The organism is Flavobacterium sp. UBA4197, from assembly GCF_002379575.1.
Taxonomy (GTDB): domain Bacteria; phylum Bacteroidota; class Bacteroidia; order Flavobacteriales; family Flavobacteriaceae; genus Flavobacterium; species Flavobacterium inviolabile.
Genome location: NZ_DFUB01000018.1, coordinates 239147 through 354489, shown reverse-complemented (window position 1 = coordinate 354489; position 115343 = coordinate 239147). Strand labels below are relative to the sequence as shown.

The 115343-nt window shown below is 38.9% G+C and carries 114 protein-coding genes and 3 tRNA genes (2 of these 117 running past the window's edge); 65 read left to right on the top strand and 52 right to left on the bottom strand.

All coding sequences use genetic code 11. The annotated features are described in order from the left end of the window. Positions 1-1198 carry the 3' end of a sensor histidine kinase gene (locus B3394_RS11720; RefSeq protein ID WP_286921841.1) on the top strand. Its footprint begins 1811 nt before the window's first position, so the window shows 1198 of its 3009 coding nt (coding positions 1812-3009); its start codon lies beyond the left edge, outside the window; it ends in the stop codon at positions 1196-1198. A gap of 5 nt (positions 1199-1203) precedes the next feature. Here the strand turns inward: B3394_RS11720 and B3394_RS11715 are convergent, their stop codons facing one another. Next, positions 1204-1848, bottom strand: coding sequence for a response regulator transcription factor (locus B3394_RS11715; RefSeq protein WP_286921805.1), 645 nt, complete (start codon positions 1846-1848; stop codon positions 1204-1206). 488 nt (positions 1849-2336) lie between these two features. Here B3394_RS11715 and B3394_RS11710 point away from each other — a divergent pair, with 488 nt between their 5' ends. Beyond that, entirely contained in the window at positions 2337-2684 is a 348-nt protein-coding gene (locus B3394_RS11710) for an RNA recognition motif domain-containing protein (RefSeq protein WP_177733747.1), read from the top strand. 67 nt (positions 2685-2751) lie between these two features. Here the strand turns inward: B3394_RS11710 and B3394_RS11705 are convergent, their stop codons facing one another. The 12 genes from B3394_RS11705 to B3394_RS11650 form a co-directional block, all read right to left on the bottom strand. After that, positions 2752-3429, bottom strand: coding sequence for a PAS domain-containing protein (locus tag B3394_RS11705; RefSeq protein ID WP_273247175.1), 678 nt, complete (start codon positions 3427-3429; stop codon positions 2752-2754). Positions 3430-3746: 317 nt separating this feature from the next. After that, a complete protein-coding gene (locus B3394_RS11700) occupies positions 3747-4220 on the bottom strand; it encodes a hypothetical protein (RefSeq protein WP_286921803.1) in 474 nt (157 codons plus the stop codon). A gap of 95 nt (positions 4221-4315) precedes the next feature. Beyond that, positions 4316-4804, bottom strand: a complete 489-nt coding sequence (locus tag B3394_RS11695) for a hypothetical protein (protein WP_177733741.1) — start codon at positions 4802-4804, stop codon at positions 4316-4318. Positions 4805-4886: 82 nt separating this feature from the next. Continuing rightward, on the bottom strand, positions 4887-5690 hold the full coding sequence (locus B3394_RS11690; protein WP_273247173.1) for an endonuclease/exonuclease/phosphatase family protein: 804 nt from the start codon (positions 5688-5690) through the stop codon (positions 4887-4889). Positions 5691-5756: 66 nt separating this feature from the next. After that, complete coding sequence (locus tag B3394_RS11685) at positions 5757-6653, bottom strand: hypothetical protein (protein WP_177733738.1); 897 nt, start codon at positions 6651-6653, stop codon at positions 5757-5759. A gap of 4 nt (positions 6654-6657) precedes the next feature. Beyond that, positions 6658-7926, bottom strand: coding sequence for an ABC transporter permease (locus B3394_RS11680; RefSeq protein WP_177733736.1), 1269 nt, complete (start codon positions 7924-7926; stop codon positions 6658-6660). Between the two features lie 3 nt (positions 7927-7929). Continuing rightward, positions 7930-8340, bottom strand: a complete 411-nt coding sequence (locus B3394_RS11675) for a hypothetical protein (RefSeq protein ID WP_273247171.1) — start codon at positions 8338-8340, stop codon at positions 7930-7932. Positions 8341-8363: 23 nt separating this feature from the next. Beyond that, positions 8364-8873 (bottom strand): SH3 domain-containing protein, encoded by a 510-nt coding sequence (locus tag B3394_RS11670; RefSeq protein WP_177733731.1) that lies wholly within the window; start codon positions 8871-8873, stop codon positions 8364-8366. Continuing rightward, positions 8860-9912 carry a type I restriction endonuclease gene (locus tag B3394_RS11665; RefSeq protein WP_286921702.1) on the bottom strand — a complete coding sequence of 351 codons (1053 nt, stop codon included), beginning with the start codon at positions 9910-9912 and terminating at the stop codon, positions 8860-8862. Before B3394_RS11665 ends, B3394_RS11670 begins: the two co-directional genes overlap by 14 nt. A 143-nt stretch (positions 9913-10055) precedes the next feature. Beyond that, positions 10056-10712, bottom strand: coding sequence for a response regulator (locus B3394_RS11660; RefSeq protein WP_286921649.1), 657 nt, complete (start codon positions 10710-10712; stop codon positions 10056-10058). An 11-nt stretch (positions 10713-10723) separates the two neighbouring features. Beyond that, positions 10724-12565, bottom strand: coding sequence for a tetratricopeptide repeat-containing sensor histidine kinase (locus B3394_RS11655; protein ID WP_286921647.1), 1842 nt, complete (start codon positions 12563-12565; stop codon positions 10724-10726). 168 nt (positions 12566-12733) lie between these two features. After that, positions 12734-12967: a hypothetical protein gene (locus B3394_RS11650; RefSeq protein WP_286921645.1), complete on the bottom strand. Its 234-nt coding sequence runs from the start codon at positions 12965-12967 to the stop codon at positions 12734-12736. Between the two features lie 335 nt (positions 12968-13302). Here B3394_RS11650 and B3394_RS11645 point away from each other — a divergent pair, with 335 nt between their 5' ends. The 8 genes from B3394_RS11645 to B3394_RS11610 all read left to right on the top strand — a co-directional run bounded on the left by B3394_RS11645 (position 13303) and on the right by B3394_RS11610 (position 21746). Next, a complete protein-coding gene (locus B3394_RS11645) occupies positions 13303-14211 on the top strand; it encodes a hypothetical protein (protein WP_286921617.1) in 909 nt (302 codons plus the stop codon). 565 nt (positions 14212-14776) lie between these two features. Continuing rightward, the gene (locus B3394_RS11640) at positions 14777-15274 is read left to right on the top strand and encodes a hypothetical protein (protein ID WP_286921587.1); all 498 of its coding nucleotides are present in this window, start codon (positions 14777-14779) and stop codon (positions 15272-15274) included. A 211-nt stretch (positions 15275-15485) separates the two neighbouring features. Next, entirely contained in the window at positions 15486-16850 is a 1365-nt protein-coding gene (locus tag B3394_RS11635; protein WP_286921585.1) for a hypothetical protein, read from the top strand. Further along, positions 16850-17890 (top strand): hypothetical protein, encoded by a 1041-nt coding sequence (locus B3394_RS11630; RefSeq protein ID WP_286921571.1) that lies wholly within the window; start codon positions 16850-16852, stop codon positions 17888-17890. Before B3394_RS11635 ends, B3394_RS11630 begins: the two co-directional genes overlap by 1 nt. A gap of 8 nt (positions 17891-17898) precedes the next feature. Then, positions 17899-18945, top strand: a complete 1047-nt coding sequence (locus B3394_RS11625; RefSeq protein ID WP_286921569.1) for a JAB-like toxin 1 domain-containing protein — start codon at positions 17899-17901, stop codon at positions 18943-18945. 1 nt (position 18946) lies between these two features. Then, positions 18947-19480 (top strand): hypothetical protein, encoded by a 534-nt coding sequence (locus B3394_RS11620; protein WP_286921568.1) that lies wholly within the window; start codon positions 18947-18949, stop codon positions 19478-19480. Positions 19481-19697: 217 nt separating this feature from the next. Next, entirely contained in the window at positions 19698-20327 is a 630-nt protein-coding gene (locus B3394_RS11615) for a hypothetical protein (RefSeq protein ID WP_286921567.1), read from the top strand. A 429-nt stretch (positions 20328-20756) separates the two neighbouring features. After that, the gene (locus tag B3394_RS11610) at positions 20757-21746 is read left to right on the top strand and encodes a phosphotransferase (protein WP_177733717.1); all 990 of its coding nucleotides are present in this window, start codon (positions 20757-20759) and stop codon (positions 21744-21746) included. 346 nt (positions 21747-22092) lie between these two features. On the opposite strand, the gene B3394_RS11605 is transcribed toward B3394_RS11610, so the two are convergent. The 4 genes from B3394_RS11605 to B3394_RS11590 all read right to left on the bottom strand — a co-directional run bounded on the left by B3394_RS11605 (position 22093) and on the right by B3394_RS11590 (position 24461). After that, positions 22093-22168 (bottom strand) — tRNA-His (locus tag B3394_RS11605). Positions 22169-22230: 62 nt separating this feature from the next. Beyond that, positions 22231-22947: a bacillithiol biosynthesis deacetylase BshB1 gene (gene bshB1, locus B3394_RS11600; RefSeq protein WP_286921533.1), complete on the bottom strand. Its 717-nt coding sequence runs from the start codon at positions 22945-22947 to the stop codon at positions 22231-22233. Between the two features lie 24 nt (positions 22948-22971). Continuing rightward, positions 22972-24036, bottom strand: a complete 1065-nt coding sequence (locus tag B3394_RS11595) for an isochorismate synthase (protein WP_286921527.1) — start codon at positions 24034-24036, stop codon at positions 22972-22974. Beyond that, a complete protein-coding gene (locus B3394_RS11590; protein WP_177733709.1) occupies positions 24033-24461 on the bottom strand; it encodes a PaaI family thioesterase in 429 nt (142 codons plus the stop codon). Before B3394_RS11590 ends, B3394_RS11595 begins: the two co-directional genes overlap by 4 nt. A 138-nt stretch (positions 24462-24599) precedes the next feature. Between B3394_RS11590 and B3394_RS11585 the strand changes: the two genes are divergently transcribed. Both B3394_RS11585 and purL read left to right on the top strand, forming a co-directional pair. Beyond that, complete coding sequence (locus tag B3394_RS11585) at positions 24600-26153, top strand: hypothetical protein (protein ID WP_286921524.1); 1554 nt, start codon at positions 24600-24602, stop codon at positions 26151-26153. Positions 26154-26259: 106 nt separating this feature from the next. Continuing rightward, positions 26260-29946 (top strand): phosphoribosylformylglycinamidine synthase, encoded by a 3687-nt coding sequence (gene purL / locus B3394_RS11580; protein WP_286921522.1) that lies wholly within the window; start codon positions 26260-26262, stop codon positions 29944-29946. Positions 29947-30122: 176 nt separating this feature from the next. Here purL and B3394_RS11575 read toward each other — a convergent pair whose 3' ends face one another. Both B3394_RS11575 and B3394_RS11570 read right to left on the bottom strand, forming a co-directional pair. Next, the gene (locus B3394_RS11575; protein WP_177733703.1) at positions 30123-31169 is read right to left on the bottom strand and encodes an RluA family pseudouridine synthase; all 1047 of its coding nucleotides are present in this window, start codon (positions 31167-31169) and stop codon (positions 30123-30125) included. Beyond that, a complete protein-coding gene (locus B3394_RS11570; protein ID WP_177733701.1) occupies positions 31159-31779 on the bottom strand; it encodes a PASTA domain-containing protein in 621 nt (206 codons plus the stop codon). The genes B3394_RS11575 and B3394_RS11570 overlap by 11 nt, the downstream gene beginning before the upstream one ends. 144 nt (positions 31780-31923) lie before the next feature. Between B3394_RS11570 and B3394_RS11565 the strand changes: the two genes are divergently transcribed. Together B3394_RS11565 and coaD are read left to right on the top strand one after the other, a co-directional pair. Continuing rightward, positions 31924-32895, top strand: a complete 972-nt coding sequence (locus B3394_RS11565) for a D-alanine--D-alanine ligase (RefSeq protein ID WP_273246874.1) — start codon at positions 31924-31926, stop codon at positions 32893-32895. Between the two features lie 24 nt (positions 32896-32919). Beyond that, positions 32920-33375 (top strand): pantetheine-phosphate adenylyltransferase, encoded by a 456-nt coding sequence (gene coaD, locus B3394_RS11560; RefSeq protein ID WP_177733697.1) that lies wholly within the window; start codon positions 32920-32922, stop codon positions 33373-33375. A gap of 52 nt (positions 33376-33427) precedes the next feature. On the opposite strand, the gene B3394_RS11555 is transcribed toward coaD, so the two are convergent. Beyond that, on the bottom strand, positions 33428-34291 hold the full coding sequence (locus B3394_RS11555) for a T9SS type A sorting domain-containing protein (protein WP_286921474.1): 864 nt from the start codon (positions 34289-34291) through the stop codon (positions 33428-33430). A 110-nt stretch (positions 34292-34401) separates the two neighbouring features. Here B3394_RS11555 and B3394_RS11550 point away from each other — a divergent pair, with 110 nt between their 5' ends. Next, positions 34402-36135, top strand: a complete 1734-nt coding sequence (locus B3394_RS11550) for a M14 family metallopeptidase (protein WP_273246872.1) — start codon at positions 34402-34404, stop codon at positions 36133-36135. A gap of 39 nt (positions 36136-36174) precedes the next feature. Here the strand turns inward: B3394_RS11550 and B3394_RS11545 are convergent, their stop codons facing one another. Beyond that, entirely contained in the window at positions 36175-36774 is a 600-nt protein-coding gene (locus B3394_RS11545; protein WP_177733691.1) for an NUDIX hydrolase, read from the bottom strand. A gap of 7 nt (positions 36775-36781) precedes the next feature. Here B3394_RS11545 and pyrE point away from each other — a divergent pair, with 7 nt between their 5' ends. The 6 genes from pyrE to B3394_RS11515 all read left to right on the top strand — a co-directional run bounded on the left by pyrE (position 36782) and on the right by B3394_RS11515 (position 41531). Continuing rightward, on the top strand, positions 36782-37429 hold the full coding sequence (gene pyrE, locus B3394_RS11540) for an orotate phosphoribosyltransferase (protein ID WP_177733689.1): 648 nt from the start codon (positions 36782-36784) through the stop codon (positions 37427-37429). A 32-nt stretch (positions 37430-37461) separates the two neighbouring features. Further along, positions 37462-37854, top strand: coding sequence for an SRPBCC family protein (locus tag B3394_RS11535; protein WP_177733687.1), 393 nt, complete (start codon positions 37462-37464; stop codon positions 37852-37854). 178 nt (positions 37855-38032) lie between these two features. Continuing rightward, complete coding sequence (locus tag B3394_RS11530) at positions 38033-38617, top strand: TetR/AcrR family transcriptional regulator (protein ID WP_286921437.1); 585 nt, start codon at positions 38033-38035, stop codon at positions 38615-38617. Positions 38618-38667: 50 nt separating this feature from the next. Further along, positions 38668-39849: an MFS transporter gene (locus B3394_RS11525; RefSeq protein WP_286921435.1), complete on the top strand. Its 1182-nt coding sequence runs from the start codon at positions 38668-38670 to the stop codon at positions 39847-39849. Positions 39850-39891: 42 nt separating this feature from the next. Continuing rightward, positions 39892-40785 carry a class A beta-lactamase, subclass A2 gene (bla, locus tag B3394_RS11520; protein WP_177733681.1) on the top strand — a complete coding sequence of 298 codons (894 nt, stop codon included), beginning with the start codon at positions 39892-39894 and terminating at the stop codon, positions 40783-40785. A gap of 2 nt (positions 40786-40787) precedes the next feature. Next, positions 40788-41531: a GNAT family N-acetyltransferase gene (locus B3394_RS11515; RefSeq protein ID WP_286921321.1), complete on the top strand. Its 744-nt coding sequence runs from the start codon at positions 40788-40790 to the stop codon at positions 41529-41531. Positions 41532-41564: 33 nt separating this feature from the next. On the opposite strand, the gene B3394_RS11510 is transcribed toward B3394_RS11515, so the two are convergent. Genes B3394_RS11510 through B3394_RS11500 form a run of 3 tightly spaced genes read right to left on the bottom strand, consistent with a single transcriptional unit; the run spans position 41565 to position 42624 of the window. Then, positions 41565-41942: a YchJ family protein gene (locus B3394_RS11510; RefSeq protein WP_177733678.1), complete on the bottom strand. Its 378-nt coding sequence runs from the start codon at positions 41940-41942 to the stop codon at positions 41565-41567. Between the two features lie 2 nt (positions 41943-41944). Continuing rightward, a complete protein-coding gene (locus B3394_RS11505; RefSeq protein ID WP_273246867.1) occupies positions 41945-42079 on the bottom strand; it encodes a hypothetical protein in 135 nt (44 codons plus the stop codon). Continuing rightward, positions 42076-42624: a hypothetical protein gene (locus B3394_RS11500; protein WP_286921254.1), complete on the bottom strand. Its 549-nt coding sequence runs from the start codon at positions 42622-42624 to the stop codon at positions 42076-42078. Before B3394_RS11500 ends, B3394_RS11505 begins: the two co-directional genes overlap by 4 nt. Before the next feature lie 111 nt (positions 42625-42735). Here B3394_RS11500 and B3394_RS11495 point away from each other — a divergent pair, with 111 nt between their 5' ends. Further along, positions 42736-43113 carry a DUF423 domain-containing protein gene (locus tag B3394_RS11495; protein ID WP_273246865.1) on the top strand — a complete coding sequence of 126 codons (378 nt, stop codon included), beginning with the start codon at positions 42736-42738 and terminating at the stop codon, positions 43111-43113. Positions 43114-43181: 68 nt separating this feature from the next. Here the strand turns inward: B3394_RS11495 and B3394_RS11490 are convergent, their stop codons facing one another. Then, a complete protein-coding gene (locus B3394_RS11490) occupies positions 43182-44456 on the bottom strand; it encodes a Glu/Leu/Phe/Val family dehydrogenase (RefSeq protein WP_177733672.1) in 1275 nt (424 codons plus the stop codon). 245 nt (positions 44457-44701) lie between these two features. Here B3394_RS11490 and B3394_RS11485 point away from each other — a divergent pair, with 245 nt between their 5' ends. From B3394_RS11485 to B3394_RS11465, 5 genes are all read left to right on the top strand, one after another. Further along, positions 44702-45334 (top strand): Crp/Fnr family transcriptional regulator, encoded by a 633-nt coding sequence (locus tag B3394_RS11485; protein WP_177733670.1) that lies wholly within the window; start codon positions 44702-44704, stop codon positions 45332-45334. Then, a complete protein-coding gene (locus B3394_RS11480; protein WP_286921243.1) occupies positions 45335-46135 on the top strand; it encodes a sulfite exporter TauE/SafE family protein in 801 nt (266 codons plus the stop codon). A gap of 62 nt (positions 46136-46197) precedes the next feature. Further along, positions 46198-47613 carry an MBL fold metallo-hydrolase gene (locus tag B3394_RS11475; protein ID WP_273246862.1) on the top strand — a complete coding sequence of 472 codons (1416 nt, stop codon included), beginning with the start codon at positions 46198-46200 and terminating at the stop codon, positions 47611-47613. Between the two features lie 130 nt (positions 47614-47743). Continuing rightward, entirely contained in the window at positions 47744-48862 is a 1119-nt protein-coding gene (locus tag B3394_RS11470) for a TlpA disulfide reductase family protein (RefSeq protein WP_273246861.1), read from the top strand. A gap of 161 nt (positions 48863-49023) precedes the next feature. Continuing rightward, positions 49024-49105: transfer RNA gene (locus tag B3394_RS11465), tRNA-Tyr, on the top strand. A 115-nt stretch (positions 49106-49220) separates the two neighbouring features. Here B3394_RS11465 and B3394_RS11460 read toward each other — a convergent pair. Both B3394_RS11460 and B3394_RS11455 read right to left on the bottom strand, forming a co-directional pair. Continuing rightward, the gene (locus B3394_RS11460; protein WP_286921211.1) at positions 49221-50495 is read right to left on the bottom strand and encodes a sensor histidine kinase; all 1275 of its coding nucleotides are present in this window, start codon (positions 50493-50495) and stop codon (positions 49221-49223) included. A gap of 310 nt (positions 50496-50805) precedes the next feature. Then, positions 50806-52728, bottom strand: a complete 1923-nt coding sequence (locus B3394_RS11455) for an LTA synthase family protein (protein WP_286921210.1) — start codon at positions 52726-52728, stop codon at positions 50806-50808. A gap of 132 nt (positions 52729-52860) precedes the next feature. Here B3394_RS11455 and B3394_RS11450 point away from each other — a divergent pair, with 132 nt between their 5' ends. The 8 genes from B3394_RS11450 to B3394_RS11415 all read left to right on the top strand — a co-directional run bounded on the left by B3394_RS11450 (position 52861) and on the right by B3394_RS11415 (position 63123). Beyond that, the gene (locus B3394_RS11450; protein WP_177733658.1) at positions 52861-54639 is read left to right on the top strand and encodes an AMP-dependent synthetase/ligase; all 1779 of its coding nucleotides are present in this window, start codon (positions 52861-52863) and stop codon (positions 54637-54639) included. A gap of 115 nt (positions 54640-54754) precedes the next feature. Further along, positions 54755-55207, top strand: coding sequence for a MarR family winged helix-turn-helix transcriptional regulator (locus B3394_RS11445; RefSeq protein WP_177733656.1), 453 nt, complete (start codon positions 54755-54757; stop codon positions 55205-55207). A gap of 78 nt (positions 55208-55285) precedes the next feature. Continuing rightward, positions 55286-57676, top strand: a complete 2391-nt coding sequence (locus B3394_RS11440) for a 3-hydroxyacyl-CoA dehydrogenase/enoyl-CoA hydratase family protein (RefSeq protein ID WP_286921206.1) — start codon at positions 55286-55288, stop codon at positions 57674-57676. An 83-nt stretch (positions 57677-57759) separates the two neighbouring features. Further along, entirely contained in the window at positions 57760-58941 is a 1182-nt protein-coding gene (locus B3394_RS11435; RefSeq protein WP_177733652.1) for an acetyl-CoA C-acyltransferase, read from the top strand. Positions 58942-58997: 56 nt separating this feature from the next. Further along, complete coding sequence (locus B3394_RS11430) at positions 58998-59351, top strand: four helix bundle protein (RefSeq protein WP_177733650.1); 354 nt, start codon at positions 58998-59000, stop codon at positions 59349-59351. A gap of 46 nt (positions 59352-59397) precedes the next feature. Beyond that, positions 59398-61188, top strand: a complete 1791-nt coding sequence (locus tag B3394_RS11425; protein ID WP_286921176.1) for an acyl-CoA dehydrogenase family protein — start codon at positions 59398-59400, stop codon at positions 61186-61188. A 128-nt stretch (positions 61189-61316) separates the two neighbouring features. After that, the gene (locus B3394_RS11420; protein ID WP_177733646.1) at positions 61317-61841 is read left to right on the top strand and encodes a superoxide dismutase family protein; all 525 of its coding nucleotides are present in this window, start codon (positions 61317-61319) and stop codon (positions 61839-61841) included. Positions 61842-61923: 82 nt separating this feature from the next. Further along, positions 61924-63123: an LETM1-related biofilm-associated protein gene (locus B3394_RS11415; protein WP_177733644.1), complete on the top strand. Its 1200-nt coding sequence runs from the start codon at positions 61924-61926 to the stop codon at positions 63121-63123. Positions 63124-63159: 36 nt separating this feature from the next. Here B3394_RS11415 and can read toward each other — a convergent pair whose 3' ends face one another. From can to B3394_RS11390, 5 genes are all read right to left on the bottom strand, one after another. Next, on the bottom strand, positions 63160-63795 hold the full coding sequence (gene can, locus B3394_RS11410) for a carbonate dehydratase (protein ID WP_273246858.1): 636 nt from the start codon (positions 63793-63795) through the stop codon (positions 63160-63162). A gap of 39 nt (positions 63796-63834) precedes the next feature. Next, the gene (locus B3394_RS11405) at positions 63835-64473 is read right to left on the bottom strand and encodes a carbonic anhydrase (protein ID WP_177733640.1); all 639 of its coding nucleotides are present in this window, start codon (positions 64471-64473) and stop codon (positions 63835-63837) included. 137 nt (positions 64474-64610) lie between these two features. After that, entirely contained in the window at positions 64611-66209 is a 1599-nt protein-coding gene (locus B3394_RS11400; protein ID WP_286921148.1) for a SulP family inorganic anion transporter, read from the bottom strand. An 86-nt stretch (positions 66210-66295) separates the two neighbouring features. Next, entirely contained in the window at positions 66296-66583 is a 288-nt protein-coding gene (locus B3394_RS11395; protein WP_177733636.1) for a hypothetical protein, read from the bottom strand. Between the two features lie 91 nt (positions 66584-66674). Then, positions 66675-67154 carry a Dps family protein gene (locus B3394_RS11390; protein ID WP_177733634.1) on the bottom strand — a complete coding sequence of 160 codons (480 nt, stop codon included), beginning with the start codon at positions 67152-67154 and terminating at the stop codon, positions 66675-66677. Positions 67155-67259: 105 nt separating this feature from the next. Between B3394_RS11390 and B3394_RS11385 the strand changes: the two genes are divergently transcribed. Then, positions 67260-68210 carry a LysR substrate-binding domain-containing protein gene (locus tag B3394_RS11385; protein ID WP_177733632.1) on the top strand — a complete coding sequence of 317 codons (951 nt, stop codon included), beginning with the start codon at positions 67260-67262 and terminating at the stop codon, positions 68208-68210. 14 nt (positions 68211-68224) lie between these two features. Here the strand turns inward: B3394_RS11385 and B3394_RS11380 are convergent, their stop codons facing one another. The 4 genes from B3394_RS11380 to B3394_RS11365 form a co-directional block, all read right to left on the bottom strand. Then, the gene (locus B3394_RS11380) at positions 68225-68422 is read right to left on the bottom strand and encodes a hypothetical protein (RefSeq protein WP_246296973.1); all 198 of its coding nucleotides are present in this window, start codon (positions 68420-68422) and stop codon (positions 68225-68227) included. 151 nt (positions 68423-68573) lie between these two features. Further along, complete coding sequence (mnmD, locus tag B3394_RS11375) at positions 68574-69236, bottom strand: tRNA (5-methylaminomethyl-2-thiouridine)(34)-methyltransferase MnmD (protein WP_286921116.1); 663 nt, start codon at positions 69234-69236, stop codon at positions 68574-68576. Positions 69237-69238: 2 nt separating this feature from the next. Next, positions 69239-69670 carry a hypothetical protein gene (locus tag B3394_RS11370; RefSeq protein ID WP_177733628.1) on the bottom strand — a complete coding sequence of 144 codons (432 nt, stop codon included), beginning with the start codon at positions 69668-69670 and terminating at the stop codon, positions 69239-69241. Positions 69671-69672: 2 nt separating this feature from the next. Beyond that, positions 69673-70179 carry a DUF4920 domain-containing protein gene (locus tag B3394_RS11365; protein ID WP_286921085.1) on the bottom strand — a complete coding sequence of 169 codons (507 nt, stop codon included), beginning with the start codon at positions 70177-70179 and terminating at the stop codon, positions 69673-69675. A gap of 365 nt (positions 70180-70544) precedes the next feature. Here B3394_RS11365 and B3394_RS11360 point away from each other — a divergent pair, with 365 nt between their 5' ends. Beyond that, positions 70545-71612 (top strand): branched-chain amino acid aminotransferase, encoded by a 1068-nt coding sequence (locus B3394_RS11360; RefSeq protein ID WP_177733624.1) that lies wholly within the window; start codon positions 70545-70547, stop codon positions 71610-71612. 51 nt (positions 71613-71663) lie between these two features. On the opposite strand, the gene B3394_RS11355 is transcribed toward B3394_RS11360, so the two are convergent. Then, positions 71664-72047 carry a MazG nucleotide pyrophosphohydrolase domain-containing protein gene (locus B3394_RS11355; protein WP_177733623.1) on the bottom strand — a complete coding sequence of 128 codons (384 nt, stop codon included), beginning with the start codon at positions 72045-72047 and terminating at the stop codon, positions 71664-71666. A gap of 303 nt (positions 72048-72350) precedes the next feature. On the opposite strand from B3394_RS11355, the gene B3394_RS11345 reads away from it, so the two are divergent. Next, positions 72351-73445: an SRPBCC family protein gene (locus B3394_RS11345; protein ID WP_286921065.1), complete on the top strand. Its 1095-nt coding sequence runs from the start codon at positions 72351-72353 to the stop codon at positions 73443-73445. A gap of 36 nt (positions 73446-73481) precedes the next feature. Here the strand turns inward: B3394_RS11345 and B3394_RS11340 are convergent, their stop codons facing one another. The 3 genes from B3394_RS11340 to B3394_RS11330 are packed head-to-tail and all read right to left on the bottom strand — an operon-like array spanning position 73482 to position 75459. Further along, a complete protein-coding gene (locus tag B3394_RS11340; protein ID WP_273246854.1) occupies positions 73482-74198 on the bottom strand; it encodes a tRNA threonylcarbamoyladenosine dehydratase in 717 nt (238 codons plus the stop codon). A 17-nt stretch (positions 74199-74215) separates the two neighbouring features. After that, positions 74216-74860 carry a TatD family hydrolase gene (locus B3394_RS11335; RefSeq protein ID WP_414654269.1) on the bottom strand — a complete coding sequence of 215 codons (645 nt, stop codon included), beginning with the start codon at positions 74858-74860 and terminating at the stop codon, positions 74216-74218. Next, the gene (locus B3394_RS11330) at positions 74860-75459 is read right to left on the bottom strand and encodes a DUF1684 domain-containing protein (RefSeq protein WP_177733617.1); all 600 of its coding nucleotides are present in this window, start codon (positions 75457-75459) and stop codon (positions 74860-74862) included. Before B3394_RS11330 ends, B3394_RS11335 begins: the two co-directional genes overlap by 1 nt. A 153-nt stretch (positions 75460-75612) precedes the next feature. On the opposite strand from B3394_RS11330, the gene B3394_RS11325 reads away from it, so the two are divergent. From B3394_RS11325 to B3394_RS11310, 4 genes are all read left to right on the top strand, one after another. Next, on the top strand, positions 75613-76827 hold the full coding sequence (locus B3394_RS11325; RefSeq protein WP_286921062.1) for an MDR family MFS transporter: 1215 nt from the start codon (positions 75613-75615) through the stop codon (positions 76825-76827). A gap of 167 nt (positions 76828-76994) precedes the next feature. Further along, on the top strand, positions 76995-77354 hold the full coding sequence (locus tag B3394_RS11320; protein WP_177733613.1) for a BlaI/MecI/CopY family transcriptional regulator: 360 nt from the start codon (positions 76995-76997) through the stop codon (positions 77352-77354). Positions 77355-77358: 4 nt separating this feature from the next. Beyond that, positions 77359-79197, top strand: coding sequence for a M56 family metallopeptidase (locus tag B3394_RS11315; RefSeq protein WP_286921047.1), 1839 nt, complete (start codon positions 77359-77361; stop codon positions 79195-79197). 62 nt (positions 79198-79259) lie between these two features. Then, positions 79260-79400 carry an SsrA-binding protein gene (locus B3394_RS11310; protein WP_177733609.1) on the top strand — a complete coding sequence of 47 codons (141 nt, stop codon included), beginning with the start codon at positions 79260-79262 and terminating at the stop codon, positions 79398-79400. Here the strand turns inward: B3394_RS11310 and B3394_RS11305 are convergent. Then, positions 79397-79909, bottom strand: coding sequence for an adenine phosphoribosyltransferase (locus tag B3394_RS11305; protein WP_286921005.1), 513 nt, complete (start codon positions 79907-79909; stop codon positions 79397-79399). The genes B3394_RS11310 and B3394_RS11305 overlap by 4 nt on opposite strands. A 73-nt stretch (positions 79910-79982) precedes the next feature. Here B3394_RS11305 and B3394_RS11300 point away from each other — a divergent pair. The 4 genes from B3394_RS11300 (at position 79983) to B3394_RS11285 (ending at position 84072) form a co-directional block, all read left to right on the top strand. After that, positions 79983-80056 (top strand) — tRNA-Arg (locus tag B3394_RS11300). A 305-nt stretch (positions 80057-80361) separates the two neighbouring features. Continuing rightward, positions 80362-83052, top strand: a complete 2691-nt coding sequence (locus B3394_RS11295; RefSeq protein ID WP_177733605.1) for a PAS domain S-box protein — start codon at positions 80362-80364, stop codon at positions 83050-83052. Next, complete coding sequence (locus B3394_RS11290; protein WP_177733603.1) at positions 83049-83453, top strand: response regulator; 405 nt, start codon at positions 83049-83051, stop codon at positions 83451-83453. The genes B3394_RS11295 and B3394_RS11290 overlap by 4 nt, the downstream gene beginning before the upstream one ends. A 43-nt stretch (positions 83454-83496) precedes the next feature. After that, a complete protein-coding gene (locus B3394_RS11285) occupies positions 83497-84072 on the top strand; it encodes a pentapeptide repeat-containing protein (protein ID WP_177733601.1) in 576 nt (191 codons plus the stop codon). Between the two features lie 4 nt (positions 84073-84076). Here B3394_RS11285 and B3394_RS11280 read toward each other — a convergent pair whose 3' ends face one another. Further along, positions 84077-84808 carry a biotin--[acetyl-CoA-carboxylase] ligase gene (locus B3394_RS11280; protein WP_177733599.1) on the bottom strand — a complete coding sequence of 244 codons (732 nt, stop codon included), beginning with the start codon at positions 84806-84808 and terminating at the stop codon, positions 84077-84079. Between the two features lie 93 nt (positions 84809-84901). On the opposite strand from B3394_RS11280, the gene rsfS reads away from it, so the two are divergent. The 9 genes from rsfS to B3394_RS11235 all read left to right on the top strand — a co-directional run bounded on the left by rsfS (position 84902) and on the right by B3394_RS11235 (position 92330). Beyond that, positions 84902-85273 (top strand): ribosome silencing factor, encoded by a 372-nt coding sequence (rsfS, locus tag B3394_RS11275; protein ID WP_286920924.1) that lies wholly within the window; start codon positions 84902-84904, stop codon positions 85271-85273. A 15-nt stretch (positions 85274-85288) separates the two neighbouring features. Then, positions 85289-87226 (top strand): ATP-dependent zinc metalloprotease FtsH, encoded by a 1938-nt coding sequence (gene ftsH / locus B3394_RS11270; RefSeq protein WP_177733581.1) that lies wholly within the window; start codon positions 85289-85291, stop codon positions 87224-87226. 115 nt (positions 87227-87341) lie between these two features. Further along, positions 87342-87944, top strand: coding sequence for a lactate utilization protein B/C (locus tag B3394_RS11265; RefSeq protein WP_177733580.1), 603 nt, complete (start codon positions 87342-87344; stop codon positions 87942-87944). 1 nt (position 87945) lies between these two features. Next, positions 87946-88755 carry a phosphatidate cytidylyltransferase gene (locus B3394_RS11260; protein WP_286920894.1) on the top strand — a complete coding sequence of 270 codons (810 nt, stop codon included), beginning with the start codon at positions 87946-87948 and terminating at the stop codon, positions 88753-88755. After that, complete coding sequence (locus B3394_RS11255; RefSeq protein ID WP_177733576.1) at positions 88745-89398, top strand: phosphatidylserine decarboxylase family protein; 654 nt, start codon at positions 88745-88747, stop codon at positions 89396-89398. The genes B3394_RS11260 and B3394_RS11255 overlap by 11 nt, the downstream gene beginning before the upstream one ends. Then, entirely contained in the window at positions 89398-89664 is a 267-nt protein-coding gene (locus tag B3394_RS11250) for an acyl-CoA-binding protein (RefSeq protein WP_177733573.1), read from the top strand. Before B3394_RS11255 ends, B3394_RS11250 begins: the two co-directional genes overlap by 1 nt. A 3-nt stretch (positions 89665-89667) precedes the next feature. Next, on the top strand, positions 89668-90456 hold the full coding sequence (locus B3394_RS11245) for a superoxide dismutase (protein WP_286920889.1): 789 nt from the start codon (positions 89668-89670) through the stop codon (positions 90454-90456). Between the two features lie 88 nt (positions 90457-90544). After that, positions 90545-90934, top strand: coding sequence for a helix-turn-helix domain-containing protein (locus tag B3394_RS11240; protein WP_286920884.1), 390 nt, complete (start codon positions 90545-90547; stop codon positions 90932-90934). A 322-nt stretch (positions 90935-91256) separates the two neighbouring features. Then, complete coding sequence (locus B3394_RS11235; RefSeq protein ID WP_286920849.1) at positions 91257-92330, top strand: RHS repeat domain-containing protein; 1074 nt, start codon at positions 91257-91259, stop codon at positions 92328-92330. 117 nt (positions 92331-92447) lie between these two features. Here the strand turns inward: B3394_RS11235 and B3394_RS11230 are convergent, their stop codons facing one another. Continuing rightward, on the bottom strand, positions 92448-92609 hold the full coding sequence (locus B3394_RS11230) for a hypothetical protein (RefSeq protein ID WP_177733565.1): 162 nt from the start codon (positions 92607-92609) through the stop codon (positions 92448-92450). A 208-nt stretch (positions 92610-92817) separates the two neighbouring features. On the opposite strand from B3394_RS11230, the gene fumC reads away from it, so the two are divergent. Together fumC and B3394_RS11220 are read left to right on the top strand one after the other, a co-directional pair. Further along, on the top strand, positions 92818-94215 hold the full coding sequence (fumC, locus tag B3394_RS11225) for a class II fumarate hydratase (RefSeq protein WP_177733562.1): 1398 nt from the start codon (positions 92818-92820) through the stop codon (positions 94213-94215). Between the two features lie 77 nt (positions 94216-94292). Then, complete coding sequence (locus B3394_RS11220) at positions 94293-94856, top strand: pentapeptide repeat-containing protein (RefSeq protein ID WP_286920847.1); 564 nt, start codon at positions 94293-94295, stop codon at positions 94854-94856. Between the two features lie 3 nt (positions 94857-94859). Here the strand turns inward: B3394_RS11220 and B3394_RS11215 are convergent, their stop codons facing one another. Together B3394_RS11215 and corA are read right to left on the bottom strand one after the other, a co-directional pair. Further along, entirely contained in the window at positions 94860-95555 is a 696-nt protein-coding gene (locus B3394_RS11215; RefSeq protein ID WP_177733558.1) for a DUF1003 domain-containing protein, read from the bottom strand. Positions 95556-95575: 20 nt separating this feature from the next. Next, complete coding sequence (corA, locus tag B3394_RS11210) at positions 95576-96658, bottom strand: magnesium/cobalt transporter CorA (protein WP_177733556.1); 1083 nt, start codon at positions 96656-96658, stop codon at positions 95576-95578. Positions 96659-96816: 158 nt separating this feature from the next. Here corA and hutI point away from each other — a divergent pair, with 158 nt between their 5' ends. Further along, a complete protein-coding gene (gene hutI / locus B3394_RS11205) occupies positions 96817-98055 on the top strand; it encodes an imidazolonepropionase (RefSeq protein ID WP_273246845.1) in 1239 nt (412 codons plus the stop codon). A 51-nt stretch (positions 98056-98106) separates the two neighbouring features. Here hutI and B3394_RS11200 read toward each other — a convergent pair whose 3' ends face one another. Then, entirely contained in the window at positions 98107-98982 is an 876-nt protein-coding gene (locus B3394_RS11200) for a hypothetical protein (protein ID WP_177733552.1), read from the bottom strand. Between the two features lie 101 nt (positions 98983-99083). On the opposite strand from B3394_RS11200, the gene B3394_RS11195 reads away from it, so the two are divergent. Then, a complete protein-coding gene (locus B3394_RS11195; RefSeq protein WP_177733551.1) occupies positions 99084-100118 on the top strand; it encodes a formimidoylglutamase in 1035 nt (344 codons plus the stop codon). Positions 100119-100179: 61 nt separating this feature from the next. Then, positions 100180-101442, top strand: a complete 1263-nt coding sequence (locus tag B3394_RS11190) for a DEAD/DEAH box helicase (RefSeq protein ID WP_286920845.1) — start codon at positions 100180-100182, stop codon at positions 101440-101442. A gap of 449 nt (positions 101443-101891) precedes the next feature. On the opposite strand, the gene B3394_RS11185 is transcribed toward B3394_RS11190, so the two are convergent. The 4 genes from B3394_RS11185 to B3394_RS11170 all read right to left on the bottom strand — a co-directional run bounded on the left by B3394_RS11185 (position 101892) and on the right by B3394_RS11170 (position 104377). Then, complete coding sequence (locus B3394_RS11185; RefSeq protein ID WP_177733546.1) at positions 101892-102560, bottom strand: response regulator transcription factor; 669 nt, start codon at positions 102558-102560, stop codon at positions 101892-101894. Continuing rightward, the gene (locus B3394_RS11180) at positions 102548-103324 is read right to left on the bottom strand and encodes a sensor histidine kinase (protein ID WP_177733544.1); all 777 of its coding nucleotides are present in this window, start codon (positions 103322-103324) and stop codon (positions 102548-102550) included. Before B3394_RS11180 ends, B3394_RS11185 begins: the two co-directional genes overlap by 13 nt. Beyond that, on the bottom strand, positions 103303-103956 hold the full coding sequence (locus B3394_RS11175; protein WP_286920823.1) for a hypothetical protein: 654 nt from the start codon (positions 103954-103956) through the stop codon (positions 103303-103305). The genes B3394_RS11180 and B3394_RS11175 overlap by 22 nt, the downstream gene beginning before the upstream one ends. 103 nt (positions 103957-104059) lie before the next feature. After that, positions 104060-104377 carry a hypothetical protein gene (locus tag B3394_RS11170; protein WP_177733543.1) on the bottom strand — a complete coding sequence of 106 codons (318 nt, stop codon included), beginning with the start codon at positions 104375-104377 and terminating at the stop codon, positions 104060-104062. Between the two features lie 294 nt (positions 104378-104671). Between B3394_RS11170 and B3394_RS11165 the strand changes: the two genes are divergently transcribed. Continuing rightward, on the top strand, positions 104672-107038 hold the full coding sequence (locus B3394_RS11165) for a GAF domain-containing protein (protein WP_286920794.1): 2367 nt from the start codon (positions 104672-104674) through the stop codon (positions 107036-107038). Position 107039: 1 nt separating this feature from the next. On the opposite strand, the gene B3394_RS11160 is transcribed toward B3394_RS11165, so the two are convergent. After that, positions 107040-108227 carry a Pycsar system effector family protein gene (locus B3394_RS11160; RefSeq protein WP_286920791.1) on the bottom strand — a complete coding sequence of 396 codons (1188 nt, stop codon included), beginning with the start codon at positions 108225-108227 and terminating at the stop codon, positions 107040-107042. Positions 108228-108252: 25 nt separating this feature from the next. Here B3394_RS11160 and B3394_RS11155 point away from each other — a divergent pair, with 25 nt between their 5' ends. Further along, on the top strand, positions 108253-111975 hold the full coding sequence (locus B3394_RS11155) for a metallophosphoesterase (RefSeq protein WP_286920784.1): 3723 nt from the start codon (positions 108253-108255) through the stop codon (positions 111973-111975). Here the strand turns inward: B3394_RS11155 and B3394_RS11150 are convergent. Then, positions 111958-112839, bottom strand: a complete 882-nt coding sequence (locus tag B3394_RS11150) for a hypothetical protein (RefSeq protein WP_273243523.1) — start codon at positions 112837-112839, stop codon at positions 111958-111960. The genes B3394_RS11155 and B3394_RS11150 overlap by 18 nt on opposite strands. Before the next feature lie 36 nt (positions 112840-112875). On the opposite strand from B3394_RS11150, the gene B3394_RS11145 reads away from it, so the two are divergent. The 3 genes from B3394_RS11145 to B3394_RS11135 form a co-directional block, all read left to right on the top strand. Continuing rightward, positions 112876-113064 (top strand): hypothetical protein, encoded by a 189-nt coding sequence (locus B3394_RS11145; RefSeq protein ID WP_286920783.1) that lies wholly within the window; start codon positions 112876-112878, stop codon positions 113062-113064. Between the two features lie 203 nt (positions 113065-113267). Next, on the top strand, positions 113268-114872 hold the full coding sequence (locus B3394_RS11140; protein ID WP_286920781.1) for a T9SS type A sorting domain-containing protein: 1605 nt from the start codon (positions 113268-113270) through the stop codon (positions 114870-114872). An 8-nt stretch (positions 114873-114880) separates the two neighbouring features. After that, positions 114881-115343: the 5' end (the start) of a hypothetical protein gene (locus tag B3394_RS11135; RefSeq protein WP_286920780.1), read on the top strand. 2882 nt of this gene lie beyond the right edge of the window; the window shows 463 of its 3345 coding nt (coding positions 1-463); it begins with the start codon at positions 114881-114883; the stop codon falls past the right edge of the window.

The following is a 115343-nucleotide window of genomic DNA, read 5'->3' as shown; positions in this document are numbered from 1 at the left end:
GCCGATATTGCCCACAAATCCTATCTATATCAATGAAGCGCGTATAGACAATAAACTGGTAACCTTTAAAGATACTATTGTTATAAACCGCAATTTCAGCCGTGTTACCTTCTTCCTGAACAGCCCGTTTTACGGAAATCCTGAAAATCTGAACATCGAAGTAAAACTGGATAATGCCGATAACCAGTACTGGACAAAAACCAATGATAATTATACCATTTCCTATACGTCATTATACCCGGGAGAATACAAATTAACCGCCCGGAAACTAAACGGATTTGATTCTGAATACCAATATAAAACCATCACGATCATCATACCGCCTGCTTACTGGCAGACCATCTGGTTTAAGATTTTGGTCCTGATCACATTCCTGCTGCTGCTGTATTTCGGTTTCCGGCAGCGAACAAAATACATCCGTCACCGAAATCTTTTATTAGAAAAGAAAATCATTTACCATACCACGGAATTAAAAAATACGATTAATGTTTTAACGAAGACCAAGGCAGATTTAAGCGAACAGATCCACTCCCATAAAAAACTGATCGGATCGATTACGCACGATATCAAAAGCCCGTTAAAATACATGGCTTTAACCGGTAAATACCTGTATGAAAACCTGGATCGTGACAATCCTGACTTTCAGGAGAACATCAAAACGATGTATACTTCTTCTTTTGAGCTTTTTCATTTTGTGAATAACCTGCTGGAATATTCCAAAACATACCTCAACAAGAATGATATCCATACGGAACGATTCAGCCTGCACCAGCTGATTAATGAGAAAATAAAGTTATTTGAGCCAATTGCCAAGTCCCGGAAAACGGTACTGGAAAATAATGTATCGGAATTGCTGCATTTAACGCTCAACAAGCAATTGTTTACAATTATCATTCATAATCTCCTGGATAATGCCGTTAAGAACACGGAAGCCGGCACGATCACTTTTAGCGGCTATAAAACCCTGGACACGATTGGCATAATTCTTACCGATACCGGAATTGGAATGAACCCGGAACTGGTAGCCTATTACCAGACTTTATCCCAACGAATAAAATCGGAGCATTATGAAAAGCAATTTACAAAAGGGATTGGTTTTACGATTATCATCGAGCTATTAAACCTGCTGAACGGTGATATTAAAATTGAAAGTGAGGAAAATAAAGGAACGGTAATCACCCTCCTTTTCAAACGTTAGCAGTACTAAACGCTTTCTTCATATAATTTGAAAAGATCGGCAAGGGAAACTACATTTTTGACATCCAGTTTTTCAAATATCCGTCCTTTATAGGTACTAACGGTCGACATCTGAATGTGCAGATGATTGGCAATTTCCAGATTGCCGTATCCGCTTACCAGTAACCGGCTTATTTCCAATTCCCGGTTGGACAGTTTTTCCAGCGGATTTCCCGATTTGTTTTTATTGAGTAAGTCGTTGATGAGTTTTTCTTTCAGATTCTCACTGATATAGTTACCTGTTTTTAATACTTTTCCAACCGCCTCTACAATTTCTTCTTCATTGCCAAGCTTGTTAAGATAGCCGTTTGCCCCGGCATTAATATAGCGTATGGCATAAACATCTTCTTCGAAAGCAGAAAACATCAGAATTTTGATTTCCGGACGGATGCTTTTTATTTTTTCAATCATCGAAACGTTATTCCCGCCGGGAAGATTGATATCCAGAATCAGCAAATCGAAAGGTTCGTTCCTTAGTTTCTCCAATATACCGTTTAAAGTATCGGTCTGGGCAATTTTAATATTTGGCAGCGAATATTTAAGAATCAGGGAAACGCCCTGTCTAACAACACTATGATCATCAGCTAAAAGTAAATTATATTCAGAAGTCATCGCTCAATTGTTGTATTTAGTAGCAAACATTGGTTAACCTTACAAATATATTGTTTTTTTCATGTTACCATCCGTTTCCTGTACGAAAAGGAAGAAAATCAAAAAAAACGTTCCTAATCAACTGTTATTAAACCGATTAAAAAAAATAGTCTGTTTTTTTATGCAATTATAGTATTTTATCCAATGTATTGTCTTACTTTTGCAGCGAACGCACAGTAAATGTGGTTACACGTTCACCATAAAAGTCGACTGCTCCAGGTCGGCTTTTATACTTTTAAGCCCTTTCTGTCAGCGCTTTTTGCTTCCTTTACCTGTATCTCTTTCATTTTTTTATAGAAATCTCAATTATTTTCAAAAGTAACGGAGAAAGAATCCTTTTGTTTAAATTTTTTTCAATAAAAGAGAATCTCCGGTAAAAAGTTTTCATAAAAAAGAACTTCGGTTTCGATATATAGCCTACCTTTGTCTTAATTTTAATTTTATATAAAATGAACATTTTTGTTGGAAGTCTTCCATTTAACGTAGAGGAAGCAGATTTAAGAGGATATTTTGAAGAGTATGGTACTGTTGACTCGGTTAAACTTATTACAGATAAATTCACAGGTAGAAGTAAAGGATTCGGTTTTATCGAAATGCCAAATGATGACGAAGCTCAAAAAGCTATCGATGAATTGAACGGAGGACAAATCGACGGTCGTACAATTGTAGTGAATAAATCAGAACCAAGACCACAAACACAAAGAAGCAATGGCTTTGGCGGTAACAACCGTGGTGGTAATGGTGGTTATAACTCAAACAGAGGTAACAATAACGGAGGCGGCAGAGGTCGTTACTAATTATTGGAATAGCCCAAAAAAATATAAACCATCTGTAGTAGATGGTTTTATTTTTTTACAGGCCTTTTTAAATACAGTAATTATCGTCATCCTGCGGTTCGCAAGCCGACAGTAATAATTCGTATTCTTCATTTTTCATGTTGTGGACATACTGATTGAGTTCCCGGGTATACAAATTCAGCAAGGCAGCCGATTTTTTCATGCCGTTAATCAATATCCGTAATTCTTCCTGATTGAGCTGGGTATCGTTTAAAAGATCCGAAACACCTAATATCTGCGTGACCGGCTGGCGGACTTCGTGTGAAATCTTAAACAGTATCTTTTCAAGTCGGCGAATTCTTTTTTCCCGCTGCTCTTCCTGTTTTCTTTTTTCGTCTATCGGCACCCGGATTGAAAAATATTGGATGATGGCGTTGTTTTCATCAAAGACCGGGAAGATAATCGAATAGACCCAGTAAAAGCTTCCGTCTTTGGCTTTATTGCGCACCTCTCCATCCCAAACGTTGCCGTTGCCTATGGTTTCCCACATCCCTTTAAAAAATTCCCTGGAATGATACCGGGAATTCAATATACGGTGGTTTTGCCCGATCAGGTCTTCTTCCCTGTATTTCGAAATCTCACAGAACTTCTGATTGGCATAAAGGATCGTTCCTTTTTTGTCGGTAATGGATGAGATTATATTAAAGTTGATATCATCTGAATTTTTATCTAATAAGATCCGGAGATCTTTTATATTCTTTTGCATTATGAATGTAATTTACTCAATAATGAAGACCAAAGTCTTCAACCCCTAAAACAGTAACAAAATTACAAAATGCTTTACCTGTCAAAACTTAAAAAAAACATAATTTTAACTATAATTAACGAGAATTTTACAGTTAACACACATCGTTATATTCCTGTTTTTTTAAGACAAAACAGTAACAAATTCTAATATATCCCTTAAAATAATGGCAGAATCCGGCTTATTTTTCTTTTCTATGACCCCGTCATCTGAAAATTACAGGTGTTCATTTTAATCACAGAAATTAACAATAAGAAAAATCTTAAAATTTTATAGTTCTATTTATGATGATGGCAGTAACCACTCTCATCTTTGGTTATACATTTACACCTCTTACCCAGCTGGGTTTTTCCTTTACATCTTCTTGGCAATCCTTTACAGTCTTCTAACGCAGCGAGAATTTTAATCTGGTATTTTTTACCGTTAGTTACAAATTTTGTATATCCGTTAATATCAAAATGAATTTTCTTAAATCCTTTAATTACGGTATTATCGTCATTATAAATGGCTAATAAAAAATCGTTCGAAAGGCGTACTACTAAATTTTTTGTATAAGCACTTTTCATATCATTTACAACAACTTTAGCACAGTAATCGCCATTTCTTTTATTAATTTCAGGAATGAAATTTACTATTTCTGAAGGTGTTGTTTTAATTTTTTCAACAGTGTTTATTCTTATCCCATTTTCTTTTTGCCCATAGGATGTTAATAAGCATAGCAATAATATTTTTAATAGTATTTTTTTTCTCATAAGCGTAACTTTTTAGTGGACTTCTACTATCTGCGAATAACAAATAATGCATTCTGTATAGCATAAATAAAAAAGAACAATTGAATTGTTCTTTTTTATTTATGCCGCCAGCAATAACCGCTCTCATCCAATGTTCTGGCTTTACAGCGTTTTCCTTTTTGTGTTTTACCGTAACATCGCTGCGAAATATTCCCTTTAAAACAATTTTCCATTTTATCCAGGATCCGGATCTGATATTCCTTTCCATTGGTTTCAAAAATCGAGTAACCGTCTTCATCAAAAAAAACTTTCTCAAAGCCTTCTACGACCGTTTTGTCTTCATTGTGAATTATTTTTAAATAACCATCTGCTATCGTAACCACAAGGTTCAGGTTGTTTGCGCTATTGTTTTCCTTTACAGCAACATCGGCGCAGTAATCGCCATCCCAGTCTTTGGCACACGTTCTGGTATCCCTCACTCTGGATATAGTAGTCATAATACCCAATCCTTCCGTTTCTTCCGTTACCTCATCATTCGCATCGCCTTTACAGCCAGCCAGTAAAAGAAATAAAAAAGTGATACAAAAAAGTATTTTTTCTTTCATAAACATCCGATTTATATTAATAATCTTTTTGTTTACACCAACACATTATCAAACAGTTAGCTGCCCTGTTTTTTCATAAGAACTACAATAGCATAAATGTAAAACATACCGGAATATGATCCGAAATTTTCCGGGCTAACGGCATCGTTTCAAAGTTTTTATAGAACAAATGTGTATTTTTAGTCAGCAGTTTTACTTTTTGTGAGTTGTAAAAAATATTATCAAACTCAGATGCCAGGCATTCCTGTTTTTTGCATTTTAACTTTAAAGAGGTCTTCTGATTCTTAAAAACCGAACGATATCCCATTGTTTTCAGCGGATTAAAAACGGTATGCGATTGCGGACAATTAAAATCCCCCACGAAAATCAGGTTGTTTTCAGGATACTGAGAAGGCAGTTTTTTAAAGTGCTTAATCTCCGTTTCCGGCTGTTTCTTCCGGGTTATCGCATGAAAGTTAACCACCGTAAATTCTTTCCCTTTATAGTCAAAACTTCCAAAATAGGGCTCTCTGTCAATCGCTAAATGGTATTTCTTTTCCAGCCAGATTTCCTTTTTCCGGACAGTGGCTGTTTTCCATATAAAAGCATAACGTTCTTTTTTATGAGAACTGCCCGAAGTAGGATCGCTAATCGCATAGTCCCACTGGGCACCTTTCCGGTTAAGTTCATCAGCCAAACGGGCTACAGCCTGCGCGCCGCCATATCCGGCAACAACTTCCTGAATTGCAACAACATCATACTGTTTCACTGTATTCGCAATAAAAGCAATGGTTTCATCACTTTTGCTTTTCCCGAAATTGGAAAGGTTCCAGCTGCACAGTTTTACCTGCGACCAGGAAAGACAACTCCATAAAATAAAAAACAGGGCTATGATTTTCTTAGGCATATAGGCTCTATAAAGGGGTTAGAATCTACTAAAATAACTATTTGATCGTAATGTTTGGCGGTAAACTTATTTTCCTTTGTTTATAAAGTCTTTAATTACTTTTTCCATATTGGACGGTAATTCGGCTCCTCTGATCTCAAAGCGTTTCACTTTCATTTCCTGTAACCACTTTCCCCAGTAAGCTTTAATTACATCTTCTTCATAAGGATTTTTAGAATCCGGATTAATTCCCAGTACCAGTACTTCCAGGTTCGACAGATCCTCATTGGCTTTGATAAATCCAAAATCGTTATTGTTCATCTTTTCTTTCCATTGCGAAACGTTTAAACCGTTCTGCTTGATCGTTTTGGAAAGAAGGAAATTGGTTCTGTTTCCTTCTTTTATTTCCGAATTTTTATAAAAAATATAACCGTCTGTCAAAATAACCAAAATGTTCCGGTAATCTTCATCGATGCAATAATCGGTTACCTTATTCTTAAAAAAACGCCAGATATCGGAGCCCGGATAATCTTTTTCTTTTATAGCCAGTTCGTAAATCTGTAACGGATTGGTTTCATAAGTAGTTTTTACGTTATCGAGCAGTTCTTTTGAAATATTGTCCTTATCAATCTTTGTTTTCAGCTTATCGGATATCGCATTGATTTCGGTATTACTCGGTTCGGGATCAAAAAACAGTTGCATTTTATCATTCGCCTGACGCACTCTTTTACCTCTAACATGTTCGGTGAAAGCCTCCGAAACCGATTTGATATAACCGATATCCCTTACATAGTATTCCATTGTTTTATCCGGATGCTTAACCGGGTCAATCCGGTCTGATAAATCCAGGAGAATGCTCACATTATAGTTTTCCGAAGCATTTTTAACGCCATTGCCTGGCTTATCCGTTACTTTATCTTCTTTACAGGAAACAAGGCATAAGGCAAATACTGCCAATGCAGCGAATTGTATCTTTCTTTTCATAATCTTAAATTTTAGCATAAACCAAATGTTGAAAATCCGGATCACTTAATCTTAAATCGCTTAAATGCCTGTCTGAAACCGATTCACAATCTTCCAACAATTCTGTTTTCTCTTTATGCGGCAGTGCAATTTCGGTATTGATAGCCTGGTACCATCCTTCCTTATACTGGTGGTGGTAATGAAGGTATTCCTTAACCGGGAAAACAAATCCGTCAATTTTAGACTGCAATTCCGAGATCTTACCATTGATCGCCGTTACCTGTTGTTTAAAGTCGTTCAGTTTTTTGGTATTGGCCGCTTTTAAACCATCCATATTGAACAGTTCTTCTCTTTTCCCTCTGATAAAGGCTTTTATTTTATCCATGTTTTCATATTCTTTCATCATAAAGTCGAAAACCAGTCCCCAGATAATATACACCACAAATCCGGCAAAAATAATCATCCAGAATTCCGCTTCACCCAAGGCAATTTTCAGGTTATACAAAGCCGAATCGGAGGTCTTGTTGAATTCATATATTTTCTTTTCGATCTGGTAAGCCAATAGAGCATCAAACAAAAAGGTGATCAGGAAAAGGGCTGCAATTTTAAACAGGTTTTTGATTCCCTTGCCCTTTTGCACCATGTGAATCACATAGCCCAATCCCATAAACACAAACGGGATTGTAATAACCAGCACTCCTTCGAGCCAGCTGGCTTTAAAGGCATTGTTTAAAGCATCGGCATCAAAAATGGCTGCTGTCAGGCTGTCATTGGAAAACTCTTTAAAAAAAGCCGAATAGGAAGCCGAAATATAGAATACCAGAAGATACAGCGTAATGGGCAATAAGAGCGCCAAACCGATATAGAATTGTGCTTTCAGGCTTTTCCCGTCTTCAATACCATATTTTTCAGGATTCTGTTTGACCTCAACAATTTCTTTTCGCACAGCTTCCATATCTGCGTCTATCTCCTGCTCCTTTTTTTCATAAATGCCAATAGCCGTTTCGCATTTTTTAAGCTCGGTTCTGCTTTTTTCCTGTTCTTCCCTATAGGGCTGTTTCAGTCGCTCCTGCTCCAGTTTCTGCCTTCTGCACTGGTCTTCAAAACTGTTAAACAAATTTTGCAGGCAGGCTTTTAATACTATCGGCTTACCGGTAGCCTTTATAGAAGCGGCAAAACCACTCTGGTAATAGGTGATCCGGATCTGTTCTTTGTCTTCTTCCCGGTCTTCCGGCTTACCGTTTTGGGAGTCTTCAACTTTTTTTAAGCTAAACAATTGCTGTAGTGGTTTCATCGTTTATGCGTTTAATTGATTAATAATTTCTTCCTTTTTAATTCCTTTCTGGACACAATCAATCAGATAATTCACCAGCTCTTCTATGTTTTCCTCAAGAAATTGAAACTTTTTACAATACTTTTTTAAGGTATTCTTTTCATCATCGGTAATTTTTCCGTCTGCCCACATAATCCGGGTAAGATCATAGAGGTATTCGATTCGCGTTTCCAGATCTTCCGGAAGCGCTGTTTCAGTACTGACCGGATTCATAAAAAGTTTATCCAGTTCATCCTTCGGGATGCCTCTTTCGTCTGCAAAATGATAAAGCATCTGTAGCTCTAAAACATCAAAGCTGTCATCGGATAACGCCATCTGATACAGTCGGAGAAAATGACTTTTTAATTCAATTGACATGGCAATAGTTGTATTCATCTATATACATTTATTAAGGTTGTTTATTTGAGGTTGTCGCTATGCAGATAGCCTATAGTGCCTGTTTTTTCTGCTTTGACCTTGATCCAGGCTTCCGTTGTTTCGATATATAAAACCCGGCTGCCTTTCATTACTTTTTCCAGTATTTTATAATTGGTTCCGGGACCTTGCCGGAGATTGACAAAGGCAACGGTTATAAATATCGGCTGATTGGTATAGTACAACGTTTTTTTAGTTGTTTTAACAGCTTTATCGATTATAACTACCGGTTTTCGGTCTGCCTTTTTCCGATACGTTCGCGCTTCCCTATCACTGCTTTCATTGCTGCAGGCACCACAGGTTCCGCCAGCTTTACAATGCTTACAACGGCTACAGTTGGTACAGGCAGAACAATAACTGGATCCGGAGCATCTTCCTCCGTCACTCTCGCAACAGGAAGCAATCAGGTTGCTTTTTACCTGCGCAGTAACAGGTATTCCCATAAAACCTGCCAGTAAAAGCAGTAACAGGGTTTTGGTTTTATTCTGTTTCATAAAGCGCTGCAGTTGTCAGGAGTTCTTTTTCAAACAGATAGATATCGTCAACCGACTGGATGTGCTGCTTTACTTCATTTTTTTGCTCATGAAATAATCCGATATATTTTTTACCGCCATTTAAGTGCAAACGGCACAATGGCTTGCGATTGTTATCGTCCAGTAATATTCCGAAATACGATTGGGTATCCCGGCAAACAATCCTGTCTGTAGGCAGTTTTCTTCTCAAAATAGCCACTACAATTCTATAGCCTTCCATTTCTTCTTCGGTCGTGTTAATCTTTGTCTCTTCAACGGCTTCAACCTGGTCGGTTTTTTGTTTTTGTGCTTCCTTATTTAAAGCAGAGTTCAGCCGGTCGTTGATCTTATCACTAATCAACTGATTATAGGCGCGATGTACCAGTCCTTTGAATTCTTCCATTACCTTTTCGGTTAATCGTCCTGCGTAGACCCTGTTAGCAAAAAGCCTTACAAATTCATTCGACGGGGCTTGCAGTTCTTCGCTGATTTGTTTCTGGATCTCCCGGGTATATTTTAAAGCACTGGCATTGTCTACAATTTTATCGACATCAAAATGGGATTTGTGGAATTTATTGATTTCGTGAACCGTATTCTCTTTCAGATTGGTAATATCAAACTCTAAAAATGGTTTTTCATCCATTTTGTTTTTTTCTTCCAGATCCGTATAAAACTGATACTGGATTCCGTTTGTCAATAGCGCAAATCTTGTTTTGGAAACATGGAAATAGCGAAACAGTTGTGAATTGTGTACCGTAAGGTCTTCTTTCCAGTTTTTGCATTCTACAATAAGAATCGGCTCTTCATTTTGAAAAATAGCATAATCCACTTTTTCGCCTTTTTTCAGTCCGATATCTGCTGTAAATTCCGGTACTACTTCTGTCGGATTAAAAGTGTCATAACCTAACAGGTTTATAAACGGCAATACAAAAGCGTGCTTTGTTGATTCTTCCGTTTCTATTTTATCTTTTAACTGATTGATTTTATCCGCTAAGGATTTGAGTTGGGTAATTAGTTCCATTATTGCTTTATATTTTGTTTAACACTTCAAAACTATACCTACTGCGGATGAATCCATTACGGGTTTCCGTAAAAGCAATTTTTAAATAGCCGGAAATAAAAAACGCCCCCGGAATGGAGGCGTTTTTTTGTACTTCATTTTTTCTAAATTAATCCCAGATCTTTTGAAATCGCTACAAGATGCGGGTTGTTTTTAGCCTTGAGCGATGTTTTTAATCGATTGATACGTTTTTCGATACTGCTCCGGCTATAATTCAGATCATCGGCAATTTCATTCTGATCGGCACCTTTTGACAGTGCCGCAATGATCTTAATATCCAGCTCGTCAATTTCATCCAGCTCCGTTTCCGCCTTACTGTATTTCAATTCCGGCGATACAAACTTCTCATCACTGCCGAAAATCACTTTTATAGCCTGCCTGAATTCCCGCATGCTTTCCCGGCTCTTACTGATATAGGCATTACAATCCAGTTCTTCTAACAAATACTTAATGACATACGGTTTTGTTTCTACAGAATAAACAATGACTTTTATATCCGGTTGTTCTTTGCGGATCGCAGCGATGAGTTCTTCACCCGAATTTAATTTGTTCTCGCGAAACGTGTTCTCTACAAAAGACAAATCGCTGATTAACAAATCAAACGGCTCTTTATCAAAAAGGGCTCTTTTAACTTTTAACAAGGCATCGTCACAATACTGTACATGCTGAATATTCTCTTTTGGTGCGAACTCTTCCAACAGTTGTTTTACTCCTAAATTCACAGTATCAAAATCTTCGGCAATTAAAATCTTTCTAAACATATTCATGTAATTTACTTTGGAAATGAAAAACTTACTTTAAATCCTTTCTCAGGAACAGATTCAAAAGTATAGGTTCCGTTAATGCTTTCAATACGGGTTTCCACATTTTGCAATCCGTTTTTTAAAGTCAGGTCATTTTTAGCAATACCAATACCATTATCGGAATAATCGATCTGGATTTTGTCGTCATTCATCTGGAACCGTATCACCACTATCGTACTCTTACTGTGTTTTTTCATATTCACCAGCAGTTCCTGTAAAACACGATATACCACAATTTTCTTTCCGGGTTCTGTCGCATTCCAGTCGATCGTATCGATTCCGTTAGACATCACATTCACCGCATCGCTTTTATATCCTTTAATCACGTCCCTCAACTGGTCCGGATAATTTACTCCCGTATCGACCGAACTGTTCTCGCGGGATATATTCCGGCTACCTTTATAGATCTTATCCAGGTAATTGAGCAGTACTTCCTTATTGTCTTTATCTGATAAGTCTTTTAATTCGGCAAAAGTCATCGTATTGAATACATCGTTTGCCAGCTCATCATGTACTTTTTTAGACAGCCGGGTTTCCGTTTTGTATTTTTCCAGTTGTTTTTCATTCTGCAAACGGGCTTCGTTTCGTACCGCAGTAAGCTGTTTTTCTTTTTTGTGGCGCCAGTACATTATAAAAACAATCAGCACCACCACAAAAATAACAAATGCCATAACCAGCCTTTGGTTTTCCGATTTGGCCAATTGCAGGCTTTTTTCCGCCTCACTGGCTTTTGCTTCCTTATAATCGTATTTGTTTTTGGCAAATGTGTTTTTATTGGATTGCCGCACTTTAGTGATACTATCATTCAGAGTACTGTACCTGAAAAAATACTGCCGGGATTCCATACCGGAACTCAAACCGGTCAATAGTTTCAGCGCTTCTAACCGATCGTCAATTCTGTTAATATCGGTTGCTCCCTGATAGGCTTCCAGGGCATATTTTTTTGAAAGTCCCGGATCCGTGTCTTTATAGTAATCAGACAGGTGAATACTGCTGATAATTAAATCGTCTTTAATCTGATTCGATTTTCGCAAATCATAGCCTTTTTTAAAATACTTCAGGCTTTTATTGTCTTTCATTCTAAAATAAGCCAGTCCCAGATTATCCAGTATTTTAGCCTGAGTGCTGCTATTTGAGGTCTGTTTTTCGGTCTTTTTTAAAACGGCAATAGCGGCCTCATAATCGCCTTTGGAAATTAAGGTCAGTCCGATATTGTTGGCTATAATTGCCTTATTTTCTTTGTCTTCTGATAATTTATACGCCAGATTGTAATACTTTAAAGAGCTGTCAAAATCGTAAGTGTTTCTATAGGAAATACCGAAATTATTATAAATTATCTCATAATAATACGTCATATCGGAGTTTTTTAAAAAATCCAGTGCATCCGTATTAATCGATTCCATTTCAAAATAAGCATTGGACTTTTCCAATACATCTGAAATCAAAAGCTGGGTATAAACAACCTCAAGGCTATCTTTTTTATTTTCAAAAATAATTTTTGCCGTATCCAGACAAATCAAAGCATCCTTGTCATTATTCGCATGATAATGATCATATAATCCTAAATTTCTGATCGCATTGCCCAGATGAAAAGTATCTTTCTTTGTTCTGGAAAGCTTTATATACTTTTCAATATATGCTTTTGCACTATCGGGATAATAGCTGTTTAGTAAAGCAGCTTTAGTCTTCATTGTCTTTAGTCTCAGCGAATCAATATTATTCTGATCGGCTAATCGTTCGGCAAGATTAATTTCTTTTAATCGGAATTCTTTTGTTGTATCAGTTTCAATTTCGCTATTCTGAATATGCATATTAATACTGTCCACAACCGGCGGATACCTTTGTGAATTATTCTTTTTTTCTTTTGAACAGGAAAACAGAACTATTACAATTGGTACCAATAAAAACGGGAAACAAAACTTTTTAAGTATCATTTCCCGAAATTACTAAATTTTATAATTAAATTATATTCTCATTTATTATGGTTTTTTTGGCGGCTTGATTGGTAATGTACCATCTCCTCCTGTATCGCCACCTCCAACATTAGGCGGAATCGTATCACCATCTTTTGCATAAACCCCTTCATAAGGATTCTGAAATACTGTTTCTTTTTGTTTTTGAGTTGGTTCAAACATTGCCTCATTGTCTGTTGTGCATGATACTAACAACACTCCTGTTACTGCGAATGCAGCTATAAAAAATACTTTTTTCATGATTTTAATAATTAAAATTTGGACATGGGCGTTGCTGTCCGGAGTACTATCCGGATCCTTTTTTTCAGGGCAACGCCGTTTGATTTTTCTTGTGGGAAGTGTAGTGAAGCAGTAAAAACGTAGTATAGATTATACTTCCCGGATAATTACATTACGTTTTTCCGCATCACTATGTTAGAAGTAGTTTTGTACATTTGTCTCTAATGCATGTCAAGACGTGAACTAATTCTGAGGCAAAGAAATGTCCAATATTTCAGGTACTTACAATGGAATTCCGGTAATTCCGGCAATTCCTGAAGATTCCGTTTTATTCCAGTAAATTCTGATTATTGCTTATGAGAAAAAATATAATTGAAGCCTATAAAGCTGCCGTCAGGGCAAAATATAAAGAGGAAAAATTTGGGGAAATACCAAATCCATCTGCTGCAAAATTGAGAGATTTGTGCATCAGGATTTTTACGGAAACTAAAAATCCGGAAGATTTATCAGCTTTCAGGATTTTCTTTGGATTTGAGTTTAAGGAAGACGAAGTGCAAAAAATAAAAAAAGATACCGATCGCTTTAAGCCGATAGGAACTTTTTTAAAAGGTGAAACGGAACTTCGGGATGAAGCTATTGACATGGCCGCAATTTTAGTGGATTTTAAGCCAAGACCGCTTCAGAAATTTACAAAAGAATTTCAAAAAGCAGCAAATCCAACTCCTGCCGGAGCGGAAACAGATCCGGGTGAATCTGAAACTATGGCTAATGAAAAGGAGAATCCTGATACTATCCAAGGCTTTGTCAATATAGATGATGAAAAAAAAGACGGGATACCGCCGGTTCCGCCAAAAGGTCCTCTGACCATTAATGAGCGGAGTGCAAAATTCTTATGGGCTATTGGTGGTGCAACGGTACTGATATTGTTGATCTGGGTCATGACGGAACACTTTTTTACACCTAAAAACTGTATGATATGGGCCAGTGACCATTATGAAGCTATTGACTGCAATACCACAGCAAAATCGGGAAAAATTATCGCTTTAGATGAAAAACTGCTACTGGAATTCAAACAGCTGCCCATCAGCTCTTCCCTTGTATTTTTTGACGAAAGCGGCCAGCCTATAGTCTGGTATTCCAAATCGCCGGAAAGAAATATAGAATTGTTCAATAGTCCGGGGAAACATCCGGTAACCGGGGAAACATTAAAAAAGATAACACCCAATATCATTAGTACCTATATCGATTTAAATCCGAACAAATAAAAAAAGGCGGGACACCATGTGCCCCGCCTTTTAAATATATACGTATTATATCGTTAAAAAACAGAAAAGCCTCATTATAATAATGAGGCTTTTCTTAATACCAGTTTTGTTTTTTCTTTTTGGAAAGTGTCTTTCCATCGCGTCTTTTTACATTGGATTTACCTTCAAAACTTAATTGTTTTTTCTTGCTTTTTGTAAAAAACCTAATAACCGATTCAAGTAAATTAGACATGAGAGTTTAAATTTGCTCTTCAAATGTATAAAAATTCATTAAATTAAAAATTTTTATGACTATTTTTTACATTAAAACAACATCAAATAGTAAAAAAATAGTAATTAACACAATTTTTGAAAAATAAAACAATTTGTAATGATTCTAAATTGTATTATTTTTCTTATAAATATAAATTTATATAAGTTTTTTAATACAATTTTTACTTCTCCTATCCAACATCAGATTACGGAAAACCGTAATGCCGCTGTCATACGCTTCAATAAGTTTGTACTGAACATTATGCCTTGTTCCAACAGGCATATAAAACGTATAATCTAAATATAAAAAAGTATGGCATTCATTAACAGTTTAGCAAAAGGTTTTATCAGATCGGCCGTTAACCAGGCGGGCAGGGATTATGGAAGATCCTTAAACAATCGTGTTTATACCGACTCTCAGGTCACTTCTTTAAACCTGATTTCAAATACGACCCAAAATACCGATCTGAAAGAAGAAAGGGAATATATTTATGTAAAGTTCATTTGGGCTATTATACTTTCATTAGTGTTACCGCTGGTGGGAAGTTTAATTGTCATCTACCGGGGTTATGTGAACTATACCAAAAACTATAAGATGCTGTACCGTATAAAAGAGGAAATGATGTATTCCAGAGACAGAAGATTCCGGAACGGACTTAGACCGGAAGGCTACCGCGATGTAAAGGTAAACGAGAAAGTGGCTATTGACGAACAAAAAAAAGCCAAAAACAGGTATAAGGCTATCGGCTATTTTATAATTGGAGGAGTCATTTTTACAATATACTTTATCCGTTTTTTTGTAATAAAGTAAAGATTGAGGTGGTGTTATTGGTTGGATTAAACAGCATAAAAAAAGCGGCTTTAGAAATAAAGTCGCTTAAGACATTATAGCTCATTAAACATTCAAAATATACTCATTCACACTTATAAAAACATCTGCGTATTGATGTGTATTTATAAGTGCTTTATGCAAGCATATTTTACTTTACATTTGAAAATCAAACAATTACAACTACAAAATTATGACCAGGACCAGACATGTTATAAATCTTCTTATACTACATTTCGGCTGTCCTGGTCTTGCTCAAAATATTCCTGAGTTACCAATGCCGAAATGGGTTACGATACCAAATTACGCTATACAGCTTAACACAATCAATCGGGGCATTCCAAAACAATCTGATTATTTTAAGCAAACTATAAGCCAAACACAGCAACAGAACGAAGCTAACATAAAAGAAATCGAATACAACATTAAACAGACAATACTGCAAAGACAAACCTATAATGCGCTTAATACAGATATCACAACCTTAAAAGCCGAGATGCTGTATTCTTTACCCTCCTGGGCTTCTCGCCCAGAAGCAGAATATTATTGTCAGGCTTTTGATAAGCTGATTTTATCAGATAGTCTGTATTCGCTTAAAGAAAATACATTTCTAATTGAAAACACCTATTACAACAATAAGCTTGACAAACAGGTATTTGACCAAACAATAAACAATTACCGTACATTTCTGATCTCAATTATGAAAGAACGTGGTTATGATACAAATAGTAATACCGCCAAAAACTTCATACTATTTCAGTTTTTTTCGGAAACATTACAGCTAAAAAAATCAAAAGAAAAACATGTACCGTTCCAATATGATTTTGACGATTATTCAGGGCTAAAAGATCATTCCAAAATGTTTATCACTAAGCTGCTTAAAACTGGAACAGGACAATGCCATTCCATGCCGCTTTTGTACCTGATACTAGCAGACGAGATCGGTGCAGAAGCCTACTTATCTCTTTCTCCGAACCATTCCTATATCCGCTTTCCTGATGATAATGGTAAATGGTATAATATTGAATTGACCAACGGGATGTTCTCAACAACATCCTATATTCTACAATCGGGCTATATCAAATCCGAAGCATTGCAGAATAAAATATATATGCAGAATTTAAGCCGTAAAGAACTTATGGCGCAACAGCTTGTTGATTTAGCCCAAGGTTATATTCATAAATTCGGTTATGATGAATTTATAACCAAGGTAATTGATAAAGCTTTGCAACTTCATCCGAACAGTATCAATGCGAATATGATTAAAGCCAATCTTGATACAGCTCGTTTTGAATACGTAATGAAGCAACTAAACATTAATCCACGTGATCACCAACAACTTCAACAGATTGGATATTTCCCAAAAGCAGTTGAATTGTTGAACATGGTTAACGAACAATATAATGCTGTTGACAATCTTGGTTACGAACCCATGCCTGCCGAAGCTTATCAGAAATGGTTACAGGCTATGAAGAATACCGAGCAGAAACAAGAAAACGACAGAATACAAAAAATGTTTAACGGGCTTAATGCTAAAGCCAAAACCTTGCGTAATTAATGAAGCAGTTCATAATTTTATTCTTTTTTCTGATAAGCGCGACCAACATTATAGCGCAAGACCAGCAAAAGGCTTACGAAGACAGTTTTACGCTTTTAAACAGTATGTTGAAAGGCGAAAGAACGTACAGCTTTAAAAAGGCGGTATTTTCGGTGGAGAATGCTTATTTCAACGGACATATTGATACGGTTTTTGTAAACCGAGAAATCCAAATCCTAACCAGTCTTTGTCATTCTTTGGTTGAGAATAGATTTTTAGCCTATCTCGAAAACGACAGGAAAGACGTAAATAAATGGGCTGCTACCTATCAGGTTTTATGCGACAGTATTCCATTAGTAATTAATGACAAGGAATATAAATACATTCCTTTCCAATATGATTTTGAGGATGTATTCGGCAGTAAAGACATCGCCAATATGTTTGTATCAAAACTGCTTTACTCCAGAAAAGGGAATTGTCATTCACTCCCCTATCTGTACAAAATTTTATGCGAAGAACAGGGAACATCTGCACATTTAGCCCTTGCACCAAGCCATGTCTATATCAAGCATCAAAACAAAGCGAATGGTTGGTATAACACCGAGCTAACAAGCGGAATATTCCCGAATGACGCTTGGCTGATGGCTTCCGGATTTATTCATGTAGATGCCATTACAAACGGGGTTTATATGAAAGCTCTGAACGACAAAGAAAGTATTGCACTTGTATTGATTGACCTTGCACAAGCTTACGAAAGATCATTCCCTTACAATGACGGCACTTTCCTTTTAAAATGTGCTGAAACCGCAATCAAGGCTTACCCGAACTTTGCAACTGCGTTAATTCTAAAAGCCGAAGTCCATAAAAAACAGCTTGAGCAGGAAACCGATCCGGAAAAAGCAAAAAAGAAATTCCGTTCATTAGAAAAAGAATATGCCTATATCCATGAATCAGGCTATCGGTTTATGCCGGAACAAATGTATTTGAACTGGTTAGTGTCACTTAAAACCGAAAGAGATAAATATGAAAATAAAAAATTGAATACTTTTAACAAACAATAAAACCAATCATGAAACAGTTTTATTTTATTATGATATGTTTGCTTGTTTCCGGTGCAATTATCGCACAGGAAAAAACAAAGCTACCCAAAGAAGAAAAGGAACGCAGGGAAAAGAATATACAGGCAGCCAATCCTTTTGCGAAATTCGGCTATAAGGCAAGAATTGCTACCTTAAGTAAGGGAAAATACCTTGAAGTACACGACCTGGACAGTGTTGTAACGATAGGCTCAGTTCGTTTCCATGTGGATAGAAAAGAGATTGTCGGTATTATAGAACCTGACAGGATTAACGGTGAATATACAAGACCTGTCGGGGATATTGCCAGCCGATGGTTATCACCAGATCCATTAGCGGAGGAATTTCCTAGTTGGTCGCCTTATACGTTTGTATTTAACAATCCTGTTTATTTTATTGACCCGGATGGTATGCAGGCTATAGAAAATGATTCTACTTATGGAGTAGATAATAAAGGAAATATTAATAAAATTGATGATAAAGTATATTATGATAAAGATGGAAAAGAAATAGATAAATTAATCAGGGGTAATACTGCTAATTATAATAGTAAAGGAGAATTAACAAATAAAAGTGTTGATGTTTCCAAAGGTGTTTTAGATAATAAGCAAGATTTAAGTATGAAGGATAGTAAAAACAATGCAGTTAAGGGATATAGCCTTGACTTTGGAAAAAATCAATCTGAAGCTAAAAACGTTTTTGAATTCTTAGCAGATAAAGTCAATGTTGAATTTTCTTTAATTACTATTTCTAATCCTGAAAATGCTTCCAATCAGAAAAGCATGATATTAACATCTCAAATAGAAGATCGAGATTATTTTGGGGCTGATTTAGCTAATAAATACTCTAAATCTGGATTCCTTAAAGAGCATACACATAGTCATCCATATTATGATGGTCCTGGAGCTTCTAATGCTGATCAACGTTTTCGGTCAGTTATAGATCAAAACATAAAAAATCTTAAAGAGACAACTCCTAACAAGAAAATCAACGAACCCAAATTCAATGTATATCATGGATTTAAATATAACCCTTATTAAAATGGCAAGATTCAAAGCTATTATTTTGCTTACCCTTATCATCTTTTTACTTGATTCATGTTCCATAAAAAAAATGGAGAATTTTCAGGTAGAAAACAATAAAGAACTAATCACAACTCGGAAATTTATTATAAGCAATCACAATTTTAAAAAGTTAATTTTGAGTTCTAAAGAGCGCTTTAAAAAAAGATATAAGAAAGAACCAAATTCAATTACAATTTCATTATTAAAAAAAGACAATCAATTTATTGTAGAAATAATCAATTCCGAATATTTATACAATAATAAAGAAGAAAAAGATTTTATGAACGAATCATTCTTTGCTGGTATGTTGATTGACAATACACTTATTCTAATAAAAAACTCAGGAGATTATTATCTTGAAAAAGGACTAATCAATATAGAAAATGAATCAACTTCTTTCAAAATTTATTATGGGAATAGTATAAATTCATGTCTACAAACGTTTAAAATATTAGATAATAATTATGTTCTAATTAATAATAGCTGTGCATCTGATATTTATACTGAATAAAATTGATTGTAGTGATAAAAGTTAATATTTAATTAATGAATTTATTTTCTTTTTAGACATCAAATATTTAATAAAGAAGGAAACAAATTTCCTTCTTTATTAAACAATTACAGGATGAATTGGGATTGAATTTGAGCTTTAAAACATATACTGCAACAACAAATCTAGCTACGCGGGATGAGGAAATATTTAAAATCAGGAAATTAATCCATACAAGATGAAAAATAAAACTTTAATTCTACCATTTTTGTTTATTGGGTTACTTTCAAACTGTCAAAATAAAAATACAGTTGTGAAAAATAATGTAAATAATGTTGAAAAAAAAAGTGCAAATGATTGTAAAGCAATCTTTCGTAAGTTTAACGAAAAGTTAGTGGTAGAAGAAAATGATAGTGCTTTGTATTATCTTGATAAGGCTATTGAATGTGACCCGAAAAATAACAGTTTCAAGTATAGTAAAGTCAAATTTTTAACGAATATAAAAAAATACGAAGCTGCAATTAAACAATTGGATGAGTTAACTTCCAATAGTACTGATCCTTCTTTAAAAATGCAAAAAGGGATTCTTAAGCTGAAAATTAATGCAGTTGATTCAAAAAATGTATTAGAAAAATGCTACGCAGAATTCAATCAGATTGAAAAGCCAACATCTAGCAATTCATTATACAAAATAGCGTTAGATAATTACTTTAAAGGAAAGGAATATTCTATGAATGAAATTAAAAAATTCAGACAGGAGTATGTGGGTAAACCTTATGAAACGGATAATATTAATGCTTTGGAGGAATTAATAAAAAAAGAAAGCAAAGAAAATGTTCTTTTTAAGTTATTTGATATAAACGATTAATAAAATTTTAAAGCGTTCCGACATCCTGAAACGAACCACAAACGGGTAATGTATAACGAGTTGAATAAGGATTGTAAATAGTCCTTATAATTTGTTGTACTCTATAAAAAACCTGTACTCTATAATTGCACAGGCTTTCGTTGTTTTGGATATATGATTGGCCTGAACCCACAATATTCGGCACCTTAATTCAATAAAGATTTAATAGAAAATATTAACACTGATTTTCGGCACTTTAAAATATAGGTATTATATTCAAAAACTATTGTTTAATCAAAATATAATTCAGATAATTTCAGATAAAAAAACAAGAATCATCTTAACTTAGCGCATCTTTATACAAAATACAAAGATGATTGACGCAATGCGTAAATTAGAGCGTTAGCCGTCATTGTACAGCAACCATAACCAATAGACAAACAAAGATTGATGACAGAAAAATTTTCGACAATAAATAGCACACTTTCGCCAAATGGACTTAGTGAACTTATCAGGCAAAAATATGGACTAAGCGACAAAACGGAATGTAGCATCTTCCGCCTTGCAATGAACCATTTATACCTAGTTCATGATAACGAAAACAAATACGTTTTTAGAGTTTATACCTGGAATTGGCGGACAAAATCAGAAATAGAAGAAGAATTAAGACTTTTAGTTCATCTTAAAGAAAATGACAAACAGGTTGCTTATCCAATAGTAGACAAATCAAACGAATACATACAAGAAATTGAAGCGCCGGAAGGAAAAAGATTTGGTGTTTTATTTTCATATGCCAAAGGCAACAAGACAGCAAGATTTTCAGCTGAAACAAGTTTCTTAATTGGACAAGCACTAGCAAAAGTCCATCAATCGACAGAAAATTTTGAATTGTCGAGAATGTCTTATAATTCTCAAAACTTACTTGACAACTCTATTATAAGAATAAAAAAGTTCTTCGCTAAAGCCAACAGCGAAACTGAATTTTTGGAAAAACTCTCAATTTTCTTAACGTCGAAAATGCCCGGAATGGACAAACAGAAAATGAGATATGGAAGCGTTCATCTTGATGTTTGGTTTGACAATTTACATATTTACGATGAAAAAGACGTGACCTTTTTTGACTTTGATTTTTGTGGAAACGGCTATTTATGTTTTGACATTTCTTATTTTTTATACCAGTTACTTGCAACAAATTTAAACGAAGAAGAATATCAGATAAAAGCCGAACGTTTTTTAAAAGGTTACGAATCCGTAATTGAGATTAGTGACGAAGAAAAAAAGTTTTTGCCTTTTGCCTGTTTAGCAATTATGACCTATTACATAAGTGTTCAGTGTGACAGATTTGAATATTGGACTAATATTTTCTTAAATGAAGACCATTTAAAGCGAATGGTAGGAAATATGAAACGGTGGATGGCTTATAATAAAATTGAAATGTAATAACAATTGGAAAACAACGAACGGCTCACATTTTTTTAGCTCTCATGGTTAAATCAGAATAAATTGGAGCAATTGTCCGGTAAACAGGACAATAATGTTGATGCTAATAAGGAAGATCTCCCAGAAAAATTAGAGGTCCTGGCTTTGCTATTAACCAATCAGAGATAACGAAAAGCCCAAATAATGATAAATCAAGCGTAGATCAAGTCGTCACCCGATAAATCTGCTGATTTGGAAAAAGACTAAGAACTGATTTTATATTTGAATATCTATAATTATCTTTTTACCTATGTTGTACCCAATAAAAAAGCCTGTGCTTTATATCGCACAGGCTTTCGTTGTTTAAGGGTGAATGATGGGTCTCGAACCCACGACCTTCGGAACCACAATCCGACGCTCTAACCAACTGAGCTACAATCACCATTTGATTACGGGTGCAAATATACGCCATTTCCCATATCCTGCAAATATTTTTTAAAGAAAATTATATTAAATTTTCTAAACTATTGACAGCCAAATATCTCTCTGCCGTAAAACCTTCACCAAAATCGGTCCCGATTAGTCTTCCCAGGTCCTGAGAGCGGTAATTCAGGCTTTCCAAAAAGTTTTTTGTGGCTATCGGCGTCACCGGTTCGTTAGAATTCGGCTCATAAAACTGGGAACTGTATGCCATTATTGCGGCAACCTTTGTATCCATAAACCCGGTTACGTCCACTACAAAATCGGGAGTGATGTTTTTCCATTGTATATAATGGTACACTACTTTTGGTCGCCAGGCTTCCTGAGCTGCACCATCCACTTCCGTTTCGATACGTCGCAATCCGGATAAAAAGCAGGCATCCGAAACCAGCTTGCTACCTTTTCCATGGTCGATGTGACGGTCGTCAACAGCATTACACAATACTATTTCAGGACGGTACTTGCGAAGCATTTTAATGATCTCCAATTGGTGCTTTTCATCGTTTACAAAAAAGCCGTCACGGAACCTGAGATTCTCTCTTACGGCAATCCCTAATATTTCCCCCGCTTTATGCGCTTCTTCATCGCGTATTTCGGCAGAACCGCGCGTTCCCAATTCCCCGCGGGTTAAATCAACAATGCCTACTTTTTTCCCTAAGGATATTTCTTTTGCTATGGTAGCGCCACAACCCAACTCTACATCGTCAGGATGTGCTCCAAAAGCCAGTATATCTAATTTCATTTTTAAATCTTTATATCGTAACTGTTATAGCAACACTTTTTTCATCGTCATGGATTTGTTCAGCGTCTCGAAAAACTCTTTTTCAGGATCACTGTCCTTTGTAATACCACAACCGATAAAAAGGTGTACATTTTCTTTTTTTAACTTCATGCATCTCAAATTGACATACAAATCGGAATGCTCACTCCTTCCGGTCGAAAAATTCTTGTTGAGCTCTCCCAAAAAACCGGAATAAAATTCCCGGTCGTAACCTTCATTTTCAAGAATAAAATCTTTGGCAAGATGTTTCGGCAAACCGCAGACAGCCGGCGTGGGATGCAAAATTTCCACAACCTGTTTCAGGCTTTCCTTATCGTTTAACCGCGCCGAAATATCCGTTTTGATATGCAGCAGATTTCCCGCCCGTGCCGTATACGGACTGGATACCACTTCCTCCGAAACACGGTCTTTAAGCTTATCCAGAATAAACTCGGTTACAAAATGCTGCTCCTCTATTTCTTTTGGTTCCCAAACCACATTCTCCGTTCCTTCATACAACTGCGTTCCGGCAAGTGCCACCGTTTGCAGCTGGTAGTCCTTCACTTTTAACAGCTGTTCCGGCGTTGCTCCCATCCACATCCCTACTTTGGGATGATAAAAGCAATACTTAAAGGCATTAGGATAATTAGACAGCAGCCTGTTAAACAAATACTCTGTTTCCTTATTTTCAACCGCTACTTTCTCTTTGCGGGACAAAACCACTTTTTGGAAATATCCAGACTGTATCGCTGCTACCCCTTTTTCGACCAGTGTCTCAAAATCGGCTTTAGCCTCCTGCTCAAAATCCTTTGGAATATTTACCTCTTCCGACAGCGCATTCTTTTCATATTTTTCAATGATGATTTCCGCATAATCCTCCGGAATTAAAACATAATTCTCCCCGTCGAAAGGTGCAAAAACAAATCCCGTTTCGGCAAACGTTTCGGCATGATACAAATGATCATTGCTCTGAAACAAGCCAACTATTTCATCGGAACCGGGTTTGGAATAGATCACAAAGGGCAAATTTATCCCTTGCTGTATCTTTACTTTAAGGAATAAATCGGTCATGATTCTCTTTTTGGTAAAACCATATTGGTAAGCTTACACAGGGAGATCAGGTTCCCTTCTTCGTCGGTAATTTTAATTTCCCATAAATGAAGACTTCTTCCTTTATGTATAATCCGGGCAGTTCCGTAAACAATTCCTTCCCGTTTGCTTTTTAAATGATTGGCCGAAATTTCAATCCCTCTTACCTCTTGTTTTTCAGGATTTACAAACATAATAGAAGCGGCACTTCCCACGCTTTCTGCCAGGGCAACCGACGCCCCTCCGTGTAATAAGCCCATCGGCTGGTGTACTCTTGGATTAACAGGCATTTTGGCTACTAAAAAATCTTCTCCGGCATCTATATATTCTATTTCTAAAGTTTGCATCAAAGTGTTCTTCGACAAATGATTGCAAAGTTGCAGTACTTTTTCTTTATCAAATGACATAGTGTAGTTTTTGAAGGGTAAAAATACAAAATCAAAATCGAAGAGAGAATAAATTACCTTGCTTAACGTTATAGATAAATTCTCTTTTAAGTATAATTTAACATCTAAAAATTAGTATTTTTACCAAAATTCAAAACCATGCGCCATTATTACTATTTTCTTTTAGTGACTATATTAATCTCTTTGAGTTCCTGCCGTAACGATTTCTCGTTTGAACCCAGCAGCGGAAATTTAGAATTTTCTAAAGAAACAGTTTATCTGGATACCGTTTTTACCAATATTGGTTCCAGCACCTATACTTTAAAAGTATACAACCGCAGTAATAAGGATATCAAAATCCCAAGTGTACGCTTAGGAGAAGGAGAAAATTCAAAATACCGTTTAATGGTCGACGGTATGCCCGGTAAAGTATTCAACAATGTAGAACTGCTGGCAAAAGACAGTATGTATATTTTTGTGGAAACCACTATCAATTATAATGAGTATGCCAATCCGGATGCCCAATATTTATATACCGATAAAATCGAATTTGATTATGGTGCCAACTATCAGAAAGTAGACCTGATAACGCTGGTTAAAGATGCCTATTTCATCTATCCGGGACGTACGAACGGCATTTACGAACAGGTGGAAGCCGGTATCGACAACGAAGGCAACATCCTTACCACACGAGGCCGGAACCTAAATGAGGTGCATCCTGATAACGGGAATGAATTCCTTTGGAAAAAAGACAAACCTTATGTAATATACGGCTATGCCGCTGTTCCAACCGGTAAAACACTGACAGTTGAAGCCGGTGCCCGAATCCATTTTCATGCCGAATCCGGACTGATCGTACAAACCGGAGGCAGCTTAAAAGTGGACGGTTCAAAATCGACAACGGAAGCCTTAGAAAATGAAGTTATTTTCCAGGGAGATCGTTTAGAACAGGATTTCTCTGAAATTCCGGGACAATGGGGAACAATCTGGCTGCGCAACGGCAGTACCGGACACCATTTAAAAAACCTGACCATTAAAAATGCCGTTGTAGGCTTATTAACCGAAGGAAATGACGGTACAGACGAAACACTGAAACTGACCAACGTTCAGATATACAACAGCGCCAACGTTGGTCTGTTGGCCCGTAATGCCCATATTAAAGGGGATAATGTTGTAATCAACAAAGCCGGACAGGCCGGATTAGCCTGTACCTATGGCGGGAAATATACATTCCGTCAATCCACCTTTGCCAACTACTGGTCCCGCCCGAATCAGGTTGCAGTTGCGGTCGATAACGGTCCTGCCGAACAGCCGGTTGCTTTGGAAGCAGCCCAGTTTGACAACTGTATTATCTTCGGTTCCAGCAATATTTCGCTTTCAATGAGTAAAAATCCTGCCGCAGCTTTTAACTATAAATTCAACAACTGCCTGATTAAATTCTTTGATGTAGCACAACAGTATGCCAACAATAGCCTATACCCTATTGCCAATACAACAGATTACGCAAATTGCCGTATTGCTGTAAATTCCAACAGCAATTCTTTTAAACCGGAATTCAAAAACACCGCTAAAAACCAGCTGAACATCGGAGAAAACTCCAGTGCCAGAGGATATGGTGTAGCAGTAGCCAATCCGTTTTTAGAAGATATCTTAGGAAATTCCAGACCAAACGGCGGTTCCGATCTGGGAGCTTATCAATATATTCCGGAATAAAACCCCGGTAAAATATTCCTTAATTAATTCTGATTTCAAAATTGGCTAATTGACCGAATTAGATTAATTTTGCATTTTTAAAAACAACACACAAACAACACACACAATGATTCATTTCTTCGGAAACCAGACCAATACGGTTTTTGCAGTACAATCGCAAAGCGAGCTTTCTGCTCAGGACATTACGAAATTAAACTGGCTGTTTGCAAGCGCTACTGAAAACCCTTGCACAGTTCTTAACGATACAAAGGCATCTCTGGATGCTTTTTTTGTTGGCCCACGTGCAGCAATGATCACACCGTGGAGTACCAATGCCGTTGAGATCACCCAGAATATGGGTATTTCGGGCATTATCCGGATTGAGGAATTTGAAAAAGTAACGGAAGATTTTAACGATTTCGATCCGATGCTTTTCCAGAAATATACTGCGCTTCACCAGGATATTTACACGATCAACATCCAGCCGGAACCTATTTTGGAAATTGAGGACATCGCAGCCTACAACCAAAAAGAAGGATTGGCATTAAGTCAGGAAGAAGTGGATTACCTGAACAACTTAGCCGTAAAATTAGGGCGCAAGTTAACCGATTCGGAAGTATTCGGATTCTCACAGGTAAATTCGGAGCACTGCCGTCACAAAATTTTCAACGGAACATTTGTGATTGACGGTGAAGAAAAACCGACTTCCCTATTCAAATTAATCAAAAAAACATCCGAAACACATCCAAACGATATCGTTTCGGCCTATAAAGATAACGTGGCTTTTGTAAAAGGGCCGCGCGTACAGCAGTTTGCACCTAAAACAGCCGACAAACCGGATTTTTATGCCATTCAGGAATTTGATTCGGTTATTTCGTTAAAAGCGGAAACACACAACTTCCCTACCACGGTAGAGCCTTTCAACGGGGCGGCAACCGGTTCGGGAGGAGAGATCCGTGACCGTTTGGCAGGTGGCCAGGGTTCTTTGCCATTGGCAGGAACAGCAGTGTATATGACTTCATATTCCCGTCTGGAAGAAAACCGTTCGTGGGAAAATGCCATGGACGAAAGAAAATGGTTGTACCAGACTCCAATGGACATCCTGATCAAGGCTTCCAACGGAGCTTCCGACTTTGGAAACAAATTCGGACAGCCGTTAATTACCGGTTCGGTATTGACTTTTGAACACGAAGAAGATGCCCGCAAATTAGGTTTCGACAAAGTGATCATGCTAGCCGGAGGAATCGGATACGGAAAAGAAAGCCAGGCAAAAAAACAAAAACCGGCTGTAGGTGACAAAGTAGTCATTTTAGGTGGTGAAAATTATAGAATCGGAATGGGTGGTGCTGCTGTTTCATCGGCAGATACCGGAGCTTTCGGTTCAGGAATTGAATTAAATGCGATCCAGCGTTCCAATCCGGAAATGCAGAAACGTGCTGCCAATGCCGTTCGCGGATTAGTGGAAAGCGATCACAATCCTATTGTTTCCATCCACGATCACGGTGCCGGCGGACATTTGAACTGTCTATCGGAATTAGTGGAAGAAACCGGTGGAAAAATCGATCTGGACAAGCTTCCTGTTGGTGATCCTACTCTTTCTGCTAAAGAAATCATTGGAAACGAATCACAGGAACGTATGGGATTGGTTATCGGTGAAAAAGATTTGGAAACGCTACAGCGTATTGCCGACAGGGAACGTTCGCCAATGTATGCTGTGGGTGACGTAACCGGCGATCATCGTTTTACTTTCGAATCGGCTTCTACAGGTGCCAAACCAATGGATTTTGCTTTGGAAGACATGTTTGGAAGTTCTCCGAAAGTGATCATGAACGACAGCACTATCAACAGAAAATATCAGGATTTAGAGTATACAACAGCCAATATCCCTGCCTATTTAAACCAGGTTTTACAATTGGAAGCCGTAGCGTCAAAAGACTGGCTGACCAATAAAGTAGACCGTTGTGTGGGCGGACGTGTTGCCAAACAGCAATGTGCCGGACCATTACAGTTACCATTAAACAACGTGGGTGTAATGGCTTTGGATTTCCAGGGAAAAGAAGGTGTTGCGACCACTATCGGGCATTCGCCGGTTTCGGCTTTGGTTGATCCGGTAGCAGGTAGCCGTAACGCTATCGCTGAAGCTTTATCAAACATTGTCTGGGCACCGTTAAAAGACGGACTGAAAAGTGTTTCATTATCTGCTAACTGGATGTGGGCTTGTAAAAACGAAGGTGAAGACGCCCGTTTATATGAAGCGGTAAAAGGCTGTTCCGATTTTGCTATCGAATTGGGCATCAATATCCCAACCGGGAAAGATTCCCTTTCCATGAAACAAAAATATCCGAACGACGAAGTAATTGCACCGGGAACGGTTATTATTTCTGCCGGAGGAAATTGTGCTGACATTACTAAAATTGTGGAGCCTGTTTTACAACGAAACGGCGGAAGCATTTATTATATCAACCTGTCTCAGGACAGCTTTAAACTTGGTGGTTCTTCTTTTGCACAGATTTTAAATAAAATCGGTGAAGAAGTACCAACAATTACCAATGCCGGTTATTTCAAAAAGGCATTCAACACTATCCAGAATTTAATCAAGGCCGGTAACATTAAAGCCGGACACGACATCGGAAGCGGCGGTTTAATCACTACCCTTTTGGAAATGTGTTTTGCAGATGTAAATCTGGGTGCTGCTTACGATTTATCCTCTTTACAAGAACAGGATACCGTTAAAGCCCTATTCAACGAAAACATCGGATTGGTTTTCCAGGCAGATGCTGAAGCTGAAACAGTGCTAAACAACAACGGTATTGAATTCTTTAAAATTGGTGAGGTAACGGAAATCAATACCGTAACCATTACCAATAATGAAGACGTTTTTGCATTCAATGTTACGGAACTGAGAGATATCTGGTACAAAACCTCTTTCCTTTTAGACCAGAAACAGTCTAAAAACGGAATGGCGCAGGAACGTTATAACAATTATAAAAACCAGCCGCTAAACTATACTTTCCCGTTACATTTCGACGGTAAGAAACCGGTTATCGACGCATCAAAACCACGTCCGAAAGCCGCTATCATCCGTGAGAAAGGAAGTAACTCCGAGCGTGAAATGGCAAATGCGATGTATTTAGCCGGATTTGACGTAAAAGACGTGCACATGACCGACCTGATTACCGGGCGTGAAACATTGGAAGATATCCAGTTTATCGGTGCCGTAGGAGGTTTCTCCAACTCAGATGTTTTAGGTTCTGCCAAAGGCTGGGCCGGTGCTTTCCTATACAATGAAAAAGCCAATACGGCATTGAAAAACTTCTTTAAGCGCGACAATACGCTTTCGGTAGGTATCTGTAACGGCTGCCAGTTATTTATGGAGCTGGAATTAGTCAACCCGGAACACGAAGTACACGGAAAAATGCACCACAATACAAGTGCAAAACACGAAAGTATCTTTACTTCCGTTACCGTTCAGCCAAACAACTCGGTAATGTTATCCACATTAGCAGGAAGCACATTAGGGGTTTGGGTTTCACACGGTGAAGGAAAATTCAAATTACCGTATGCAGAAGAACAGTACAATATTGTTTCCAAATATGCTTACGACAGCTATCCGGCAAATCCAAACGGTTCGGATTATAACACTGCAATGATGTGCGACACTACCGGTCGTCACCTGGTAATGATGCCGCATATCGAGCGTTCCACGTTCCCTTGGAACTGGGCACATTATCCGGCAGGACAGCAGGATGAAGTATCGCCATGGCACGAAGCATTTGTAAATGCCCGTAAATGGATCGACAATAAAAACAAATAAAAACAAAAACGCCCCGATGATTCGGGGCGTTTTTAAATAGTAGAGGACTGATTTGAGATATTTGATATATGACGTTTGATTTGAAATATATGAGATACGAAGTTTGAGATATGGGATTTGATTTGATATAAAAAATAAGGTGGGNNCCCACCTTATTTTTTATATCAATGTACTTATTACTCTTCTTCTTCCACAGTGTGGGATTTGGAGTACACTCTCCATTTTTCAATACATTCCTGCATATCCTGCGGCAATTCGGTATCAAATCGCATAAACTCTTTGGTTACCGGATGCTCGAAGCCTAATGTTTTAGCATGCAGTGCCTGTCTTGGCAAAGTCTTAAAACAGTTGTCAATGAACTGTTTGTATTTTGTAAAGGTAGTACCTTTCAAAATCAGGTGTCCGCCATAACGCTCATCGTTAAATAAGGTATGTCCGATATATTTCATGTGGGCACGGATCTGATGGGTACGCCCGGTTTCCAGGATACAGGAAACCAATGTTACATATCCGAAACGTTCCAACACCTTATAATGCGTTACCGCATGTTTTCCAAACTCTTCACTGTCATAAACCGACATTTGCATACGGTCTTTCATGTGACGTCCGATATAGCCTTCAATCGTTCCTTCCTCCTCTTCAATATTCCCCCAAACCAGGGCAACATATTCTCTTTCGGAAGTTTTATCGGCAAACTGTTTCGTCAAATAGGCCATCGCCATATCCGTTTTGGCGACCACTAACAATCCGGTAGTATCTTTATCAATACGGTGTACCAATCCCGGACGCTCACTACTGTTTAGCGGCAGGTTCTCAAAATGATAAGCCAGCGCATTCACCAGAGTTCCGGTATAGTTACCGTGTCCCGGATGGACTACCAGTCCGGCAGGTTTATTGATTACCAGCAATTGATCGTCTTCAAAAACAATATCCAGCGGAATATTCTCCGGAATAATCACATTTTCAAACGGCGGCTGTTCCATTAACACACGCACCACATCAAATGCTTTTACTTTATAATTGGATTTAACAGGGATATCGTTCACAAAAATGTTTCCATTTGTTGCCGCCTGCTGGATTTTATTTCTTGTTGCATTCTCAACAAGATTCATTAAAAATTTATCCACGCGCAAAGGAGCCTGCCCTTTTGCCGCTTCAAAACGATAATGTTCAAATAATTCACCGTCTAAATCGGCTTCTTCGTTTATATTATTATTCTGCATTACTTTCTGTTGTATTTTCTTTTACAGGAATACTATCCGTTGCTGTTTCCTCTACAAATCCTGTTTTACCGTCTCCCAAAACCAAATCGATTTTTGAAGCTTTCAATACTTTATCGCCGGCTTTTAACTGTTTTCCACCCTGTTTCATCTCCAAAACAACATCTTTAGCCATATACGGAACATATTTCACGTTTCCTTCTTCCAGGCCTAAAGCCCGTAAAGTTGACAGCGACTGACGGTATGTTTTCTGGATAAGATCCGGCATGGTCACTTGCGAGTAACCGCCAGAGTTAATCTTAACATACACTTTTCTGCCGTCTTTTACCGTTACTCCCGGCAACGGATCCTGCTCTACTATAGAATAAGGCGGGAAATCGGCTTTGAAATCAACAGTATCGAGTAAATGAATTTCCAAATCAATGTCATTTAACTTCTCCTCTGCTTTATCAATAGTCATTTTTGACAAATTAGGAACAGGGATTTCTTCCCCGTGATTGGTAGCATATCCTAACCATTGCATTACTAATACCACAAATACAATCAGGATAATCAGTGCTAATGCTAAATTTTTAAAGAATGTAAAACTGGTTAAAAACTTTTTCCAACTCATAAATAATCGAATTTTGGCAAATATATAAAATACTAAAGGTTTTTACTTTCTTTAAAGCCTTATATTTTATTATTCAATCCGGAATGATTCAACAAATAATAATACTTTTGTAATATACTTAACTAATAATTCAAACGTAGCAAAATGAAAAATGTTGCCATTATTATGGGAGGATATTCCAGTGAATATCAAATCTCTTTAACAAGTGGAAATGTAGTCTATAAATTTCTGGACCAGTCAAAATACAACGCCTACCGCATCCATATTTTTAAGGACAAATGGGTAATGGTAGACGAAAATGATGCTGAATTTCCGGTAAACCGTCATGATTTCTCTGTGGAGTATAAAGGTGTAAAATTACAATTTGATGTGGTTTTCAATGCGATACACGGAACTCCGGGCGAAGACGGATTAATGCAGGCTTATTTTGAATTATTAGGTATTCCGCAAACGTCCTGCGATTATTACCAGGCTGCTTTAACGTTTAACAAAAGAGATTTACTATCTGTATTAAAACCATACGGCATTAAAACGGCTACTTCTTTTTACTTAAACGAAGGCGATAGCATTGATGAACAAACGATTATCAAAACCGTAGGACTGCCTTGTTTTGTAAAGCCAAACAAAGCTGGTTCCAGCTTTGGAATTTCCAAAGTAAAGTCGGTGGAAGAATTATTACCGGCAATTGCAAACGCCTATAAAGAAGATAACGAAATTATCATTGAAAGCTTTCTGGACGGAACCGAAGTTTCGGTGGGTGTAATCAACTATAAAGGGGTGACTACGGTACTTCCGATAACGGAAATCGTTTCCGAAAATGATTTCTTTGATTATGAAGCAAAATACCTGGGCAAATCCCAGGAAATCACTCCGGCAAGAATTTCACCGGAAATGACCGAAAAAGTAAGCGCGGTAGCCAAACGCGCCTATGATGTTTTAAAAATGAAAGGTTTTTCCCGTAGTGAATTTATCATTGTTAACGACGAACCGTATATGCTGGAAATGAATACAATTCCCGGATTAACAACCGAAAGTATTTTACCGCAACAGGCAAAAGCAGCAGGAATTTCTTTAACCGAATTGTTTGACAATGCTATCGTATTAGCATTACAATAATTCCAACGCAAAAAAACCAACCAAATGAGAAAAGCAATATTTCCCGGTTCATTCGACCCGATCACTCTGGGACATTATGATATTATCAAAAGAGCCCTTCCGTTATTTGATGAAATCATCGTTGCCATTGGGGTCAATGCCGAAAAAAAATACATGTTCTCTTTAGAAACGCGTCAAAAATTCATTGAAGATGCTTTTCAAAACGAACCGAAAGTTTCGGTAGTGACCTATCAGGGATTAACAATTGACCTGTGCCAGAAGTTAAACGCACAGTTTATTCTCCGCGGACTTCGCAATCCGGCGGATTTTGAATTTGAAAAAGCAATTGCCCATACCAACAGAAAGTTATCCCATATTGAAACGGTATTTCTATTAACGGCTGCCAGTACTTCCTATATCAGTTCCAGCATTGTCCGCGATGTTATCCGTAACGGCGGTGATTATACTGTTTTAGTACCGGATTCGGTAAAAATAAAATAAAAAAGAAACGCCTGTCCGGGCGCTTCTTCACTTTTTGTCATGCTGGAAACGTTTACTGTTTCACGATTTTTTTCACTAAGTTTCCTTCAGCCGTTTCCAGATTCAACAGGTAAACACCCGTTGCAAAACCGGAAATATCAATTTTGCTTCCTGTATTGGTTTTTAAAGCAAATTGTTTACCGGTGATATCAACCAGCGTTGCTTTCTGGATCTCCAATTCGTTTGGCAGCTCTACTGTAAACAATCCTGACGTCGGATTAGGATAAACCGTTACTAATTTTGAGGCAAATTCATTAACACCCAATGTCGTTCCTACCGCATTGATAACCATGTGTACATTTGGAAAACCGGTTCCCACAGCTGCCACATCTGTTGGCGTTGTTATCGAACAGGTGGTCGAAGCAATATAGCTTGGTCCTGTTTGTCCGGCCGAATTGGATCCTAAAATGATTCGGATACCGGATCCGGTTGCCGCTGCGGCATATCCTACTTCTACGATTAACGTTGCATTTGCAGGAACTGTAGCCGTTAACGGAACGGAAACAATAGTACCCACATTTGCAGTCTGAACGGTATAATCCGCCTGTCCTAACAAAGTATATCCGGTATTCGGGAACCCTGCAGGGAAAGCAGCCGTTGTACTGTATGCCTTAACGGTCACTACATAACTGCTGGCTCCGGTCAGGGAATTAACGCCAAACTGGATCGCCGACAAATTAAAAGCAGCCGTAACCCCCAATGCATTCAGGTTAAAACTTCTGTAATACCTGTTGTCACTGGATGTTGCCGTAGTACTGTTACCACAAGCTACTGTATTTCCATTGATTGCCTGCGAATTAGAATGTGTGAGCACAATTTGCGCCTCAACTGCAAAAGACATTAAAAAAAACAAGCATAAAAGAGTAATTTTTTTCATATTTTTATTTTTTAATTGATTAAGCAACACTAAGCTAACGATAAAAAAACAAAATACCTAAAAAACAAACCCCTTTTATAAAAATATCACAAAAAACACCCGGATATAAAATGAAATTCATAAAAATTCTACTGATCCTCCCCTTTCTGCATTCCCTTCCGACAATGGCACAGCAAAAATTTCCGACACCTTATGAAAAAGGAAATGGCAACCAGACGGCAACCTATGAAGAGACCATTGCCTATTTCCAGTTACTGGATCAGAATTTTGAAACCATTGCCATGAAAACCATGGGGCAAACAGACAGCGGCGAACCGCTGCATATTGTTACGTTTAATCCCGGAAAAAACTTCGACTTTCCGGAAATACAGAAAAATAAAGCCGTTCTTTTAATCAACAACGGAATACATCCCGGAGAACCGGACGGTATAGATGCTACCATGATGCTGTTCCGGGATCTGGCTACCGGAAAAATCACCGCTCCCAAAAACACGGTTGTCGTAGCCATTCCGATTTACAACATCGGCGGAGCCTTAAACAGAAATTCAACTTCCCGCGTTAACCAAAACGGACCGGAAGAATTCGGATTCCGCGGAAATGCCCGGAATTATGACCTGAATCGGGATTTTGTTAAATCGGATACCCGGAATGCCCGTAGTTTTGCGGAAATCTTCCAATTGGTTTATCCGGATGTTTTTATCGACAACCATGTTAGCAACGGTGCCGATTATCAATATACATTAACCTATATTTCCACACATTATCAGAAATTAGGCGGTACTGCCGGAACATATTTCAATACCGATATGTATCCCGCCATTTTAAAAGACCTGCAGTCCAAAAAAATTGAACCGGTTCCTTATGTGAATATTTACAATAAAACACCCGAAAACGGCTTTGCCAAAAACATGGAAACAGCCCGTTTTTCTACCGGTTATGCCGCAATGTTCAATTCCTTCGGAGCCATGGTGGAAACCCACATGCTAAAAAAATACAGCGACCGTGTAAAGGTGACGTACGAATACATGATAACTACCTTAAACTATACCGATAAAAACTTCCAGACGATTAAGAAAATCCGGAAAGAAACCCTTGCCAGCTATACGCCAGACCAAAAATATACGGTAGAATGGGAAATCGATTCGGCCAAAGTAACCCAAATCCCGTTTTTAGGATATGAAGGCAAATACAAAGCCAGTGCTGTTTCCGGCAAACCGAGATTGTATTACGACCGTTCCAAACCATTCAAAAAGATGATTCCCTATTATGAAGTTTACAAACCTAAAAAGCAGGTTACTATTCCGGAATATTATGTGATCCCAAAACAATGGTGGAATGTTCTGGACCTGCTGAAACTGAATAACATTGAAATGAAACAGCTAAAACAGGATACGCTCATTACTGTGGAAAGCTACAGAATAGCCGATTATAAAACCGGAAACAGTGCTTTTGAAGGTCATTACGGCCATTCCAACACTACGGTTACCGTTGAAAAAAAGCCCGTTACGTTTAAAAAAGGGGATTACCTGATTGCCACCCAGCAGAAAAATGTAAAATTCCTGTTGGAAACTTTAGAACCGGAAGCTGTTGATTCCTATTTCAACTGGAATTTCTTTGATGCCGTTTTACAGCAAAAGGAATACTACTCTCCTTATGTATTTGAAGATGTGGCAAAACAGTTACTGGATGAAAACCCGGAACTGAGAGCTGCACTGGAAAAAAAGAGAAAAAGCGATCCTAAATTTGAAAGCAGCGGTGACGCCCAACTGGACTGGGTCTATAAAAACTCTAAATATTACGAGAAATCACACCTGCAGTATCCGGTATACCGCATCATGAAATAAAACCAATAAAAAAACCAGAGCAATGCTCTGGTTTTTTGTTTATAAAACTTTTTCTGCCTGAAACAGCAGCTTAATATTTTCATAGGAATTGGTCAGTGCTTCTTTCACCTCATCCGGTTTCAGCCAGGCAACTTTTTCAATACCTTCTTCAATTTGCCCCTGTGGTATCCCTTCAAAATTGGTTTTCATCTCAAACCAATGGGTTACTTTCAGCTTATACCGCCCGTTGCGCTTAAAAACATGATAGGTTTTCTGTAACTTCTGCGTGATCTTCAAACCGTCAACACCGGTTTCTTCTTCCACTTCGCGCATGGCCGTTTGTTCGATCTCTTCTTTTTTCTCGATTCCGCCTTTGGGAAGGTCCCATTTGCCGTTTCTAAAGATAAAAAGTACCTCTCCTTTCCGGTTGTACACTAATCCGCCGCCCGCTTTTACTACCGGAATCTTCTCCTTGAGTTTCTTCAGGATTTCCTTTTCGTCCGGATAGTATAAAAAAGCTTTCTGAATTTTGTTTTGAAACATTTTAACAATAACTTGCTTTATATCAACACTTTCCAAAAGAAAAAGTTGAAAATCGGTTTCTTTAACAATTTCATTTGTCAAGAAAAGTGGTTTGTCGTTCACAAAAACTTTATACATTTGTACTATGATTTTTAATACAGACACAGCTAAAAAAACTGCCGAATTGCTTTTACAAATAAACGCAATTAAATTAAATCCAAAAAATCCTTTTACATGGGCTTCTGGATGGAAGTCGCCTATTTATTGCGACAACCGTATAACCCTCTCATTTCCACCGATAAGAAATTATATCCGTGAGGAATTTGCGAAAAACATTGAAAAAGAGTTTGGAAAACCGGATGTAATAGCCGGAGTAGCAACCGGAGCCATTGGCATTGGTATATTGGTTGCAGAATATTTAGGTTTACCATTTGTTTATGTTCGTCCGGAACCTAAAAAACACGGAAGACAAAATCAGGTAGAAGGCTTTTTACAAAAAGGCCAGAACGTGGTTGTGGTGGAAGACCTGATCAGTACCGGAAAAAGCAGCCTTATGGCTGTTGAAGCTTTAAAAGAAGCCGGTGCAAATGTAAAAGGTATGGTGGCCATTTTTACGTATGGTTTTGAAATTGCTACTGAAAATTTCAAAGAAGCCAACGTTAACCTCTATACTTTGGGGAACTACGACACCTTACTGGAAGAAGCAGTTGCCAAAAAATACATTACCGAAGAAGAACATGAAACCTTAAAAGAATGGCGTAAAAGCCCTTCAACCTGGGGAATTGAAGTTTAATCAAGCATAAAAAGCACTAACGATACTTATATATGAATTTAGAAAGTCCAAAAGTTAACGTAGAGAAATCAGCCGAGTACCTATTCGATTCTTTAACAGATGTTAAGAATTTCGAGAAATTAATGCCTGAAAATATAGCTAAATTCGAAGTATTGGATGAAAACGCTTTTATTTTCGGTTTAAAAGGTATGCCGGAAATTAAATTAAAAATGAAAGATAAAGTAGCCCCAAACAAAGTTGTTTTAGGAGCTGCCAGCGATAAACTGCCTTTCACTTTAACAGCAAATATTAATGCCCTTACTGCAAACACCTCGGAAGTTCAATTGCTTTTCACAGGAGAATTTAACCCGATGATGGCCATGATGGTAAAAGGACCTATCGGTAAATTTATCGAAACTTTAGCCGGAAACATGAACAAACTGTAAGCCGGAATTCCTTATAAAATTTAAAAAAACCTTTTAGTTGAACTAAAAGGTTTTTTTATGCCCCAGGGTGATCCGTTAGATTTCCTTACTGCTTCTGCCATCAATTACTAATACTATTAAAAAATATATTTTGTACCGATTGGTAAAATATCATATCTTTGTCCTCAAATAAACTAGCATGTCCGGAAGACCTAAAATATTCGACAACGAAGCGGTAATCGAGAAGGCTACCGATCTGTTTTGGTCACAAGGCTATGAAATTACCTCAACGGAAGATCTGCTCCGGGCAATGGGCATTGGCAAAGGCAGCTTTTATTTAGCTTTTAAAGGCGGCAAAAAGGAACTTTATGAAAAAGTATTGGAAAAGGTCAGTCAAAAAGAACTGAATACCTTAAAAGACAATATCGCCAAAAGCCAGGCTCCGGTTGAAGAAATCAAAAAACTGTTCCGCAGTATTGCAAAAGCACCAAAAGCAACCAATCTGAAAGGTTGTATTTTCGGTAACACCCTTGCCGAATTTTCCAATAACGATGCGCAAATAATGCAAATTGCCGCCCGGCATTTAAAGGAACTTGAAACCGTTTTTCAGCTTACCATTGAACAGGCACAGGCCGCAGGCCAGATGCAGTCTAAAGACGATTCCCATCTGCTCGCCCGTTATTTAATAACCACCTGGAACGGATTGGGTATCAGCAGACGCCTGTATCCGGATCCCAAAGCACTCTCCGGACTTATTGAAATGCAGCTTGGCATTTTAGACTAATTTTTTTAACCAATTCTGTACCGATTAGTACAAAATAAAATAATATCCCTATGCCAGAAAACAACACACCGCTAACCGCCTGCACTGTATTTTTATTTGCAATTGCCAGCGGGCTTGCCGTTGCCAATGTCTATTTTGCCCAACCCCTGTTGCACCTCATCGCATTAGACTTCAAAATAAAAGAGCACAGCATCGGGCAAATCGTAACCTTTACACAGATTGGCTATGGCCTCGGATTATTTTTTATCGTACCGTTGGGCGACATACTGAACAGACGGAAACTAATCCTGTCGCAGTTTTTCATCTCCATAGTAATGCTGCTGATAATCAGCTTTACTTCCCATCAGTTTGTTTTTATGGGTGCTTTGCTTGTTCTGGGACTATCGGCCACTGTTGCTCAAACCATAGTCGCCTATGCTGCATCATTAGCAACACCTTCACAAAGCGGTCGTGTTGTCGGTCTGGTCACAAGCGGTATTGTTATAGGGATCTTATTAGCCAGAACTGCAGCCGGATTCCTGGCAGATGTTTCCGGATGGCGTTCCGTGTACACCGTCTCGGCCTCAGCAACCACCCTGATTACCGTATTTTTGTGCTACCAACTCCCAAAACAGGATTATCCTAAATCCGATACCAGCTATCGCAAACTGCTGCACTCCCTTTTCACGCTTTTCAAAGACGAACCAATAATGCTGAAACGTTCGGTAATTGCCTTATTCCTGTTTGCCTCTTTCAGCACCTTATGGACGTCGCTGGTCTTACCACTGAGCACCACTCCGTTTTCTTTTTCGGCTACAGAAATCGGATTATTTGGATTGCTGGGAGTGATCGGTTCGTTAAGTGCTGCCCGTGCCGGAAAACTTGCCGATCGCGGGCGGGCACAACAAACTACCGGAATAGCGCTTGCTGTCCTGATACTATCCTGGCTGATTATGAGCTATCTGTACAATAACATCCTCCTCATTATTACCGGTATTATCCTGCTGGACTACGCTGTACAGGCAGTACATGTAACCAACCAGTCCATACTGTACAAAGCATTGCCGCAAGCCGTAAGTCGTACAATAGCGGCTTATATGATTTTTTATTCCATCGGAAGCGGTATCGGCGCCCTGCTCTCCACGCAGGTGTACAATAAATCCGGCTGGAGCGGCGTTTGCCTTTTAGGAGCCGGATTTAGCAGTATTGCGTTTATTTTCTGGCTGCTGACATTAAAAAAACAGAATAAATAATTGTAAATTTGATACTTTACACATCCCAAATACGCCATTCCAATGAATCTCCGCAAGCGCTTTACCATCCTCCTTACCTTATCACTTGCCCTGAACACTTCCGCTCAGACAACTAACTTAAGGGCTCAGATCAATGAGATTATTAAAGACAAAAAAGCTACTGTGGGTGTAGGCATCTATAACCTGACCAATAACGATACGCTAACGATTAACAATACGCATCATTTCCCGACCATGAGTGTGTATAAATTCCATTTGGCATTGGCTATTTTACACCAGGTTGATAAAGGAAAATTAAGGCTGGATCAGGAAATATTCGTAAAAAAATCGGATTTACTGGAAAACACGCATAGCCCGCTACGGGAGAATTATCCTTATGGCAATATCAATATCAAATTGAGTGAACTGATCAGCTATACGGTTTCTTTAAGCGACAATAATGCCTGCGACATACTGTTTCGCCTGGCTGGCGGTACTAAAAAGGTGGACCGTTACATCAAAAGCCTGAAAATTCCGAATACCAGTATTCAGGCAACGGAAGCCGAAATGCATGAAAAATGGGAAAACCAATACCTGAATACAACCACCCCGTTTGCTGCGGTTTTACTGCTTAAGAAGTTTTACCAGCTTCAGGTGTTATCGCCAACATCCTATGACTACCTGTTAAACGTGTTACAGGGAACCAAAACCGGACCGGATAAAATAAAAGGGCTGTTGCCTCAAAACGTAGTTGTGGCACACAAAACCGGAAGTTCCTTCCGGAAGGAAACCGGGCTTAAAGCCGCCGAAAACGACATCGGGATTGTATACCTTCCCGGCGGACAGGCATTTGCCATAGCCGTTTTTGTTAGTGATTCCATGGAAAGTGACACCACTAACAACAAGATCATTGCCGCAATTTCAAAAGCAGCCTTTGACTATTTTTCAATCAAGTAGTTATGAATATCATTACCCTCACAGCCGAAAATATTTCCAAAGAGCACATTTGCTGCGCTATTAGTGATAAGAAATTATCCAGCGGCTATGCGGCAAAGAAAGAATGGCTCACTTCGCAGTTTAAAGAAGGGTATGTTTTTAAGAAACTCAATGTGAGCGGTAAAGTTTTTATTGAATATGTCCCGGCAGAAAAAGCCTGGGCTCCTGTTCACGCGCCAAATTATATGCTGATCAACTGTTTCTGGGTTTCCGGTCAGTTTAAAGGTCAGGGATACGGTAAAGCATTATTTCAGGAATGCGTCAACGACAGTAAGGACAAAGATGGCATTGTGGTCATTACCGCTGTAAAAAAACAACCGTATATGTCCGACAAAAAATTCTTTGCAAAACAGGGATTTCTATTGGCCGATACGGCACTTCCCTATTTTGAGCTCTGGTACAAACCATTACGGGAAAACGCAGCAATTCCAAAATTTAAAGACTGCTGCAAAAAAGGGGAATGCGACACTTCAAAAGGCATTGCGGTATATTATACTAATGCCTGTCCGTTTACGGAATATTATGTAAATGAAGAAACAAAAAACGCTGCTCTGGAAAAAGGTTACCCGATTACGATTTACAAAATAACAACGCGGGAACAGGCACAAAACCATTTTGTCCCTTTTACAATTCACAGTGTTTTTCTGAACGGAAAATTTGTAACACAGCAAATACTGAATAAAAGACTGTTCGAAACCTTTGTTTAACAGCGAGTACTTAGGCAGTATACCAGAAGATTATTAATAGAACTTCCCGTCCACATAAAACCAGCTTCCGTTTTGCTGCTTAAAAGTCGATTTTTCATGATGTACCTGGGGCTGTAACAACGCATCTAAAAAGTAAGCTTTAAACTCCACCGTATTTTCCGTTGCTTTAATTATTTCCAATTTCAGCCACTGATTCGAAACGGCCCATTGCTGTATGTCCTTTTTAGAATGGTATTTTCGCCGGGAAATATGCGTTGTAGCCAGTAAATAGTCAACTGCATGCACTGCATAAGCCGAATACCGGGACCGCATCAGTGCTTCGGCTGTGGGAGCCTTTTTAATACCTTTTACATACGGTTCGCAGCAATCCCGGAAAAGCAGACCGGAACAGCAATAACATTTTTCGGTCATGATTATTCGGATTGGAATTTTTTTAATATTTCTTTTAATTTCTCTTTTCGCAACTGTGCAGCATTTTGTTCTTTTACCTTTTTATGCTGGATCTTTTTACTGTGCTTTTTTCTGTTTTCCTCGTTTTGACGGCTCATATCAGTAATCTGCTTTTTATTTGCTGTAGTGTTTTATTAGTGGTCAGCAGTTCGTTAATAATCGTTTCCCGAAGAGCATCCAGATCATCATATTCCAGGTATTTTGCCCAGGCTTCATTTTCAAATAACTTCCGGATCTGCTGAATGTATTTTGTGGTTTCGGCTGCATTGCGCAATACTGCCTTACCATCATATAAAGGATTGGATTTGTGTTCAAAAACAGCCGCTCCGCTTGTAAAATCGACAGTTATATAAAACAAATTATCCGAATCATTATTGGGATAGAAATCACTCCATTTTGCATACCCGATACGCTCCCGTGTTCCGTCAGTCGTGGCTAAAGGCAGCAAACGCCATCGGCAATTTGCGGCTCTTCCCCAATGATTGGAATAGCGGTAAACACCTTCTTCCGTAAAATAATAGCTACTGCCCGATTTACTTTTATAATTGGTCTGTATAGCGCTTACCTCATTTGGAGCTACTTCAGTAAAAACGCAGAAAGTGTGTTTAAAAAAATTGGTTTTATTATATGATTTCCCATTCATGCTGCAAAGATAAGAAATGCCTTTTTAGGATTTTATTATACTATGATTTACCTGAAGAATAGTATATTTGTAGTAATTACATTATATTTTTAATCCCCAAAAATTTATTTTATGAAAGATACCGTACTAACAATAGGCGCTTGTTATGGAGGTCTTGCTGTCATTTTTGGTGCTTTTGGCGCCCATATCCTCAAAAAGAAAATGAACACGGAAACCCTGAAAAATTTTGAAACCGGAGTAAAATACCAAATGTATCATGCGCTGGCATTGGTTTTTATCAGTCAGTTTTTTGCTTTCACCAAAACTACCGAATCGTTAACGGCATTCTTTTTTATCGCCGGTACTTTTTTATTTTCATTCAGCATATACGGTTTGTGCCTGAGCAGCATTGGCGGTAAAAAGCTGAAATTCCTGGGACCAATAACACCCCTTGGCGGTATGTTGCTGTTTTTGGGCTGGTTTTTCCTGGCCATTTCCAGGGTGGTTTAAAATAATACATAATAACCATAAAAAAAGCCACTCTTCCGAGTGGCTTTTTCTGTATTATTTCTACCCGATTAAGGGAAAATACCTCTTTGTTTGTAAGCCATTTCAATACGCGCTAACGCTTGAATGTAAGCTGCAGTTCTCCAGTCGGTTTTGTACTGACTTCCTGTTAAAACTACTTTGTTGAAAGCATCTTCCAGTTTCTTTCTTAATTTGATGATTACGTCATCCATAGTCCAGATTTCTCCGTTACGGTTTTGTAACCACTCGAAATAACTTCCGATAACACCTCCTGAATTACATAGGATGTCCGGGATGATTTCAATACCTTTTGCTAATAAGATTGCTTCTCCGTCAGTATCTGTTGGTCCGTTAGCACCTTCAGCAATTACCTGAGCTTTGATTGTATCTGCATTTTCAACAGTAATCTGGTTTCCTAAAGCAGCCGGGATAATGATATCACAGTCAATTCCGAAGAAATCTTCTGCTTTATAATCCTGAGTTCCTTTGTAACCGGAAATTGTATTGTTGTCTGCCTGGAAACGCAATAAAGCTTCCGGATCGATTCCTTCCGGGTTATAGATTGTTCCGGTTGCATCCTGAACACCAACAAGGATTGCTCCGTTTTTGTTCATAAAGTGTGCAGCCCAGTACCCTACGTTACCAAATCCCTGAACAATATATTTTTTCCCTTCTAAAGAAGTTCCTCTCAATTTTGCCCAGGACTCCAAAGTAACCACTACTCCAAATCCTGTAGCTCTGTCTCTTCCTTCCAAACCTCCAGAACCTACAGGCTTACCTGTAACTACGTGTTGGTTTTTAGAACGCTCAGCCGGTGATTTTGTAGACATATAGGTATCTGCAATCCAGGCCATCATCTGAGCTGTCGTGTTAACGTCCGGTGCAGGAATATCATGCTCAGGACCGATATTATCACCTAATGCATACGCAAAACGACGGGTAATACGCTCTAATTCTGAAGTAGAATATTTTTTAGGATCTAACTGGATACCACCTTTACCACCTCCGTAAGGAAGACCAGCTAAAGATGTTTTCCAGGTCATCCAGGTAGCTAATGCTCTTGCAGCATCGATATCTACAGTTGCGTGGTAACGCAAACCTCCTTTGTAAGGACCTAAAACATTATTGTGTTGTACTCTGTAACCTGTGAACATTTCTACCGTTCCATTGTCCATTTTCACAGGAAAGTGAACTACGATTTCGTTATTTGTAACAGAAAGGATTTTTTTAACAGTCTCATCCAATCCCATCACAGAAGCAGCTTTTTCAAACTGGTTCTTAACATTTTCATACATGCTAGCCTTCGGCTTTTGTGCTGTTGCCATACTATTTAATAATTTACAACTTATTTTTGTTTGTTTGTTAATTTGCTATATAAAAAAGCATACAAATATAGGGCATTAAAATTGAAGCAAAAACGAAATACTTAATAAATTAACATAATTTAAACGCCTATTTTTCAATCCGGATTTCAGAATTCTACATTTCCGTTTTAGCAGAAAATAGCGAACTTGTAACAAAAGTTACAACTTATTACATTCCAAAAAGATACCTTTACAAAAAATATGGCATGAAATCACTCCTATTCGAATCCTACGACTACATTTTTGAAGAACAGCTGCTCGAAGAAATCAGCACTGTTTCCAGTTACAAGAAGTTTAAAGCCGACGATTATCTTATCGAGATAGGAGAAAATATTGAATGGATGCCTTTGCTTTTAAAAGGTGCTATCAAAATAATGCGCGAAGACACTAACGGCGATGAACTGTTGCTCTACTTTTTAGAACGCGGCGATACCTGTGCGATGACCCTGACCTGCTGTATGGGGAAAAACAAAAGCAAAATCAGGGCTGTAGCCGAAACCGACGGTGAAATGGTTTTGATCCCTATTGGCAAAATGGAGGAATGGGTCGTAAAATATCCTTCCTGGCGCAACTTTGTGTTTGAGAGCTACAACATCCGGTTAATGGAAATGCTGGAAGCCATCGATACGCTTGCTTTTATGAATCTTGACGAACGCCTGTATAAGTTTATAACCGACAAAGCGAAAGTGCTGGGTACAACCGAAATTGCGACAACCCATCAGGAAATCGCCTCCGAAATGAACACCTCAAGAGTTGTAATTTCCCGGCTATTAAAGCATTTGGAAGACGAGCAGAAAATTAAGTTACACCGCAATAAAATTGAAATTCTGACCTTCTAAATGGAATCATTTTTCGGCTATATCGGTGCTTTTTGCATCGGACTTGTTTTAGGACTTACCGGCGGCGGCGGTTCCATACTGACCGTACCCGTTTTAGTATACTTACTGGGAATCCAGCCGGTAACGGCAACAGCCTATTCCCTGTTTATAGTAGGAACAACCTCCACCTTCGGAGCATTCCGCAATTATTTCAAAGGGCTTGTAGCTGTAAAAACAGCTGTCCTGTTTGCCATACCCTCATTTATTGCTGTTTTTCTTACCCGCAGGTTTCTGGTTCCGGCCATACCCGAAACGATAATCAGCACCTCTGGTTTCACTTTATCCAAAGACACTTTTTTAATGGCGCTTTTTGCCGTAATCATGTTTTTTGCCGCCATGGCCATGCTTCGGAAAAAAGTGGCAACATGCGATACGGAAAGCAATTCCGGCAGTACTAATTACCGCTATCTGATTCCACAGGTATTCCTTATTGGCATACTCATCGGGATGGTGGGTGCCGGCGGTGGTTTTTTAATCATCCCTACCTTAGTTTTTTTCGCCAGACTCCCAATGAAGAAAGCCGTTGGCACTTCCCTGTTAATCATTGCCATCAATTCCCTCATTGGTTTTACCGGTGATCTGGAAAACCTGAATGTAGACTGGAATTTTCTTTTAACATTTACTTTACTGTCTGTTTTTGGTATCTTTGCAGGCATATTTTTAAATAAATATATTAACGAAACACAGCTTAAAAAAGGTTTTGGATGGTTTGTTTTAATTATGGCCGTTTACATTCTTCTGAAAGAATTCCTCCATATGTGACAAAAGTCACACTGTAAAAAAAGACAACACCCTATCTTTACCCTAATAAAAAAAATGCAATTATGAAAATAGAACAGATTTATACAGGATGTATCGCTCATGCAGCATACTATCTGGAAAGTAATGGTGAGGCCGCTATTTTTGATCCGCTACGTGAAGTACAACCTTATATTGATAAAGCCGCTAAGGATAACGCTTCCATTAAATACATTTTTGAAACGCATTTTCATGCCGATTTTGTTTCCGGACATTTGGATCTGGCACAAAAAACCGGCGCTAAAATCGTTTACGGACCTACAGCCAATCCAAATTTTGAAGCCATAATTGCCGAAGACAATCAGGAATTTAAAATTGGCAACTATACCGTTAAGGCGATTCATACGCCGGGGCACACGCTTGAAAGTACCTGTTATTTATTAACGGATGAAAATGGTAAACAACACGGTATCATTACCGGCGATACGTTGTTCATAGGCGATGTAGGCCGCCCGGATTTAGCACAAAAACTGGTTAGCGATTTAACTCAGGAAAAATTAGCCGGAATGCTGTTTGACTCGTTGCGCAATAAAATAATGCCTTTGGCAGACGATTTAATTGTCTATCCGAACCACGGTGCCGGAAGTGCCTGCGGTAAAAACATGAGCAAAGAAACAACAGACACTTTGGGCAATCAGAAAAAAGTAAACTATGCTTTACGGGCCAACATGACAAAAGAAGAGTTCACGGCAGAATTATTAGACGGATTGGGTGCACCACCGGCCTATTTCCCTCAGAATGTTTTAATGAATATTCAGGGATATGACAGCCTGGAAACAGTTATGAATAAAGCCAACACACCAATGAGTGCCGCTGCATTTAAAGCCGCTGCCGGTCAGTCTGAAGCTTTAATTTTAGATGTTCGCCATGAAAATGAATTTATAAAAGAACACATACCGGGGTCTATATTCATCGGTTTACAGGGAAACTTCGCCCCGTGGGTGGGCGCTTTAATAATGGATGTTAAACAACCGATACTTCTGGTAGCGCCGGAAGGAAAAGAAAAAGAAACAATTACCCGTCTTTCCCGCGTAGGTTTCGACAACTGTCTGGGGTACCTGGAAGGTGGTATCGAAACCTGGAAAACAGCCGGTTTTGAAGTAGATACCATTATTTCCATCACACCGGAACAGTTTGCAGCCGACAAGGACACCTCCGGACTGGCTGTAATTGATGCCCGAAAACCGGGAGAATTCAGTGCCGAACATGTGGAAGGTGCCATTAATATCCCTTTGGATTTTGTAAACGACCAACTAGCCGAAGTTCCTAAAAATGCTGATTTTTACCTGCATTGTGCCGGCGGTTACCGTTCTGTAATCATGGCTTCCATACTGAAAGCAAGAGGATATCACAATATGATAAACGTCGAAAAAGGAATATCCGGAATAAGACAAAGTAATGTTCCGTTGACGAAATTCGTCTGTCCTTCGACACTAAACTAACCGAAACCCCAAAATTTGAAGCTTCAGATTTTGGGGTTTTTCATTTCATACTGTTAAAAATAATATATTTTACTTCCCCTTATAGGGAGTTTTTAAATACATTTGTAAGCATAACAAATTAAAAATAAAGATGAAGAAATTTTTTTTAGTACTATCAATTGCTGCATTTTTTGCTTCATGTAAAAAAGATGATGGTTTTACCATTATTGGAGAAGCAAAAGGTGTAGAAAATGACAAAATGGTTATCATTGCCACACAAAGCGATTTAGGCCCTGTATCTAAAGATACTGTAAAGGTTAAAGATGGAAAATTCGAATTTAAAGGAAAATCCGAGCATCCGGAATTTTGCTTTTTAAGAATTCAGGACATTGGCGATATGATCCCTTTTGTACTTGAAAATGGAAAAATTAAAGTTGAATTTGTAAAAGATTCTGTTCGTAATTCAAGAGTTTCCGGAACGGTTACAAACGATCAGTTCCAAAAATATAACGACGAATCAAAAGTAATTTATAAAAAAATGCAGGCATTCCAGATTGCTAACAATCAAAGAATGGCTACAGCGCAGCAAACTAACGATACGGTTACTATAAATTCCCTTAGAAAACAATTCATGGTATACCAGGATCAGATGAATCAAAAATCGGAAGATTTTATTCAGAAACATCCGGATTCCTTTTTATCAGTAATGCTATTGGAAAACTTTGTAAAATTCCAGTCTTTACCGGTTGATAAAATTGAGAAATACTACAAATTGTTAACCGCTGATGCGAAAAACAACCAGCACGGGGATACCGTTAAAAATTTCCTTGCAAAACAAAGTGCTGTTGAAGTAGGAAAAATGGCACCGGACTTTTCTGCTCCAAATCCGGAAGGAAAAACCGTTTCCCTAAAAGAATCATTAGGAAAAGTAACCATCATCGATTTCTGGGCTTCATGGTGCGGTCCTTGTCGTGCTGAAAACCCTAATGTAGTAGCATTATACAATGAGCTACACGCAAAAGGTCTAAACATCATTGGAGTATCATTAGACCAGGATGCAGCAAAATGGAAAGAAGCTATTGCAAAAGACAAATTAGCATGGACACAGGTTTCGAATTTGAAATTCTGGCAGGATCCAATCGCGGAACAATATAATGTAAAAGCAATCCCGCAAACATTTATTCTGGATGCCAGCGGAAAAATTGTAGCAAAAGACCTTAAAGGAGCCGAATTAAAAGCGAAAGTTTTAGCGCTTTTAGGCACAAAATAAGACACACTCAAAAAAATCTCCTCCGGGAGATTTTTTTATTTCTCTAAGAAACAATACTTTAAAAAAAAGTGAGAAATTATATTAGAAATAAGTTTGCATAGTAAAAAAACAGTCCTATATTTGCACTCGAAATAATCAAGGAGAACACTTGAATAGCCAACGGGGAGATACTCAAGCGGCCAACGAGGGCAGACTGTAAATCTGCTGACTATGTCTTCGCAGGTTCGAATCCTGCTCTCCCCACAAAAAAGTTCTGATGAAAATCAGGACTTTTTTTTATGCCTGAAAATTACTTCCAAAAGCAATCCGAAAACGGCGCAACAAAAATTAAGCAGTAGTCCAAGATCAAACTCCTGCTTTAGCCTTTCAACGGTAATACAAACTTAAAAGTACTTCCTTCCCCATGCTTGCTTTCGGCCCAGATTTCGCCCTGATGCCTTTTTATAAATTCACTGCAAAGCAATAAGCCCAATCCGTTCCCGATTTCATTTTCGGTCCCTTTCTGGATGACTTTTTCATTAATTTTAAACAACTTTTCTTTTATGCTATCCGGAATTCCAATGCCGTTATCGGTAATAGACACCTCAACTTTTTGATTTATCTTTTGCATTGTTACTATAATTTCACCTTGCTGGTCTGTAAATTTAATAGCATTTGTCAGCAGGTTTCGCAAAACAGTATCGATCATATCCTTATCCAACTCAACCATAATCGTTTCTGTCGCTTCAAACCTAAGATCGATGTTTTTATGCAATGCCGTATTTTTATTGAGCGCTACGTTGTCTTCGATCAGGCTATTTAACATCACTTTTTGGGGATTGTATTGGATCATCCCGGTTTGTACCCTGGACCAGTCCAACAGGTTTTCAAGCAACTTATAGATATTTTTATTCGATTCATGGAGCATTCCGGTGATCTGCTTAATTTCTTCCCGGGTATAATCTTCAATTTCCTGTGCCATGATTTCCGACAGTACCAGTGAGGATCCCAACGGTCCTTTCAGATCATGGGCGATTATGGAAAAGAATAAGTTTTTATCTTTTAGAAGTTTCTGTATTTTAAGGTCCTGTTTCTCTTTTACCAGTAATAAAAACCCGACTGTGCCGATAAGCGTGAGCAGGAATAAGCCAATGCTATACAAACTATCAAAAGTACTGTATCGGAAAAAATATTTTTGCGGGCTTATATAACTATAAACAGCCCGTAAAAAGATTAAAATTTCAAATGCGACATAACACAGCAGGTAAAAAATCCGGAATAAATTATTGGCTTTTTCTGTAAAATAACTGATGGTTGGCGGTAAATAAATCGCAAATATCCCTAAAGACATTATTACAATACGGGTATTAATCGAACTCTCTAAAAACGTAGCAATATTAAAAACCAGCAGGGCTGCAATTGTTATCCCAACCTGAAAATGATAACGCCTCTTAAATTTTGCTTTGGTTAAGGACATTATCGCAATCGTTTCATAACAACCTCCCAAAAGAATGATTGTATTGGCAATATTGATCGAGATGAAATCCGGAACGATGTTTCTTAAAAAAATGAATACCCACCCTATTGTCAGTAATATTTTACCATAGCCAAAGGTTTTTAATTTTTTTCTATTCTCAATAGTAGCATACGACAACGAATAACTAAAAATTAGAATACAAACAAACAAGTTTCCCCAAAAATAAAGTAGGAAAACCGTTTTTGGATCTAAAGGTAAAAATTGGAACATTATAGTGTTTCGTATATTAAAAACCGGTCGCAAATATACAAATTCACAGTGGAATCAATACGGATATCCCCTATGTACAAAACAACGGACCAAATTACAAAACACCAACAGTAAACGATCTTTTCAATCCGGCTTAAAATAAGCCGCTGTAAAACAAAAAATCTCCGGCAATAACCGGAGATTTTCTATTCTTGAATATAAAGCCTTTTAAACCGCTTTATTTTGCATAAAGTTTCTTATCGATGATACGCTCATAGTAATCCTGTAAAAACGCTTTACAAGCCACCTCAATGGCATCCATCTCTTTATTTCTGTTCCCGATCAGGTTTTTCTCCAGACCTCTGTCGTTTATATCATAAAATCCGGTCGCTTTCTTACCGTCAAACAGGCAGATATAATTTCCGCGCTGAAACTGGTATTGCGTGCCGTTATAGTTCATCACAAAAGGCTTGATCGATTTTTCATCCAGCAGGCTTCTTCCCCAGCTTCTAAACGGTTTGTCATACCCAATCATATCCAGTAAAGTAGGATAAATATCGATTTGCTGTGCCAATTCTTTATTAACACCAGTCAGGCTGCCATCCGGCTTGTAAATCAATATCGGTACTGCCGAACGATTCACAACCTTATTGTATTCGTCATAGCCCACCTGGTTACAGTGGTCTGCCGTAATCACAAAAATGGTATTGTTAAACCAGGGCTCTTTTTTAGCTGCTTCAAAAAACTTTTTAAACGCATAGTCCGTGTACCCTACACATTCGTGCATCTGTATTGTCCCTTTTGGAAACTTCCCCTTATATTTTTCCGGAACCACAAACGGCTCATGGGACGAAACGGTAAAGATCGTTCCCATAAAAGGCTGTTTCTTCTTGTCGAAAGTTTGTTTCATAAACTGGAAGAACGGCTCATCCCATATTCCCCAGGATCCATCAAAATCCGCATCATTATTGTATTCCGTCTTACCGTAATAATGGTCAAATCCCAATATATTACCAAAGCCTAAGAATCCCATCGAACCGTTAGGAGCGCCGTGGAAAAACGACGTATCATAACCTTCTTCTTTTAAAGTGGAAACCAGCGACTGTATTTTCTGTTTCGGGTATGGCGAAGAAGTAAAAGCATCCTGGAAAGAAGGAATACCTGCCAGTACCGACGACATTCCGTGAATAGATTTACTACCGTTAGCAAAAGCATTGGTAAAAATCAAACTGTGCTGCGACAACGAATCGATAAACGGCGTATAGCTCACATAACCCGGTATGTTTTTATCCTTATTAAAAGCCCCTATATATTCCCTGCCGTAACTTTCCGTAATAAAAATAACAATATTCGGTTTTGTCTTCGGATGGTTACGATACAGCTTAATCGGTTCTATTTCGGTATTCACAACATCCTGCGATACAAAATTCACTTTCTTAAAGCTCGTGGTACGCATCGTTCTGATAATCGCAAAAGGCGTATTCAAAACAATATCGGCATGTTCCGGCTTGGTTACATAACGGTTTGCATCCACAATATTAATAGGACGTGTACTCTTTTTAAAATCGCCCCGGATACCGCCAACGGCCATTACCGCAATAACAACAAGCCCCAGCAAAGAGAAAAGGAAATATTTCGGTTTATTTTCATGCTTCACCTCCACTACCTTTACCTTTTTGTACAGGTAAACCCATAAAAAGGCACAAATAAAAAACAACAGGTAAACGTGCCAGTAGCTCACAATAAAGCGGGAAAACATATTGCCTTTATTGGATTCGTTTTTAATGATATCCATAAAAGCGATCGTTGTCCGGGCATACGTAAACCGGTAGTAGATAAAGTCTATAAAATTGGTCGCATAACCAATCAGGTTAAAGACAAAATACACATAAAACAGGAATTTCTGGTATCCTTGTTTAGTGGTTATCCATAACGGAAGTATGGAAAGCACCACAAACAACGCATTCAGATACAAAATCGCGGCAGTGTCAAACACCATACCGTGATATGCCAGCGCTAAAAAGTCGGAAACGGAATCCACCTTCAGCAGCTTGTAATTGTATGTAAAGAACAGCAGTCTGGCAATGAAATAGAAAAGATAGGCTAAAAATAATCTGTAGAATAACGCCTTATATTCCTGAATACGATAATTTGTGTTCATAAAATCCTATAAAAGTCAAAATTATAAAGGAATCAAAATTACAAAATTACCAACACCACTTTTATAATTATTGCTTTTAAATTTTTTGGTTTGAGTTTTTTTTATAATTTGCAGTAACAAAAAAAACAGGACATGACTAACGTTACACGCTTATTTGACTTTCCATATTACCAGTTAGAGAAATACAACCTGTCTGACGCATTGGTAACAAAATACAATGGTCAATGGGTAAAAACATCTACTAAAGAATATCTTGATAAGGCCAATGCCATTTCCCGAGCGTTATTACGAATGGACATTCAGAAAAATGATAAAATTGCTGTCATTTCTTCAAACAACAGAACCGAATGGAATATTACCGATATAGGTGTATTGCAAACCGGAGCCCAAAACGTTCCGATCTACCCTACTATCTCGGAAGACGATTATGAATTCATCCTAAACCATTCCGAAGCGATTTACTGCTTTATTTCCGATATAGAAGTTTTTAAAAAAATCAATGCCATCCGCAGCAGAGTACCTTCATTAAAAGAAGTATATTCCTTTGACCAGATTGACGGTTGTAAAAACTGGCAGGAAGTACTGGACTTAGGAGCCGACGAAAGCAATCAGCAGCAGGTAGAAGACCGTAAAAACAGTATTGTTACTACCGATCTGGCTACTTTAATATATACTTCCGGAACAACCGGAAGACCAAAAGGAGTAATGTTAAGCCACCAGAATATTGTTTCCAATGTACTGGCAAGCTCCGTAAGAGTACCGTTAAGAGCCGGCAGCACAAGAGGATTGAGCTTCCTGCCGATCTGCCATATCTTCGAACGCATGATATTGTACCTATACCAATATTATGGTATCTCGGTATATTTTGCCGAAAGCATCGACAAAATGAGCGACAACCTGAAAGAAGTAAAACCGCATGTCATGACTGCCGTTCCGCGTCTTTTAGAAAAAGTTTACGATAAAATATATGCCAAAGGAGCCGATTTAACCGGAATCAAGAAAAAACTATTCTTCTGGGCAATCGACTTAGGCCTGCACTACAAACCCTATGGTGAAAACGGATGGTGGTACGAACAAAAACTGGCCATTGCCCGAAAACTGATTTTCAGCAAATGGCAGGAAGGACTTGGCGGACAGCTGGAACTGATGGTGTCCGGTAGTGCTGCGTTACAGTCGCGTTTAACCCGTGTTTTTGCCGCAGCCGGTATCCCTATTATGGAAGGTTATGGTTTAACGGAAACCTCACCGGTAATTGCCGTTAACGATCAGCGTAACCGCGGTTTTAAAATTGGTACCGTTGGAAAAGTTTTAGACAACCTGGAAGTAAAAATCGCCGAAGATGGTGAAATCCTTTGTAAAGGACCAAGCATCATGATGGGCTACTATAAAGATGAAGAGAAAACTGCCGAAGCATTACAGGATGGCTTTTTCCATACCGGCGATATCGGAGAAATCGATAGCGAAGGCTTCCTGAAAATCACCGACCGTAAAAAAGAAATGTTCAAAACTTCCGGTGGAAAATACATTGCCCCTCAAATCATTGAAAACACGATGAAACAATCCCGCTTCATCGAACAGATCATGGTTATCGGCGATGGCGAAAAAATGCCGGCCGCGTTTATACAGCCAAGCTTTGACTTCCTGAAAGACTGGGCAGCACGCAAACACCTTACTATAGGTACTACCAACGAAGCCATCGTTAGCAACGAACATGTTATTGAACGTATTAAGGAAGAAGTTGACGCTATCAATAAAAAGTTCGGACACTGGGAACAAATCAAAAAATTTGAACTTACCGCAAATGTCTGGTCAATTGACGGAGGCGAATTAACCCCGACACTGAAGCTCAAAAGAAAGATCATAAAGGAGAAATACCAAAATCTTTATGATAAAATCTACAATAACTCTTAAAAAAATGAATAGACTCCTCCTCGCTGGGGAGTTTTTTTTTATTTAACTTAAAATTAATTTTCCAATATTATGCGTGCATAGTATTTTTTTGTATATTTGAAATCACAGAAGAAAAATGAAGGACAAAACTATAGATTATGTTTTACGTGCAACCTGGCAAGCTGTTGCAAGAATGTACAACGAAGAAGCTACAAAATATGGCGCCACTATGGCTACAGGTTTTGCTTTGTTAAGTATCGACAGGGAAAACGGAACACCATCAACAGCCTTAGGCCCGAAAATGGGAATGGAAGCAACAAGTCTGACCAGGACTTTAAAATCCATGGAAGACAAAGGGCTGATTATCCGAAAAAAAAATCCGGTAGACGGACGCGGTGTATTGATTCACCTGACCAAATTGGGTAAAGAAAAACGAGAACTGTCTAAAGTAACCGTATTGAAATTCAATGAAACTGTAAAGCAGCACATCAGCGATGAAAAACTAAACCATTTTATGGAAGTCGCTGAGATCATTAATGAATTGATTATGGATAAAACCATCTTCAATACAGAGGAGGATTCTAATTAATAGTACAATAATTGACTGCCTGCCCGTAATATAGTTACCGGCAGGCAGTCAGGCAAACAAAGAAAATTGAAAACACAAATGAAACGACTAATCAAAAAAGTAGCGGTTATTGGATCGGGTATCATGGGTTCTGGAATTGCCTGCCATTTTGCCAATATCGGTGTAGAAGTATTGCTTCTCGATATCGTTCCGAGAGAACTAACCGACGCTGAACAAAAAAAAGGATTAACATTAGAGAGTAAAATTGTTCGCAACAGAATTGTAAACGAACATTTGGCCAACTCTTTAAAATCAAAGCCCTCTCCTATTTACGATCAGAAATTCGCCAGCCGCATTACGACCGGAAATATGGAAGATGATCTATCCAAAATCAAAGATGTCGACTGGATCATTGAAGTTGTAGTAGAACGTTTGGACATCAAACAAAAAGTATTCGAACAAATTGAAAACTTCAGAAAACCGGGTACTTTAATTACTTCAAACACTTCCGGTATTCCAATTAAATTCATGAGTGAAGGACGCAGTGAAGATTTCCAGAAACACTTCTGCGGCACCCACTTCTTTAATCCGGCACGTTACTTAAAATTATTCGAAATCATTCCTGGTCCGCAAACAACAACAGAAGTACTGGACTTTTTAAATAACTACGGTGAAAAATTCTTAGGAAAAACATCCGTAGTAGCCAAAGACACCCCTGCATTTATCGGAAACCGTATCGGAATTTTCGGAATTATGAGCCTTTTCCACCTGGTAAAGGAAATGGGATTAACAATAGAAGAAGTAGACAAACTAACCGGACCGGTAATCGGACGACCAAAATCGGCTACTTTCCGTACCGTTGATGTGGTTGGTCTGGACACCCTGGTTCACGTAGCCAACGGTTTGTATGAAAACTGCCCGAATGACGAAGCACATGACTTATTCAAACTTCCGGATTTCATCAATACCATGATGACCAACAACTGGCTGGGAAGTAAAACGGGTCAGGGTTTCTATAAAAAAGTAGACAAAGACATCCTGTCTTTAGATCTGAATACTTTAGAATACAGAGCCGCTAAAAAAGCTTCTTTCGCAACTTTAGAATTAACCAAAACAATAGACAAACCCATTGACCGGTTTAAAGTACTGGTAAAAGGAACCGATAAAGCCGGTGAATTTTACCGAAAAAGCTTTGCCGCCATGTTTGCCTATGTATCCAACAGAATCCCTGAAATTTCAGACGATTTATATAAAATAGACGATGCCATGAAAGCCGGTTTCGGATGGGATAACGGTCCTTTCGAAATCTGGGATGCCGTAGGCGTTGAAAAAGGTATCGAATTACTAAAAGCCGAAGGATTAACGCCGGCGGCCTGGGTTAATGATATGCTTGCTTCCGGAAACAAAAGTTTCTACACGGTAAAAGAAGGCACAACACATTATTACAATATTGCTTCCAGATCCCAAACCAAAGTACCGGGACAGGATGCCTTTATTATCTTAAACAACATCCGCGAAAGCAAAAAAATATGGAGTAACAGCGAATCCATCATTCAGGATTTGGGAGACGGAATTATCAATGTGGAATTCCAGTCCAAAATGAACTCCATTGGCGGTGGTGTTATCCAGGGAATCAATAAAGCTATTGACCTGGCTGAAAAAGAATACTCCGGATTGGTTATTGGCAACCAGGCTCCTAATTTCTCTGTAGGCGCTAATTTAGCCATGATCTTCATGATGGCGGTAGAACAGGAATATGACGAACTGAATATGGCTATCAAAGCCTTCCAGGATACTATGATGCGCGTGCGTTACTCCGGAATTCCGGTAGTAGTGGCTCCGCACGGAATGACTTTGGGCGGCGGATGCGAAATGAGCATGCATGCCGATAAAGTGGTTGCTGCTGCCGAAACCTATATCGGATTAGTAGAATTTGGTGTCGGGGTTATCCCTGGCGGCGGTGGTTCTAAAGAAATGGCTTTACGGGCTTCCGATACCTTCCGCAAAAATGATGTGGAACTAAACGTACTTCAGGAGTACTTCCTGAACATCGGTATGGCAAAAGTAGCGACTTCCGCTTATGAGGCTTTCGACTTCGGAATTCTTCAGAAAGGAAAAGATGTCGTAGTAGTCAACAAAGACCGTCAGTTGGCCGAAGCTAAAAAACACGCTTTATTATTGGCCGAAGCCGGTTATACCCAGCCGGTAAAACGAAAAGACATCAAAGTACTGGGCAAACAAGCTCTGGGAATGTTCTTAGTAGGAACCGACAGTATGGAAGCCGGACACTATATCTCCGAGCACGATAAAAAAATTGCAAACAAACTGGCTTATGTAATGGCCGGAGGAGATTTATCGGAACCGACATTAGTAAGCGAACAATACCTGTTGGATTTAGAAAGAGAAGCTTTCCTATCACTATGTGCAGAAAGAAAAACACTGGAACGTATCCAGTTTATGTTAACGAAAGGAAAACCACTTAGAAATTAGACAAAAGGAATTAGAAGTCAGCAAAAAGAAATCGGCCTGTTCCTTTATCTTTTCACTTACTTCATTCATCTAAAACAAAAACAATGAAAACAGCCTATATAGTAAAAGCATACAGAACAGCCGTTGGTAAAGCACCAAAAGGAGTGTTCCGATTTAAAAGACCGGACGAATTAGCTGCCGAAACCATAGAATACATGATGAAGGAGCTGCCGGACTTCGACAAAACCCGTATTGACGATGTTATGGTAGGAAATGCCATGCCGGAAGCAGAACAGGGATTAAACGTAGGACGTCTGATTTCCTTGATGGGATTAAAGATCGAAGATGTTCCCGGTGTAACTGTAAACCGTTATTGCGCATCCGGAATTGAAACCATTGGTATGGCAACCGCAAAAATCCAGGCCGGAATGGCCGACTGTATTATTGCCGGTGGCGCAGAAAGCATGAGTTATATCCCGATGGGTGGTTACAAACCTACACCGGATTATAAAATTGCAGCAGCCGGTCATGAAGATTATTACTGGGGAATGGGACTAACAGCGGAAGCCGTTGCAAAACAATTCAACGTTTCCCGTGAAGACCAGGATGAGTTCTCCTATAATTCCCATCAAAAAGCATTAAAAGCTCAGATTGACGGAAAATTTGACCAACAAATCGTTCCAATCACTGTAGAACAGGTATATATTGATGAAAAAGGCAAAAAGGCAGCAAAATCGTATGTTGTCAATAAAGACGAAGGACCAAGAGCCGATACTTCAAAAGAAGCTTTAGGGAAATTAAAACCTGTTTTTGCTGCCGACGGTAGCGTTACAGCCGGTAACTCTTCCCAGATGAGCGACGGTGCCGCATTTGTTCTGGTAATGTCTGAAGAAATGGTAAAGGAATTAAACCTGGAACCCATCGCACGATTAGTAAACTATGCTGCTGCCGGTGTGGAACCAAGAATCATGGGTATCGGTCCGGTTAAAGCCATTCCGAAAGCCCTGAAACAAGCCGGTTTAAAACAGTCTGATATTGAATTAATCGAATTAAACGAAGCCTTTGCAGCACAAAGTTTAGCGGTTATTCGCGAATTAGACCTTAACCCGGATATCATCAATGTAAATGGTGGTGCCATTGCTTTAGGCCACCCGCTGGGATGTACGGGAGCAAAACTATCGGTTCAGCTTTTTGATGAAATGAAACGCCGCGGAAACAAATACGGTATGGTTACCATGTGTGTTGGAACCGGTCAGGGCGCAGCCGGAATATATGAATTGCTTTAGTATTTGAGGAGAGAGAGAAGGGAGAGGGAAGAAGAAAGAAAAAAGACTAAAGAGTTATGAGACATAACTTTAAAAATTTAAAAATATGGACTTTAGCCATGGAAATTGCCGCCGATATTCATAAGGCATGCAAAACCTTTCCAAAAACTGAAGTATATGGTCTCATAAGTCAAATGAATAGATGTTCTGTTTCTATGCCATCAAATATAGCAGAAGGGTCAAGTCGGGGAAGTAAACATTTTCAACATTTTCTGGACATTAGTTTAGGCTCGTCCTATGAATTACAGACGCAGTTATTAATCGCGCTTCAAAACCAATATATTTCTGAGGAATCAGCTATAACAATAGAAAATAAAATTATCGAATTTCAAAAGATGACTTCGGGATTCATAAACAAGTTAGGCCGTTAGTCCTGCTTCTTTACTCTTTCATCTTTTATCAAAAAATCAATTAAAAATGGAAAACATAACAAGAGGAGGTCAATTCCTTGTAAAAGAAACAAAAAGTGAAGACATCTTCACTCCTGAGGATTTCTCAGAAGAGCAGTTAATGATGCGTGACTCTGTAAAAGAGTTTGTTGATAAAGAATTATGGCCTAACAAAGACCGTTTTGAGAAAAAAGATTATGCCTTCACAGAAGAATGCATGAGAAAAGCCGGTGAACTGGGACTTTTAGGGGTTGCTGTTCCGGAGGCTTACGGCGGACTGGAGATGGGATTTGTATCGACCATGCTGGTTTGTGACTATATTTCCGGAGCTACCGGATCTTTCTCTACCGCATTTGGTGCCCATACCGGGATCGGAACCATGCCGATTACATTATACGGTACGGAAGAACAAAAGAAAAAATACGTTCCGAAATTAGCCAGCGGAGAATGGTTTGGTGCTTACTGTCTGACAGAGCCGGGAGCCGGATCGGATGCTAATTCCGGAAAAACCAAAGCTGTTTTATCGGAAGACGGTAAAAGCTATAAAATTACCGGTCAGAAAATGTGGATTTCCAATGCAGGATTCTGCAGCGTATTCATCGTTTTTGCCCGTATTGAAGATGATAAAAACATCACCGGATTTATTGTAGAAAATGTTCCGGCTAACGGTATTACGTTAGGAGAAGAAGAACACAAATTAGGTATTCGCTCCTCTTCTACCCGTCAGGTATTTTTTAATGATACGGTAGTTCCGGTAGAAAATATGCTGGCTGGCCGTGGTGAAGGATTTAAAATCGCGATGAATGCCCTGAACGTAGGCCGTATCAAACTGGCGGCTGCCTGTTTGGATGCACAACGCAGAACGATCTCCGGAGCTGTAAAATATGCCAACGAAAGAATTCAGTTTAATACACCAATTGCCAATTTCGGTGCTATCCGTTCCAAACTGGCAGAAATGGCAACTTCCTGCTATGCCGGGGAAAGTGCTTCTTACCGTGCTGCAAAAAGCATAGAAGACAGAATTAATGCCCGTATTTCAGAAGGCGCCTCACATCAGGAAGCCGAATTAAAAGGTGTGGAAGAATTCGCTATTGAATGTTCCATCCTTAAAGTGGCCGTTTCGGAAGACATGCAAAACTGTTCGGACGAAGGAATCCAGATTTTTGGCGGAATGGGCTTCTCAGAAGATACCCCTATGGAAAGTGCCTGGAGAGATGCCCGAATTGCCCGGATTTATGAAGGAACCAACGAGATCAACCGTATGCTTTCTGTGGGAATGCTGATTAAAAAAGCAATGAAAGGACATGTTGACCTTTTAGGACCTGCCATGAAAGTAGCCGAAGAATTAATGGGAATCCCTTCTTTCGACACACCGGATTATTCCGAATTGTTTGCCGAAGAAAAAGAGATCATCGGCAAATTGAAAAAAGCATTCTTAATGGTTGCCGGTAGTGCGGTTCAGAAATACGGACCGGATTTAGACAAACACCAGCAATTATTAATGGCTGCTGCCGATATGTTAATCGAGATCTATGTAGCGGAAAGTGCTATTCTGAGAACCGAAAAATCGGCTAAAGCCAATGGTGCTGAAAACGTTAAAGAGCAAATCGCAATGGCGCAATTGTATTTATACCATGCGGTAGACACCATCACGCTGAAAGGAAAAGAAGGAATTGCTTCTTTTGCCGAAGGCGACGAACAACGCATGATGTTAATGGGATTACGTCGTTTTACAAAATATGTAAATGTGCCTAATGTAGTGGCATTGAGAGAAATTATTGCGGATAAATTAATAAAAGAGAACCATTACTGTTATTAATAACGCAATAATTATTTTGGTTTAGTTTGTTTGAAAAAAGCCGCTTTGCATTTTGTAAAGCGGTTTTTTTAATTATTTATCTTACATGGCCCCTTTAATTTCCGTAAATTTGATAAAAACAAAATATCATGAAAAAAATCATATTCCTTTCTTTCGGACTGGCACTGTTGTTTTCCGGCTGTAAAACCAAAACAGCATCAAAAGCAAACGAGCTGAAAATAAACCTGGAGGCCAAAAGCAACACTAAAACCAGCGGCACGGTTACCTTTAGCGAAAAAGACGGCGTAGTTACCTTTACAGCGAATATTGCAGGACTAAAACCGGGTATTCATGCCATTCACATTCATGAAAAAGCAGATTGCTCTTCTGCCGATGCTACTTCTGCCGGCGGACACTGGAATCCAACTTTTAAAAAACACGGCAAATGGGGCTCTGCAGAATACCATAAAGGCGACATTGGAAACTTCCCGGCAGACCGTAACGGTAACGGAAAAATCATCATGTCCACAAACGAATGGTGTATTGGCTGCGGCGATCCTGCAAAAGATGTTCTTGGAAAAGCCATCATCGTACATGAAGGTTCAGACGATTTTGTAACACAGCCAACAGGAAATGCCGGCGGACGTGTTGCCTGCTCTGCAATCATCCGATAAGTTTCAATAATATTCTTAAAACTTGCCTGCATATTTTTGTGGGAGCAATAAAAAATATAGCTTTGCGGAATAATACACGGCAATGATTAACCCTTCGATTAACGGTTGGATAGACAAGTTTTTTATTAAGCAAAGTCCTTTGCCTTTACCTGTCGTTATCTACTCGAAAGCGTTTTACAACAACATCAGGGAAACGGGGTTTATTTACGGCCATGTTGTCGATTTTGTAACCGACAAACCCATTAGTACAAAAGGCTGGACTTCCGAAGAGATTACGAAAGTAGCCTTATTAAACATACTATACGGCGTTTTTGGCATGGTAACGCATAGCGGCGAACCAAAGGATTTTATTGAAAAAGCCATTGCTTTTTACAATCAGATGAATCCGGAAGGTTTTAACCTGCTCAAAAAGATGCTTCCGAGCGCCTCACCCAGCAATGAATTAGAGAAAATAATCAATGAGAGAGTTCAGACTAATGACAACATCATTAGTAAGAACTTTTCTCATATTCTTACCAATGCGCTGCTGTTTATCGATGTGCTGGCTTTCCGTCAATACCTGATACATGGTGAAATCCCCAATAATTACCTGAAAAAACTGGAAGAAACGATCGTCAACCTGGTTGCTTTGGCTTTAAACACCAAAACAAACAAATCCAATTATGACGATTTACTGATCAAATTATTTGAATCTTCCGTACGGTTTACCAAATTTTCCAAAATAGGCATCCAGGATCTGCAAATGCTGGAACTGGACTATTTTTCTTCGGCTCTGGAAAAAAACTATTTGCTGGATATCACCGGTATGGCTTTATGGAGCGATAACATACTGGAAGAAACAGAAACCCGTTTTCTATACAGTCTGGCCGATCAGCTTAAAATTGAAAAGGAATATGCCACGGAAAGCATTACCGCTATTGATAATTTCATCAAAAAATACCAGAAAGAGATTCCATATTTCCGGTATTCCAATCCGGTAAAGCATTTTTATGACCAGGCAACGCAAAATGTGGTCGTACTGATTACACGTAATAAAAACCGGCTTTTAAAGGAAATCAGCGAAAGCGGTGAGTTAATGCTGCTTTTGGCAAAATCCACTCATAAAGAGCTGGATTCAAAGGAAAAGAAAAAAATGAAAAAGCAGCTGCTGGATATTTGTAAAACCATCCCGTCGCTAACGATTTTCCTGTTACCGGGCGGTACGTTGCTGCTGCCGATCCTGATTAAGTTCATTCCAAAATTACTTCCGTCTGCTTTTAATGAAAATCTCGATACCGAATAAATAAAAAGTCCGCTGATTAGCGGACTTTTTTATTGCTTATAATTTTAACTGGTAGACTTCATCCAGATCTTCATTCGAACTCAGGTTTACCTTTAAATCGGTTATATACCCCGATTTCAGTCCGTAAACCCATCCGTGTATGTGCAGTTCCTGGTCGTTTTTCCAGGCGGTCTGAACAATAGATGTTTTGGCTAAGTCATATACCTGTTCGGTAACGTTCAATTCTATGAAACGGTTAAACCTTTCGCTTTCATCTTCAATAGCATCCAGTTCCTCTTTATGAAAACGGTAAACGTCTTTTATATGCCGGATCCAGTTATCGATAATACCGACAGAATCGTTAGACATGGCTGCTTTTACGCCGCCACAGCCATAATGTCCGCAAACAATAACGTGTTTTACTTTTAAGATATTCACGGCATAATCCAGTACGCTTAACATGTTCATATCCGAATGGACAACCATGTTTGCAATGTTCCGGTGTACAAAAACTTCGCCCGGTTCGGCCCCGATAATCTCGTTGGCCGGAACGCGGCTGTCAGAACAGCCAATCCATAACAATGGCGGATTCTGGCTTTTTGATAAACGAACAAAATAGTCCGGGTTGTTGCTCAGTTTGGATTCAACCCATTTTTTGTTATTCTCTATTAATTTCCGATAAAATTCGCTCATCAGGATTTGTCTGTTTTGGACTGAGTCATCAGTTGTTTACTAATCGTGTAAAATTTCTTTCATGAACTGAACTTCTCCGGTTTCAATGTCATAATAACCGCCGGCAATTCCAATTTGTCCGGATTCGAAAAGATCTTTCAAAACCTCACTTCTATCCAGAATTTCATCCATAGTATGAATTACATTGTGTTGTGCCACGGCAGCTACAAGTCCCGGATCGTTTGTTGCAACACCCGGCATCTCTGCTTTTACTTCATCAACAGATGGTTGTACTTTACTTAAAAGGTTAGTAAGGTGTCCTAACTTCGCTCCTTCGCATGCTCCTTTAATAGCACCGCATTTGCTGTGGCCCAATACCACGATCAATTTGGTTCCGGCTACTTTACAGGCATATTCCATACTACCCAGAATATCTTCATTTAAGATGTTTCCGGCAATTCTAGCGCTGAAAATGTCCCCTAATCCCTGATCGAAAATTAACTCTGCCGACGTTCTGCTGTCGATACAGCTTAAAACTATTGCAAATGGAAACTGACCGTCTTTTGTGTCGTTAACCTGTTCTAAAAGATTTCTGTTAACTTTTAAATTGCTTACAAATCGCGCGTTCCCTTCTTTAAGAAATGCTAATGCTTTATAAGGGGTAATCGTTGCCTGTGTTTCTGCTGTATGTGCTTTCATTTTTATAATTTATTTGTTTGGAAGCTCCATTAAACCATGTTGAAATTAAGCTTTTTTAAATTTCATTAAAATTACTCATTAATATAAACATGATAATAACTTTTGCTTTTTAATTTATTTTTCTTTTTTTAAATCTCTTATTCTGAATGTTCTACAAATACATTTTTTTTATCTGCATTGGTATTTTCAAGCTCGTAGGCTTCTTTGAATCCTATCAGGTGTACTTCGATATTGTCTTCAACAGCCCTGATTGTCTTGAATTCTTTAATCAGATCCTGTACATCATGTGCGATATATACGGTATCGGAAGCATTGATGATCACTTTGGAATTTTCCGGAATTTCGTTTAGCGTATTTTTGATAGCCGCTTTATTTAAAAAGGATACTTCCTGTGCCAAATCAATATGGATGATATCACCGTCATGGTATTCTTTTTTAGTGAAGTTGTAGGCTCTTTTATGATTTCCTCTTAAAATAAAAAGAATACTGATCACAATACCTAAAGCAACTCCTTTTAGCAAATCGGTGAAAACCACTCCTAATAATGTCGCAATAAAAGGGATAAACTGGTATTTACCTTTGTGCCAGAAATGTAACAACACTGCCGGTTTCGCTAATTTATATCCTACCAGTAACAGGATCGCTGCCAAAGTAGCCAATGGGATTTTGTTTAGTAAAAAAGGAATGGATACCACACTGATCAGTAATAACAAACCGTGAATGATGGTCGACATTTTAGATTGTGCACCGGCTGTTGCATTAGCCGAAGAACGTACCACTACCGAAGTCATCGGCAATCCGCCTAATAGTGAACTCAACATATTACCAACACCCTGTGCTTTTAGCTCCACATTGGTATTGGTGAATCTTTTATGTACATCCATTCTATCGGCAGCTTCGATACACAATAGTGTTTCTATCGATGCTACAACTGCAATTGTAAAGGCTACGGTCCAAACCTGCGGATTGGTTATTGCTGAGAAATCTGGCGTTACGATAATGTTTTTCACATCATCAAAAGAAGTCATTACCGGTAACGATACCAAATGTTCTTTAGAAATAGCCAGGCTGCTTCCGCTGATCAGAAAGAGTTCGTTAATAATGATTCCCAAAACTACGGCCACCAATGCACCCGGAACCAGTTTTATTCTTTTTAGGAACGGAACCTTGTCCCATGAAATTAAAATAGCCAGGGAAATTACCGTGATAATGATCGAACCTAAATTGATATAATCCAATGCTCCCAATAGAGAGGAAAACGTATTTCCGCCTTCCATCTGTACAAAAGACTGATCTCCTTCGAAATCGTTGTCGTATCCTACTGCATGGGGAATTTGTTTTAAAATGATAATTACTCCGATACCTGCAAGCATTCCTTCAATAACATTGGTAGGGAAATAATTCGAAATACTTCCTGCTTTAATAAAGCCTAAAACGATTTGAATCAAACCGGCAATAAAAACAGTAAGCAGGAACACATCAAAGGCTTTAAGATCAGTAACGGCGGTAAGTACAATCGCGGTAAGTCCGGCAGCAGGTCCTGAAACACTGATGTTTGACTGACTCAGGTATCCTACAATGATACCTCCAACTATTCCTGAAATAATTCCTGAAAACAACGGCGCCCCAGATGCCATAGCAATACCTAAACACAAAGGCAGGGCCACCAAAAAGACTACTAATCCTGAAGCAAAATCCGCTTTCAGGTTAGCAAAAAGATTGATTTTTTTTGTCATAACCGATAAAATATAATGCAATTAGATAGTAAGCGTGTTAAAAGAAAACGCTTAAACTGTTGAACATAAAAGTTCCTGTAATTGTATTATACTAATTCGGGAGGCGGTGAGAAGATCTCTCGGAAACTACTATCGTGTTTTAAAGTATTTTCAAACGTGATGGCAGCTAATGCAGGTTTTGCAACAAAGTAAACCGGGATCTGCAATTCAAATTTCAATTGCGCTTTGGTTTCTTTGATTTCTTTAATTGTTTCTTCTTCTGAGAAACTGTATACAGACGAAGTATCGGTATCACTCTTCAGGAACCCCACAACTGTTGGAGTAGCCAAAAAAGTGATAAATAGGAGTAAAACTATTTTTACCAGTACTTTCATGCCGCGAACTTACAAAAAAAATTAAGTAAAAAAAGTTAAGTGAAAAACAATTAATATTTCTTTAATACTTTTTCACTTAACTTTTGGATTTTTAGATCTCTTCTTCTAACCATGCTTTCATCATCCACATGGTTTTTTCCTGCTCTTTGATAAAATCACTCATCATCGAGTTGGTTCCTTCATCGTCAATTTCTCCCGACTGACTTAAAATAACTCTTTCAATCTGCAACAGGCTGGTCAACGATGCGATAATCAAATGAATAGCTTCCTCATCATTGGATATATTTTTCCCTACCGGTAATTTATTGTTTTTAATATAATCGTCAAAAGAATGCAGGGGTACTCCTCCTAAAGTCAGAACACGCTCTGCGATCAAATCCACTTTTAACTGGGCATCGTTATAAAGCTCTTCGAATTTTACATGCAGATCAAAAAAACGTTTTCCGCGGATATTCCAGTGCAATCCTCTCAGATTTTGGTAATAGACCTGAAAATTGGCTAATAATATATTCAGTTCGGCTACTAAAACTTTCGTTTCTTTTACGGGTAATCCAAGACTATTTGTTTTCATACTTCTATTTTTTAAATATTATACCTACAAATTTAACCAAAATTTAGGGCTTAAACTATAATTAATATTGATACTTTTTATATTTTTATCGAAAATATTTATACAATGACCATCACCCAATTATACTACGTTTTAGCCGTAGCCGAACATAAAAACTTTACGCTTGCTGCCGAAAAATGTTTTGTGACGCAGCCCACGCTGAGCATGCAGATTCAAAAACTGGAAGAAGAACTGGAGATTTTAATTTTTGACAGAAGTAAAAAGCCCATACAGCTAACCGAAATAGGGCAGAAAATCGTTACCCAGGCAAAAAACATTGTCAACGAATCCGACAGGATCAAAGATATCGTAGACCAGCAGAAAGGATTTATTGGCGGGGAGTTTAAAATTGGTATCATCCCAACGATAATGCCAACGCTATTACCGATGTTCCTGACCAATTTTGTAAACAGGTATCCGAAAGTCAATTTAATCATAGAGGAATACAACACTGAAGAAATTATTAAACGCCTTAAAAACGGGCATTTGGATGTTGCTATTGCCGCGACACCTTTAGAAGAAGAAAGTTTAAAGGAAATCGTTTTGTATTATGAGCCTTTTGTGGCCTATATACCGGAAAGCAATAAAAACTTTGAGAAAAGTGAGATCGACATCAATGATCTGGATGTGGATTCTATCCTGCTGTTACAGGACGGACACTGTTTTAGAGACGGAATTTTAAATTTGTGCAAAAGTCACGCAGCACATCCTGACAGCCGTTTCCAGATTGAGAGCGGAAGTTTTGAAACATTAATCAAACTTGCCGATGAAGGATTGGGAACCACACTGCTTCCCTATTTGCACACGCTGGATTTAAAAGAAAAGGACAAAACCAAACTACGCCACTTTAAAGAACCCCGTCCGGCACGTGAGGTTAGTTTAATTTATCCCAAAAGCGAATTGAAAATGCACATTATCGAAGCCCTTCGCAGTACCATATCGGGTGTTGTAAAAGGTGCCATCGCTTTTCACAACGTACAAATTATCAGTCCGCTGAAAAATAAAAAAGGAGCTTAAAGCTCCTTTTTTATTTACTGATTAACGTATATAAGACATTGTTTTAATTCCGGCTTGCCAACTGTGTAATTCAGCAACCAATCTCTCAATTGCTCGATTTCGTATGGTAATAAATTCTTTATGGCTTTTTCTAATTCTTTACAAAATAATTTAGGGTCAAAACTTACTCTTTCTAAAATAGATTTAGTGTAAGAAAACATGGCTCTTGGCATAATTCTACAGCATTAATATGGTTAATTTAGGGTAAGAACGTAAAACTGTTGGGTAAATTTACAAAAAACGTATTTGTTTTCTAAAGACTTAACGTTTCAATTTCATTTTTAGTATGAATTTTATATTTTATTTAACATTCACACTAAAGACTTATTTTTTAACAGCTCTCAGCATTTCGCGTTTCCCCGGCGGCCCTTTTAGCTTCTCTGTTTCAAAACCGGCTTCCCGTAAAGCTTTAATGATTGAAGTTCTACAGGCGTATGTTACTAAAACACCTTTATCCTGTAGCGCCTCATACATGATTTTGAAAATTTCAACTGTCCAGAGCTCCGGCTGAACCTGAAATCCGAATGCATCAAAGTAAATCAAATTAAACCTGTTTTTGTAATATATTTCGTTAAAGTATTGTTGCCTTTTTGTTAAAGAAAAATAAGGAGAAACCTGTACCTGCACTTCCCAGGGCGAATGGTGCAGCTGTTCAAACTCCTTTTCGAACGCAACGGCATTTAACTCCGATACATAGTTCAGACTCTTCCGCTCTTCCAACGAAATTGGAAATGCTTCGACACCAACATAGTCAACAAACTGTTTTTTTTGTTCCGCTTCCAGTAAGGTAATAAAGCTGTTGAGCCCCGTTCCGAAACCGATTTCTAAAACAGCAACGGACTGTTGCTCCATGAGTGACAGTCCGTTTGCTATAAATACATGTTTTGCTTCCTGTATCGCTCCGAATTTAGAGTGATATGTTTCTCCCCATTCTTCTATATAGATGGTAGAAGAACCGTCAGCCGTTTGTATTACTTTTCTTTTCAATGTTATTTGATATACAATTTTTTAATTCTCGGAATAGGCCCGCCGCATTTGGATTCATGACAGCGCACACAGGCATCGACCCCATTATTAAAATGCTGTTTGGCATTTTTAGGATCGCTGTAGATCAATTCCTGAGCTTCAATAAATTTTTTAGCCTGTTCTTTAAAAAAGGCATCATTCTCGCTTTCATCCGTCATAACCGCTTTGTGAATCTTTAAAAAATGATTCGGAAAGCGCCCCACGTCTTCTCCGTTGTTAATACGATCTTTTAAACGCTGATTGTCCACATACATCTGCTCCATTAAAGCAGCCATTTCGGACATTTCATACATTTTAAAATCCTTTTTCCCGGATACTTTTTCTTTTTCAACTTCCTTTTTCTGGCAGGCAGCAAACAAAACCACTGCCGAAACAAAAACTAAAATTTTCTTCATTATTATTTACTGATTAAAACCCCGTCCGCCATGAAGGAATACGTCACTTTCGGCTGAGTAATACTGTCAATCTCCGCCTGTGTTTTTCCACCATCTTTAGCATAGTGCTTTAAACGTTCCACCGTTTCAATATTAACAAATGCTTTTCCGTTTACTATCGCTTCCTGGTTCATTGCGTTCATCGGCACAAAAAAGGCATAGTCCTTAAATTTTACAAATGTTTCTTTACCATCTGCCAGATCCATTGTCATCCAGCATCCTTTTTTCTGGCAAACATCTTTAATATTGGACTTAAATTTAAGGTTTATCGTATCGCCTTCTTTTAAATCTTTAAATTTTGTAAACATATCTTCCTTTGTAATAGCACCCTCACTGGTAATACTATCGCCAAAAACGGCATATTCCGTTTTTACTGCTTCCGCTGTTTCTGCACCTTCCTGTTTTTTATTCTTATCATTACAACTCATTAAGCTCAATAATAATCCGGCTAGTAAAATAGTTTTTTTCATATATAATTGTTTGGTTAGTCTGGTTATCAATAGTTTAAAAAAAGAAAACGACAACCCTGTTAACGGCCGGCAGCTCACTTTTTTTTCCACAATCCAAAGAAACAAATTTATATCGAATAGACATAATTCTAATTAATTTTTTCGTTAATTCCCGCTAATCCGAATGATTTTGAACCTATTTTTATCAATTCACAAAAAATTTAATAATTCTTTATACAATTACATTATTTTTAATTGAACAGTCTAAAAAGTGCTTTTTTTCATTAAATTTGCAAAGACACAACAAAAATTTTATCAATTTAAAAATTACACTTTTCGTTGATAGCCAATAATTTAGTGTTCTTTTTAAATAATTATCACATTAAATGGAATTAAAAACAACTACTGATATTAAAATTATCAAAGCTGATGCGTCTAAAATCAACAGTGTTGATTTTGAAAACCTGACATTCGGAAATACTTTTACCGATCACATGTTAATTTGTGATTTTAAAAACGGTACCTGGGGACAACCTGTAATACAACCTTACGAACCTTTCACTTTGGATCCTTCTGCAAAAGTATTCCATTACGGTCAGGCGATCTTTGAAGGTATGAAAGCCTACAAAGACAATAATGATGATGTTTGGTTATTCCGTCCGGATCAGAACTTTGATCGTTTTAACAAATCAGCTGTGCGTCTTGCCATGCCGGAAGTTCCGGAAGAGGTATTCCTTGGCGGTTTGCACAAATTATTGGAAATTGAGAAAGAATGGGTTAAAAAAGGATTCGGAAACTCTTTATACATCCGTCCTTTCATGATTGCAACAGGCTCCGGTGTTGTTGCTGCTCCATCGACACAATATCGTTTTACCGTGATTTTATCTCCGGCAAAATCATATTATTCCGGCGAAGTTAAAGTAATCATTGCCGAGCATTTCAGCCGTGCTGCAAATGGAGGAATTGGTGCTGCAAAAGCAGCCGGAAACTATTCCGGACAATTCTATCCGACAAAATTAGCAAACGAACAGGGCTTCCAGCAAATCATCTGGACAGATGATGCAACCCACACAAAACTGGAAGAAGCCGGAACCATGAATGTGTTCTTCAGAATTAACGATACCTTATATACCGCTCCAACCAGCGAGAGAATCCTGGATGGTGTTACACGAAAAAGTATTATCGAACTAGCAGAAAGAGAAGGAATCAATATTGAAGTACGTCCGGTTTTGGTTAACGAAATCGTGGAAGCGGCAGAAAAAGGTACTTTAAAGGAAATCTTCGGAGCCGGAACTGCTGCCGTAGTAAACCCTATCGTTGGCTTCTCATATAAAGAAACTTATTATGAGCTGCCAAAATCAGACACTACTTTTGCTGCAAATATCAAATCCATACTTACCGGTATCCAGCACAAGGAAATTGAAGATACTTTCGGATGGACTGTAAAAATCTAGTGCGTTTAAAAAGATAAACACAAAAAATCCCGAATATGATTCGGGATTTTTTTATTTTAGAATGGTTTCAAAATTGGGTTTGAAATAGTTTGGTCCTTTCATAACCTTACCGTCTTCTCTGTAAATCGGTTTTCCGTCTTCGCCCAGTTTGCTCATATTGCTTCGCTGGATCTCCTCAAAAACATCTTCAATTTTGTGCTGCAGTCCGTGTTCCAATATCGTACCGCACAAGATATAAAGCATATCGCCCAAAGCATCGGCTATTTCAACCAGATCATTATTCTGAACCGCTTCAAGGTATTCTTCATTTTCTTCTTTCATCAGGTTAAACCGCAGCAGGTTTTTCTGTTCTCCCAAATCGGCTTTTGGCGCCTGACTAACTCCCAGACCAAATGATTCGTGGAATTCCTGAACGGCTTGCAATTGTTTTTTCATGACATTTAATTTTGCTGTCTAAAATAGAAAATCTCCTTTCAAAACGCTAATTTTGCATAAAAATTAAATCCATGTTTACATCAGGTCAGCTCTACTTTGCATTGTTTTTTGTTTTGGTATTTGTAACTGCTATGATTTATGTATATCGAAAAGACCTGTCAATGCACAAATTACACTATAAAGGTTCGCTTTGGATATTATTAGCCTTTTTTGCTTTTATAGGAATTTTATTTATAATTAAACTCTTTTTGAAAGAATAATTATTATAACTTTGGACAACAAAATGAAATTATCTATAATTCTATGCGCATAGTAAAATACATATTTCTTTTAATCGTTTTGGGGGCAATCGCTTTGGCGGTTTACATTGCTACTCAGAGCAGTAAGTTTGACATTCAAAGAAGTAAAGTAATAAACGTATCACAATCGGCTCTGTATAGTTATATCAATGATTATAAAAATTGGGAAGACTGGGGCCCTTGGAAAGAAGACGATCCGAACATTAAATACAGTTACCCGGAAATTACCGAAGGCACAGGAGCTTCTTTTTCCTGGACCGGAAAAGAAGGAAACGGTAAAATGGAAACCATCAAAACGGTTGACAACGACAGCATTACCCAAAAAATATATTTTAACGACAGTAATGTACCTTCCGATGTTTACTGGACTTTTACGCCTGTAAAAAACGGTACAAAAGTAACCTGGGGCATGAAAGGCGAAATGAATTTCATGATGAAAGCATTCTCCATTTTAAGCGGCGGTGCCGAAAACATGCTGGCGCCAATGTTTGACAAAGGGCTTACCAACATTGACAATGTACTCGTTAAAGAATTAAAATCGTATAACATCAAAATAAACGGTCTGGTTAAAAAGGCTGGAACCTATTATATCAAACAAACCGTAAGCTGCAAGATTCCGGAATTGCCTAAATTAATGAGTGCCATGCTGATTAATTTAAACAAATTCACAAAAGACAATAATATAGCCGTAAACGGCAGCTCTTTTGCTATCTACAACAAATACGACACGGCTAATAACAGCGTAGAGTTTTCGACCTGTATTCCGGTTAAGGATGAAATTTTCACGGCACAGGGCAGCGACATTACCGGTGGAAAATTAGAACCGTATCTTGCCTTAAAAACAACGTTAACCGGGGATTATTCCCACAGTAAAGAAGCCTGGGATAAAGCCTATGCCGAGATCACCAAAAATAAGTGGATGGAAGATACCACCGGAAAATACATCGAGGTTTACAAAGTTAGTGCACACCAGCACCGAAAACCTTCCGAATGGGTTACCGAGATTTTTATCCCGATAACGGCAAAACCAAAACCGGTCGTAAAACCGAAACCGGTTACTCCTACAGCAACACCTGCAGCTCCGGCTGCCACCGAATAATAAAGCATAAAAAAAGTCCCTTTTCAGGGACTTTTTTTATTTCTTCAGCAAATATTTGACTACTGTTTCCGCAGCATGCAAACCGAACAATGCCGGCATCCAGCTGTTCGTTCCGTAAAAAGACTTTTTAAAGTTGAGTCCGTCTGTCATTTTCAAACTGGTTTCATCCGGTGTTTCCGTCGAGAAAACAGCTTTTACCCCGGTAGTGATCCCTTCTTTCTTTAAACGCTTTCTAATGGTCTTTGCCAGCGGGCAAACATCTGTTTTACTGATATCCCTTACTGTAACTTTACTGGCAAGCAGTTTCCCTCCTGCTCCCATATTACTGATGATCTTTACTTTTTTTCGCTTTGCAGCCAGGATAAGATTCAGTTTTGGTGTAATACTGTCAATACAATCCAAAACATAATCAAACTCCGGAGTTACCAGTTCAAAAGCGCGTTCCGGCGATAAAAATTCCTGAACACGGGTTAACTGCAATTCGGGATTGATATCCATTAACCGGTCCCCTACAATGGTTACTTTGGGTGCCCCCACGGTAGAGTGCAAAGCTGGCAGCTGTCTGTTAATATTGGTTATATCCACTACATCACCGTCCACGATTGTCATTTTACCAACACCTGCTCTGGCTATAAATTCAGCTGCAAACGAGCCTACTCCGCCCATACCCACAACCAAAACGTTAGCATTCTGTAATTTATCCAATCCTTCTTTCTTAAAAAGCAATTCTGCTCTTTCTGTCCATTCCGCCATTTATTTCTTTTTTAATCTTATTTATTGTTACTATTAAATACGTTCTCAAAATTACGGGCCACTATTTCGGCAACAGCATACTGTTTTATCTCCTCCGCCTTCTGATATACCTCAAAAATGGTTTCTTCCACCATATCGGTTTCCATAAAAAAACGGTCGTCCGGTATTTGCTTAAAAACAGCCGCTAATTCCGGATTGCGCAGCAGGTATTTTCCAAAAGACAGGTAAAATCCGTTGTCCAGTAATGATTTTGCCACCTGGTAATTTTTTGAAAAACCATGTATAACCATCGGCACCGTGAGCTGCATGCGTTTTTTAATTGCAATCACCTCCTGATAGGCCGCCACACAATGCAGTATAACCGGTTTCTGAAAATGTCTGGCCAGTTCCAGCTGCTTTTCAAAAACGGCTATCTGTGTTTTCAGATCCGTTTCAATTCTTTTATCCAATCCGCATTCTCCCAAAGCCAGGCAGTTATCCCACTGCAGCTTTTCTGCTATTACAGCCAGATCCTGATCCAGGCGTTCCAAATGAATATGCCACGGATGAATCCCAATGGAAAAGTACTGTGCCGTCGCGTCAAATTCATTCGGATACTGGTTGACAATTTCCAAAATATTGGCAGCACCGGAAGCTTTATGGGTATGAAGATTATAGAACATTATTTTTTAAATGTTTTTACTCCGGCTTTGATTTCTGTTTTCAAATCATTTTCCTGAGGCGGGATCGGGCAGGAATATCCTTCGTTATAAGCACAATAAGGGTTGTATGCCTGATTAAAATCAATCGTCAGCATATCGGTTTCCGGCAGCTCCAGATCAATATAACGTCCGCCTCCATAACTCTCCACCCCACTCGTATAATCTGTAAACGGTAAAAACAAATGTTTTTTATACTGCTCCATTTTTATCAGCTCCAGGTTCTGATAAACATTCAGTTTAAAGTTTTTATCCCCTAATGTAAAATGTACTTCTCCGTACTTTACATACAACGGCTTCCGCTTACCGGTTGTCGGCATATTAAACGGTTTGGCATCTGTAGTTCTGATGAATTTTGCTGTAACACAATACGCTAAATCAATTGGAAAAAAGTCCAGTGATTTAAATGTTTTTAAATCTTTTGCTTTTAAAGGACTATGTGCCGGATCGGCATATTCCGAATTAATTTTCTGCCGAAACGCCTCAACTGCTTCCTTTCCGCATTGCGAAAAACCCAAAACCGGGAACAGTATCGCTATCAGTAAAACGCTTATTACTTTCATGGATTCAAAGTCTTTAAAATCAATTTATTTTGTGCTGCAAAAATAATCAAAAATACCATGCTGAAAAATTCATCATGATTTAACGATTAAACCGTATTAAAATACTAAAACCGGAATAAATTAGTTTGTAAATTTGATGTTTAGAAACCCGCTATGCTGCAACAGGCTTTTTCCCGTTATATCAATAACTTTAAAGGATTCTCAAGAGAGATCTGGATCCTTACGCTAATTACATTTATCAACCGTGCCGGAACCATGGTACTCCCTTTTTTATCCAAGTATTTAAAAGAGGACCTGCTTTTCGACTACCATCAGGTAGGCTGGATAATGGTTTGTTTTGGCGCCGGTTCGATGATCGGTTCCTGGCTGGGCGGTAAACTATCAGACAAGATAGGCTTTTACCGGATCATGATTTTCAGCCTTTTCACCAGCGGTTTGCTGTTTTTCGTAATTCAGTTTATCACCAGCTTTGCAGGCCTGTGCATCGCCATGTTTTCGATCATGATCATTGCCGATATGTTTCGTCCGGCAATGTTTGTATCGTTAAGTGCCTATGCCAAACCGGAAAATCGTACCCGCGCGCTCACCTTAGTCCGGTTAGCCGTAAATCTCGGCTTTGCTGCCGGACCGGCTTTAGGCGGTTTAATCATTATGGGAATCGGCTACCAGGGGCTTTTCTGGATAGATGGCGCTTCCTGTATTGTTTCCATCCTCATTTTTGCCCTGTTGGTAAAAGAAAAGAAAAAAGAAGCTTTTCACAGTCATAACGATGCTGCTGCCGTGGCAAAATCCGTTTTTAAAGACCGTCCTTTCTGGCTGTTTCTTTTTATCAGTTTTGCAACTGCCATGGTATTCTTTCAGCTATTTACAACCCTGCCGTTATACCATCATGAGCAATTCAACCTTTCCGAATTTCAAACGGGATTACTAATGTCCTTTAACGGTTTGATGATCTTCTTTTTTGAAATGCCTTTGGTCAGTTATTTCGAACGCAAAAAAACGGATAAAACAAAAATCATCTTTTATGGCTCCGTATGCATTGCCATAGCCTTTTACCTGCTGTTACTCAATATATGGGCCGGAATACTCGTGCTCAGCATGATTTTTATCACTTTTGGAGAAATGTTTGCTTTCCCGTTTTCAAATTCCTTTGCCATGGGACGTGCTCCCAAAGGACACGAAGGACGTTATATGGCTTTGTACACCATGAGTTTCAGCCTTGCGCATATTATGAGTTCGAAAACCGGAATGGAGATCATATCCCGCTACAACTACAATACCAACTGGATTTTTATGGGCACTTTTGCCGGAATCGCAGCTTTATGCGGAATCTGGCTGCAAAAAATATTGCGAAACGAAAATTCATAAAACACTAAAAAACAACACTTTAAAACACATTCAATCTTCCAAAACCCCGGCTTAACTATTTTTTTAGTTTACAAACTACTTTTTTAGTTGCAAAACTAAATTTATAGTTATACATTTGTTCTGCGTTACTATAATAAGGATTGCAAACAGTATCGCAATAATTTATCATGACACAGAAGTTAACAAACAAAGAAGAGGAAGTAATGCACATTTTATGGATGCTGGAAAAAGCATTTGTAAAAGAGGTGCTTGCAGAAATCAAGGAAGACCAGCCCCATTACAATACATTATCCACCATAATCCGAAACCTGGAAGAGAAAGGCTATGTGTCCCACAAAGCTTTTGGTAATACTCATCAATATTACCCGCTGATCTCGAAGGAGGATTACCGCAAAGGTTTTATGAATAATGCTATTGAGAATTATTTTAACAACTCCTATAAGAGTATGGTTTCTTTTTTTGCTAAAGAGGAAAAAATCAGTGCTGAAGAATTACGTGAAATTTTAGACATGATCGAAAAAAAATAGGTTTATGGAAGCGTTTGGTATTTATATCTTAAAAGTAACAGTGCTGATAGCTGTTTTTTATCTGGCGTATTTTATCTTTTTGAGAAAAGAAACTTTTTTCAATTCGAACCGCTGGTTCTTACTATTAGGATTGTTTACTTCCGTTTTACTGCCTTTAATATCGTTCACGAAAATTATCTGGGTAGAACGCACTCCAACTGTCCCGGACACCTATCATCCATACATACAAAATACAATTCCGGCGGTCAGTGAACCTGATTTTCAAATTAACTACCATTTAATTGTCATTTTATTATATGCTGTCGGAATTCTTTTATTGTGTATCCGCTTTATAGCAGAATACATCTCTTTACAGCAGATAATTGAAAAACCAAAAGCCGTTACCAAAAATAATCTTTACTATATCGATACGGAAAAAGTCCAATCACCTTTTTCTTTCTTTAATTACATTGTTTACAACTCCAAGCTTTTACAGCAGCACGAGTTAACAGACATTATTGAGCACGAGAAGATCCACAGCATTCAAAAGCATTCGGCCGACATGCTTATTGCGCAGCTGTTCTGTATTTTCTTCTGGTTTAACCCTATTATCTGGGTATACAAAAAAGCCATTGCTCAAAATCTGGAATTCATTGCCGATGCAGAAGCAACAAAAGTTGTCAATGATAAAAAAGCGTATCAGAAAACCTTAGTAAAAGTAACCATGCACACCCAGTGCATTGCGATCACCAATCATTTTTATCAATCATTAATCAAAAAACGAATCGTTATGTTAAACAAAGATCAGTCCCGAAAAAGGAATTTGTGGAAGTACCTAATCATCCTTCCGCTTCTGGCATTATTCATCATGCAGTTCCAGGTAAAAATCCTGGCACAGGAAAAACAAAGCCGTATGGCACAAAGTGAAAAAGCTGCCACAGCCGATAATGTTACTGTAGTAATAAACAAAAATACTACAGACGAAGAATTAAAAAGAAATGCCGAGCTGCTTCAAAACGAATATGGCATCAATCTTAAATATTCCAAGATAAAACGAAATAAGAATGGGGAAATCACCCGTATTAAAGTGCAGTTCAAAGACAACAACGGAAATAACGGTATTACGCAAATCGACAACGATGAACCAATATCCACTATCCGTATTGTCCGAAAAACGGACAAAAACGGGAAAGTAAAAATCGGCTTTAATACCGATGCAACACCTGACACTCCCAACAGAAGAACCAGTGTAAAAACGATTGCCCAAAATAGCGACGATGACAATGACGATGCCGAGGATAACAGCTCCTGGTTTGACAATCTGTTAAGCCCGCCAAGTCCACCATCGCCACCTAGCCCGCCTTCTCCGGCAAGTCCGCTTTCGCCATCTGCTCCGGCATCACCAGCTCCCATGAGAAGTTCTACAACAACAACCAGCAGCAGCAGTGTGGTTATTAAAGACGGCAAAGTTGTTTCCAAAAAAGGAAGCACACGGATAATTATTGACGGTGAAGAAGTTTTTAATAGTGACGACATTGATATCGATACTGCAGAAATTACCCGAAAAGCCTTAGAAGATGCCCGCGTTTCAATGGAAAAAATCAGACCTGAAATAGAAAATGCAAAAGCGGAAGCTTTCAAAGCAAGAGAGGAAGCCATGCTGAAAAGAGATGAAATGTTCAAAAAGAGAGATGAGCAATTTAAGGTAAGAGACGAAATGTTCAAGAAAAGGGACGAAATGTTTAAACACAGAGACGAGCTCCGAAAAGACGCTATGAAAGCCAAAGAAAAAGCCCTAAAACTTCGCGAGAAAGAAATCGAAAAGCGTGTAGAAAAAGCGCAAAAAGAAGAAAAAAACAACTAAAAAAAAGACTGTCATGCATTCATGACAGTCTTTTTTTTTAACTTTACAAAAACAACATACTCATGTTCAAAGCATTAGCCCGGATAAACAAAATACTGCTTCCCAGTTACAGCAAACAAAATCTGGATTTGTCCAAAGCCAGCAACTGGCAAAAGGCAATTCTTGCCTGGCGGTATTATGTTACCTGTAAAGCGCTGGACTAATATTCCATTGCCGCAAAAATATCATACGGCTTAATTTTCTCCCTTCCGTTTAAAAAACGCAGCTCCATTAAGAAATTCAACTGAACAATTTCTCCGCCCAGTTTTTCCACCAACTCACAAACGGCTTTAGCGGTGCCTCCTGTCGCCAGTACATCATCATGGATCAAAACCTTGTCTCCTTTCTTTATCGCGTCTGTATGGATCTCTAAATTGTCCGAGCCATATTCCAGCTCATACGAAGCCGAAATGGTCGTAAAAGGCAGCTTTCCGGGTTTACGAACCGGTACAAACCCAACATTTAGTTCATGAGCCAGCAAAGTAGCAAAGAAAAAGCCCCTGCTTTCCACCCCGATTACTTTATCGATCTTCTTATTTTTCAGGTTTTCCATCAATATTGACAGACATTCTTTAGTTCCTTCCGGGCTATTCAGCAACGGAGTGATATCTTTGAAAATAATTCCTTTTTTAGGAAAATCCTGAATATCACGTACATACTCTTTTAGTGCCATTTTTTTTTAAATTTTATTTCAATTTCGTTTGCAAGTTACACATTATTGCCTATATTTGCACCCGTAAAAACAAGGCCTCGTGGCGCAACTGAATAGCGCATCTGATTACGGCTCAGAAGGTTACAGGTTTGAATCCTGTCGAGGTCACAATATCAGCTCATCTTTAAGATGAGCTTTTTTTTTATTCAAATCTAACTTTTATTGTGAAATAATGAGTTTTTTGCATTTTTTTTAATTCATTTATTCGTATTTTTTATAAATTTATAAAGTTTTAACACCCATCCCCAAAGGCATCTCTAATGAATCTGGATAAAAAAATTACTATTCTCATAAGTTGGTTTTTATCAAGACCTAAAACCACTGGGATATTGGTATTTACACTTTTATTTTTAATCTCAAATTTAATTCTTTTTCTACGTTATCAAATCATAAAAGAAAGCGAACAGCGTGAAATGAGCAGTATTTTGAATGTCGTTCATCAGAATATTGAGCAGTCTTTGAAAAACAGTTACATCACAACCCTAACGTTAGCCATGACCATTGACGATAACGGTCATTCCAAAAACTTTAACGAAGTAGGAAAACAACTCATCGAATCCAGTCCGAATATTGATGCTATCGAATTGGTTCCGGGCGGTGTGATCAAATATGTATATCCTTTAGAAGGAAATGAAGCCGTTGTTAATTACAATATCCTTGACCCTTTAAAAAAAAACAAATCCGCTTTAAAAGCTATTGAGCTCCGTAAAATGTACTATGCCGGCCCGGTAGAATTAAAACAGGGCGGATTGGGCATCATCGGACGGTTTCCGGTTTTTAAAGCCAATAAATTCTGGGGCTTCTGCGCCGTTGTGATCCGTTTTGACACTTTTCTGGAGTCTTCCGGTATCAAAGCATTCTCTAAAGACAAATATTACTTTCAGTTCTCAAAAACCGATACCGATACCGGTAAAGAAGAATTCTTCTTGCCGAATAAGAAAAATTTCCGAAAAAGAACACACCTGACCGTTTCCTTCCCGGAAGGAGACTGGAAATTATACCTGATTACCACAAACAATTACTATTTAATCAAACAGCTAACACCGATAGCTATCCTGGCGATCGTGCTTTCGCTGATTTGCGGTTTATTTACGACAAGCTTATTAAAAAGACCGTCAGAACTACAGCGTCTGGTACATTCGCAGGCACTTCGTTTAATGAAGAGCGAAATCAAGTTCAAATCCATATTCGAACAGGCCGCCATCGGAATTGCCCATATTGACTCCAATTCCAGTACGTTTATAGAAGCCAACGAACGTTTTTGCCAAATGCTGGGATATGAAACCAACGAAATCAGCAAGATGGATTATATGATGATCACCCATCCTAACGATCTGGAAAATGATTTCAAAAAAATGAGGCTTCTGAAAAGAGGTGTCATCCGGGAATTCGGACTTGAAAAACGCTTCTTCCACAAAGACGGAAACATTGTCTGGGCAAGCGTTACCATTACACCGCTATGGTCTGTTGGTGAAAAACCGACTTCACACATTGGCATCATTGAAGATATAACCGACAAAAAAGAAGCACAGGACAGAATCAAGAGAAGTGAAAAACGTTTTAAAAGTTTATTCAACAACTCCCCTATCCCCTTATGGGAAGAAGATTTCTCCGAAGTAAAAAATTATCTAAGCGAACTGGATCTTATTGACGCCAGTAAAGAATATGTTGAGAATTACTTCAAAAACAACCGCGATGTTGTCCTGAACTGCCTTACCATGGTTAAGGTAATCGATGTCAACAACATGTGTCTGGCCTTACATTCCGTTAAAGACAAAAACATATTAAAAGGTAAATTAAGCACCATTTTTGACGAAGAAGGCATTCCTATCTTCACCAAACAATTAATTGCCATTACGCAAAGACAAAACCACATTACCGGGGATTCCCAGGTAAGACTGCTGGATAACGAGCACCGCCACATTCATTTCAGATGGAGCGTGGTACCGGAATATGAAGGTACTTTAGAACGCGTTCTGGTATCGACAGAGGACATTACGGAACGCAAAAATTCTGAAGAAGTCATTCTGAAATCGCAGCAGAAAATCGAATCCCTGATCAACACTATCGACGGTATTGTATGGGAAGGCGATCCGAATACTTATGATTTTACATTTATCAGCCGTAAAGTAGAAGACATCTTAGGCTATACACCGGAAGAATGGCTGGATTCCCCTTCTTTCTGGATCAACCACGTTCATCCGGACGACAGGGAATGGGTAATCGAGTATTTCTCCCGATACACTTACGAAAAAAGACAGCACGACTCCGAATACCGCATGATTCGCAAAGACGGCGAAATCGTATGGCTTCGTGACATCGTTAGCGTTGTGGTCGAAAATGATATTGCCGTAAACCTGAGAGGTATCATGATTGACATTACCAAAGCCAAAATGGCAGAGCTTGAACTGAACAATACCCTCCATCTGGTTACCGAACAAAACAAGCGTCTTTTAAACTTCTCGTATATCGTTTCGCACAACCTGCGTTCGCATACCAGCAATATTCAATCCATTTCGAATCTGATTGAATCTGCGGATACCGATGAAGAAAGAGAAGAAATGATTCAGCTGCTGAAATCTGTTTCTTCGGTACTTAATGAAACCATGAACAACCTGAATGAAGTTGTCACCATTCAAACCAACATTAACCTTATTATTGAACCCTTAAACCTAAATAAATACATAGTAAAAACACTGGATGTACTCCGAGAACAAATTTTAAAGAATGATGTAATAATTAAGAATGAAGTAAACAATGATATAGAAGTAAAATACAATCCTGCTTATCTGGAAAGTATATTGCTTAATTTTATATCGAATGCCATTCGATACGGACATCCTGACAGACAAACAGTCATTGACCTCAAATCGTATCAGGAAGAAGGAAAAACCGTTTTAGAAATAACAGACAACGGAATAGGAATTGATTTGGAAAAAAATGGAGAAAAACTTTTCGGAATGTACAAAACATTCACCAATCACGGTGAAGCAAGAGGAATCGGTTTATTCATTTCTAAAAACCAGATTGATGCTATGGGTGGAAGAGTTGTCGTTAAAAGCGCATTAGGCGAAGGAACAACTTTTAAAATATATTTCAGATGAACGCCCCAAAAAGTATCTGTATCATTGATGATGACCCCATCTATCAATTAATTACAAAAAAAATAATTGAGAAAAGTCAGTTATTTAGTCAGATCCTTAGTTACAAGAATGGAAAAGTTGCTATTGATTCATTCAAAGAAATTGAAAATGCCGAGGAATTTCCCGATGTTATCCTACTAGACATCGACATGCCGGAAATGGACGCCTGGGCATTTATGAATGAATTGCGGCGGATTGATTTCAAGTTTGAAAAAAAACCTGCCATTTACATAGCAAGCTCCTCAATTGCTAACGAAGACCGGGAAAAAGCCAATAGCTTTCCCGAAATAATAGGCTACCTGTGTAAGCCTATTGACAGAGATATTCTCGAGAGAATTGATTTAGAAAACCCCAAAAACTGACACATGAAAAAAAATTCACTTTAAGCATTCAGCAGCCACTTTAATGAAAAACAACGATTTTATATTCAATACCACTTTTAAGGATCATATTTTTTCCGAAAACGAAATTAAGTTTAAAGAATACGAAGAATGCACATTTAGTCACTGCGATTTTACCAATTGTAATTTTTCAGGAGTAGCTTTTACCGACTGTAATTTTGACAACTGCAACTTTAAAGAAGCAGAAATCAATTATGTCGGCTTACGAAATGTCCAATTTAACAACTGTGATTTCACGAATGTTAACTTTGCCATGACCGACCAGCTGCTGTTTGAATTCCATTTTAAGGACTGTCTTTTAGACTACTCCAAGTTTTACGCTCTCAAATTAAAACAAATGACCTTTACCAATTGCAGTATGATTGCCGCCGATTTTATGGGCACCGATTTAACAGCAGTATTATTTGACAACTGTAACCTACACCAAGCAGTTTTCACAGATGCCAAAGCAGAAAAAGCGGATTTCGTAACCAGCTACAATTTCACGATCGATCCGGAAAAGACCCGGTTGAAAAAAGCGCAGTTTTCTAAAGACGGTTTAAAAGGATTACTGAGTAAATACGAAATTATCGTCAGGTAAAAGGTTAATATAACAACCTGACTTCTTTAATATCAAACGTTTTTACCGAATCATCTTCAAGGAGTACCTCAAGCTTACCGTTTGAGGTTACTCCTTTGATAATTCCCATAAAACGATGGTGATCATCCGTTTCAAACGGCATCGGCACTCCTTTTTTAAACAGGTTTTTATCATAAACCTCCCAAAGCAGGCTGTACTCCTTATTTCGCAGCAAAGCCATATTCCGCTTCAGGTTTTCCAGAATAGCAACAAAAACAGTTTCTTTATCAAATTCTTTACCCGTTATCGCCAAAAGTGAGCTTGCTTTAGGCAGATTTTTAAAGTTTTTCTGGTTCACATTAAGCCCGATGCCCACGATAGAAAAAATCTCACCATTCGGTTTGATGCTGTTTTCAATCAGTATGCCACCGATCTTTTTGTTCTCTGCCAAAATGTCGTTAGGCCATTTAATAAATAAACCGGGAATATTTAAACTTTCCAACGCCTCCACTATGCTGATGGCTACCGCAACATTCAAATGAAAAATCGCATTGATATCCAGCAGCAAATCCTTAATTAAGACACTAAAGGTCAAATTCTTACCCGATTCCACATTCCATTCCGACCCCATCTGGCCTTTGCCTTTTGTCTGATTTTCTGCAATGATAACCGTATAGTTTTCAACAAATTGTTTTGTCAGTAAATCTTTTAAAAAATCATTTGTCGAAGATGTGGCACCGAGTTTGATAATATTCATAGAAATAAATAACTTTATATCGCTTAATCTTGTGTTAAGGTTCAAAAATAAAGACAAAATTTGATAACTTTGCGAAAATATATAAAATAATAAATGGCGAAAAAGGATATTAATAATGATGATTTATTAGCAAACATCATCAAAGGCGTAGAAGAAGTTAAAGGGAATGATATAGATATTCTGGATTTAAGAGCAATCGAAAACACCGTATGCGATTATTTCGTAATTTGTAACGGTAATTCCAATACACAGGTTAACGCGATCGTTAACTCTATACAAAAAATAGTTTCCAAGGAATTAAAAGACAAACCTTGGCATGTTGAAGGTACCGAAAACGGAGAATGGGTTTTAATGGACTATGTGAGCATCGTGGTGCATGTATTCCAAAAACACATCCGTGAATACTACAACATCGAAAGTCTGTGGGGTGATGCTAAAATCACTTCAATTGAAAACAAATACTAACACTCACATTTTCACATGTCAAAAGATAAAAAACCGAATCCTTCTAAGATCAGAATAAGCCCATGGGTTATTTATGGTGCAGTACTTTTGATTTTAATTGCGATACAGCTTGTTTCCAGCGGAACCAATTTCCAGGAAGTTAAACCGACAACTTTATCCAAATTCTACCAATACCTAGACTCCGGTCAGGTAGACAAAGTAGTTTTTAATAAAAGTACGGCTCAGGTATTCCTGAAAAAAGAAGCGCTTAGTAGCAAAACTCACGCAAAAGTTGAGAAAAAAAACCTATTAGGAAAAGAAAATACCGGTCCGCATTACACACTGGACATCGGTACGAACAGCGAACTTTTTCAAAAGAAACTGGAAGAAGCCCGTTTGGAAGGAAAACTGAATGATTATTCCTCAGAACCGGAAAGTAACTGGGGGGATATCCTGATTAACTTCCTTCCGATCATTCTGATAATAGCCTTCTGGTTATTTATGTTCCGAAGAATGTCAGGCGGTGGTTCAGGCGGCGGTGGCGGTCAGATTTTCTCTATCGGAAAATCCAAAGCCAAACTATTTGACGAAAAAAACGATATTAAAGTTACGTTTAAAGACGTAGCCGGTCTGGAAGGCGCTAAAGAAGAAATCCAGGAGATCGTGGAATTCCTGAAGCAGCCGGAAAAATACACCAGCATTGGTGGTAAAATCCCTAAAGGAGCCTTATTGGTTGGTCCTCCGGGAACCGGAAAAACATTATTGGCAAAAGCCGTAGCCGGAGAGGCAAAAGTACCTTTCTTCTCTTTATCCGGTTCCGATTTTGTTGAAATGTTTGTAGGTGTGGGAGCTTCACGTGTACGTGACCTTTTCAAACAGGCAAAAGAAAAATCACCGTCCATCATCTTTATCGACGAGATTGATGCTGTGGGTAGAGCCCGTGGTAAAAACAATTTCTCCGGTTCTAATGACGAGCGTGAAAATACCTTAAACCAATTACTGACCGAAATGGACGGTTTTGGTACCAATACCCACGTAATCGTTCTGGCAGCAACAAACAGAGCCGATGTTTTAGACAAAGCTTTAATGCGTGCCGGACGTTTTGACCGACAAATCTATGTGGATTTACCGGACGTTCGTGAGCGTAAAGAAATATTTGAAGTACACTTAAAACCGCTTAAAAAATCGGAAGAACTCGATACAGACTTCCTGGCAAAACAAACACCGGGATTCTCCGGAGCAGACATTGCCAACGTTTGTAACGAATCGGCACTGATTGCTGCCCGTAAAGGTAAAAAAGCGGTTGACAAACAGGACTTCCTGGATGCTGTTGACAGAATCGTAGGTGGTCTTGAAAAGAAAAATAAAATTGTTACCCCGGAAGAAAAACGTGCCATTGCCATACACGAAGCAGGTCACGCAACGGTTAGCTGGATGCTGGAACATGCAGCACCACTTGTAAAAGTAACCATCGTTCCGCGTGGTCAGAGTTTGGGAGCTGCCTGGTATTTACCGGAAGAGCGTCTGATCGTAAGACCGGAGCAAATGCTGGATGAAATGTGTGCAACCATGGGTGGCCGTGCGGCAGAGAAAGTTATTTTCGACAAGATTTCAACCGGAGCATTAAGCGACCTTGAAAAAGTAACCAAACAGGCCCGTGCCATGGTAACCGTTTACGGATTAAATGACAAATTAGGGAATGTAACCTATTACGATTCGTCAGGTCAGAGTGAGTACAATTTCTCCAAACCATATTCGGAAGAAACAGCCAGAATCATTGACAAAGAAATCTCGGATTTAATCGAATCGCAGTACAACAGAGCGATTCATATTCTGAATGAAAATAAGGAAAAACTGAATCAGTTAGCCGATATTTTAATTGAGAAAGAAGTTATTTTCAAAGACGACCTGGAAACGATCTTCGGGAAGCGTCCTTATGAAAAAACAGAAAATGAAGTAGTTACCGAATCATAAGAAAAATAAATATCACATTTTATATAAAAATCTTAATTCTAATGTAATATTGAATTAAGATTTTTTTATCTTTGATTGATTTCAAGTGCAAAAAACAAAGATCTGACCTACTTTTATGAGTCTTTTTAAAAAACTTTTCGGCAATGCGAACGATACTTCAAAGGAGGAAAAAGAGCCCGAATTGAGCCAGTATCATCCGGAGATTGAGATGCCAATAGACGAGCAATTCACTTTCAATTTCAAAAAAAATGGAGGTAAGTTTTTGTATTGTGAAAATTTACCCGAAGTACACGATAATTTTGAAAGCATATTAGTTGAGAACGACTGGTTCGAAAGCGAAGTAATTTGCCTGGAGCCAAAACTTTTTAGTCTTCTTGACGAAAATAAACTAAGCTATAACAGCCCTAAAAATCCAAAATTTTTATTCGCTACCTGTGAAAGCCTTATCGCCGATGAAGGTTCGATACTTTTTTCATCCAATCAGCTTAGACAAAACAAACCCAACGATTTACCCTCTAATATCATCATACTGGCTACAACCAGTCAGATTATTGCCAATAAAAGCGATGGGTTAAGAGATATTAAAAGAAAATACGACAAAGAATATCCAACGAATATCACCACTTTTAAATATTTCGAAAAAGCGAAAGAAGAAGATTTTTTACAATACGGCAGCTGCCCTAAAAATCTCTATTTACTGCTTTTAGAAGATTTGTAATATGGGAGAAAGCAGTATCAGGGCCCTTTCGGGTTTTATATATATATTATTATTAATATCGGCTACCCTTTATTCTGAAGTAAGCTTTTCTTTGCTCTTTGGAGTCTTCCTACTGATTGCTGTTGTAGAATTCTGCAAACTGATTCATTTAAAAAACGGATTACCCATAGTACTCGGACTGGCAAGCTACATCTTGTTTGTTGCTTTCCGGACCAATGCTTTTGCTACCGATATCGCCATCTGCCTGGCGGCTTTATTTGTATCTGTTAATCTGATCATCGACCTGTTCAGCACCCGTATTCATGTAAAAGCAGACAAAGCCTCAAAATACGTAAAACTATTCGGCTACATTATCCTGCCTTTTATACTGTTAATGAAACTCCCTTTTATAGCCAGTACTTTCAATCCTAAGATTGTTATTGGTGTGTTTGTATTAATATGGACGAATGACACATTTGCCTATATCGTTGGGAAATCATTCGGAAAAACGAAACTCTTTGAGAGAATATCTCCTAAAAAAACAATTGAGGGCTTTGTTGGCGGACTGATCTTTACGATGATCGGAAGTTATATCCTAAGCCAGTTCTTCACTTTCTTCTCCCCTCTTACCTGGATATTTACCGGTTTGATTGTAGGCTTTTTTGGCACTATCGGCGATTTGGTAGAATCAAAATTCAAAAGAGTTGCCGGCGTAAAAGACAGCGGAAAAATAATGCCCGGACACGGAGGTATCTTAGATCGCTTAGATAGTGTTATATTTGCAATACCATTTCTATATTTATTTTATCAAATTTTAAATTATGTTTCATAAGGAAGGCGCAAAAATTATTTTAATAACAACCATTTTGGTTACCGCTGCTATACTTTTAGCAGATCGTTTCATTAGTATTTTCTGGTTGATGAAAGCAGTACAGATCATTGCTTTAATCCTGTTGGTACTCGTACTTCAGTTCTTTAGAAATCCTAAAAGAATTGCCACTATCAGCGACAATCATGTTATTGCTCCGGTAGACGGAAAAGTAGTTGTTATTGAAGAAGTATACGAACCGGAATATTTTAAAGAAAAACGTTTAATGGTTTCTATTTTTATGTCACCTATTAACGTACACGTTACCCGATATGCACTAAACGGATTGATCAAATACAGCAAGTACCATCCGGGTAAATATCTTGTTGCATGGCATCCGAAAGCCAGTGAAGAAAACGAAAGAACAACTGTTGTTATCGAAAACAGAATCTTTGGTGAAGTATTGTACCGCCAGATTGCCGGTGCATTGGCCAGACGTATTGTTAACTATGCCGAAGAAGGCATGAGAGTTGTTCAGGGAACGGATGCCGGTTTTATTAAATTCGGTTCCAGAGTGGACTTATACTTACCATTAGGTACGGAAATTAATGTAAAACTAAATGATAAGGCCGTAGGCAATAAAACTATCATTGCAACCAAACAATAATGACCGATTACGATTTAGATACGCAATTTCAAAAAGCTTTTGAAAAAGCTTCCAATATGACAGAAGGCCTGCCTCAGGATGTCATGCTGCGTCTCTATGCCTATTACAAACAAGCTACTTCCGGCTATTCCAAAGGAGAATCTTTCCAGGAACCCCAGGATCTCAGAAACGCCTTTAAAATGAATGCCTGGATGCAGGTACGCCATTTATCTCCGGATGAAGCCAAAAAATTATACATTGAAATTGTTAATTCCTTAATACCATAAATTATGAGAAAATCCAATATCATAGTTGCAAGTTTCCTATTTTCCAGTGTTCTGTTTTCCTGTAAAGACAAAAACAACCTGGAAGAAGTTGTTCAGATACCCGATCCTGTAGAACAGCCAAAAACGGCTTCTCCTCTGGGAAATCCTGCCGATGTAAAAGCTGATCCGGGTACTTTTCAAATGAAAGGACTGCCTTATGCCTATGATGCCTTAGCACCTCATATTGATGCTAAAACCGTGGAAATTCACTATTCAAAACACCATGTAGGATACGCCAATAACTTAAACAAAGCGATTGCCGGTACCGCATTGGAACAACAAACCATAGAAGACATCCTAACCAAACTGGATCCTGAGAACAAAGCTGTCCGCAACAATGCCGGCGGTTATTACAATCACAATCTGTATTGGGAAATTATGGCTCCGAAAGCCGGTGGGGAACCAAAAGGTGCTTTAGCAGACGCTATTAACACTAAATTCGGTTCTTTTGAAAACTTCAAAACACAGTTTTCCGATGCCGGTGCAAAACAATTCGGTTCCGGATGGGCCTGGTTGGTTGTAGACAAAACCGGAGCTTTAGTAGTAGGAAGCACGCCAAATCAGGATAACCCGTTAATGCCAAATGTAGGTATCTCCGGAACGCCGATTCTTGGCATGGATGTTTGGGAACATGCTTACTACCTGAACTATCAAAACAAAAGAGCAGATTATATCACTGCTTTTTTCAACCTGATCAATTGGGATGCCGTTTCTAAAAAATTCGATGCCGCACAAGCAAAAATCAAAAAATAAATACTAATCCGCCCGCAGGCGGATTTTTTATTATCCATCATCAGTCAATCCGTACCTTTAACCTAACTTTGTATTTCACTGTTATAAGATGACCAAACTGCCTCAAAAATACATTTCCCGGAAAGAAGAAATTACACTTCAGTTTATGGATCAGGTTAACCTGCATCTTGACAATATCCTGCAGGGTAAGGCCGATACGATGTATGAAATCAAAGACATCGCAGCTATAATGTGCATTCATCCGGTACACTTAAGTACAACCATAAAACTACAAACCGGCAATTCACCCTGTTTCTATTTTGAAAACAGAATTATGGAAGAATCCAGAAAATTACTGAAAGACTCCACGATGCCCATTGCCGGCATAGCCGCCTTACTGACATTTGACCCTTCCAACTTTACCAAGTTTTTTAAGCGCTTTGAAGGCTGTACCCCTTCCCAGTACAGAACGCAATTATCTCTGGGCGTACAGGATTAGTATTTTTTATTACAAAAAGTTTAAAATAAAACACTGCGTTTCAGCATTATATAAATTTTATAAAAAAATAACATTTTTTAAAGCAACCAAAACGATAATTCAGAATCTTATAGACTCATCATACTTTTATTACCCACGTTATAATTATAGAGAATCTACCCCAGGGTAGATTTTTTATTTTATACGAATTTTATAAAACAGTACGCACAGCAAAGCAACAGCCACGCTCTTAACACAAAAACGACGCTTTCTGATGTTAATTCTCAGAAATAATTGTCATTCTCAAAAAAATAATGGATTTTTGACTATTAATACATATCAAATGAAATCGACCTATACCCTATTCTTACTGACCTTTTTATTAATCGCCTGCAAAAAAGAAGAAAAACCGACAGAAATTGTCAACAACTGGAAAGATTATAAACTTTCCGACAATGTAAAAAGCGTTACTGAAAAATCATTTGCACTCGTTGATGGTAAAATCGGTGAACCAAAAACCGAAAACCAGAACGGCTACAACAGTCACCTGGCATTCAGCAATACCGGAAGTCTGATCCTGGAGAAAAAAATCCTGATGAACGGAAACCTGCTTGAAGAAACGACTTTTACCAATAAAGACAAAAAATTACTGGTTACCCAATATATTAATCCGACCTCAGCATTTACAACCAAATATTCCTGGGACGACAACGGGAACAATACCATCATCACCCGCAGAAATCCTCAGGGAGAACAAATTGAAAAAACACTGAACACCTTTATCAAAAACCAACGCGTGGAAGTAAGACGCTTTGACGGTAAAGACAATTTAACCGACAGAACGACCTATACTTTCGGAAAAAACGATAAAGTGAGAGAAGAGAAAGCTTTCCTAAAAGAGAAAACCATCCAGTTCCTTACCGATTATACTTATGACGAGCATAACAACATGACAATGGAACAGCGCCTGAATCCCGATTACAAACGGTTATACACCATCAACAATAAATATAACGCCCAAAACCTGCTCATCGAAACCGTAACGCTGAATGCTCAGGATAAAATGGAATATTCCGAAGTTAAAACCTATGATGCCAAAGGCAATCTGACGTCAAACCGTACCTATGACGGATTTGTAGACGGGAAAGTACTGGAAGAATTTCAATATGACAAAAACAACAACCTCATCCAGCGCAAGGAAATCATCAACGCGGTCGTAACGGCGCAATTAGACCAGACGTATGACGATAAAAACAATCTAATCACAGAAAGGTATACCGGTAAAGACAAAACCGTTCTTTTGGACCGCAAAACGGCTTATGAGTATGACAGCCATGGCAACTGGATTAAAAAAACCATTACGATTAGCGGAGTACCTAAATTTGTAGTGGAACGCAAAATAGAATATTTCAAATAAAATACTAAAAAAGGGAGCTCATTTACAGCTCCCTTTTTTTTATAATACTTCCTGCAAAAAAACAAGGCAAATAAAAAGGGAACCATTAGTTCCCTTTTATATCTTGAATAATATTAATTATTCATCTTTCTTTTTATTTCTCTTTTCTTTGATCAATTCGATGATTGCTCCGCCCAGCCAATACTGAACAAAACCAACCAAGAAAATCATTAACCAAAATCCAATGGTTAAGATACACAAGAAAAGTAAAAAGCCTAAATACTGTTGAAATTCAAACATGTTTTCCGGAATTTTGAATACCCGCCAAAGATAAGCTGAATAATCGTCTTAACCAATATTTATCAGAAATTTATTTTATTTCATTTTTTTAAGCTGTCGATATTGATTATTTTTGAAAGGATTTTAAAACAAGGGATGCAGCGCATTATTTTCCTGTTATCCGTTGTTTCTCATTACGAATTTACAAATACATATACACAACAATAAAATGGAATATAGAATAGAAAAAGACACCATGGGTGAAGTAAAAGTTCCTGCAGAAAAATACTGGGGAGCTCAGACAGAACGTTCTAGAAACAACTTCAAAATTGGTCCGTCCGGATCAATGCCAAAAGAAATCGTTGAAGGATTTGCCTACTTAAAAAAAGCGGCGGCTTATGCTAACCACGATTTAGGTGTATTACCCGTAGAAAAAAGAGATGCTATCGCTGCTGTTTGCGACGAAATCTTAGCCGGAAAACTGGACGACCAGTTTCCGTTGGTTATCTGGCAAACAGGTTCCGGTACGCAAAGCAACATGAATGTAAACGAAGTAGTTGCTAATCGTGCTCAGGTTTTAGCCGGATTTAAAATCGGTGAAGGCGAACAAATCATCAAAGCAAACGATGATGTAAACAAATCACAATCTTCTAACGACACTTACCCGACAGGAATGCACATTGCTGCTTATAAAGCCGTAGTGGAAGTTACTATTCCGGGAGTTGAAAAATTAAGAGACACCCTTCACGCTAAAGCAACCGAATTTAAAAGCGTTGTAAAAATCGGACGTACTCACTTAATGGATGCAACGCCATTAACATTAGGTCAGGAAATTTCCGGTTATGTAGCGCAGTTAAACCACGGTTTAAAAGCATTAAGAAACACGTTGTCGCACTTATCGGAAATCGCTTTAGGCGGTACCGCTGTTGGAACCGGATTAAACACTCCGGACGGCTATGACGTGAAAGTAGCGGAATATATTGCTAAATTCACCGGACATCCGTTTGTAACAGCCGAAAACAAATTTGAAGCTTTGGCAGCACACGATGCTATCGTGGAAACTCACGGAGCGTTAAAGCAATTAGCGGTTTCTTTAAATAAAATCGCAAACGATATCCGTATGCTGGCATCGGGACCACGTTCCGGAATTGGTGAAATTTTCATTCCGGAAAACGAACCGGGATCATCCATTATGCCTGGAAAAGTAAACCCTACACAATGTGAAGCCTTAACAATGGTATGTGCTCAGGTAATGGGTAACGATGTGGCCATCACGATCGGAGGAACACAAGGGCATTATGAACTGAATGTTTTCAAACCTTTAATGGCTTCCAACTTCTTACAATCGGCAAGACTATTGGGAGATGCCTGTATTTCTTTTGACGAGCATTGTGCACAAGGTATCGAACCGAACCACAAACGCATCAAGGAACTGGTTGACAACTCTTTAATGCTGGTTACTGCTTTAAATACTAAAATCGGTTATTATAAAGCTGCAGAAATCGCACAAACCGCACACAAAAACGGAACGACTTTAAAAGAAGAAGCAGTTCGTTTAGGCTATGTATCACCGGAAGATTTCGATGCCTGGGTAAAACCGGAAGACATGGTAGGAAGTTTAAAATAAAAACTTTCCCATACACCATAAAACCAAAAACCTGCAACAGTAGTTGCAGGTTTTTTATACTATAAAACCACGCGATCATGATTATAGAAGACCAGATTTTCGAAAAGATAGATTACACTTCCCGTCCGTTGGAAAAAGCAGAATTTGACAACTGCAGGTTTATTAATTGCAGCTTCGCCAACGTTTCGCTTCCGAATCTGATTTTTATTGATTGTGAATTTACCGATTGCGATTTCAGCATGGCTAAAATTAACGGTACCGCTTTTAAAGACGTTACTTTTACCGACTGCAAACTTCTGGGCGTTAACTTTAACGATTCGGAACCTTTTTTACTGCAATTGAAATTTCAGAACTGCAATTTAAAACTGGCCTCTTTCTATAAATTAAAACTGAAAAATACCGCTTTTAAAAAATGTATCCTGGAAGATGTCGATTTTACCCAAACCGATCTCACAGGAGCCACGCTTGAAAACTGCAATTGCAACAAAGCCATCTTTGACAATACCATACTGGAAAAAGCCGATTTGCGAACGGCTACCAACTACTCCATTGACCCTAATGTAAACAGGATCATCAAGGCCAAATTTTCCTATCCTTCCGTTTTGGGATTACTGGATAAACATAAAATTATAGTACAATAGCAGTTATTTCCCTACCCTTTTAATAATATCATTCATCATATCAATCTGTACCCGCTGAATTTCCAGCATGGATTGCTCCTGATGTAAAATGAGGTGGTCGATTTTCTCGTGCAGCATCCGGATTTCCAGTTCCGATTTCAGGTTGATCATATAATCATTCTTCGCTCTTTCCCTGTCTTTTTCTTCCTGGCGGTTCTGGCTCATCATAATTACCGGTGCCTGCAATGCCGCAATACAGGAAAGAATCAGGTTTAGCAGAATAAACGGATACGGATCAAATCCTTTATTCATTAAAATAAAGACATTAAACCCTATCCAAAGGACTAAAAAGGTCATAAACGAAATGATAAATGTCCAGCTTCCGCCAAACTCCGCAACCCTATCTGCAACCCGCTGTCCGAACGTATAATGCTGCGCCTCATCCTCTTCCAGCTTGCTGCTCACGATGGTTTTATCTTTAAGGGCATTCAGCACTGTTTGTTCCAATTCTGAAATTTCTCCTACTTCTCTTAACAAAAAATCGGAAATGTATTTCTCCCGGAAATAATTCAGTTCCCCGATAGCCATAAACTTATCGTTGGAAAATTCGGGATTCTCTTTCAGGATAAACGCCATTATGGATCCTCTGATTGTTTTTCCGGAAACTTTCTCCTGTATCGGAAACTCTTTTCCGGAAATAGCACTGATAAATGTTTTCATAGTAACGTTTGTCTAAGCTTTTAAAACCATTTTTTTCTTTTAAAATAGGTCACCATCAAAATGGCTAAAATCCCCATTAACCCTAAAACCGCATAATAACCGTTCTCCATTTTTAACTCCGGCATGTATTCAAAATTCATCCCGTAAACCCCCACGATAAACGTTAAAGGCATAAAAATAACCGAAACAACGGTCAGTATTTTCATGATCTCGTTCATTCGCTGCCCCTGAGCCGAAAAATAAAAATGTGAGGCACTGTCCAGTGAATTTGTATCATAATCAATTTGCTCTAAAAGCTCCAGACACTTTTGATGCAGCCGGGCAAAAAACGTATAGTTTGCCTGTTCAATCCCGTCGTACTCATCATCATCCTGAAAACTTTTCAGGCTATACAAAGCGTCCCGTAGCGGAATAATGGACCGTTTCAGGAAATTAAGGTTCTCCCGGTTTTTTTCAATACGCACCAGTACATCCTGGCGGTAATTTATTTTGGATTCGATCATTAACGCTTCTATCCTGTCTTCATAACTTTCAATCGTGATATAAAAGTTTTCAATAATGGCATCCAGCATTAAATACAGCAGGTAATCGTTCTTTTTCTTGCGGACTATCCCGGTTCCGGTCCGGATCCTTTCCCGGATGTGGGTAAAAAAGTCACTTCTTTTTTCCTGGAACGAAACCAGTAAATTCTCCTTCAGGATAAAACTGATCTGTTCCACCTGTATGTTATCCAGATCATCTCCCGGCAAAATCGATTTGATATTAAAAAACAGCATATCGTCCAGTTCTTCAACTTTTGTACGGCGAAGCGTGTTTAAAATATCGCCCACAATAAAATTCTGGATCCCAACCTGATCACCAATCTTTTTTATCAGCTCCACATCGTGAAGTCCGTGTATATTCAGCCATTTTACATCCTCTTTCTGCAGCAGGTCATTCAGCTCTTTTTCGATCTTGTTTATCGCAACTTTGGAATATTCCTCAAACCGGTTTTCATTGTAAACAAACAATTGCATCTTCACAGGCTCATCGGTGTGAATTCCTGTATATTCATAGTAATTAGGCTGGACTTTCCGGACTTTTCGATACTTAACTTTTCTCACTGCATAATAATTTTATATAAAGATAGGAGTTTTTAAAATTCCAGTTTATTTTTACAAAAATTATTTAAACACAAAACAGCAGCCGGCAGCAGCCCTTTCAAAACGGCCCGTTATTTCCGAATACCGGCAAACACTATAGCTGCTTAAAAGACAACAACATGAAAATCCTGATTAAAAACATAAAAGAATTACTACAGGTAAGACCCGCAGGAATAAGCAAGGTTTCCGGAGCGGAAATGGCATCACTTCCCAAAATTGACCATGCCTATCTGGTGCTTGAAAACGATTTGATTTCCGATTTCGGAAGTATGGATAACTGCCCTCCCGAATCCGGGTATGACGTTATCGATGCCGAAGGAAGCGTGGTATTGCCAACCTGGTGCGACAGCCATACTCATATTGTATATGCCGGCAACAGGGTACAGGAATTTGTAGACCGCATTAACGGTCTTAGTTATGAAGAAATCGCCAATCGCGGCGGCGGAATCTTAAATTCTGCTAAAAAACTACAGGAAACACCGGAAGAGGAAATCTATAACCAGTCCAGAAAAAGACTGGAAGAAGTAATGCTGCAGGGAACCGGTGCGGTAGAAATCAAATCCGGTTACGGACTAACGGTCGAAGCCGAATTAAAAATGCTTCGCGTAATCAAAAAGCTATCCGAAAACTATCCTATCGCGATTAAAGCTACTTTTTTAGGCGCTCACGCCTTTCCGGCTGAATTTAAAGAAAACCATACCGGCTATATTGATTTAATTGTTAACGAAATGCTTCCGGCTATCGCCAGAGAGAACCTTGCCGAATATATCGATGCCTTTCTGGAAACCGGTTATTTTTCGGTAGCGGAAACAGAGCGGATCATCGAAGCCGGAAAACAATACGGATTGATCCCGAAAATCCATGTCAACCAGTTTACGGCAATTAACGGAATTGAAGCCTGTGTAAAACACGGAGCTCTTTCTGTTGATCACCTGGAAATTGTGACCGACGAAGACATTGCCGTTTTAAAAGACAGCATCACCATGCCGGTCGCACTGCCAAGCTGTTCTTATTTTATCAGCATACCATACACTCCGGCGCGAAAAATGATTGCTGCCGGATTGCCTTTAGCTCTGGCTTCCGATTTTAATCCGGGAACCACCCCTTCCGGAAATATGAATTTTGTGGTTGCCACTGCCTGCATTAAAATGAAAATGACCCCGGAAGAAGCCATTAATGCCGCCACGCTGAATGGTGCCTACGCCATGGGGCTTTCCGATACTCACGGCAGTATTACAAAAGGCAAAAAAGCAAATATCATTATTACCAAACCGATCACTTCCTATTATCAGCTGCCGTATGCTTTTGGTACGGACCTGATTAAACAGGTTATTATTGACGGAAAAATAATCGCATAAAAAAAGCGGAACTTTAAAAGTTCCGCTTTTTTTATTTTGCTGTAGTTCCGCTTATCGTAAAGTGAAACTCGTTTTAGATACTAATTCTGCTTTGTCGAAAATATTCACAAAGAAAGTACCGCCTTCAATATTCTCTACCGGTAGATCCTGAGTAACCTGAACGGTTTTGTTTTCATATTTAACGGTTTTAGTAAAACTGTACGTTAAGGTTTTATCCCCAAAGTTCTCAATACGTTTTTCACCTAAAACATTGTTTTTGCTATCGATAATCTGGATATAATAGGTTTTATCTCCCGATTTTGCAATCTGGTTTTCAGCGATCGTAAAGCTCACTTTCAACACATCTGCTCTTCTTGCTTTATCCGTATCAATCTGTTTTCCGGAGCTTCTTTGTTTCACAGCTGTTGTCTGTAAATTAAGGACTGTCAGTTTAGACCCTTTTTCAACGGTTTTTGCCAACTGGTCGTTTTGTGATGTCAAAGTATCGTTTACTACTCTGGCATTGTTTAAAACCACCTGAGTACTGTCACGTTGTGTTGTTAAGGTTGCATTTTGCTTTTTAAGCACATCATTCTCCTTCATTAAATTATCCATTTCACGTTTTAAACGCAGATAATCATTTTTAAATTTAGCCAGTGAAGCGGCATCTCCTTTCGATTTTTCAAGCTCTTTTTGCAATTGGACCAATTTATCTCTTTCTGCAGTCAACTCTGTAGACAGAGAAGTGTTATCTGCAATAGCGGCATCATATTTTGCAATTGAAGCTTGAAGCTCTTCATTAAGCTTATCTTTCTCACTCATGATCTTATTCTCAGAAGTCTGATTATCAGTACTCATCTTGTACATATAAGCCAAACTTCCTATTAACAGCAGTGATAAAACAACAATAATAGCCTTTAAACTCGAATTACTTTTTTGATTTTCCATAGTCACATTTTTTTTTCAAATATATGTATATAAAATTATTACTTTAAGTTATTAACGAAAGTTTTATAGAAAATAGTATTTTTGGAAGCAACATTTTTTATATGGAAAAACTTATCCGTTTTACATTAAACGATTTAACTAAAATAACCAATCATCGCAGTGGTGAAATAAAATTTGGCGAACGTATTCAAACCGTTCCTAAAGAGATGGATACACTGGAATTCGTACAATCCAGTGATGCCGAATTTGTTTTACTGGGAATTCCGGAAGATATCGGAGTACGTGCCAATTTGGGCCGTCCCGGAACTGCTTCGGCCTGGGAAAGCACTTTAAAAAGCATCGTAAACATCCAGAACAACCGTTTTTGCAAAGGAAGCCAATTGTTAATTTTAGGTAAAATTGATGTTTCCGCCGAAATGGAAGAAGTCACCAAACTGGACATCCATTCGAAAGAAGACCGTAAGAACTTTTTTAAACTTGTCGAAAAAATTGACAAGGAAGTTTCCCATATCGTCTGCCAGATCATCAAAGCCGGAAAAACACCTATTGTTATTGGCGGCGGTCACAATAATGCTTATGGCAATATTAAAGGACTCGCCCTTGCAAAAGGCAAACCGGTAAATGCTATTAATTTTGATGCCCATACCGATTTCCGTGCGCTGGAAGGACGTCACAGCGGCAATGGCTTTTCGTATGCCTTTGAAGAAGGCTTCCTGAAAAAATACTTTATTTTCGGACTGCACGAAAGCTATACGCCCAAAAGCGTACTGGATGCCATTAAAAAGGTTACCGAAAAAATTAAATACAACACTTACGAGCAAATCGCCGTTCGCAAAGAAAAAGGATTTGAAGCCGAAATGGAAATGGCTAAAAAACATATCGCTTCCGAACCTTTCGGGATTGAGATCGATCTGGATGCCATTCCCGGAATTGCCAGCAGTGCCATGACTTTAAGCGGTTTCTCTGCCGAACAGCTGCGCCAGTTTATCCATTATTTCGGGCAAAGCCTTAATGCCTCTTACCTGCACATTTGTGAAGGAGCACCCGACCTGGACAATGAAAAAAACAACCACCTGGTGGGCAAATTGATTGCCTATCTGGTAACCGACTTTATGAAGGCAAAACTGAACATATAAACAAACTCAATATTTTAAACTACTTTTGTAAACGATAACAACTAAAAGTTATCGTTTTTTTATGCAATTTCAAGACTTAGATTTACTTCGTAATATACAACAAGCTTTAACAGAAGAAGGATATGAAAGCCCTACTCCCATTCAGGAACAGGCAATTCCTATTATTTTAGAAGGAACAGATTTAGTAGGATGTGCACAAACCGGAACCGGAAAAACGGCCGCTTTTGCAATTCCTATCCTGAATTTACTGCACCGCATTGTGGGCTCTTCAAAAAAAGTAAAGCACATTCGTACCTTAATAGTTACCCCAACGCGGGAACTGGCCATTCAAATCGGAGAAAGTTTCAATACCTATGGTAAATATACCAACATCCGGACTTTAGTGATTTTTGGCGGTGTCAACCAGGTACCGCAGGTCGATCAGCTAAAAAAAGGAGTGGATGTACTGGTTGCCACACCGGGACGTTTATTAGACCTTCACAAGCAGGGTTTTATCGATTTGAACCACCTGCACCATCTGGTACTGGATGAAGCCGACCAGATGCTGGATATGGGATTCATTAACGATGTTAAAAAGATCATCAAACTGACGCCCAGTAACCGCCAGACACTGTTGTTTTCCGCAACGATGCCTATCGCTATCCGGGAATTGGCCGATACATTCCTGACACAGCCAAAATATGTTTCTGTAGCTCCTGTTTCCAGTACAGCCGAAACAGTACAGCAAAAAGTATATCTGGTAGAAAAAGAAGACAAACGCAAATTATTATACCACATTATCCGCAACGATAAACTTTCCAATGTACTGGTATTTACCCGTACCAAACACGGTGCCGACAATGTTGTAAAAGCTTTAAAGAAAAACGGGATCAATGCCGAGGCTATCCACGGCGATAAGTCGCAAACGGCAAGACAGCGTGCGCTGGATAATTTTAAAAACAAAGAGGTATCCGTATTGGTAGCGACCGATATTGCTGCCCGGGGTATCGATATCGAGCAATTACCATATGTGATCAACTTTGATTTACCCAACATTCCGGAAACCTACGTACACCGTATCGGTCGTACCGGACGTGCCGGAAATTCCGGACTTGCCATTTCATTTTGCAGTAAAGACGAAAAAACCTACTGGCAGGATATTGAAAAATTAACCCGTCAGAAAATCAAAGTGGTTACCGATCAGCCTTATCCGTGGAAAGAAGAAGAAGAAGCTGCAGCGGCTGCCAAAACGGCAAAACCGGATCTTAGAAACAAGAATAAAAATGCGGGTTCCAAATCAAGAAAATCACCGGAATCCAAGAAAAACAAAAAACGCTGGTACTAAGTTTCCAACAAACTTACAATCCTTTATAAAAAATAAAAGCAGCTCCTCAGGGAGCTGCTTTTGTTCAAAAAAACTAAAGATATGCAAATAAAAACTTATTGTATATTAAACAATATTTTTCGGAAATCATAAAAAAATAAAATGCTGAACAGTTCTCCGCCCAGCATTTTAACCCAAAATTAAAAGAACTTCACTAACTAAAATACACCTTTTCGATGTGTAAAGAAGACCATATTTTGCTATCAACTTAAAAAGTTTAGGAACACACAGTTAATAAATCAATAAGGTTTAATATGGTCTTTTTAAACTTACTAAATGAAAAACTCTATTAGGGCAAAATTCATAAATTTAAGTGCAACAAACAATACGTAGAAATACTGCTTTTTCATCCCGAAAAACACTTCTTTTCGAGGAATACAGCCGGATGCGAAGGTATTTGCCGTAAAAAACTACGGCTGATTCAGCTCTTCTATGGAAAGTAACTGATGGCGTAAGGCGAATAAAATAACGCCGATGAAGTTTTTTGAATTTGTTTTTTCCATGATACGCTTACGGTGCGTTTCCACGGTCCGGACATTGATGTGCAGCTGGTCGGCAATTTCAATACTGCTCAGCTCTTTGCAGGCCATGCGGATAACATCCATTTCCCTGTCGGAAATAGAGATCGAAGATGCTGCCACCTTTAGTTTGTTATTCTTTTCCCAAAGGATCGCTTCTCTTAAAACCACGCCCAGTTCCTGCCCGAAATAAAATTCCTTTTCATGAATGCTTTTAATGGCATTCTCCAATTGCTCCGGATCGGAATTTTTGGTAAAAAAACCGTGCGCGCCCAGTTCCATTACTTTATGGATACTCTCTTTAGTCGTTAGCTGGGAAACGATCAGTACTTTCATGTCCGGATAATGTGTCCGTACATACTCACACGTTTCAAAGCCGTCCATTTCCGGCATCTGAATATCCAGTAACAGCAAATCAATAGGATTGTTTTGCAGCTGTTCCAGCAAATCATTCCCGTTTTGGGCTTCCAGAACAACTTTGGTGTTTTTAAACGAACCGATTAAAAGAGCAAGACTCTTTCTAAAAAGTTTGTGATCGTCAACTATTCCTACTCTAAGCACTTTTCTTTCTTTAATAAAATGGTGAAACTATTTCCTTTTTCGACAGTATCCTGTACAAACTCCGCTCCTATAATTTTGAGCCTTGAGTTGATATTTTTTACTCCGGTTCCTTTTGAAGTTGCCAAAAGCCCGGCAAAGTTAAACGGAATCCCGTTATCCACGATCATAATTTTAAAATTTGTATCGGTAAAACCAAGTATTACTGTCGCTTCCGATACTGCACCGTATTTAATCATGTTCGTGGTAAGCTCCTGAACGATACGGAATAACTCATACGCCACAGCGGCAGACAAGGTAACTTCTTCCGTTTCGCTTTCTACCCTGAAAGCAATTTCCGTTTTCCTGGACAGTCCGTCCAGATAATCTTTTAAAGCCGTAACCAGACCAAATGTTTCCAATAACGGCGGCATCAGATTATACGACACCTTACGGGTATTTTCCAAAGCCATCTCCACACCCATCCTGATTTCATCAAAAATCTCATGATTCTCGGCACTGGTATCTTTCTTTTTTAATATGGTCAGATAATTACGAATAGAATTCAGATCGCCGGAAACACTGTCGTGCAGGTCGGCCGCAATTCGCCTTCTTTCGTTCTTTTCGGTTTCCAGTGAGGTTTTAAGCAAAAGCTCTGTCTCTTTCCGTTTCATCTTGGAGAAATGATTCTGGTAATACAATACCAGTGATAACAATCCAAAAGCCAGAAACAGCATTCCCAATGTTCCCAACCAGAAAACGATTCTTATTTCTTCTGCTCCTTCCATATCCCTATCATTAAAAATATATTTTTGATAATGTTCAAAATGATATTAAACACCCAAAAATCCTCGAAAATTACTTCAGGACTTTCATAGATTAAATCACCCATCAAAAATAGAAATAAGGTACCGGAAAAATAGAATATAAAGCCAGATATAAAGTAAAAAAGTGGAAAATTCCACAAGTACTGTTCGGTCAGGTTTAAGAAGACATCTTTAAACCACAGAATAACAAAAGTATAGACAAAAATGGCTTCAATGAGCGATAAATAGGAATCTGTCTTTAAATTATTCCAATCGTTCCAAACATAGAGCAATCCGATAAAGGTTAGCAGGAAAACGGCACCGAAAAAGTAAAATAAAAAGCGGTAACGGTTTTTAAAAACGTTGAAGAAGAAATAAAACAACGCCATAAACTCAAGCAACAGGTACGTCCGGAACCAGACATCGGAATTGAGTTTAAAGATGAGTGTACAAATGAGTTCGTATACACTGGATATCAGAATGAGCCAAACGTAAGGCTCCAGGTATAAGGTTTGTATCGACAGCCTCTTTTTCTGTTTCCGTATCAAAAACAAAACAATAGGAATAAATCCTATAAAGAGTGATATCAGCGCTATTAAATATACTGGTCTCAAATTGTACTGTATTGGGGGTCTGAAAATTACGCAAATATATAAAAACTTAAACCTGTTGATTTCACCAACAGGTTTAAATTTCATTTTTAGCAAATAATGCTCATTAATCCTGGAAAAGCGGACTCATGATATCGCACATATCCGGGCATTTGATTCCTCTGTCCAGTAGTTTTCCCTGTACCATGTCTCTTCCTTCACAATCGACACCTACCACTACTATATTCGGACTGTTTTCTTCTTCATTAAATCCGTTATAGATCCGAATCCCTTCACACCCTTCCTGATCAAGTATAGCCTGCAAGTGAGTAGCGCCTACAGCAAAAGCTTTTACTCCTTTCGGGTTATTTGCACGGAAAGCCTTTACATACGTTACTCCTAAACCTAAACTAATCTCTTCGCCTGAATTTTTACTAAATTCCATGTTTATAATATTAAAATTTGAAGCGAAATTAGGGAGAGTAGCTATCACTGAAAATACCATTAAATACGTAATTTATTACGTATAAATACGCATTCACACAGGTTGCCGACCCTGTTTTCCGCAAAAGAGGCAGAAAACAAGGCAACGAAGATGTAGAAAAGAAAGGCAATAGTACGTATTTATCCTTAAGAAAATACCGGTATTTTTACCTGATTACACCTTGCAAATTCAAAAGCAGGAAGCCGGATTAATTCCATATTTATTAGTATTTTTACAGTCACAAATGAAATGAAGATGAATTTGAACCAATTCCCCGACAGCCCCTTTAAAATCAAGGTTTCCTTTCACAAAGTACTGGAAACACTGGAAAATATTGCCCAGTCGGATGAGGCTGATTACCGTTCAAATTATGCAAAGGCCCTATTAAAAGAAGCCGATAAGCTTCCGGAATTACGGGAAGGCATCACAACCTACCGGCAGATTGAAAAACAGGAGAAGCTGATTCACAATTTACTGGCCGATTTGTTCCCCACTGCTTTAACCAACAATGAAATTAAAGCGGTGACCATTCCTTTCCAGAATATCACTTTCAATTATACCGAACGTTTTAAAAAAATACTCAGCGAAGCCGGTAAAGACTTTGACATGACCATTCGTGATTTTGATCAGCATCAGTTTTATGTCATGAACTGCTGTTTGATCCTGAACTCCTTTTATGGCCGGGATTTCGACTTTAGCCGCCCGCTTTTTTACGACATTCCGGATAAAAACGGAATTATCAGACATTACCGCATTATGTATAATGCCGATTTTATGGAAATCATTCCTACTGAAAAATCGGTAAAACTATCGGAAGAAGACATTGACCAGCTTATTGACAATTTTGACAATTTTGAACTCTGGAAAGAAAAATTCCCGCAGGAAAGCTGGATATTAAAAGGCTTCGGGATAGTCATCCTGTTTGATGCCACTATTGAAAATTCGGTTTCCAACTTAAAAAGCAATCTGTTACGACCGGACAAAAGCAACCTGAATCACGATAACAGTATTGAAACCATCTTTCGCTCGATTTATAAAATCGCCGATTTAAGAATAGGCTTTACCCCGTTTAACAGTGAGGAACAAAAATTTGAGCAGGTTCCCACCAAGAAGCTCAACAGCCTGATCCTTTCCGACAAGCTGGATTATGATTGCCAGAACGCGCTTTGCGAATGCTCGTTTGAAACCTTAATCAGTGAAAAGAAATACTTCACGATATCCAACGTTTCCAAATTTGTAGCCGCGGCCAAAGACAAAACACTGGGCAATCATTTACTGGCACAAAATATCCAAAGCTGTATCCTGGCGCCGGTGGTAAAAGATGACCGGATTTTAGGAATTATCGAACTGGCGTCCTCAATGCCGGGCAAACTGAACAGTTTAAATGCAAACAAGCTGGAACTGATCATGCCGTATATTATTGACACTCTGGACCGCTATAATTCGGAATGGCAAAACCATATTGAAGCAGTTATTCAAAAAGAATATACCGCCATCCACCCGAGCGTATACTGGAAATTCAAAAAAGAAGCCGAAAATTACCTGATCGACAACAGTCAGCAGAAAGAATATATCTTTAAGGAAATCGTTTTTAAAAATGTCTATCCGCTTTACGGCCAGATCGACATTAAAGGCTCTTCCGATGCCCGTAACAAAACCGTACAGGAAGATCTGAGAAATCAGCTCGAAACGATTTTAAACATTTTTGAAATGATGAAGTCCAATATCAATTTAATGATACTGGAACAACGGAAATTTGAAATGGAAACCTTATTACAGGAATTGGCAATTTCGCTAAAAGCCGATACGGAACAGCAGATCCAGAGCTATATCCAGAACGAAATCCATCCGATCCTGAAAAATGCCAGAGCCAACAATACCGAAACCCGGAGTATCGACAGCTATTTTGAAAAACTGGATCCGAAAACCGGAACGTTTTATGAAGCCCGTAAAAAATTCGACCTGGCCCTGTCGCTGACCAATAAAAAAATGGCTTCCATACTGGATGCCAAACAAATTGAAGCGCAGGCTATTTTCCCGCACTATTACGAACGTTTTAAAACAGATGGTGTAGAACACAACCTGTATATTGGTGCCAGTATTGCGCCGCAGTTAAACTTTGACCTGATGTTTCTCCAAAACCTGCGCCTATGGCAATTACAGGCCTTATGCGAAATGGAAATGGAACACGATCACCTCAAGCTGTCACTGCCGTTTCAGCTGGAAGTAACTTCGTTAATTTTAGTTTTCAGCTCCCCTATTTCCATTCGTTTCCGTATGGACGAAAAGCGTTTTGATATAGACGGCACTTACAATGCCCGCTATGAAGTGGTTAAAAAACGGATCGACAAAGCGAATATTAAAGGAAAAACGGAACGCATTACGGAACAGGGCAAAATAACGATCGTATATTCCCATCTTTATGAAGAAACCGAATATAAAAAATACATTCAGTTCCTTCAGTTTAAAGGTATTCTGGAAGAAACCGTAGAAAGTTTCGATGTGGAAAGCCTGCAGGGAGTATCCGGTTTAAAGGCACTGCGTGTTAAAGTGAACAACAAGCCGTATAAAGGCACTCCAAAAACGTATAGCTATCAGGAATTACTGGACGAACTTAAATAATTCAGACGCCCAGCGAACGGAAAGCAAGAACAAACACGATTACCGAGAAAATAATTCCGATCATGAAAATGGTATAGGTAATACGCAGTAATTTGTATTTTCTATCCAGTACCAATCCCAGGTAATACAAGTCTTTTATCATCGAATTGTACAAATAATCCCGGTCTTTCATCATGACATTCATGGCCCAGATGTACTCGTCAATCGGCATTTTATAAAAATTCCCGAAAAACAGTAAGTTCACTTTTTTATCTTCAATATCCTTACGGGTAAAAGTCCCGCTGGTCACTTTGGGACGTGTGGACAAAATGGCAAAAATGATCGACAGTACGCTGAACACGATCATCGTAAACGTTGGTATGATCAAATGCGCATTGCTCGGGCTGTCCAGTTTGGGCACCAGAGTGGAAAGAGCAACCGAGATAATGATTGCATTTACCGATAGCAGTATATTCGCTTTACTGTCGGCAATATCGCTAAGGCGGGTGTGATTGTTCAGTGTTACGCGAAACATTGTATCGATGCCGCGTTCCGGCCGTTCCAGTTTTTCCAGCTTTTTTTTCTTGATACTGGATTTGGAATCCGCTTTTTCTTCGGTCAGTTTCTGGATGATCCGCTGACAGGCAATAATGTTGCTTTCCTTTTTAGGCTGCCAGTGTTCTTTTGCATAATCCGTATAATAACGATGGCTCTGCACCATCATTTTCCGGTTGCCCATCGCCCATTCCAGATCGGTAAAAACCCTGTTTTCGGTCAGTTTCCATTCTTCCCGAAGCAAATCGCTCAATTCCAGATAATTGTCGGCAGCAAAATGATAATAATCGGCATCTTTAATGATTTTCTGTACCAGATTTTCCGGTTCATTATCTATTTTGGTAACCCGGATAATCGCTTTTACCGCTTCAATATAAGCATCGTCCTTACCGTGTTCTTTCAGAAATTTCCCGGCAATGCCGGTTCCGCATTCTTCATGTTCATTACATCCCTTCACATAGCCTGTATCGTGAAACCATGCGGCTATGATTATTTGCTCCGCTGTACCGGCGTCAACTTTTTCATTATCAATTAATTGCTTTGCAGCAGCTACCACCCGTAATGTATGATTAAAATTATGGTAAGTATATGAAATAGAAAGTTTATCTTTGAGTAGGGCGAAAACAAAATTTTCCGCCTGTTCTGTAATATTCATAAGCTAATTTTTACACCTCTAAATTATGAAATTGTTTTGGTTAAGCATTTATAAGAAACGAAATAATACGTTAGTTAAGTATATCCTGCTCCTATTATTATTTCAGTCATGCGCTACTCACACAATTCAAACCGGTAAAAACATTACCCATCCGGTTCGTCCCGAAACAACGGAAACCGGGGACATTGCCCATACCCTTTTTCTGGTGGGCGATGCCGGAAATGCCGATGAAGAAAGCGGAAAACAAACGCTCCTTTCTTTAAACGGACAGCTGCAAAAAACCGATAAAAATACTACCTTACTCTTTTTAGGCGACAATATCTATCCGTACGGATTCCCCGATTCTCAGGATGCGGCGGCGCAGGAACTGGCAAAACTAAAACTGGACAACCAGCTGAAACTTTCCGGAAGCTTTGCCGGAAAAACGGTTTTTATTCCCGGAAACCACGATTGGTACAGCGGTGTAAAAGGACTGGAAAGACAGGAAAAATATGTTGCCGATTACCTTAACGACAAAAAGGGCTTTCTTCCCCGAAAAGGCTGCCCGATTGACAACCTGAAAATCAACGACCAGGTTACGGTAATTGCGGTTGACAGCGAATGGTACCTGGAAAACTGGGACGAGCACCCAACCATTAACGACAACTGTACCATTAAAACCCGTGAGGATTTTTTTGAAGAACTGGAAAGCCTTTTAAACAAGAACCAGGATAAAACGGTAGTACTGGCCATCCACCATCCGTTAATGAGCAACGGTTCCCATGGCGGTCAGTTTTCCTTGCGAAAAGAACTCTATCCGCTTGAAAAAGACATCCCGCTTCCTTTTGTTGGTTCGCTGATTAACCTGATCCGGAAAACTTCCGGAATCAGTCCGCAGGACATTCAAAACAAGCAATATACCGCCTTAACCAAACGGATCAAAGCGTTAATTCAGGGACAGGACAATGTACTGGTCGTTTCCGGACACGACCACAACCTGCAGTATATTGAAAATGACAATATCAAACAGATCATCAGTGGTGCCGGTTCTAAAAATGAAGCGGCACGTGCCATTTTCCCGAATGATTTCTCTTATGGCGGCAACGGTTTTGCCAAACTGGATTTTCATAAAAACGGAAGTGCGGTGCTGACTTTCTTCGACAAACAGAATACGGTTTTATACCAGCAAAATATCATTACCCCAAAACCGGAAGCGAAAACAGCTGCCTATCCGGCAACCTTTCCTCCGTTTACAAAAGCAGCCATCTATTCTGAAAAAATGACATCTAAAAGCGGGTTTTACAGCTTTTTATGGGGAAAACACTACCGTGAATACTACAGCCTTCCGATCACTGCCCGAAATGCTACCCTGGATACTTTATATGGCGGATTAACCCCGGTGAGAGCCGGCGGCGGACACCAGTCGAAATCATTGCGTTTAAAAGATAAGGACGGAAAAGAGTTTGTAATGCGAGCCTTAAAAAAGAGTGCTTCCCGTTTTTTACAGGCAGTCGCTTTTAAGGACCAGTTTGTTCAGAATGATTTTGAAGATACTTTTGCCGAAACGTTTTTACTGGATTTCTATACCTCTTCACATCCTTATATTCCGTTTATGGTGGGCAATCTTGCCAGACCTGTCGGCGTCAGCTATACCAATCCGAAGCTGTTTTATATACCGAAACAACAAAGCCTGGGTCGTTTCAACGACAATTTTGGAGATGAGCTCTATATGGTGGAAGAACGTCCGAGCGACGGACATACGGATCTGGAAAGCTTCGGAAAATCGGATGCTATTGTGAGCACCGATGATGTTTTAAAGAATCTGAAAAAAGACGAGAAATATAAAATCAACGAAAAGGAATATATAAAAGCCCGTTTGTTTGATATGCTTATCGGCGACTGGGACCGCCACAGCGACCAGTGGCGATGGGCCGAAAACAAGGAAGGAAATTCGGTTGTTTACCGTCCGATCCCGCGTGACCGCGACCAGGCATTCGGCAAATATGACGGTGCGGTGCTATCGCCTTTAATGCGCATTCCGGCTTTACGCCACATGCAGGGTTACAGCGAAGACATCAGAAGCGTTAAATGGTTCAATATGGAACCTTACCCGATGGATCTTGCTTTTGTGGTTAATGCCACCGAAAAGGACTGGATCGAACAGGCGCGTTACATCAGTGCGCATTTAACGGATCAGGATATCGATACCGCTTTTTCCAATTTGCCGCAGGAAGTTCAGGATGCCGCGATTGACGAGATCAAGCAAAAATTAAAAGTAAGACGGACACATCTGGAAAAATATGCCTCCGAATATTACAAAGTACTGCACAAAACCGTTCTGGTAGTGGGTACCGATAAAAAAGACAAATTCCTTATTGACAGGAGCAAAGACGGTGAGATAACCATCATTACGTCGCGCATGAAGAAAGACGGCGAAGAAGTGACAAACACCAAAACCTACACTCCGGACGAAACCAAAGAGATATGGGTTTACGGTCTGGACGACGACGATATTTTCGAGGTGAAAGGCAGCGGTAAATCAACTATTAAGCTTCGTTTGTTGGGCGGTCAGAATCACGATACCTACCAGATTGAAAACGGTAAAAAGGTTATTGTTTACGATTTCAAATCAAAAGAGAACACTTATACGGTAGACAAAAAGACCCGAAAGTTTCTAACAGATGATTACGAGATCAATACCTACGATTACAAAAAGCCGAAATACAGTGCTTTCAACAGCCTGCCTACAATTGGCTACAACCCCGATGACGGGCTTAAATTAGGCATGGTGGGTTCCTATACCGTTAACGGATTCAACAGGGCTCCGTTTTCGAGTATGCACGGTTTTAAAGCGAATTATTACTTTGCCACACACGGTTTTGAGCTAACATATAATGCGGTGGTAACCAAAGTTATCCGGGACTGGCAGTTTGAACTGGAAGCCCGTTTTACGAGCCCGAATTTTGCGATCAACCATTTTGGTTACGGTAACGAAACGGTTAATAACGATGAGGCATTGGGAATGGATTACAACCGTGTGCGTATCCAGTCCTATAAAGCGGCACCGGCATTGCGAAAAATAGGCAGAAACGGCAGCGATATTAAGATTGAAGCGACTTTTGAAAACATTGAGGTGGAAGATACTCAAAACCGTTACATTAATATTCCGGGTGTCATTAATCCGAAAGTATTCGAAAACCTGCAATTTGGCGGCCTGAACGTTAGCTATAGTTTTGAGAATTACGACAATCCTTCGAACCCGACAATGGGAATGGGATTCTCTGTTTTGGGAAGCTGGAAGATGAACCTTTCCGAAACGAACCGGAACTTCCCTTCTATTGAAAGCAAGATCAATTTTAACCATAAAATCGATACCAAAGGCAAGCTGGTGCTGGCAACTATCCTGAAAGGAAAGTTCCTGCTGAATGACAATTATGAGTTTTACCAGGGAGCGACCATTGGCGGCGACCATGACATCAGAGGATTCCGGAACGAACGTTTCTTAGGGAAACAGGCTTTTTACCAAAGTTCCGATTTGCGCCTGAGCGTGGGTAAAATCCGAAAAAGCATTATCCCGATGACCTATGGTATCATTGGCGGTTTTGACTACGGCCGTGTCTGGCTGGACGGACAAAATTCGGACAAATGGCACAATTCCTACGGTGGCGGTATCTGGATTAACGGATTAAACGTGATTACCGCCCGGGTAACCTATTTCAGAAGTAATGAAGACGGCCGGATTGCGTTTGGTTTAGGGTTTGGTTTTTAAGGACGCTAACGAAACCTCATAAACATTCCCTCCGTTTTTCTTTACTCTTTCGTCCGCTATTAAAAGCGTATGATCATCCTTAAAGGTGATGGCTTCTTTTTGTGACATATGATTCAACTCCAAACGGGTCATTGTTCCATTAAAAAAGGCATCACCTTTAAAATTTTCAAACAGCCATACTTTTGTATGACTCAGCAAGGTTACTTTTTTACCATCCGGGCTGATTGCCGCACTGGTTATCGCACAATGGTTAAAAATATCACAGGTCTTAAAAGTTCCTAAGCGTTTTGCGGCATGTTTCCCTGGTTTGTTCGGTACGCGGTATAAAAAGGTTGTCCCGTCAAATCCTTTGCTCCTGTTTTTGGTAAACAGGTAAAAGTTATCCTTAAAAATAAAGAAGCCTTCCACGTCATAAAACCGTTCCGTTTTTTTAGGCGGGAATTCTTTTTGTTCCGGATAGAAAAAAAAGACCTGCTCAGAGGCATTGACAGCAGTATTCGCTAAATCGCCGGCATTGACCTTAAAAATTGCCAGATCCTGGCGGATATTATCGTTGTTTCCAAAATCACCAATATACATATTTCCGTCCGCGTCGGTCGTTAAATCTTCCCAGTCGGTATTTTTAACATTCTGCACAACCAGCGTATGATCGACCTTCCCTTCCGGATCCAGTCGGTACAATTCATTTTTATTGCCGCTGTCCTCTATAACCCACAGGTGTTTCCCGGAATGGGATGTGGTGATTCCTGAAACTTCTTTTAATTTTTTAGGCAATGGGAACAAAACGGGTAATTCTTTCCGGTCATTACAACAAAAAAGAACCGACAGACTTAAAATAAAAAAGGAGATTTTTATCGTTTTCATGGCTATACTACTACGGTTAATCGTTATTAAACGGCTATGGTATATCAAAGATACTATAAAAAACCCTTTTTAACAGGTTTGCTTACGCTTATAGAAACAAACCTTCTTTATCCTGAACTTTTAAAAGTAAAAGGGCGTTATGCCATTTTTTTGCGACAAAAGCAGCGCGAAAAAAACAATAAAAAAGCTAAACACCTTAATTATAGCGATTTACTTATTAAATAAACAATAATAAAAACCAGATTACTCTCAACTTTCAAAAGTAAATCTTAAAAAACACTCAACTATAAATAATTAAAATCAAGATTTAATATATTAATCATAAAAACAAACACTATTCTGTTTTTTTATAAAAAACCATTGCCGTTAATAAAAATAAACCCTTTACTTTGTGGTATAATTAGTAACTAACACTAATAGAGTATTTTATGACACAAAATTACTTAACCGGTAGCAGGCTGTATGCGCTGCTGCCCCTGCTTCTTTGTGCCTATACGGTTCAGTCCCAGGACCTCAGCTGGGAAAAATCGTATGGTGGCAAACATGCCGAGTTTTTAGCCCATGTCGTGCCCACACCCGACTATGGTTTCTTACTCGCAGGAAGCTCTCTTTCCGACAAGAACGGAAACAAGCAAACACCATCCGGTGGCAATTTCGATTACTGGCTCTGGAAAATGGACGAACACGGCAGTCCCGACTGGCAAAAAAGCTTTGGCGGCAGCGGACTGGATTTTCTGCAAAGTGCCCGGATCACGGCCGATGGCGGTTTTATCCTGGCCGGTGTGTCTAACTCACCGAAAGGCGGCGATAAAAAAGAAGATTCCCGCGGTCAGGACGACTACTGGATCATCAAGCTCGATGCCAAAGGCAATGAGCAATGGCAGCGCACCATTGGCGGCAGCGGTCAGGAACAGCTGGCCTGCATCAGCCCCACTAAGGACGGCGGGTATATCGTTGGCGGATCTTCTTCCTCAGGAAAATCCGGTGACAAAACCGAAGCTGGTCAAGGGAATCTGGATTACTGGATCGTGAAGCTGAATGCTTCCGGAACGATCGAATGGCAAAAGACCTACGGCGGCCATTATATGGACCAGCTGAAAACGGTGGAACAAACCAAAGACGGCGGCTATATCCTGGGCGGCTATTCCAATTCTCCGGCCTCGGGCGACAAGCAGAGCGACAACCTTGGTACCGGGGATTACTGGATCATCAAAACCGACAAAGCCGGTGCCATCGAATGGCAGCGCACCTTGGGCGGTGATGGCGATGACAACCTGAGTGCGCTGATACAAAGCCGAAACGGCGGCTATGTGCTGGGCGGTAGTTCCAATTCGAATCCTTCAAACGACAAGAGCCGGGCGAATACCAAAGGCACCGATTTCTGGATCGTCCGTCTGGATGACAACGGACAAACACTCTGGCAGGAAACCTACAACTACGGAGCGGTAGATTTGCTGACCTCGATAGTGGAAAATGAAGACGGTACGCTGCTCCTTGGCGGTTATGCCCGGACAGAAGTATCGGACGGAAAGAAAGACAAAAAAGACATCAACGATTATATTGCTTTAAAGATCAATGCCAAAGGCGAAGAGCTCTGGAGCAAGACCGTGGGCAGTGATGGCGAAGACATCCTGAACGGACTGATTGAAACCCGCGACGGCGGTTACCTGCTGGCCGGAACCTCCAAAGGCAAACCCTCCCGCGATAAAAGCAGCGGACATGGCGGGAATGATTTCTGGGTGGTAAAACTCAAAGACCGCTATAAAAAAGAAGTAGAGAAACCGGTTATTGAAGCCTTACCGAATCCGGCACAAAACTTTACCAATATTGTGGTGGGCTATGAATTTCAAAGCGGTACTGCTTCGGTATTTGACCTGTCCGGGAGACAGCTTCAACAATACAACATTGATAGCCGGACTGTTCCTGTAGATTTAAGCCGCTATCCCGAAGGGATTTATATCGTAGAGATCCGTACCAATCTGCAAACGGATTCTGTTAAGGTTATTAAAGGGATTAACCCTGTTAAAAATTAGTCATTACCATGAAAAATATAGTATTCTCCTTATTATTCCTGATGCTTTCAGCAGCTGTTGCGGCACAGGATGGTTCCGGAAAACCACAGGTTCCGGAAATTACGCTTCCATCACCGGAAGCCTATGCGCTGACCAAATACGGCGACATTCCGATCAATGAATTTACCGGGATGGTTAGTGCCAATATTCCTTTATACACCTTAAAATCCGGAAAAATAAGTGTACCGGTCAGCCTGAATTATTCAGGAGCTGGTGTTAAAGTGAACCAGACGGCAACCTGGACCGGGATTAACTGGACCTTAAGTGCCGGCGGGGTGATTACCCGTACCATTAACGATGCCCCGGATGAAAAAGAAACCATACAGGGACGTTTATCGGCTGCAATGATACAATCCATGAATATCGTATATGGAAGTGCCGATACCGAAACCTTAAACAAAATGTGTTTTGAGTTCCGTAAAGAATGGGATT

Excerpts from the sequence above, each read along its gene's own strand:
- B3394_RS11715 (WP_286921805.1), bottom strand. The coding sequence starts at position 1,848 with ATGACTTCTGAATATAATTTACTTTTAGCTGATGATCATAGTGTTGTT.
- B3394_RS11710 (WP_177733747.1), top strand. The coding sequence starts at position 2,337 with ATGAACATTTTTGTTGGAAGTCTTCCATTTAACGTAGAGGAAGCAGAT.
- B3394_RS11705 (WP_273247175.1), bottom strand. The coding sequence starts at position 3,429 with ATGCAAAAGAATATAAAAGATCTCCGGATCTTATTAGATAAAAATTCA.
- B3394_RS11700 (WP_286921803.1), bottom strand. The coding sequence starts at position 4,220 with ATGAGAAAAAAAATACTATTAAAAATATTATTGCTATGCTTATTAACA.
- B3394_RS11695 (WP_177733741.1), bottom strand. The coding sequence starts at position 4,804 with ATGAAAGAAAAAATACTTTTTTGTATCACTTTTTTATTTCTTTTACTG.
- B3394_RS11690 (WP_273247173.1), bottom strand. The coding sequence starts at position 5,690 with ATGCCTAAGAAAATCATAGCCCTGTTTTTTATTTTATGGAGTTGTCTT.
- B3394_RS11685 (WP_177733738.1), bottom strand. The coding sequence starts at position 6,653 with ATGAAAAGAAAGATACAATTCGCTGCATTGGCAGTATTTGCCTTATGC.
- B3394_RS11680 (WP_177733736.1), bottom strand. The coding sequence starts at position 7,926 with ATGAAACCACTACAGCAATTGTTTAGCTTAAAAAAAGTTGAAGACTCC.
- B3394_RS11675 (WP_273247171.1), bottom strand. The coding sequence starts at position 8,340 with ATGAATACAACTATTGCCATGTCAATTGAATTAAAAAGTCATTTTCTC.
- B3394_RS11670 (WP_177733731.1), bottom strand. The coding sequence starts at position 8,873 with ATGAAACAGAATAAAACCAAAACCCTGTTACTGCTTTTACTGGCAGGT.
- B3394_RS11665 (WP_286921702.1), bottom strand. The coding sequence starts at position 9,912 with ATGGAACTAATTACCCAACTCAAATCCTTAGCGGATAAAATCAATCAG.
- B3394_RS11660 (WP_286921649.1), bottom strand. The coding sequence starts at position 10,712 with ATGTTTAGAAAGATTTTAATTGCCGAAGATTTTGATACTGTGAATTTA.
- B3394_RS11655 (WP_286921647.1), bottom strand. The coding sequence starts at position 12,565 with ATGCATATTCAGAATAGCGAAATTGAAACTGATACAACAAAAGAATTC.
- B3394_RS11650 (WP_286921645.1), bottom strand. The coding sequence starts at position 12,967 with ATGAAAAAAGTATTTTTTATAGCTGCATTCGCAGTAACAGGAGTGTTG.
- B3394_RS11645 (WP_286921617.1), top strand. The coding sequence starts at position 13,303 with ATGAGAAAAAATATAATTGAAGCCTATAAAGCTGCCGTCAGGGCAAAA.
- B3394_RS11640 (WP_286921587.1), top strand. The coding sequence starts at position 14,777 with ATGGCATTCATTAACAGTTTAGCAAAAGGTTTTATCAGATCGGCCGTT.
- B3394_RS11635 (WP_286921585.1), top strand. The coding sequence starts at position 15,486 with ATGACCAGGACCAGACATGTTATAAATCTTCTTATACTACATTTCGGC.
- B3394_RS11630 (WP_286921571.1), top strand. The coding sequence starts at position 16,850 with ATGAAGCAGTTCATAATTTTATTCTTTTTTCTGATAAGCGCGACCAAC.
- B3394_RS11625 (WP_286921569.1), top strand. The coding sequence starts at position 17,899 with ATGAAACAGTTTTATTTTATTATGATATGTTTGCTTGTTTCCGGTGCA.
- B3394_RS11620 (WP_286921568.1), top strand. The coding sequence starts at position 18,947 with ATGGCAAGATTCAAAGCTATTATTTTGCTTACCCTTATCATCTTTTTA.
- B3394_RS11615 (WP_286921567.1), top strand. The coding sequence starts at position 19,698 with ATGAAAAATAAAACTTTAATTCTACCATTTTTGTTTATTGGGTTACTT.
- B3394_RS11610 (WP_177733717.1), top strand. The coding sequence starts at position 20,757 with ATGACAGAAAAATTTTCGACAATAAATAGCACACTTTCGCCAAATGGA.
- bshB1 (WP_286921533.1), bottom strand. The coding sequence starts at position 22,947 with ATGAAATTAGATATACTGGCTTTTGGAGCACATCCTGACGATGTAGAG.
- B3394_RS11595 (WP_286921527.1), bottom strand. The coding sequence starts at position 24,036 with ATGACCGATTTATTCCTTAAAGTAAAGATACAGCAAGGGATAAATTTG.
- B3394_RS11590 (WP_177733709.1), bottom strand. The coding sequence starts at position 24,461 with ATGTCATTTGATAAAGAAAAAGTACTGCAACTTTGCAATCATTTGTCG.
- B3394_RS11585 (WP_286921524.1), top strand. The coding sequence starts at position 24,600 with ATGCGCCATTATTACTATTTTCTTTTAGTGACTATATTAATCTCTTTG.
- purL (WP_286921522.1), top strand. The coding sequence starts at position 26,260 with ATGATTCATTTCTTCGGAAACCAGACCAATACGGTTTTTGCAGTACAA.
- B3394_RS11575 (WP_177733703.1), bottom strand. The coding sequence starts at position 31,169 with ATGCAGAATAATAATATAAACGAAGAAGCCGATTTAGACGGTGAATTA.
- B3394_RS11570 (WP_177733701.1), bottom strand. The coding sequence starts at position 31,779 with ATGAGTTGGAAAAAGTTTTTAACCAGTTTTACATTCTTTAAAAATTTA.
- B3394_RS11565 (WP_273246874.1), top strand. The coding sequence starts at position 31,924 with ATGAAAAATGTTGCCATTATTATGGGAGGATATTCCAGTGAATATCAA.
- coaD (WP_177733697.1), top strand. The coding sequence starts at position 32,920 with ATGAGAAAAGCAATATTTCCCGGTTCATTCGACCCGATCACTCTGGGA.
- B3394_RS11555 (WP_286921474.1), bottom strand. The coding sequence starts at position 34,291 with ATGAAAAAAATTACTCTTTTATGCTTGTTTTTTTTAATGTCTTTTGCA.
- B3394_RS11550 (WP_273246872.1), top strand. The coding sequence starts at position 34,402 with ATGAAATTCATAAAAATTCTACTGATCCTCCCCTTTCTGCATTCCCTT.
- B3394_RS11545 (WP_177733691.1), bottom strand. The coding sequence starts at position 36,774 with ATGTATAAAGTTTTTGTGAACGACAAACCACTTTTCTTGACAAATGAA.
- pyrE (WP_177733689.1), top strand. The coding sequence starts at position 36,782 with ATGATTTTTAATACAGACACAGCTAAAAAAACTGCCGAATTGCTTTTA.
- B3394_RS11535 (WP_177733687.1), top strand. The coding sequence starts at position 37,462 with ATGAATTTAGAAAGTCCAAAAGTTAACGTAGAGAAATCAGCCGAGTAC.
- B3394_RS11530 (WP_286921437.1), top strand. The coding sequence starts at position 38,033 with ATGTCCGGAAGACCTAAAATATTCGACAACGAAGCGGTAATCGAGAAG.
- B3394_RS11525 (WP_286921435.1), top strand. The coding sequence starts at position 38,668 with ATGCCAGAAAACAACACACCGCTAACCGCCTGCACTGTATTTTTATTT.
- bla (WP_177733681.1), top strand. The coding sequence starts at position 39,892 with ATGAATCTCCGCAAGCGCTTTACCATCCTCCTTACCTTATCACTTGCC.
- B3394_RS11515 (WP_286921321.1), top strand. The coding sequence starts at position 40,788 with ATGAATATCATTACCCTCACAGCCGAAAATATTTCCAAAGAGCACATT.
- B3394_RS11510 (WP_177733678.1), bottom strand. The coding sequence starts at position 41,942 with ATGACCGAAAAATGTTATTGCTGTTCCGGTCTGCTTTTCCGGGATTGC.
- B3394_RS11505 (WP_273246867.1), bottom strand. The coding sequence starts at position 42,079 with ATGAGCCGTCAAAACGAGGAAAACAGAAAAAAGCACAGTAAAAAGATC.
- B3394_RS11500 (WP_286921254.1), bottom strand. The coding sequence starts at position 42,624 with ATGAATGGGAAATCATATAATAAAACCAATTTTTTTAAACACACTTTC.
- B3394_RS11495 (WP_273246865.1), top strand. The coding sequence starts at position 42,736 with ATGAAAGATACCGTACTAACAATAGGCGCTTGTTATGGAGGTCTTGCT.
- B3394_RS11490 (WP_177733672.1), bottom strand. The coding sequence starts at position 44,456 with ATGGCAACAGCACAAAAGCCGAAGGCTAGCATGTATGAAAATGTTAAG.
- B3394_RS11485 (WP_177733670.1), top strand. The coding sequence starts at position 44,702 with ATGAAATCACTCCTATTCGAATCCTACGACTACATTTTTGAAGAACAG.
- B3394_RS11480 (WP_286921243.1), top strand. The coding sequence starts at position 45,335 with ATGGAATCATTTTTCGGCTATATCGGTGCTTTTTGCATCGGACTTGTT.
- B3394_RS11475 (WP_273246862.1), top strand. The coding sequence starts at position 46,198 with ATGAAAATAGAACAGATTTATACAGGATGTATCGCTCATGCAGCATAC.
- B3394_RS11470 (WP_273246861.1), top strand. The coding sequence starts at position 47,744 with ATGAAGAAATTTTTTTTAGTACTATCAATTGCTGCATTTTTTGCTTCA.
- B3394_RS11455 (WP_286921210.1), bottom strand. The coding sequence starts at position 52,728 with ATGAACACAAATTATCGTATTCAGGAATATAAGGCGTTATTCTACAGA.
- B3394_RS11450 (WP_177733658.1), top strand. The coding sequence starts at position 52,861 with ATGACTAACGTTACACGCTTATTTGACTTTCCATATTACCAGTTAGAG.
- B3394_RS11445 (WP_177733656.1), top strand. The coding sequence starts at position 54,755 with ATGAAGGACAAAACTATAGATTATGTTTTACGTGCAACCTGGCAAGCT.
- B3394_RS11440 (WP_286921206.1), top strand. The coding sequence starts at position 55,286 with ATGAAACGACTAATCAAAAAAGTAGCGGTTATTGGATCGGGTATCATG.
- B3394_RS11435 (WP_177733652.1), top strand. The coding sequence starts at position 57,760 with ATGAAAACAGCCTATATAGTAAAAGCATACAGAACAGCCGTTGGTAAA.
- B3394_RS11430 (WP_177733650.1), top strand. The coding sequence starts at position 58,998 with ATGAGACATAACTTTAAAAATTTAAAAATATGGACTTTAGCCATGGAA.
- B3394_RS11425 (WP_286921176.1), top strand. The coding sequence starts at position 59,398 with ATGGAAAACATAACAAGAGGAGGTCAATTCCTTGTAAAAGAAACAAAA.
- B3394_RS11420 (WP_177733646.1), top strand. The coding sequence starts at position 61,317 with ATGAAAAAAATCATATTCCTTTCTTTCGGACTGGCACTGTTGTTTTCC.
- B3394_RS11415 (WP_177733644.1), top strand. The coding sequence starts at position 61,924 with ATGATTAACCCTTCGATTAACGGTTGGATAGACAAGTTTTTTATTAAG.
- can (WP_273246858.1), bottom strand. The coding sequence starts at position 63,795 with ATGAGCGAATTTTATCGGAAATTAATAGAGAATAACAAAAAATGGGTT.
- B3394_RS11405 (WP_177733640.1), bottom strand. The coding sequence starts at position 64,473 with ATGAAAGCACATACAGCAGAAACACAGGCAACGATTACCCCTTATAAA.
- B3394_RS11400 (WP_286921148.1), bottom strand. The coding sequence starts at position 66,209 with ATGACAAAAAAAATCAATCTTTTTGCTAACCTGAAAGCGGATTTTGCT.
- B3394_RS11395 (WP_177733636.1), bottom strand. The coding sequence starts at position 66,583 with ATGAAAGTACTGGTAAAAATAGTTTTACTCCTATTTATCACTTTTTTG.
- B3394_RS11390 (WP_177733634.1), bottom strand. The coding sequence starts at position 67,154 with ATGAAAACAAATAGTCTTGGATTACCCGTAAAAGAAACGAAAGTTTTA.
- B3394_RS11385 (WP_177733632.1), top strand. The coding sequence starts at position 67,260 with ATGACCATCACCCAATTATACTACGTTTTAGCCGTAGCCGAACATAAA.
- B3394_RS11380 (WP_246296973.1), bottom strand. The coding sequence starts at position 68,422 with ATGCCAAGAGCCATGTTTTCTTACACTAAATCTATTTTAGAAAGAGTA.
- B3394_RS11370 (WP_177733628.1), bottom strand. The coding sequence starts at position 69,670 with ATGAAGAAAATTTTAGTTTTTGTTTCGGCAGTGGTTTTGTTTGCTGCC.
- B3394_RS11365 (WP_286921085.1), bottom strand. The coding sequence starts at position 70,179 with ATGAAAAAAACTATTTTACTAGCCGGATTATTATTGAGCTTAATGAGT.
- B3394_RS11360 (WP_177733624.1), top strand. The coding sequence starts at position 70,545 with ATGGAATTAAAAACAACTACTGATATTAAAATTATCAAAGCTGATGCG.
- B3394_RS11355 (WP_177733623.1), bottom strand. The coding sequence starts at position 72,047 with ATGAAAAAACAATTGCAAGCCGTTCAGGAATTCCACGAATCATTTGGT.
- B3394_RS11345 (WP_286921065.1), top strand. The coding sequence starts at position 72,351 with ATGCGCATAGTAAAATACATATTTCTTTTAATCGTTTTGGGGGCAATC.
- B3394_RS11340 (WP_273246854.1), bottom strand. The coding sequence starts at position 74,198 with ATGGCGGAATGGACAGAAAGAGCAGAATTGCTTTTTAAGAAAGAAGGA.
- B3394_RS11335 (WP_414654269.1), bottom strand. The coding sequence starts at position 74,860 with ATGTTCTATAATCTTCATACCCATAAAGCTTCCGGTGCTGCCAATATT.
- B3394_RS11330 (WP_177733617.1), bottom strand. The coding sequence starts at position 75,459 with ATGAAAGTAATAAGCGTTTTACTGATAGCGATACTGTTCCCGGTTTTG.
- B3394_RS11325 (WP_286921062.1), top strand. The coding sequence starts at position 75,613 with ATGCTGCAACAGGCTTTTTCCCGTTATATCAATAACTTTAAAGGATTC.
- B3394_RS11320 (WP_177733613.1), top strand. The coding sequence starts at position 76,995 with ATGACACAGAAGTTAACAAACAAAGAAGAGGAAGTAATGCACATTTTA.
- B3394_RS11315 (WP_286921047.1), top strand. The coding sequence starts at position 77,359 with ATGGAAGCGTTTGGTATTTATATCTTAAAAGTAACAGTGCTGATAGCT.
- B3394_RS11310 (WP_177733609.1), top strand. The coding sequence starts at position 79,260 with ATGTTCAAAGCATTAGCCCGGATAAACAAAATACTGCTTCCCAGTTAC.
- B3394_RS11305 (WP_286921005.1), bottom strand. The coding sequence starts at position 79,909 with ATGGCACTAAAAGAGTATGTACGTGATATTCAGGATTTTCCTAAAAAA.
- B3394_RS11295 (WP_177733605.1), top strand. The coding sequence starts at position 80,362 with ATGAGCAGTATTTTGAATGTCGTTCATCAGAATATTGAGCAGTCTTTG.
- B3394_RS11290 (WP_177733603.1), top strand. The coding sequence starts at position 83,049 with ATGAACGCCCCAAAAAGTATCTGTATCATTGATGATGACCCCATCTAT.
- B3394_RS11285 (WP_177733601.1), top strand. The coding sequence starts at position 83,497 with ATGAAAAACAACGATTTTATATTCAATACCACTTTTAAGGATCATATT.
- B3394_RS11280 (WP_177733599.1), bottom strand. The coding sequence starts at position 84,808 with ATGAATATTATCAAACTCGGTGCCACATCTTCGACAAATGATTTTTTA.
- rsfS (WP_286920924.1), top strand. The coding sequence starts at position 84,902 with ATGGCGAAAAAGGATATTAATAATGATGATTTATTAGCAAACATCATC.
- ftsH (WP_177733581.1), top strand. The coding sequence starts at position 85,289 with ATGTCAAAAGATAAAAAACCGAATCCTTCTAAGATCAGAATAAGCCCA.
- B3394_RS11265 (WP_177733580.1), top strand. The coding sequence starts at position 87,342 with ATGAGTCTTTTTAAAAAACTTTTCGGCAATGCGAACGATACTTCAAAG.
- B3394_RS11260 (WP_286920894.1), top strand. The coding sequence starts at position 87,946 with ATGGGAGAAAGCAGTATCAGGGCCCTTTCGGGTTTTATATATATATTA.
- B3394_RS11255 (WP_177733576.1), top strand. The coding sequence starts at position 88,745 with ATGTTTCATAAGGAAGGCGCAAAAATTATTTTAATAACAACCATTTTG.
- B3394_RS11250 (WP_177733573.1), top strand. The coding sequence starts at position 89,398 with ATGACCGATTACGATTTAGATACGCAATTTCAAAAAGCTTTTGAAAAA.
- B3394_RS11245 (WP_286920889.1), top strand. The coding sequence starts at position 89,668 with ATGAGAAAATCCAATATCATAGTTGCAAGTTTCCTATTTTCCAGTGTT.
- B3394_RS11240 (WP_286920884.1), top strand. The coding sequence starts at position 90,545 with ATGACCAAACTGCCTCAAAAATACATTTCCCGGAAAGAAGAAATTACA.
- B3394_RS11235 (WP_286920849.1), top strand. The coding sequence starts at position 91,257 with ATGAAATCGACCTATACCCTATTCTTACTGACCTTTTTATTAATCGCC.
- B3394_RS11230 (WP_177733565.1), bottom strand. The coding sequence starts at position 92,609 with ATGTTTGAATTTCAACAGTATTTAGGCTTTTTACTTTTCTTGTGTATC.
- fumC (WP_177733562.1), top strand. The coding sequence starts at position 92,818 with ATGGAATATAGAATAGAAAAAGACACCATGGGTGAAGTAAAAGTTCCT.
- B3394_RS11220 (WP_286920847.1), top strand. The coding sequence starts at position 94,293 with ATGATTATAGAAGACCAGATTTTCGAAAAGATAGATTACACTTCCCGT.
- B3394_RS11215 (WP_177733558.1), bottom strand. The coding sequence starts at position 95,555 with ATGAAAACATTTATCAGTGCTATTTCCGGAAAAGAGTTTCCGATACAG.
- hutI (WP_273246845.1), top strand. The coding sequence starts at position 96,817 with ATGAAAATCCTGATTAAAAACATAAAAGAATTACTACAGGTAAGACCC.
- B3394_RS11200 (WP_177733552.1), bottom strand. The coding sequence starts at position 98,982 with ATGGAAAATCAAAAAAGTAATTCGAGTTTAAAGGCTATTATTGTTGTT.
- B3394_RS11195 (WP_177733551.1), top strand. The coding sequence starts at position 99,084 with ATGGAAAAACTTATCCGTTTTACATTAAACGATTTAACTAAAATAACC.
- B3394_RS11190 (WP_286920845.1), top strand. The coding sequence starts at position 100,180 with ATGCAATTTCAAGACTTAGATTTACTTCGTAATATACAACAAGCTTTA.
- B3394_RS11180 (WP_177733544.1), bottom strand. The coding sequence starts at position 103,324 with ATGGAAGGAGCAGAAGAAATAAGAATCGTTTTCTGGTTGGGAACATTG.
- B3394_RS11170 (WP_177733543.1), bottom strand. The coding sequence starts at position 104,377 with ATGGAATTTAGTAAAAATTCAGGCGAAGAGATTAGTTTAGGTTTAGGA.
- B3394_RS11165 (WP_286920794.1), top strand. The coding sequence starts at position 104,672 with ATGAATTTGAACCAATTCCCCGACAGCCCCTTTAAAATCAAGGTTTCC.
- B3394_RS11160 (WP_286920791.1), bottom strand. The coding sequence starts at position 108,227 with ATGAATATTACAGAACAGGCGGAAAATTTTGTTTTCGCCCTACTCAAA.
- B3394_RS11155 (WP_286920784.1), top strand. The coding sequence starts at position 108,253 with ATGAAATTGTTTTGGTTAAGCATTTATAAGAAACGAAATAATACGTTA.
- B3394_RS11150 (WP_273243523.1), bottom strand. The coding sequence starts at position 112,839 with ATGAAAACGATAAAAATCTCCTTTTTTATTTTAAGTCTGTCGGTTCTT.
- B3394_RS11145 (WP_286920783.1), top strand. The coding sequence starts at position 112,876 with ATGGTATATCAAAGATACTATAAAAAACCCTTTTTAACAGGTTTGCTT.
- B3394_RS11140 (WP_286920781.1), top strand. The coding sequence starts at position 113,268 with ATGACACAAAATTACTTAACCGGTAGCAGGCTGTATGCGCTGCTGCCC.